The organism is Geotalea uraniireducens (assembly GCF_027943965.1).
GTDB classification, from domain to species: domain Bacteria; phylum Desulfobacterota; class Desulfuromonadia; order Geobacterales; family Geobacteraceae; genus Geobacter; species Geobacter uraniireducens.
The window spans coordinates 3183171-3294817 of the sequence record NZ_AP027151.1; the positions used below are offsets into that span (position 1 = coordinate 3183171).

A 111647-nucleotide genomic window follows, 5' to 3' on the forward strand; every position below is an offset into this window, starting at 1 on the left:
GGCGGACCTGGTGATAACGAAGGCCGCCTTTCACCACTTGCCCGATTTCTGGAAGCAGATCGCCTTATTGCGCATGAACGGGATGATGAAAACGGGCGGGCAGCTGTATATCCACGATGTGGTTTTCCAGTTCGACCCCCGGCACTATGCCGGCAAAATCGACGCATGGATTGCCCGGTTTGCCGCGGTGGCCGGAGGGAAATTCACGGCGGAAGTCGAAACGCATATCCGGGACGAATACAGCACCTTCGGCTGGATACTGGAAAAGATGATCGCCAATGCCGGCTTTATCGTTGAAAAGGTGACATCCGACGACGGTTTTGTCACCGAATACGCCTGCCGCAAAGTCGCTGACGTGGGCCTCGGCGAGACCGCCTGAACTGCCGGCAGCAGGCGGGCGCAGACATTTAATGAAACAGGAGGAACCCAATGGGGGGAACATCGATCAAGGCGCTTTTTTGTACTGTCACTGTCTGCCTGGCGGCACTGGTGCTTCCGCCGGGCATATGCTCCGCCGAGCCGACGGAGGTACGGGTCAACAATTTCCCCGATACCCAACGGGTCAACGGCGCCGTTTCGCTCGAAGGCACAGCCAAGGCCGTCAAACAGGAAGGAATCTTGCTGCTCCCGTCACGACGCAACGAGCTCAGTGAACTGTTCCACGCCGGTAAAGTCGAGACTGACGGCTACACCTCCGTGGCGATCCACGTGCAGGGCGAAATGAAAAGCGACGCCTTTTCATCGGGGATGATCGGCATCATCCTGCTCCCGGACGAGAAACCGATCCTCAGGGCGCTGAAGGAAGTAAAACAGCTCCAGTTCCCGATCGAAACCACCTGCAGCGTAAAGAGCGGCGATTCCGAATATTTCAGCTGTGAAAGCAATCAAAGCATCGGTTTTGCCCAGTACCGCATCTACTTTTACAACACCACGAACAAGTCGGCCGAGGTTAATGCCTACCTCTATCTCAGAAAGTAGACGGGCCGGCCCCTTCCGCTTGCCGCTCTTTCGGGAGCCCGGCCCGTCTCGGGGAGAGTGCCATGAAAGGTGGAATCAGCTTAAAGGAATTCATCGCCGACGTAAAAAAGGAACTCATCGCGGCGCAGGCGCCGCACGATACGGCATTCCTCGAATTACAGAACGTGGAGCTGGAGGTTGCCTTCACCCTCGACACGACCGGTGAAGCAAAAGCCAGGTTTATCGTGGTGGATGTCGGCGCCGACATCAGAACGTCACAGGTCCACCGGGTGAAACTCTGCTTCAAACCGCTGCCCAGACAAGATGCCGACTACGTGAGGAAGATAATCAAGAACGCCGTGGCGGGCGAAAAGCATCCGCTCTATGAGCCGGATCTGCCGGTCTACGAACCAATGGCCGAAATCGATCTCGACAAGGGTGACAAATAACCCGGCGCCGGGAAAGGCCCCGCCGATGGCCAAGATCGACATCGCGGCGCGGCAGCGGGAGGCGAAGGAAATTAGCAGGACTCCACTTCTTCGAACTTGTAGCCGACGCCGTAGACCGAATGGATCAGTTCGTTGGCCGGATCGACGCCGGCGATCTTCTTGCGGAGCTTCTTGATGTGGCTGTCGATGGTCCGGTCGCAGACGATCCGCTGGTCGGCGTAGATCCGGTCCATCAACTGCTGGCGGCCGAAGATCCGCCCCGGGTGGGCGACCAGCATCTGGAGCAGCTTGAACTCGACGGCGGTCAGCTCCAGGTCGTGGCCGTGGAGGGTGGCCCGGTAGCGGGATTCGTCGAGGACGATCCCGGCGCCCTGGAGGGTCTCCCCGCCGCCGCTCCGGCGAAGGACCGCCTTGACCCGGGCGACCACCTCCCGGGGGCTGAACGGTTTGCAGATGTAATCGTCGGCCCCCAGTTCGAGGCCGAGCAGCCGGTCGATCTCTTCGATCCGGGCGGTGACCATGACGATCGGCACGGAGGAGAAAGTCCGCAGCTCCCGGCAAAGCTCCAGGCCGTCGCGCCCCGGCAGCATCAGGTCGAGCAGGATCAGCACCGGCAGCTCGTCCCGCACCCAGGAGACCACCTCGCTGCCGTTCGCCAGCCAGTGCGGCTCGAAACCGACCTGGCGCAGATAGTCGGCCAACAGCGTCGCCAGCTTCTCTTCGTCTTCGACAATCAGGATCTTCCCATTCATCAGCACCTCCCGATCAGCGGCAGCGTAACCCTGATCCACAGCCCGCCGAGCGGCGACGGCTGCGCCGTGATGGTCCCGTCATGGGCCTCGGCGATGTTCCGGCAGATCGCCAGGCCGAGGCCGGCGCCGCCCCCGGCACGGCTGCGTGAGGCCTCCACCCGGTAGAGCCGGTCGAACAGCTTGCCGAGCTCGCTCGACGGCACGCCGGGGGCCGAATCCTCGATATCGACGATCGCCGCCGCGTCGCGGCAACTGAGCCGGACCACCAGTTCCCCCCCCTGATCGGTATATTTCAGCCCGTTGTCCAACAGGTTGGCGAACAGCTGGTGCAGCCGTTCCGGATCGCCGAAGACGGTGAACCGGGAGGTGAACGACAGGTGAGCGTCGAGACGGAGCTGCTTGGCGGCGAATTCCGCCCGGTAGGGGGCGAGGACGCCGATCAGCAACTTGGCCAGGTCCAGCTCTTCCTTGCGGTAGGTCAGGGCGCCGACGTCGGAGAGGGAGAGCTGGTAGAGGTCGTCCACCAGCCGGCCCAGCCGCAGCACCTCGCCGTGGAGCGACTGGAACGACGCCGGCGTCGGCTGCCGGACCCCGTCGACGAGCGCTTCGATCTCGCCGCGGAGGATCGCCAGCGGCGTCCGCAGTTCGTGGGAGATGTCGGCAACCCACTGGCGGCGGGCCTGCTCGTTCTTCTCCAGGGAGAGCGCCAGGGCATTGAAGTCCCGGGCCAGCTGGCCGAGCTCGTCGGTGGAGGTCACCGGAACCCGGATGGCGTATTGACCGGCTGCCAGCCGGTCGGTGGCGGTGGCCAGCGCCCTGATCGGCCGCACCAGCCGGCTGGCCAGCGGCAACGACAGCCCCATCGCCACCAGCACCAGCATCGCTCCCCCCAGGGAAAGGGCGAGCCGCTGCTCTTTCATGAAACGGAGCTGGTGCTCGTCGGAGAGATGCTTCAGCGGCAGGAGCCCCAGGTAGCCGACCACCCGCGCTCCCTGGTGGAGGGGTTTCAATTCCGCCCCCTCGCTGCTGCCGCCCGCCATGACCAGCGGTTTCCTGGCCGCATCGAGAAGAATGACCCGCAACGCAAAGTCGCGCCCCGGCGGCGGTGGCCCCGGCGGTCGCCCCCCCTCGCCCGGCGGCGGTCCCTCCCCCGGATGCGGTGGCCGCTCCGGGAAGCGCGGCCATTCGTCGGGCATGGTGGTGGCAACCAGCTGGCGCCAGGTCGCCGGCTGCCCCTGCAGGTAGGCCCAGCTCCCCTGTCGGGCGTACCCCTCTTCGAGCCGCTCGGCCAGCCGGGTCAGCCGGCTCTGGTCCAGACTGTTGACGTAGCGGAGAAAGCCCCGGTCGATGCTCCAGCGCATGATCAGGAGCATCGAGAGCACCGTCAGCCCCGCCGCCGCCAGGATCGCCAGAAACAGCCGGTAGGTAATGCCGATCTTCATTGCCGCACCTCGTCGCGGTTCAAGCCGTTGTCCTCTGAAATAGATACCACAGAGTGCCGGCGGACAACCACCACCAAGACGCCCCGCCGCCGTATTTCCTCATTTCTTCCACATTTTGAGCACATTCGCCCGTTATCACTGAAATCAACCAATACTGCCGGTCCCCTGAACGGGGAGAAAGGAGCAGCGGATGAAGAGCAGCGGCTGGAGTGTAACGACCCTCCTGGTAGCGGTCGCCATGCTGGCACCGGTTACCGGTCGGGCGGGCGACGATGGCCGGGAGCGCGGCGGCCGGCGGACTCCCCCCCCGGAGGCGTTCGCGGCCTGCAAGGGACAGAGCGAGGGGGCGACGGTGGAGATCACCACCCCGCGCGGCGACACGATCAAGGCGACCTGCAAACAGCTCGACGGCCAGCTGGCCGCCGTCCCCGACGGGCCACCGCCCGGCAACGGCCCGCCACCGGGAAGCGGCGAGGCCGGCAAGTAACCCCGCGCAGCCGGCTTCCGCCGCAAGCGCCGGCGGAAACGGCCAACCAAGGAAGGAGAGCACCATGAAACGACGGATTGTTATTGCAGCACTCCTGGCGCTGACGGTCTGCGGCGGCGCCATTGCCCGCGCCGATGGGGACCGGCCGCCCGGTCCCGACCGGGACGGCTTCGGCCCGGCACCGACGGAACCCGGCCCGGGAGCGGAACAGGGTGACCGGAAAGCGGCCCGCTTGGCCCGGACACTGAAGCTGACCGAAGAGCAGCAGGCCAAAGCGAAAGCGATCTTCCAGGCGGAACGGAAAAAGGACAAGGCGCTCCGGCAGGAGCTGCGGGCCGTCGGCAAGCAATTGCGCGAGGCGGGCGAGACGGCGAAGTTCGACGAAAAGGCAGTGCGGGAGCTGGCGGCCAAACAGGGGCAGCTGATGACGGAACAGCTGGTGAATCACCTCCGGTCCCGGCACGAGTTCTATGCCCTGCTGACGCCGGACCAGCGCGAGCAGTTCGAAGAACTCGGCCCGCCGCGGGGCGGGCACCGGCCGCCGCCCCCGCCGGGTGCCCGGGAAAGACGCCATTGCCAACCGCCCCCGCCGGACTGTGGGCCTGATCGCTTCGGCCCGCCACCGGACGAGGCCGGGTTCGGCGGCCCGCCGGAACCGGATGCCGACTAGCGGCGACGGGTACCGACCGGTCCCGGCCGGCGCGGCGCGTGCCGGGCCGGCCGGGAAATGCCCGGGGAAAGCGGCCGCCGCTCAGACGGTGACATTGATCGACGCTGCCGGCGCAGCGGCGCCGCTGGCGGCCGGCTGGTTCTCCGTCTGTCCGTCAGCCGGAGCAGCAGACGCGGTGGCGTTTTTCGCCGCCTCTTCGGGATGTTTCATCTCGTACGCCAGCTCTTCCTCCGGCGAAACCACCCCGTCCTTATTGGTGTCCCGCTTGTCGTAGACCGTGCTGCTGTCGGAGGAGGAACTGGCGTCACTGGCGGCGGCCGCCCCGCCCCCCCCGGCCGGCGCGCCCCCTTTGCCGCCGGCCTGACCGCCGGCCGTGAGACCGCTCTGATCCTGGTTCGTGGCGCTCTCCTGCAGCTGCTGGGCGATTTTAGCCAGCCCGGCATCGGATTCGAGTTTGCTGATGGCGCCGTCGTTGTCGGTATCGAAGGCGCTGAAAACCTCGTCGACCGAGGGCCCCTGCGTGTCGCCGCTCCCCTGGACCGCCGCGCTCAGCTCGTCCTTGCTGATCGAGCCGTCGCCGTTCGCGTCGAGCTTGTTGAACATTTCATCCTGGAGCTGTTTGAGCGACGCCGCGCTCAGACTGCTGCTGCCGATTGCGTCTACCATGGTAAACCTCCTTGACCGGATCGGATTGGCCCCGGCGAGGACCGATTCGGTTGCCGGAGCACTATTCTTATCGGCCAGTTAGCACCGCCATCGCGTGGAGTTTCCTTAACGGCAGATTAAGTTTTGTAAAGAAAGATGCCGTTCTCCTTCTTTCCATATTCTTTCCACATTGTTTGGTTAAGAAATGAATTACTATTGTTTCGCAAACGACACCGCAGAGACGGGAGACCGCTATGGAACGATTGCTCATGATCGACAACGACGGGAAGGCGACGGAAGAGTTGAGCCAGTACCTGACCCGGGAGGGATTTTGCGTCGATACGGTCGAGCGGGGAAGCACGGGGATCGAGCGGGCGACGGCCGGTCAGTACGACCTGGTACTGCTGGACATCCAGCTGCCGGACCTGAACGGCTTCGAGGTGCTGAACCAGCTCTGCAGCAGAACGACAATTCCGGTGGTAATTGTGACGGCCCGCGGCGACGACATCGACAAGATCGTCGGCCTGGAGATGGGTGCCGACGACTACCTGGCCAAACCGTGCAATCCCCGGGAACTGCTGGCCCGGCTGCGGGTGGTATTGCGGCGGATCAGGCCACAGCGCGTCAGGGCGGCGGCATCGCCGGCGCCGCGGAAGCTGAAGGTCGGCGACCTGGAGATAAACCTGGGGACGCGGATGGTACTCCGCGGCGGCGAGATCGTCGAACTGACCTCGGTCGAATTCAACCTGCTCCGCCAACTGGTAGCGAATGCCGGGGAACTGGTTTCGCGGGAGAAGCTGATCCGGGAGGTCCTCGGCCGCGCCCTCTCCCCCTGCGACCGGAGCATCGACGTCCATGTCAGCAAGCTCCGCAAAAAGCTGGGGATTTCCGCCGAGGGGTTCGATCGGATCAAGACCATTCGCAACGAAGGATACATCTACACGCTGGCGACAGCGATCGACCAGCTCGGCAGCGGACGCTGCTGAGCTGGCCGGCAACGGGCTGACTGAATCTGCTACGGCCAACGTACTGCCGATGCTGACATACTGTTACAGTCGACATCATGACAGCACGTTATTATTTTGACACAACAAATAGTAATAATTGACGCAACTAATATTTGTTACTGTTTTTTACATATTCTACAAATAGTATTCTGATTTATACGATGCTTGTATTTATATAGCAGACGCTTGTAATGCGCTAATACTGTTTATGCTGTAAAAAATGCCTGAATTATTAGCCAGGTATTTTTATTAATATCATTGCTTTACAATACTTTGCAAAAGTTACCGTTTCTCAACACTGGGCTGTATGTATTTTGCTTGTTGACACCATCAGCACTATACTGACTCCAGGAAACATCAATCATAAAAGGAGAGAGAAGATGGTAAACGGCATTAGCAGCAGCATGAGTAGTCTTCTTCGCCCCGACCCGAAAGATTTCTTTAACCGGGTCGACACCGACGGCAGCGGCGGCATTTCCCAGGCGGAACTGCAGACCATGGCCGACAAGCTCAAGGAAAAGACCGGCAAGACCCTGGAGGTGAGCGACTCCTCTTTTGCCAGCTACGACACCGACGGCGACGGTTCGCTGAGCGCCGACGAACTGAAGTCGGTCCTCGACAACAGCGGCTTCGGCCCCCCGCTCGGCAGCCAGGAAACCGCCGACAGCAGCACCTCGACCCAACAGCTGGCGCTCGACGCCTACGACAGCAATGCGGCCGGCAGTACCAGCTCGACCGACAGCTCCCTGTCGGCCCTGCTGGAGAAACTGCAAACCCTGCTGGCAAAACTGCAGGAGCAGAGCGATCAGACCGATGCCGCCAGCAGCGTAACCGGCGGCACCCCGCAACCGCCGCCGGACTTTTTCAACAAGGTCGACAGCGACGGCAGCGGCGGCGTTTCCCAGGACGAGCTGCAAAGCCTGGCCAGCGACATCGAGCAGAAGACCGGCCAGACCCTCGATGTCAGCGACGACGCCTTTGCCAGTTACGACACCAACGGCGACGGCTCGCTGAGCGCCGACGAACTGAAGTCGGCCATGGAGAAGAACGGCTTCAAAGGTCCGCAGGGCCCGCCGCCACCACGGCAAATGGACGCGTCGGCCCAGGACCAGTCATCCACCGGCACGACCGCCTCCCTTCAGGACCAGATCGCCCAGTTGAGCAGCCTGATCCAGAACCTGTCGAGCTATGCCACGACCACGGGTGCCACGGCGAATTCACTGCTCAGCATCACGACTTAGCACGGTTACAAAAGCAAAACCTGACTACTCGACAACTCCCTCCCCCTCGCCCCCTCCCATCAAGGGAGGGGGGATGTTCATGTCGGATAGTCAATGCACCACTTCTTTGCAACGCTTGAATCAACGCCGCCAGAGTTCCCTCCAGGCCGTCGGCTGGGGGCATCCGATCACCACCGGGCTCCCGACCATCGACCTGTTCTTTTCCGGCGAGCTCCTGGAGCGGGCCGATGCCGACGGCGATTACCGGGAACGGCTGGTCCGCCTCTCCGGCACCGGCGCCTGCACCCTGCCGCCGCCGTTCACCGCGACAGCGCCGGCGGCGGCGATATTCGACCGCCCCCCGGGGGAGGGGGTCGTCAATTTCCTGCTCTGCCAGCAGGCAATCAAGTACGATCCGGCCTTCGACGGGCTCTATCCCCGGATCGCCCGGGCCGCGGCGACGGAGTGCCACTTCTGGCTCTCGCGAGACCCGGGCTTTCCCTGGGCAACCGAGCTGGTCAGGGAGCGACTCGCCGCCGCCTTCACCGCCGCCGGCCTCGACCCGGCCCGTTGCCTGCACATCGTCGAGTGGCTGCCGCGGGACCAGTTCTGGGGACTCATGGAGCGGATGGATATTTATCTTGATCTGCCGGCATTTTCGGGGTACACCACCGCATGGCAGGCGGCCCATTGCGGCCTGCCGATCGTCACCTGCGAAGGACCCGCCATGCGGCAACGACTGGCGGCAGGATTGTTACGCCGCTGCGGGATCATCGAGACCATCGCCGCCACGCCGGAGGAGTACGTGGCCACGGCGGCAGCCCTGGCCGACGCCCCGGCCCGCCGCGCCAGACTTCGCCAGCAGCTGCGCGAAGCGGTGGTACTGACCGACCAGGATCTGACCGTGGTCCGTGCCTTTGAGACGGCCCTACTGGCCGGGCTGGCCACGCGGCAACCGTAATATCCCGCCGGCGGCTCCCTGCTCAATTTTCCTCATTTCATGCATAGTTCGGCCACAATCGGCGGCTATGCTGCAAACGACTGCCGGCGGTTTCGCCGCCGGCCCGGCGCGCCGCCTGGCGCGGCAAGATCACCCAACGGATCGAGGTAATGACCAAAACTACCCGCAGGAACATCGCCATCGTCCTGGCGGCCGTCCTGGTGCTGTCCGGCACGGGGCTGCTGCTCAAGCGGCTCTTCTTCACCAAAGAGACCCCCGCCTACATCACCGCCACCGTCGCGAAAGCGGACATCGAGGACAAGGTGCTGGCGAGCGGCACCCTCACGGCACTGAAGACGGTCGAAGTCGGCGCCCAGGTTTCCGGCCAGCTGAAAAAGCTCTACGTCGCCCTCGGCGATCAGGTCAAAAAGGGGCAGCTGTTGGCGGAGATCGACCCGGTACTGCAGCAGAATGCCCTGCGGGACGCCGCGGCAGCGCTCGACGACGTGCGGGCTCAGAAACGAGCCAAACAGGCGCTTTTGCACCAGTACGACCTGGCCTACAAACGGCAGAGCCAGCTGGCCGCCGTGGATGCCGCCGCCCGCGCCGACCTCGAAAGCGCCCAGGCGCAGTTGGAGAGTACCCGGGCCGATATCGCCGCACTCGACGCCCAGATCAACAAGGCCCGGATCGCCGTGGACACCGCCCAGGCCAATCTCGGCTACACCCGGATCGCCGCCCCGATGGACGGGGTGGTAATCACTATCGTTACCGAGGAAGGACAGACCGTCAACTCGGCCCAGACCGCCCCGACCATCCTCAAGCTGGCCGATCTCGACACGATCACCGTCAAGGCGCAGATCTCCGAAGCGGACATCACCCGAGTCCGGCCGGGCCAGACCGCCTATTTCACCATTCTCGGCGACAGCGACACCCGCCATTACGGCCGCCTGCGGGCCATCGAGCCGGCACCCGACTCGACCAGCTCCAGCAGCTCCAGCAGCAGTTCCTCGACCAGCAGCACGGCAATCTATTACAATGGTCTGTTCGACGTCCCCAACCCGCACCGACAGCTGCGCGTCTCGATGACCGCCCAGGTGTCGATCGTCCTCAGCGAGGCCCGGCAGGTGCTCTGCATCCCCGCCGCCGCCCTCGGCAACAAGGGGAAGGACGGCCGCTACCCAGTGACGGTGCTCCGCGACGGCCACCCCGAAGCGCGCACCGTCCGGATCGGCATCAACAACAACGTCCAGGCACAGGTGCTGGACGGGCTCCGCGCCGGGGAGCAGGTCATCGTCGGCGACTCGTCCCAGCTGCCGGCCGGCCAGCGGACCCCCGGCGGGCCGCCACCACGCGGCTAAGGACGACACGGAACGGACAGATATGGGCAAACCGTTACTCGAACTGCAGCAGGTGTGGCGCCGCTTCCGGGCCGGGGACGAAGATATCCCGGTGCTGAAGGGGATCGACCTGACCATCGGCGCCGGGGAGATGGTCGCCATCGTCGGCGCCTCCGGCTCGGGAAAATCGACCCTGATGAACATCCTCGGCTGCCTCGACCGGCCGAGTGAAGGACGTTACCTGATCGACGGCCGGGAGACCGGCAGCCTCGACGGCGACGAGCGGGCCGAGCTGCGCCGGGAGCATTTCGGCTTCATTTTCCAGCGTTACCACCTGCTCCCCCACCTCGATGCGACGCAGAATACCGAGATCCCCGCCATCTATGCCGGGGTGGAGAAGGCCCGGCGCCGGGCGCGGGCGGCGGAACTGCTCGACCGGCTCGGCCTGGCCGACCGCCGCAGCCATCGGCCGGGACAGCTCTCCGGCGGGCAGCAGCAGCGGGTCAGCATCGCCCGGGCACTGATGAACGGCGGCGAGGTGATCCTGGCCGACGAACCGACGGGGGCGCTGGACAGCAAAAGCGGCCAGGAGCTGATGGGAATCCTCCACGAGCTGCACGGCCGCGGCCATACCATCATCCTGGTCACCCACGACCCGCAGGTGGCCGACCACGCCGAGCGGATCATCGAAATCAGCGACGGCGAGATCATCCGCGACCACGCCAATCCCCGCCGCGCCGGCGCCGGCGGGGGGAGCGCGGTGCCGTTCGCCGGCCAGGGCGCCGGCCAGGGCGCCGCCGGGGCCGGCCGTGGCGCCGGCCGCGCGCTCCGCGGGGTCTGGGGGCGGTTCGCCGAGGCGTTCAAGATGGCCCTGGTCGCCATGGCTTCGCACCGGATGCGCACCCTGCTGACCATGCTCGGGATCATCATCGGCATCACCTCGGTGGTCTCGGTGGTGGCGCTCGGCCAGGGGGCCCGGCAGAAGGTGATCAGCGACATCAGCTCGATGGGGACCAACATCATCGACATCTTCCCCGGCAGCGACTGGGGGGACGAAAAGGCCGCCAGCATCCACACCCTCAAACCGGCCGACCTGGAGGCGCTGAAGTCCCAGGTCTACGTCGACAGCGTGACGCCGGGGGTCAACGGCAGCGTCCTGCTCCGCTACCGGAACATCAAGGCCAACGCCTCGGTCGGCGGAGTCGGCGAAGAGTACTTCCGGGTCCGCGGCCTGGAGCTGGCCCAGGGAACCGCCTTCCGCCAGAGCGACATCCAGCGGCAGGCACAGGTGGTGGTCATCGACACCAACACCGCCACAAAGCTGTTTCCCAACGGCGAAAACCCGCTCGGCCGGGTGATCTTCCTCGGCACCCTCCCCTGCCAGGTGATCGGGGTGACCAAGGAGAAGGAGAGCCCGTTCGGCAACAACCAGAACCTCAACGTCTGGGTCCCCTACACCGCCGCCATGGGCCGGCTGCTCGGCCAACAGTATTTCAACTCGATCACCGTCCGGGTCCGGGAGGGACTCCCCAACCAGGCCGCTGAGCAGGGGATCATCAAGCTGCTCACCATGCGCCACGGCAGCAAGGATTTCTACACCAGCAGCAGCGACAGCATCCTGAAGACGGTGAAGAAGACCACCGCCACCCTGACCCTGCTGATCTCGGCCATCGCGGTGATCTCCCTGGTAGTCGGCGGGATCGGGGTGATGAATATCATGCTGGTCTCGGTCACCGAACGGACCCACGAGATCGGCATCCGGATGGCGGTCGGCGCCCGGCAGAGCGACATCCTGCAGCAGTTTTTGATCGAGGCGGTGCTGGTCTGCCTGATCGGCGGGCTGATCGGCATCCTGCTCTCCTTCGGCGTCGGGCTGATCTTCCCGCTGTTCGTCACCGCCATCGCCATGAAATTTTCCCTGGCGTCGATTGCCGCCGCCTTTCTCTGCTCGACGATGATCGGCATCCTCTTCGGCTTCCTGCCGGCCCGCAACGCCGCCCGGCTCGACCCGATCGAAGCGCTGGCCAGGGAATGATCGGGGAACGATGAACTACAGGATTACCACCATGCTCGAATCGTTTCGTCATTGGCGCCGCACCGCCACGCTCCTTGTCGCCGCCGGGCTCGCCGCCGGCTGCGGCCTGCTGCCGCACAGCACCTACACCCGCCCGGCGCTGCAGCTGCCCGCCGCCTGGCAGCAAGAGACGGTGACCGGCACCGCCGTCGCCAACCGGGAGCAATGGTGGAAAAATTTCAACGACCCGCTCTTGGACGAGTTGATCGACCGGGCGCTCCGGACCAACAACGACCTCGCCGCAGCGGCAATCAGGGTGCGGCGCGCCCGGCTCCAGGCCCGCCTGACCGATACCAACCTGACGCCGACGGTCAGCGTCAGCGGGACGAGCACCCTCACCACCGACCTTAACCAGGGGAAGAGCTCCCAGCTCCACAGCGCCACCGGCTCCCTCAGCTACGAGCTGGACCTCTGGGGCAAGCTCGCCCGGGCCCGCGACGCCGACCAGTGGGAGGCGGAGGCCACCGAGGTCGACCGGCAGAATGCGGCCCTGGCCCTGATCGGCACCACCGCCTCGGCCTACTGGCAGGTCGCGTTCCTCAACGAGCGGATCGCCACTGCCCAGGCGAGTGTCGCCTACGCCGGACGAACCCTGGCGCTGGTGGAGGCGAAATACCGGGCCGGCGCAGTCTCCGGCATCGAGCTGGCCCAGGCCCGCCAGGAGGTCGCCAGCCAGCAGGCGAGCCTGATCCAGCTGCAGCAGCAGCGGACCGAGGCACGCCACGCGTTGGCGATCATTTTCGACCAGCCGCCGGAAAGCGCCGTCCCCGAGCGGCAGCAGCTGCCGGACGGGCCGCTGCCGGCGGTGGCGGCCGGCCTGCCGGCCGACCTGCTGGGGCGCCGACCCGACCTCCGGGCCGCCGAAATGCGGCTGCGCGAGTATCTGGCCAACGTCGACGCCACCAAAGCCAGCTTTTACCCGTCGTTCACCCTCACCGGCTCGCTGGGGGGGAGCAGCACCTCCCTGGAACGGGTGCTGCGGGACCCGATCTCCACCCTTGGCGTGGGGCTGGTGCTGCCGTTTATCCAGTGGAACACCACCCGGCTGACCGTCGGCATCTCCGAAACCCGCTACGAAGAAGCGGTGGCCACCTTCCGCCAGACCCTCTACAAGGCGCTGCAGGAGGTCGAGAACGCCCTGTCGGCCCGCCGCCGTTACGCGGAAGAGCACGGCCGGCGGCAGGAGGCGCTGACCGCCGCCCGGCAGGCCGAACAGCTGGCCGAGGCCCGTTACCGGGCGGGAGCGACCGGCGTCCAGGCCTGGCTGGACGAGCAGGAGCGGCGCCGCACCGCCGAGACGTCCCTGGCCGAAAACCGCCTCAACCAGCTCAACAACCAGCTGACCCTCTACCAGGCCGTCGGCGGCGACCTGCGGACCACCGCCACGCCGTAGGCTCCGCCGGCCGTTTTCCCGCCTGGGGCACCCCTCCGCTCATCGATTCCGTTGAAATCGGGCGCACTTTTGTATAGAGTGGCACTGTTGCATATTTGCCACACCAAGCGCCTGCCCCCTGCGGACAAGCACTAAAGGACGCCCATGGAGACGAACCAGGAGCCGGGACCTTCCATCTCTCCCTCGGAGTTGAAGAAAAGAAAACGCGAAGCGGTGATCATCGCCCTGTCGCTGATCCTGATCATCGTCCTGACCAGGACGGAGATGCACCTGACCCAGCTCAGCACCAGCGTGCCGACGGTCAACAACATCCTGATCTTCGGCATCATCAACATCATCATCCTGCTGATCATCCTCCTCATCTACCTGGTCTTCCGCAACGTGGCCAAGCTGCTCATGGAACGGCGCGGCAAGGCGGTCGGCGCCAACCTGCGCACCAAGCTGGTCATCACCTTCGTCGGCCTGTCGATCGTCCCGACGCTGCTGCTTTTCTTCGTCTCGGCAACCTACGTCAACCAGAGTATCCGCAACTGGTTCAACACCCAGATCGAAACCTCCCTCGCCGAATCCCTGGAGGTGGCCCAGACCTACTACAAGAACTCGGCCACCAACGCGCTCTATTACGGCCGGCAGATCAGCGCCATCATCCGCGAGCAGAAGCTCCTCAACGAGCAGAACCTGCCGCAGATGAAGGAGGTGATCCGCCAGAAGCAGAAAGAGTACAATCTGGGGATCGTCGAGGTCTACTCGGCCCAGAACGAGGAGCTGATGCGGGCCGCCAACCCGGAAATCCCCCTCGGCGAGTTCACCCATCCATCGTCGGAAGATATCAAGGCCGGCATCTCGGGGAAGGAGCTGACCCGGGTGAACACCGCCGGCAAGGCCGACCTGATCCGCGGCATCGTGCCGGTCTATTCGACCTGGAAGGCGGACGAGGTAGTCGGGGTGGTGGTAGTCAACTACTACGTCCCCTACTCGCTGGTGGCCAAGATGAAGGAGATCACCGGCTCCTACCAGGAGTTCCGCCAGCTGAAGATCCTCAAGAGCCCGATCCGCGCCGGCTACATCCTCGCCCTCTTCCTGATGACGATGGTGATCATCTTCCTGGCGGTCTGGCTCGGCCTCTACCTGGCCAACACCCTGACCACCCCGATCAAGGAGCTGGCCGAGGCGACCCGCCAGGTGGCCGAGGGCAACCTGGAGGTCCACCTGGGGCGGCGGACCGACGACGAGATCGGCATGCTGGTCGCCTCTTTCAACAAGATGACCGAAGACCTGCGCGCCAACCAGACAGCCCTGAAGAGCGCCAACCGGGAGCTGACCGCCAGCAACCAGGAACTGGAGCAGCGGCGCCGCTACATGGAGATCGTCCTCGCCAACGTCACCGCCGGGGTCATCTCCGTCGACAAGACGGGAATCCTCACCACCGTCAACAAGTCGGCGGAACGGCTGTTGAGCATCGACACCGCCCAGGTGATCGGCCGCAACTTCCGCGACGTCCTCAAGCCGGCCCAGCTCGACATCATCAAGGGACTGCTCCGCGACATGGTGCTGGCCAAGCAGGACACCATCAGCCGGCAGATCACCGTCCCGCTCAGCGACAGCAAGGCAACGGTACTGTTCAACCTGACGGTCCTCCGCGACGAGACCGGCGACTTCATGGGGACGGTCGTAGTCTTCGACGATCTGACCAAGCTGATCAAGGCCCAGCGGATGGCGGCCTGGCGCGAGGTGGCGCGGCGGATCGCCCACGAGATCAAGAACCCGCTCACCCCGATCCAGCTCTCCGCCCAAAGGCTCCGCAAGCGCTACCTTCCCCGTTTCGGCGACGAGGATACGGTGTTCGACGACTGCACGGCGATGATCGTCAAATCGGTGGACGAGCTGAAGGCGCTGGTGGACGAGTTCTCCAATTTCGCCCGGATGCCAGCCGCCACCCCGTCGCCGAACGACCTGAACGAAATCATCCGCGAGGCGGCGACCCTGTTCCGCGAAGGACACCGGGCCATTGCCTTCTCCTTCCGGGCCGACCCGGCGCTGCCGCTCCTCCAGCTGGACCGCGACCAGATCAAGCGGGTCTTCATCAACCTGTTGGACAACGCGGTCGCGGCCATCGACGGCCAGGGGCGGATCGATCTCGAAACCCGCTACAACCCGGTGCTGAAAATGGCGACGGTGGTGGTGGCCGATACCGGCCACGGCATCGCCGCCGAAGACAAACCGCGGCTCTTCGAGCCGTATTTCTCGACCAAGAAATCGGGGACCGGCCTCGGCCTGGCGATCGTCAACAGCGTCATCACCGATCACCACGGCTATATCCGGGTCAAGGACAACGATCCCCGGGGGACGAAATTCATCATCGAACTGCCGGTCGCCTGAGCGGCGGCTCTTCCGGCTTCACTCCGAACGTTAACCGACGAGGTAGGCAATGAATGAAACAATCCTGGTAGTAGACGACGAAGAGAGCATCAGAACCGCCCTGGCGGGGATCCTCGAAGACGAAGGGTACCGGACGGTCTTCGCCCGGGACGGCGTAGACGCCCTGGAATCGCTGCAGAAAGAGCTCCCCGACCTGGTGCTGCTCGACATCTGGATGCCGCGGCTCGACGGCCTGGAGACGCTGCAGCGATTGAAAGAACAGCACCCGGGCCTGACGGTGGTGATGATGTCCGGTCACGGCACCATCGAAACGGCGGTGCGGTCGACCAAGATCGGCGCCTACGACTTCATCGAAAAGCCGCTCTCCCTGGAAAAGGTGCTGGTCACCGTCCGGAACGGCCTCGACGTCGGCCGGCTCCGGGCGGAGAACGATTCGCTCCGTACCCTGTCGTTCAAGGGGCACGAGATGATCGGCACGACAGCGGTAATGCGCCGGCTCCAGGAGCAGATCGCCCGGGTAGCGCCGAGCAACGCCTCGGTGCTGATCAGCGGCGAGAACGGTACCGGCAAGGAGCTGGTGGCCCGGGCCATTCACCACCAGGGGCTGCGCCGCGAGGGGCCGTTCATCGAGATCAACTGCGCGGCGATCCCCGAAGAGCTGATCGAGAGCGAGCTGTTCGGCCACGAAAAAGGGGCCTTCACCGGCGCCATCGCCCAGAAGAAGGGGAAATTCGACCTGGCGGACGGCGGGACGATCTTTCTCGACGAAATCGGCGACATGTCGCTGAAGACCCAGGCCAAGGTGCTGCGGATCATCCAGGAGCGGAAGTTCGAGCGGGTCGGCGGCACCCGGACCGTCGAGGTGGACGTCCGGATCATCGCCGCCACCAACAAGATCCTCGAAGAGGAGATCAAAAACGGCACCTTCCGCGAAGACCTCTTCTACCGGCTGAACGTGGTCCCCTTCCAGGTGCCGCCGCTCCGGGAACGGAAGGAGGATATCCCGCCCCTCGTCGAGCACTTTCTGCAGATTTTCGCCAAACGCGAGGGGCAGGAGCGGAAAACGATGCTGCCGGAGGCGGTCGAACTGCTCAAGGGGTACGACTGGCCCGGCAACGTCCGGGAACTGCGCAACATCGTCGAACGGCTGGTGATCATGACCCCCGGCAAGGTCATCACCCCGGCCCAGATCCCGGAATCGATCGTCGGCGGCCCGGCCCACCGCGACGAAGCGCCGTTCCGCCTCGGCGGACCGGAAAGCAACTCGCTCCGCGAAGCGCGGGAAGAGTTCGAAAAGGAATTCATCATGCAGAAGCTGGAGGAGTTCAACTGGAATATCAGCCGGACTGCCGAGGCCATCGAGCTGGAGCGGAGCAACCTCTACCGGAAGATGAAGAGCTACGGCATCGACGTGAAGAAGTGAGCCGGGGGCAAAACAAGAGCCGCATCTGCAAGGATGCGGCTCTTGTGTGGTAAGCCTCCCCGCGAGAGAAGGCGTAGTGGAGTTCAGGCAGGGCGTTGCGCCCTCCCCCCTGCCCCCTCCCATCAAGGGAGGGGGAGAGAACGGCAGGTAATCATCCAACCGTTCCCACCCAATCCTCCCTCCCCCTGGATAGGGGGTGAAGCGAGGGTGAAAACGCGAGAGCTGGTCGCTACTCGGTTTTCTTCTTGATCGCGCAGTCGATGATCGCGTCGATCCGCCGGTTCATTGCCCGGCCGGCCGGATCGGTGTTGTAGCCGATCGGCCGGGTATCGCCATACCCCTTGGCCGAGAGCCGCGACCGGTCGATGCCGAACTTGTCGACCAGGTAGTTGACCACCGCTTCGGCCCGCCGCTGGGAGAGCTCCATATTGTACTTAGAGCCGCCGACGTTGTCCGTATGCCCCTCGATCACCGCCGTGGTGGTCGGGAACCTGTTCATGAAGTCGCCGACCTTGGCAATCTCGTTGTGATATTCCGGCTTAATAACCGCCTGATCGGTGTCGAACTGGATGTTCAGCGATACGCAGAGCCGGTCCGGTAGGTCGGCAATGAATTTCGGGCTTTCCAGAACGCAATCGATGACCGCGCTGGTCCGGCGGTTACGCTGCTTCCCTTCCTCGGTGGCGTTGTCGGCGATCGGCCGGGTGTAGCCGTACCCTTTGGCGGAAAGCCGTGACCGCTCGATGCCGAAGTTTTCCACCAGGTAGTTGACCACCGATTCGGCCCGCCGCTGGGAGAGCTTCATGTTGTACTCGTAACCGCCGACGTTGTCGGTGTTCCCCTCGATGACCGCGGTGGTGGTCGGGTATTTTTTCATGAAGTCGCCGACCCGCTTGAGCTGGTCATGATACTCCGGCCGGATAGCCGCCTTGTCGATATCGAACTCGATGTTCAGGTCGATGCAGTATTTCATTAGGCCGGGACGCGGCTCCTCGGCAGCCGGAGCGGGAGGCGGCTCGGGAGCCGGCGCCGGTTCGACGGCAGGAGCCGGTGCCGGGGCGGGAGCCGGCGGCGGCACCTCCTTGGCGACCGGTTTCGTCCCGCCGAAGGCGAAGCTGAGGCCAACGGTGTACTCCAGGTTGTTGTAGGAGGCATGGGTGTCGAAAATGTGCCGGACATCGCCGCGCAGGGCAAGGCTATCGGTGATAAAGTATTTGAGGCCGGCGCCATAATCGAGTATCCCGTCGGTCCGATCCTTCTGCCCGGCATCGGCGCTGTAGTCGAAGGAGGTAAGGCCGATCCCCGCGGCAACGAACGGCACCAGCCGGCTGTCGGGAAGAAAATGGTAGAGCCCTTCGAGACGGTAGGTGTAAGCGGTGGCGTCCGCTTTGGCATCGCGGGTCTGTTCGGTGAGCGTACCACCGAACACCCCTTCGAGCGCCCAGTTCTTGGTAAAATTGTAGCCGCCGCGGATCCCGTAGGTCGGCCTGGTTTTCAGGTGCTGCTCGCCGTCATAGGTGTACCCCCCTATGTACGGACTGAGCGAAAACGAACCAGGGAGGATTTCTGCCAGACACGGGACAGCCATGGCCACGGCCAGCAGCACGCAGCCGAGAATCAGGGTTTTTTTCATCACCTTTTTTGCCTCCTTTGTCACTAAAAGTGGAACCTCGCGCCAAACTGCATTAACTCTAGCTCACTCGAACCGTTTGTCAATCGGCCACGGCCCGGTCGCCGGAAGCCGGCAACCGGCTGTTTCACCGCGACAAAAGCATTGACACGACCGCGCGCCCCCCTGTATATATGGCTCGCCTACCCCCGCAAGGAGCTCTTATGACCCTGCTCGACACGATTCTCGAAGCAAACAGCACCTTTGTCCGGCCGGGAGCGTTCCCTCCCCTGCCGAAGAATCCGAAGAAGCAGTTCGCCATCTTCACCTGCATGGACACCCGGCTGGTCGACTTTCTCGAACCGGCGATGGGTATCAAGCGGGGAGACGCCAAGGTGATCAAGAATGCCGGCAACACGATCATCGACCCCAACGGCGGCGTGGTTCGCAGCCTAGTGGCGGCCATCTACAGCCTCGGCGTCGAGGAGATCTTTGTCATCGGCCACCTGGACTGCGGGATGGCCTCGGTCGACATCGTCGAGCTGAAGCAGCGGATGATCGAGCGAGGGGTCGACCCCCAAACCATCGACACCGTCGTCCCCGACCTGGCCCAGTGGTTCGGCGCCTTTTCCTGCCCGGAGGAGAACGTGGCCCGGGTGGTCTCGATTATCCGCGAGCATCCGCTGATCCCCCGTGACGTGCCGGTCCACGGCCTCATTTTCTGCCCCAACGACGGCCACCTCGACGTGATCGTCCGGGGCTATTGATCCACCGCCGCCACTGCCGCCGAAAAGGAGCGCCATGCCGCGACGTGCCCCCCGCTACACCGCCGCCGACCTGGAATCGATCCCGCTGTTCCGCTTCGTCCCCTTCGAATGTATCGAGGGGATTCTGGAGCATTGCACCGTCCAGGACCTCCGGCCGGGAGACCGTTACGAACCGGCCGAAGCCGCCGACCGCAGCCTCTGCGTGCTGATCGCCGGCCGCCTCGCCCTCTATTACGACGCCAAGATGCGCGACGACGAACCGCCGCTCTACATCGAGCGGGGGGAGATCGTCGGCGAAACCTTCGTTACCGGCGAGCCGGGTGTCCCCTGCATCCTGGTCGCCGCCGAGCCGTGCCGGATCATGACCATGGAAGAGGACCTGATCTGGTCGCTGGCCCAGGCCTCCCATGCCGCCGCCTGCAACCTGCTCGGCATCCTGCTCCGCCGCCGTGCCGACGCCCCCCGGGAAAGCTTTTCCGGCACCGTCGACGAATACGCGATCCACGAGCAGGGAATCGTCGACCCGCTGACCGGCTTCCAGACCCGGCGCTGGCTGGAAGGGATTCTCGACCGCCAGGTTGCCCGCTCCCTGGCCAGCGGCAAGCCGCTGTCGCTGGTAATCGTCGACATCGACCGCTTCCGGGAGTTCAACGAACACCACGGACGCCTGGGGGGAGACCACGCCCTCCACGAAATGGCGAAGGCTCTGCGCAATTACCTCCGCCCCACCGAACTCGTCGCCCGTTACGGTGGCGACATCTTTGCCATTCTGCTCCCCGAGGCCAACCGGACCACGGCGTTGACCATTGCCGAGCGCCTGCGGCAACGGGTGGCGAACACGGTCATCAACATCCGGGACGGCAAGATGCTCCCCGCCCTTTCCATCTCTATCGGCGTCGCCGACGTCCAACCGGGGATGGGAAGCCGGGATTTGACCGCCGCCGCCCGGGCGGCCCTCTCCCGGGCCAAGGTGGCCGGCGGCAACACCGTCGCCGACTGATCACCGAAGCTTCCCCACCGGCTCGGTATTTTGTATACAAAATAGACACAACCGAGCAACCATATTATGATAAAATTTCCTCGTTGGCGTTGATCGATCGTCAAGCGCGAATACCTCGCGGATTATGTGTTTTTTTTAATAAACCTGGTATTTGTGCACGACTTGTGCTAGAATGGCGTCGCCTTTCGGCTGGCGGCCCAGTCATCATTGCGGTTAAGGGGAACGGGAATGAACTCCGCGCAGTTGTTCGAGATTGAACTGTTTGCCCAGTCCCTGGTCAAGGGAGCGGCCCTGGGGCTCTACCTCACGCCGAAACCGGGGCTCGTCGATATGGCGGACGCCGGCGCCCACCCTGACCTCACCCTGGCAAAAATGGAGCATTCCCTCGAGATCATCGACGACTACCTGGCGGAGCTGATCCGTTCCCTCAGCGACGGCGAACGGCTCCTCTGCCAAGCGGTGGTCGGCCGGCGCGCCGAGCAGGTGATGCTGGAGGAGTGCGGTACCAACACCCTCAAAGGATACATCTTCCTGAGCGGCCTGCTGCTGATCGCCCGCTGGCATGCCGGCGCCAATAACCAGGAGCGGCTGCGGCAAACCGTTGCCCGGCTGGCCGAAGAATATTTCGCCATCCGCGGCGAAGAAGAGACCAACGGCCGCACCGCCCGCCGCCGCTTCAGAACCGGCGGCATCGTCCAGGAGGCCCTGGCCGGCCTGCCGGCGCTCTTCGACTGCGCCGTCCCCGCCTATCTCGAAGGGATCGGCCGGTTCGGCTGTTTCACCACCGCCTCCTTTTTCATGCTCGCCCGGCTGATGCAGACCGTGGAGGATACGACTACCCTCCATCGCGGCGGGACCATGGGACTGGCCCGGCTCCGCCGGGACGGCCAGTCCCTCGAACGGGCCATCACCGGCCAGGGGGATGTAATCGGCCTGCTGACGGTACTGAACGACGAATACGTCCGGATGAACCTGACCATGGGGGGAGTGGGGGATCTGCTCTGCCTCGCCTATGGCTACCTCACCGCCAGCGGTCAGCTGATGGGCGATGCCGGAGGCGCCCACCGGTCGAAACCACAAATCTCCCGCCGCCGTTGCCTGGCGGGAAACTGACCGGCTGCCCGCCACATCAATCATGCTGCTCAGACTCTTTCTACTCTTCACTATCATCCCGGTCGTTGAACTGTACCTGCTGATCAGGGTCGGCCGGCTGATCGGTGCCCTGCCGACGGTAGCGCTGATCCTGGCCATCAGCATGGCCGGCGCCTGGCTCGTCCGCGCCCAGGGGTTCGCCATCCTCGGCCGCATCCAGACCGAACTCGCCCAGGGCCGGATTCCCGCCGGCGAGCTGCTCGATGGCGCCCTGGTCCTGGCCGGCGGCATTCTCCTCCTCACCCCCGGCTTCTTCACCGATTTCCTCGGTCTTTTCTTCCTCACCCCGCCGACCCGGCGGATCATCAAGCAGTTCCTCGGCCTCTGGCTCCAGCGCAAGCTCGCCTCCGGCCAGTTCGTCATCCGCCGTTTCTGACGCTCCCCACGGCCTTCTCGCCGCCGGTTTGCAGTCCCTCCGGATTGCGGTACTCTATTAGCGGTGCCCATTCGGAAACAGCCGCCAGGACACCGACCGCACCCTGAATCGAAAGGGGGCAACCATGGCCTATGTCCGCTGGTTTGCCGACACCACCATCGACGATGTCCCGCTGGTCGGCGGGAAAAACGCCTCGCTCGGCGAAATGTATCGGGAACTCCGGCCGCTCGGGGTAAAAATCCCCAACGGCTTCGCCGTCACCGCTGCCGCATACTGGCATCTGGTCCGGTCGGCGGGCATCCTCCCCGAGATGAAACGGCTGCTGGCCGACTTTGCCAAGGAGGACGTCACCGACCTCGCCGCCCGCGGCCGCCGGCTCCGGGAACTGATCTACGGCGCCCCGCTGCCGGACGACCTGGCGGCGGAGATCGTCGCCGCCTACCGGCAGCTCTGCGCCGAATACGGCGACGACTGCGATGTGGCGGTCCGGAGCAGCGCCACCGCCGAAGACCTCCCCACCGCCTCATTTGCCGGTCAACAGGAAACCTACCTCAACATCCGCGGGACCGTTCAGCTGCTGGACGCCTGCCGCCGCTGCTTCGCTTCGCTCTTCACCGACCGGGCCATCTCCTACCGGATCGACCAGGGATTCGACCATTTCAAGGTCGGGCTCTCGATCGGCATCATGAAGATGGTCCGCTCGGACCTGGCGGCGAGCGGCGTCATCTTCACCCTCGACACCGAGACCGGCTTCCGGGAGACGATCCTGGTCACCGGCGCCTACGGCCTCGGCGAAAACGTGGTCCAGGGGGCGGTCAACCCGGACGAGTTCACCGTCTTAAAGCCGACTCTCCGCCAGGGATTCCGGCCAATCGTCCGCCGGACCCTCGGCGCCAAGAAGATCCGGATGATTTACGGCAGCGGCACCTCCAAGGTCCTGACCCGCAACGTGGAAGTCCCCAAGGCCGAGCGGCGGCGCTTCTGCATCAGCGACGACGAGGTCCTGGCGCTGGCCCGGGCCGCCCTGTTGATCGAGGAGCACTACTCACGGCGGGCCGGCCACGAGATGCCGATGGACATCGAATGGGCGAAGGACGGCCAGAGCGGCGAACTGTTCATCGTCCAGGCCCGCCCGGAAACGGTCCAGTCCCAGAAGCGGCTCGACACCCTGGAAACCTTCGTCCTGGAACGGAAAGGCGAGGTGCTCTGCAGCGGCACCGGGGTCGGCGAAAAGATCGCCGCCGGCCCGGCCCGGGTAATCACCGACGTTCAGCATCTGAACGAGTTCCGCCCCGGCGAGGTGCTGGTGGCCGACACCACCACCCCCGACTGGGAGCCGGTGATGAAAACCGCCGCCGCCGTCGTCACCAACCGCGGCGGGCGGACCTGCCACGCCGCCATTGTCAGCCGCGAACTCGGCATCCCTTCGGTGGTCGGTACCGTCAACGGCACCGAACGGCTCGCCACCGGCCGGCCGGTGACCGTCTGCTGCGCCGAGGGGGAAATCGGCAAGATTTACGACGGCATCCTCCCCTTCCGGGTCGACCGGCTCGACCTGGCCGGGATGAAACGCCCACGGACGAAGATCATGATGAACCTCGGCAACCCGGAAGAGGCCTTCTCGCTCTGCCGCATCCCCAACGACGGCGTCGGCCTGGCCCGGATGGAGTTCATCATCACCAATCACATCAAGATTCACCCGATGGCGCTGGTCCACCCGGAACGGGTGGCCGACGAAGGGGCCCGGCGGGAGATCGACCTCCTCACCGCCGGCTCCCCCGACAAGCCCTCCTTCTTCGTCGCGAAACTGGCCGAGGGGATCGGCACCATCGCCGCCGCCTTCTTCCCCAAGCCGGTGATCGTCCGGATGAGCGACTTCAAGACCAACGAATACGCCATGCTTCTCGGCGGCCGGGATTTCGAGCCGCGGGAGGAAAACCCGATGATCGGCTTCCGCGGCGCCTCCCGCTATTACGACGAGCGCTACCGGGAAGGGTTCGCCCTGGAGTGCCGGGCGCTTTTGCGGGTCCGGCGGGAGATGGGGCTCGGCAACGTCATTCCGATGATCCCCTTCTGCCGGCGGGTCGAGGAGGCGGAAAAGGTCCTCGCCGAGATGGCGGCCAACGGCCTCGTCCGGGGCGAGGAGGGGCTCGAAGTCTACGTGATGTGCGAGATCCCCAACAACGTGATCATGATCGACGAATTCTCGCAACTCTTCGACGGCTTTTCCATCGGCTCCAACGACCTGACCCAGCTCACCCTCGGCGTCGACCGCGACTCGGTCCTGGTGGCGCACGTCTTCGACGAGCGGGACCCGGGAGTGATGCGGCTGATCGCCGAGACGGTGGCCGGAGCGCGCCGCAACGGCCGGCACAGCGGCATCTGCGGCCAGGCGCCAAGCGATTATCCGGAATTCGCCGCTTTTCTGGTACGCGAGGGGATCGATTCCATCTCCCTCAATCCCGACTCGCTGATGAAAATCTCGTTGCGGGTGCTGGAGATGGAGGCGACCGCCGACCGCGGTTAGCGGCGCGGCAAGGCGGCAGAGCACCCTGACGGGCGGAGGGCCATGGACCAGGAGACGAAAGACAGGCAACCGGTGCCGCCGAACGGCACCGACAATGCGGCGCCGGCGCCCCGGCCGCGGCTGCAACGCCGGGCGCGGATCGCCCTGGCGATCGTGGCAACGGCCCTGATCCTGGCCAGCGCCGTCTTCTGGTGGTATTCGAGCCACTGGGCGAGCACGGACGATGCCCAGGTGGACGGCCATCTCAATCCGATCAGCGCCCGGGTCTCCGGTCACGTCATCAGGGTGAACGTCGAGGACAACCAGTTCGTCAAGGCGGGAACGGTGCTGGTGGAGATCGACCCGACCGATTACCGGGTCGCCCGTGACCGGGCGCGGGCCGACTATGCCACTGCTGCGGCCGAAGCCACCGCCGCCCTGGCCGCCGTACCGATCACTGCGGTCAGCAGCGCCGGCCGACTGGCCACCGCCGGCGCCCAGGTCGACAACGCCCGGGCGGGGGTGACCGCAGCAGAGAAACGGCTGGCGGCAGCCGAAGCGCAGCTCCGCGAGGCCGAGGCAAAGGACGCCCGAGCCCAGGCCGACCTGACCCGCTACCGGCCGCTCGTCAGCCGGGACGTCATCTCCCATCAACAGTTCGACCAGACGCTGGCGGCGGCCAAGTCGGCAGCGGCGGCCGTCGATGCCGCCCGGGCCACCGCCAACGTGGCCCGCCAGGAAGTGACCCAGGCCGGCGACCGGCTCGCCCAGGCCCGGGCCGAGCTGCGGACGGCCCAGACCGCCCCGCAGCAGGTGACCGTTTCCCGTTCGCGGGCCACCGCTGCCGTAGCGACCGCCCAGCGGGCCAAGGCCGCCCTGGAGCAGGCGGAGCTCAATCTCCGTTACACCACGATAACTGCCCCGGTCGACGGCATCGTCGGCCGTAAATCGGCGGAGGTGGGGCAAAACGTCGAGCCGGGGCAGGTACTGCTCGTCCTGGTGCCGACCGACGATATCTGGGTCACCGCCAATTTCAAGGAAAACCAGCTGCGGCGGCTTCGGCCGGGACAACGGGTCCGGATTTCCGTCGATGCCTACGACCGGACCTACGACGGCTTTGTGGAAAGCATCGGCGGCGCCAGCGGTGCCCGCTTCAGCCTTTTCCCCCCGGAGAACGCCACCGGCAACTACGTCAAGGTGGTACAGCGAATTCCGGTCCGGATCAGGTTTGCCCGCGGCCAGGACCGGGAGCACCTCCTCCGCCCCGGCATGTCGGTAGTGCCGAAAGTGCGGGTGCGCTGACGTGCCGCCCCGCAGCAACTTCAGGGAGGCGCCGTGACCATCGTGGCGGCCATCGTCGGGACAGCGCTGGTACTGCTGGTTCTCTGGGAAGGGTTCGAAACGATCATTCTCCCCCGGCGGGTGACCCGCCGCTTTCGCCTGACCCGGCTCTTCTACCGGCTGACTTGGCTTCCCTGGACGACGGCAGTGCGCCGGCTGGCGCCGGCCCGTGACCGGGAAACCTACCTGAGCTACTTCGGCCCGCTGTCGCTCTTCCTGCTGATCACCGTCTGGGCGGTGACGCTGATCGCCGGTTTCGCGCTGATCTACTGGGCCAACGGTTCGGCCATCGTCGGCAGCGACGGCAGTTCGGGGTTCTTCAGCGATCTCTACCTGAGCGGCACGACCTTTTTCACCCTCGGGCTCGGCGACGTCACCCCGCGCACCACCCTGGCCCGGACGCTGACCGTCACCGAGGCGGGGATGGGCTTTGCCTTCCTGGCGATGATCATCAGTTACCTGCCGGCGCTCAACCAGTCGTTCTCCCGCCGGGAGGTGAGCATTTCGCTGCTCGACGCCCGGGCCGGTTCCCCCCCCACCGCCGCCGAGCTGCTCCGCCGCCATGCCGGTGAGCAGGGTCTGCAGGCGCTCCAGCACCTGTTCCACGAATGGGAGGGGTGGGCGGCCGAATTCCTCGAAAGCCACCTCTCCTATCCGGTGCTGGCCTATTTCCGCTCCCAGCACGACAACCAGTCGTGGCTGGCCGCCCTGACCGCGGTCCTCGACGCCACGGCGCTGGTGATGGTCGGCCTGGAAGGGGCCTGCCAGCGCCAGGCCCGGCTGACCTTCGCCATGGCCCGCCACGCCATGGCCGATCTTTCGGTGGTCTTCCGCGTCACGCCGCGGGAGGGGGAACCGGACCGTCTGCCGGCGGAGCGACTGGCCCGGCTGCGGGACGAACTGGCGGCGGCGGGGCTGCAACTGCGGCGGGGGAGCGACGCCGATCGGGAACTGGCGGAGCTGCGCCGGCTCTACGAGCCGTACCTGCTGGCCCTCGGCCGCCGGCTGCTGATCACCATCCCGCCGTGGCTCGCCGACCACCGCCGCAGCGACAACTGGCAGGCCGATCCGTGGGATCGCCGCAGCAGGCGCGGCCACCGGCCGGCAAAGGCCGTCGGCGACGCCGAAGAGCATTTCTGAGCGAGAGGCGCGACCCCGGCCGCTGATCCGGCGCCCGCCTTCGGAGAAAGGAGCAGACGATGAAACTGGCCGGAACAACCGTAGTGATTATCGGCGGCAGTTCGGGGATGGGGCTCGCCACCGCCCGGGCGGCGGTCGCCGAGGGGGCGGCGGTACTGATCGCCAGCCGCTCGGAAGAAAAGCTGGGCCGGGCGGCCGACGAGATCGACGGCGAGGTAACGACCCGGGTCGTCGACGTCACCCGGGAAGAGCAGCTGAAGAACTTCTTTGCCGAAGTGGGCGATTTCGATCACCTGGCGGTCACCGCGGCCACCGGCGCCACCGGGCCGTTTTTCGACCTCGACACCGCCACCGTCCAGGGGGTCTTCGCCAGCAAGTTCTGGGGACAGTACTTCGCCGTCAAGTACGGCGCGCCGTGGGTACGCGAAGGGGGCTCGATCACCCTCTTTTCGGGGGTCGCCGCCGCCCGGCCGGTAGCCGGGATGTCGACCTATGCCGCGATCAACGGCGCCGTCGAAGCGCTCTGCCGGGCGCTGGCGGTGGAACTGGCGCCGCTCCGGATCAACACCGTCTCCCCGGGACTGATCGACACCCCCGCCTACGAGGGGATGACGCCCCACGACCGGAAGGCGCTCTTCGAGATGGTGGCGGAGCGGGTGCCCGCCCGGCGGGTCGGCCGCGCCGAAGACGCCGCACAGGCGGTAATGTCGCTGATGAAAAACGGCTACGTCACCGGCACGGTGATGACCGTTGACGGCGGCTACCGGATCGCCTGACGCCGAAGGCTTGACGCCCCCCCGTTTTTCTGCAATAATCCGCGTTCGGCAATGCTAAATAGTTGTTCCATGGTGTTAAATTCTTTCTAACGAGGTGCCGAACGTGAAAAAACTGACTCTGCTGTTCACCTGTGCCCTGCTCGTGGCGCTCACCGCAACCGCCTTTGCCGCCGACTCTTCCTGGAACCGGGTCAAGGCCGCCGGGAAACTGGTCATCGGTCTCGATGACGCCTTCCCGCCGATGGGCTACCGCGACGCCAACGGCAAACTGATCGGCTTCGACGTCGACGCCGCCGAGACGGTCGGTAAACGGCTCGGCATCACCATCGAGTGGCAACCGACCGCCTGGGACGGCGTGATCCATTCGCTCAACGCCAAGAAGTTCGACTGCATCTGGAACGGGATGACCATCACCCCCGAGCGGGCCAAGGAAGTCGCCTTCACCAAGCCGTACGTCATGGACGGCCAGGTGGCGATCGTCCGCTTCACCGAAAAGCGCTTCAAGGGGATCAAGGATCTGAAGAACGTCAAGGTCGGCGCCCAGAAGGGCTCCTCGGCGCTGAGCGCTGTCAAGAAGCTGCCGACCGCCCCGACCGAGCTGAAAGAGTATGAAGACAATCCGAAGGCGCTCCTCGACCTGGAGGCCGGGCGGATCGACGTGGTGGTGATCGACAACGTCACCGGCCGCGATTTCATCGCCAAGCGCCCCGGCCAGTTCAAGATCCTCCCCGGCTTCATCAGCAAAGAGCCGTTCGGCGTCGCTTTCCGCAAGGAAGACAAGGCGCTCCGCGCCAAGGTCCAGAAGACCCTCGACCAGATGGTCAAGGACGGCACCATGGCGAAGATTTCCCGCAAGTGGTTCGCCGAAGACATCACCAATCCGAAGAAATGGTAGCAGGCCGGCGGCGAAGGGCTCCGCGGCCCTTCGCCTGTCGCCGACAGGATCAAGGACCAACGATGAGAATGTTGCTCAGCAGGGTCGCCACGGCCCTGCTTTTTTTGTGGATGACGGCCGTGCCGGCGCTGGCCGGGCCGGCGAACTACGACCAGCTGTTCCGCCAGGCCAACGACCTGATGGGCCAGGGGAACCTCGACGCTGCGATCACGGTACTGAAGCAGGTGCCGCCGCCGGGCCCCGGCGAAGAAGGCGACGCCTTCGTCCGGAGCCGAATGCAGATCGGCCGGCTCCAGTTCGCCGAAAAGGATTACCGCGATGCCCTCGCCGCGGCCCGCGAAGTGCTGGCCCGCTACCCGGACAACAGCGAGGCGAAGAACTTCGTCGCCTCGGTGCAGGAGGTGCAGGAACCGCGCTGGGTGGCCTTCCTCAAGGACAGCCTCCGCTTCCTCCCCCGCCTGCTCAAGGGGGCGATGATGACCCTGCTGCTGGTCCTCTGCACCATGCTGGTCTCCCCCCTCGGCGGACTGTTGATAGCCCTCGGCCGAATCAGCACCTTCCGGCCGCTGTCGGCGCTTTGCTGGTTCGTCATCTGGCTGTTCCGCGGCACGCCGCTCCTGTTGCAGCTCTTCTTCATCTACTACGGCCTCCCCGCCTTCGGCATCACCCTCAAGCCGCTGACGGCGGCGGTCATCGGCCTCGGTCTCAACTACTCCGCCTACCTGGGCGAGATCATCCGCGGCGCCATCCAGAGCATCGACCGGGGGCAGACCGAAGCGGCCAAGGCGCTCGGCATGACCTACGGCCAAGCGATGCGCCGGGTGATCATCCCCCAGACCTACAAGCGGCTGATGCCGCCGATCGGCAACGAATTCATCGCCCTGATCAAAGACACCGCCCTGGTGTCGACCATCGCCATGGTGGAGCTGATGCGCTCGGCCGATCAGCTGTTCAACACCTACTTCAACGTGACCGCACTGGTGCTGGCAGCGCTGATCTACCTCGCCTTCACCACCGTCTTCACCTTCATCTTCGAGAAGATCGAGTATCGGGCAGGGATCTATGAACACCGTTAGCGCGCCGCTCATCGAACTTACCGGCATCACCAAACGCTTCAAGGGGCTCACCGCGGTCAACGGGGTGAACCTGGCCGTCCAGCCCGGCGAGAAGCTGGTCATCATCGGCCCCTCCGGCTCGGGGAAATCGACCCTGCTCCGCTCGATCAACTTCCTCGAAGAGATCGACGAGGGGACGATCCGCTTCGAGGGGCAGGAGGTCGGCTACCACCACCGCCACGGCAAGCTCCACCTGGACAAGCAGCAGGTCATCTGCGCCCTGCGGGCCGAGATCGGCATGGTCTTCCAGCACTTTCACCTCTTCCCCCACCTGACGGTACTCGGCAACGTCATGGAGGGGCCGCTGACCGTCCAGCGGAAGAGCCGCGCCGAGGCCCGGGAGATCGCCCTGGCGATGCTCGCCAAGGTCGGACTGACCGACAAGCGCGACGTCTACCCGGCAACCCTCTCCGGCGGCCAGAAGCAGCGGGTGGCCATCGCCCGCGCCATCGCCATGCGGCCGAAGCTGATGCTCTTCGACGAGCCGACCTCGGCGCTCGACCCCGAGCTGGTGGGGGAGGTCTTCGATACCATCCACGCCCTGGCCGACGAAGGGATGACGATGATCATCGTCACTCACCACATGGGCTTCGCCCGGGAGCTGGCCGACCGGGTCATCTTCATGGAGGGGGGGAACTTCCTGGCGGAGGGGACCCCCGGCGAATTCTTCGCCGCCGGGATGAACAACGAGCGGGTCCAGAGCTTCCTCAACCGGATTCTCTGACCGGCATCGATGCCACCCTGCCCCTCTCCCATCGAGGGAAAGGGCGCAATACGGCAGCGTAACGACCTTTGCCTTTTTGCCCGAACGGAGTTCCATGACAATCTATCTCAACTTTTTCATCGCTGTCTGGCTGAAGTTCTTCTTCCTGCTGACGCCGTTCTTCGTCATGTCGGTCTTCCTGTCGATGACCAAGGAGCTGACGCCGCGGGAGCGACGGCGCCTCGCCCTGAAGGTGACCGGCGCCGTGCTGGTCACCTGCTTCACCCTCTATTTCTTCGGCAACCACCTCTTCTCCCTCTTCGGCATCACTATCGACTCGTTCCGGATCGGCGCCGGCGCCCTGCTCTTCCTCTCGGCGGTGCAAATGGTCCAGGGGAACGTGGCGGTAACCGCCGGCGAAGGGGAACATGATATCGCAGTGGTACCGCTGGCGATCCCGGTCACCGTCGGCCCGGCCACCACCGGCGCCCTGCTGGTAATGGGGGCCGAACTGCAGGGGGCGTGGCAGATGGTGATCGGCTGCGCGGCGCTGGCCGCCGCCATCCTCTGCATCGGCGGCCTCCTCGCCTCGGCGGCCTCGATCGAGCACGTGATCGGCAAGCGGGGGATCGTCATTCTCAGTAAGCTGACCGGGCTGATGCTGGCGGCGATCGCCGCCCAGATCATCCTGACCGGGATCAGGAGTTTTCTCGCCAGCAAGTAACCGGGGAGGACGGAATGGAAAAGGTTGGAGAAGAGCAGGCATGCCGCTGGACCCTGATCGATACCCTGCTGCCGAAGGATACCAACCCGGCCGGCGACATCTTCGGCGGGGTGCTGATGAGCCTGATGGACAAAGCGGCGGCGGTGATCGCCTGGCGCCATGTCCGGCAGGAAGTGGTCACCGCCGGCGCCGAGGGCATCGCCTTCCTCCGCCCGGTGCGGGTCGGCGAGGTGGTCAAGGTGCGGGCGCGGATCGTCTGTACCGGCCGGACCTCCCTCGAGCTGGCGGTCACCGTCGAGGCGGAGAACGTCTTCACCGGCGAGAGCCAGCTGGCGGCGCGCGGTTTTTTCACCATGGTCGCCCTCGACGAGACGGGGCGGCCGACCCCGGTGCCGCAGTGGGAGCCCCGCGACGACGAAGAGCGGCAACTCCGGGACGAGTCCCTGGCGCGCCGGGCGAAGCGGGGTTGAGCGCCGGCCTCAGACCTGGGCCGGCTTGAGCACCTTTTCCACCGTCGGCGAGCGGTAGGCGGCAAACAGCGCCAGCAGCTCCGCCGGCCGATGGGCAGCCAGGAGCATCCCCCGCTGTTCCCGCCGGACGAACCCTTCGACCACCGCCTGGTCGACGAAGGCGAGCAGGCGGTCGTAATACCCCGCCACGTTGAGCAGGCCGCACGGTTTGCAGTGCATACCGAGCTGCCCCCAGGTCAGCACCTCGAAGAACTCCTCGAAAGTCCCCATCCCCCCCGGCAGGGCGATGAAGCCGTCGCACAGCTCGGCCATCAGCGCTTTCCGCTGGTGCATGGTATCGACCACGTGCAGTGCCGTCAGCCCCGGATGGGCCAGCTCTTTCTCCTGCAAGAGCCGGGGGATCACCCCGATCACCTCGCCCCCCGCCGCCAGGGCGCTGTCGGCCACCGTCCCCATCAGGCCGACGCTGGCGCCGCCGTAGACGACGCCGATCTCCCGCCGGGCCAGGAACTCTCCCAGCTCCGCCGCCGCTGCCCGGTAATCGGCCAGGTTCCCCATGCTGGAACCGCAAAAAACGCAGAGTCGCCGCACTGTCATCTTAATCCTTCCTTCCGTCGTTACGTTGTTGCCTTCACCGGCCGATCCAGGCCGCGCCGAACACCCCCGCCGCGTCCCCCAGCTCGTTTTTCAGGATCGGGGTCCGCAGCGCATCGTGGAAGGCGTAGTGGCGCACCCGTTCCACCCCGGCCGTGTAGAGTTCGTCGATCTGCGACAGACCGCCCCCCAGCACTACCGCGTCGGGATCGAGAATCGAGATCAGCCCGCCGAGGCAACGGCCGAAATCGTCGAGAAAGCGGGTGAAGGTCGCCGCGCAGCGGGGTTCGCCGGCCCGGGCCCCGGCGACGATCGCCGCCATGGTGAGCCGCTCGCCGTAGGCGGCGGCAAAGGCCCGCTCCACCCCCGAGCCGCTGATCTTGGTCTCCACGCACCCCCGGTTGCCGCAATAACACGGCGCGCCGGCGGGGTCGACGGCAAAGTGCCCCCACTCGCCGGCAATCCGGTGCGGCCCCTCGCGGACCTCGCCGGCGATGCAGAGCCCGCCGCCGCAACCGGTCCCGATGATCACCCCGAACACCAGGCCGTACCCCCGCCCCGCCCCCTGGCGGCATTCGGCCATGGCAAAACAGTCGGCGTCGTTGCGCACCCCCACCGACCGGCCGAGGAGCCCCTCCAGGTCCCGCTGCAGCGGCTGGCCGATCAGGCACGTGGAGTTGGCGTTCCGCACCAGGCCGCTGACCCGGTCGAGGGAGCCGGGGATACCGACGCCGACGCGGTACGGCGCCCCTACCGGCACCGACGCCGCCAGCCCGGCGACCAGCCCGGCGGTCGCCTCGAGCACCGGCCGGTAGCCGCTGCCGGCCGGCGAGACGATCCGTCGGCGCTCGCACTCCCCGCCGTCCGGCGCCAGAAGCAGCGCCTCGATCTTGCTCCCGCCGAGGTCGATACCGATCCGATACGGCGCCCCGTTCTCCCGGCCGCTCATCCGCCGGCCCGCTTCGCCTGGTAGCCGCGCTTGCCCAGCTCGGCCACCAGCAGTTCGGCGAAATCGCCCTGGATTTCGATAACCCCGTCCTTGACCGTGCCGCCGGTGCCGCAGCGTCGCTTCAGATCGCCGGCCAGTGTCTTGAGCGCAGCGTCGTCCAGCGGCACCCCGAGGACCACCGTCACCGTCTTGCCGCCCCGCCCCTTGCTCTCGCGCCGGACCCGGACGATGCCGTCGCCGGCGGGACGCGCCGCTCCCTTGCGGCAGCTGCAGGCGGCCACCGCCTTGCCGCAGCCGGGACAGACCCGGCCCAGCTCCGACGACCAGACCAGCGGGGTATCGCCCGTGCCCCGTTTGTTCATGGCGTCCTCCGGGCAACCCGGCGGCCGAAGTCGCGCCCGACGCGGAAACCGAGCAGCGCCAGCGGCCAGGCGTGCCAGCAGAGGTCGAAGATATCGATCGGCCGGTGCAGATCGCCGTTCAGCAGCAGCCGGGACTTTTCCACCAGGTGGGGTTCGGGGTAAAAGGGAGCGAAACCGAGCAGCAGCGCCAGCGGCAGCAGCAGCCGGTAATCCAGCAGGGAGCGCATCATGACAGATCCTTTCGCCGGCAAGGTGACGGGCAGCGCCCGAACTCCTTCAGGCTACCCGAACCGGCGGCGCCAGGCAAGTGTTTGTACGCGGCTGCCGGGGCTCAGGCAGCGACGATGCGCAGCTGGATGCTGATCGGCTCGAAGACGGCGTGCATGCCGAGGTGTTCGAAAAAGCGGGCTGAGCCGTAGTTGACGTTCCAGCGGGTCCGGTCGAGGTCGAAGTGGGCCTCGGCCACCAGGGTGCCGTCGGCGGTCCGGGCGACCGTCGCCCAGAAGCTCTGCTCGGCCTTGACGCCGCGCAGTTCGAGGATGCCGTGCAGCTGGTAGTTGGGGACGGTAACGAACGGCTCGGCGACCATGCTGGAACCGAGGATGCTGAAGCGGGCCCGGGGAAAGAGGCTGGTGAAGAAAAAATCGTCGGAATTCAGGTGGGCGTGCAGCACCGGCTGCCACTCGCTCCCGTCGAGGTCGACGTTGCGGATCGAGGTCATGTCGAGCTCGCAGCTGCCGGTGATCGTCCCGTCGCTGACGGCGATCTCGCCGCGGCTGATCCCGACGAAACCGTGATGGCGGGAATTGACGTTGCGACCTGCCCACTCGACGGTGCTTCGCTGCGGATCGATCCGGTAGCGGCCGTCGGCGAGCGCCAGCATGGTGCCGGGATCGCCGCTGGCGGCGCCCTCCTCTCCCGCCAGCGACTGACCGGCGCCGCACCATGCCTCCAGGCCGCCGAGCAGGATCGCCAGATTGCGGTAGCCGGCCCGGTCGAGCTTTTCCGCTGCCGTCAGGGCGTCGAGGGTGGCGGCACCGGCACCGTAGAGGACGATCTCCGCCGCCGGATCGTCGGTGATCGCCCGGACCTGGTCAAGAAAGGTCACCTCGAAAATGCAGGCATTCCCAGCGTTCGGCAGATGAACGGCAGCAAAATGCTCCCGCGGCAGCACGTCGACGAGAAAAAGCGGCCGCCCCGCACCGAGCCGGTGGATAAGGTCGGCCGGCGACAGGTGCGGGAACGGCTGGACCGGTTCCGGCTTCATCACGCCTCCTGCAAGACCTTGAGCGACACCCCGGCCACCAGCTCCTTGACCCGCTCGCGGTAGGCCAGCATGTGTGGCGTCGCCAGATGGGCCTGGAGTGCGGCGACGCTCTCCCAGCGCTCGATGAGCGTCACCAGCGCGCCGTCCAGCTCCTGGGCGGCGAGGCCGGCGTCGATATCGACCGTCGGCAGATAGTCGAAGCACCCCGACTCCGCCCGGACCGTCGGCACATTCGCCTTGAGCACCGAGAGGAATTCCTCCCGGCAGCCGGGCTTCACCCGGATCGAGGCAATAACGCTGATCATCTCTCCTCCATAAGACATAAAATACCGGCCGGGCCGGCGCTCACCCCCTGACGAACAGCGACAGGTAGTTATAGGGGCCGAGCTCCACGGTCCGGGTCAGCCGGAAGGAGTGGGGCCGCAGCCGCTCCTCCAGCTCGGCCGGCGCCAGCCGGATGGCGACCGGCGGGCCGGGCGGCCCGTCGATCTTCTTGAATTCCACTACCGCCAGCACCCCTGCCGGCTTCAGCACCCGCTCGACTTCCCGCAGCGCCCGGTCGTCCACCCGCTCCTGGATGAAATCGTGGAGCACCGTCGCCAGCAGACAAAGGTCCACGGCGGCATCGGGCACCGGCAGCTTCTTGCCGACATCGGCCACCGCCGCCTCGATGCTCCGCAGCCCGCGGGACTCGCCCGCCTCCCGCAACGCCTCGATCCCCTCCCGCCAGAGGTCCACCGCGTAAATCTTCGCCGCCGGGCCGAGCCGCTCGGCGGCGGCCAGGGCGTAGGCGCCGCGGCCGCAGGCCACGTCGAGGAGGACCATATCTTCCTGCAGATCAAGTTCGGCAAACAACCGCTCACTGTCAATCAGATCGAAACTGCTCTTGCCGGCGGCAAGGGGTTTGTGGGACACGAGGCAATCCTTTCGTCATCAATAATGGTGGGCGCCGTTCAGGGTTCCTCCTGGTCGGTGACCACATGAGGAAACCCCTCGTGGTGCACGGCCCGTTCCACCTGGGCCCCGCCCTCGGCCCGGCCCAGGTGGGGGAAGTGTTCGTGGTGGACGGTGGCCGGACGCTCGGCGACAATCGCCTGGCAGGACCCGCAATAGAACCCTTCAGCTCTCAGTTCGGCCGTTCCGCTCCCGCACGAGGGACAGGCCATCGTTTCGGCAGTATTTCCCATGGCGCACCTCCTGTCAATAGTTGCCGTCGAACCGGATAGGATGAAGTATAGCAGAGGGGAATCAAAGGAAAAGGGCTTCACAAAACCTTACAGACTCTTTACCCACACTTACATGCCCGGTGGTTATGCTTGTTTCATCGACCGGTGCGCTGGTGGCATTTTTCCCGGTCAACCGGATCGGCCGCCGACCGTTTATCGCCAGTAAGCGGTCGCCGGAGCGGCGGCCGGATTCGAGGTCAGGAAGGAGGATACCCGTTATGAAAAGGAGCTCGCTGATTCTTCTGGCGGCCATCGGACTGCTGCTCGCCACGACCCTGACCAGCCAGGCCCACGTTCGCGGCCGCATCTGGATCGGGCCGGGCTGGGGCCCCTGGTGGGGGGCGCCTTACCCCTACTACGCGCCACCGGTCATCGTCCAGCAGCAACCGCCACCGGTCTACGTGGAGCCGGCGCCCCGGGAGCAGGAAGAGCAGAATTACTGGTATTACTGCCAGGAGCCGCCGGGATACTACCCCTATGTGAAACAGTGCCCCGGCGGCTGGCTGAAGGTGGTGCCGAAGACGACCCCGCCAGATCAGGAGGAGTGACATCATGAGAAAAGCATCATACCGCCGCTGGTCACTCGTGCTGGCGCTGGCGCTCGGCGGCTGCGCCACCATGCCGTCCGGGCCGAGCGTGGCGGTAATGCCCGGCTCCGGCAAAACCTTCACCCAGTTCCAGACCGACGACGCCCTCTGCCGGCAATGGGCCGGCCAGCGGCTCGGCATGGCCAGCCCGGACGATGCCAACCGGAATACCGCCACCGGCTCGGTGGTCGGCACGGTTCTCGGCGCCGGCCTCGGCGCGGCCCTTGGCGCCGCTTCCGGCCACGCCGGCGCCGGCGCGGCCATCGGCGCCGGCACCGGGCTGCTGCTCGGCACGGCCGCCGGCGCCAATGCTGACCAGGTCTCCGGCTGGGAGGCCCAGCGCCGCTACGACATCGCCTACGAGCAGTGCATGTACGCCAAGGGGAACCAGATTCCCGGCGCCAGCGGCCGGACCCCCCGGAGCCGGCGGTTCATCCCGCCGCCACCGCCGCCGGACTGGAGCTATCCGGCACCGGAAAGCGCCAATCCGCCGACTGGCAGCGCTTACCCGCCACCGAATACGCCACCGCCGGCGGGCTATTGACCAACCCGGTCCGCTCGGGACCGGCTTCACCCGAAAAAAGGAGACCACCAGATGAAACGGAAAGCAGCAGTGATTGCCATGACCGCCACCCTGATCGGCGCCAGCCTCGCCGGCGGTGCCTTCGCCTCGACACCCGACGCCGCCACCGACGCCCCGCGGCAGATGAACTGTCGCAAACACGGCCACGACTTCATGGCCAAGTGGGCCAAGGCCCTCGACCTGACCGCCGACCAGCAGAGCCGGATCAAGGCGCTGGTCGAGGCGGAACGGCAAAGCACCGCCCCGCTCCACAAGCAGCTCGCCGAGGGGCGCAAGGACCTCCGCCAGGCCCTGCAGCCGGCGACCTTCAACGAGGCGGCGGCCCGCTCGCTCCTCGCCAGCCAGGCCGGAGTGCGAGCCGACCTGGTCATCGCCCACGCCAAACTGCGGCAGCAGATTTTTGCCCTGCTGACCCCGGCGCAGCAGCAGGAAGCGGCCAAACTCCGCGACCTGATGGGAGGCCCGGAAAGAGGCCACCACCGCCGCGGTGGCTGGTAAATGGCCGCGCAACCGGCAGCCAGCTGAACATCACCGCCCAAGCACCGGAGGGGCGGCCGACGGCCGCCCCCCTCTTCTCCGCCCATCGCATCGCCGGGAGCGGAACAGCCGGAAAGGAACCAACCATGTTGAAAAAACTGCTTGCCACCACCATCTGCCTGGGGAGCCTGCCGGTTGCCGCGGCCCATGCCGGCACCTCGATCAGCGTCAACATCAACCCGCCGGCAATGGTCGTCGCCGCGCCGCCGGCGGCCGTGGCCGTCGTCCCGCCGCGGGTCGCCTTCCGCCGCGCCCCCCGCTTCATCTTCGCCCCAACGCTCGGTTTCTACGTCGCGGTGGAGACCCCCTACAACCTGATCTATCTCGACGGCCGCTACTTCCTCCGCGACGGCCGCTTCTGGTACGGCGCCCCCTATTACAACGGGCCGTGGGTGCGAGTGCGGGGACGGGAGCTGCCGCCGGGGCTGCGCCGGTTCCGCGCCGAGGAGATCCGCCACCACCGCGACACGGAATACCGCGCCTTCCGGGAAGACCGGGAGCATTACCGCGGCCGCTGGTACACCCCCGACGACCGCCGCTAGGGGGTCTGCCGGGCTGAGGGAATCGCAGGGAAAAAACGGTCGGTCGAGAACAGATTTCCGGAAATTGAGCGCAAATAGTGGACCTATTTGTCGAAAATTTACGGGGATATGGTTGAGGAACGGGCCGGCCCGGCGTAGAAACGGGCGGCGTTGTCGTAGAACACCTGCCGGGCCCGCTCTTCGCCGAGGGTGTCGACGACGAGAGTGAAATCGTCGTCGGCATAGGGGCGCGGCGCCCGGGTGGAGGGGAGATCGGTGCCAAACAGCAACGCCTCGGGGTTGGCGGCATCGAGCTCCCGCAGCGCCGTCCGGACGTCGAAATCGACCCGGCCGAAGCCGGTCGCCTTGACCCGCACCCCCTGCTCGGCCAGCCTGAGGAGGGCGCCGAAACCGTCCCGGGCAAGCCCGAGGTGATCGATACTCACCGCCGGCAGCGCTGCCAGGGTCGCCGCCAGTCCCGCCAGCTCCCGCGAATCGACGTACAATTCCACATGCCACCCCACCAGGTCGTAGACCCGCCGCGCCATCCGGTCAAGCTGGCCGACCTCCTCGGAACCGCCGCGCTTGAGGTTGAAGCGAACCGCCCGAACCCCGACCCGGTCGAGGTCGAGCAGCTCGGCATCGGTCACCGTCGCCGGCAGCTGGGTCACCCCGACGAAGGTCGGGCCGAGTTGCCTGAGGGCCGCCACCAGGTACTGTTGGTCGAAAGCCTGGAACGAGCCGGAGACCACCGCGCCGCCGGCAAGGGTGTAGCCCGCCATCCGGGCCAGGTAGTCGGCAGCGGTGAATGCGTCCGGCAGGTAGCCGTTGTTGGCGACCAGCGGGAAGCACCGGTCGATGATATGGAGATGGGCATCGAAGAGTTTGAAGTGTCGCCGCGCCATTAAAACCTCCGTCGAAATATTCCGGGCGCGGCTCAGGCCGGCCGGACCGCCTGCTGGTAGGCCGTCAAAAGCGCCGGGTCGTCGATCGAGCCGTGATGGTGCACCTGGCGCCACTGGCCGTCGAGCAGCCGGAAAAGCCGGGTTGTCCGGATCGCCAGCGCCAGCACCGTTTCCCCCGCCCGGTACTCGCCCCGTTCCCGCCCCACCACGTAGAAGAGTTCGCCCGCCTCGTGATAGCTGTAATCGTAGAATTCGAACCGGTACTCGCCAGCACCGGCGAAGAGCCGTTCGTAGACGGTGCGGATCTCCTCCCAGCAGCGCCTGATCCCGCCGAGCGGATTGTCCATCGCCGCCTGGTCGCCCGGGGCCCAGTTCTGGGCCATCAGCGCCAGGTCGCGGCTGTTGAGCGCCCGGTAAAAGCGGGAGAGCGCCCGCAGTTGCGGGGTGAGCAGGTTTTCGTCTTCCCGGCCGGTGACCGGCGTCTGTTCGATGTACATCGGGTATCCTCCCGTAAGGTGGCTTCGGCAAGCGGAATCACGCCGGGCATGCCCGTCAGGCCGGCCCGGCCGCCAGCGCCTTGAGCCCATAGGCATGGAGCAGGATCGCCTGGGCCGTCGTCGCCTCGGTGCCCCAGTGGGCGACGGTGCGCCGGACCTCCTCCTCGGTGGCCGTCTCCTGCCCCAGGTAGACGATCGCCACCCCTTTCTTCACCGCCAGGTCGCCAGCCACCAGCCGCGGTCGCCCCAGGCAGCGGACCAGAATCCATTCGGCACTCCAGGGACCGATGCCGCGCAAGGCGGTAAGCGCCCGCATGGCGGCGGCATCCGGCATCGTCGCCAGGCGTTCCGGGCTGAGCGCCCCGCCGGCCAGGGCCTCGGCCACCGCCAGGATCGACTCCGCCTTGCGGGTGGTGAACTGCAAAGCGCGCAGATCCGCCACCCGCAGCGCGGCCACGACCTCCGGCCGGAGCGCGTAGACGAAATCGTCCCCCACCGATAATTTCTCGCCGTGCGTTTCGGCCAGCCGGCGCCGGACGGTAGCAGCCCAGCGCAGGTTGACCTGCTGGGCGCTGATGGCGCGCACGAGGCCGTAGAAAAGGTCGAACTGCCGGACTTGGCGGATACCGGGGAACCGCCGGTTCAGCCGGGCCAGCGCCGGATCGCGGCGCACGAGCGCGCCGAAGCCGCGACCGGCCGGGATAAAGCTCCGGCTCGCCGCCTCCCGCACCGGCGCCAGGTCCGCCGCCGCCGCGACCCGAATCTCCAGGCACGGCGCGGCCGTCGTCCCCGCCACCCGGCAGCAAAACGGGATATGCCGCGACCCCGCCGCCAGGGTCCGCAGCCAACGCTCGCCGTCCCAGCGATCCAGGTAATCGTCGCCGTTGCGGCCGAGGAAGCCGAGCGAACCGGTCATGTCCAGCGGCGCGGGAAACGGGAGCAGTACTCGGTTGTCGGCGAAGCCCATCGCAAATCCTCTTCCCGGTTTCGGCACGGAATACTCACTACTATACCAGAAGAGGGGCGGCTTTCTTCCCGGCAGCGGAGCGCCGCCGCCCTCAATCCCCCGGCGCCGCCCCGCAGACTGCGTCGACCAGCTGGCCGTCGATGGTGACCGGGTGCGGCTGCCACGCCGGGTCGAGCCGCTGCATGCCGACGACGAATTCGGCCGAGCGCATCAGCAGGTAGCCGGCGGCCGCCCGGAGCAGGTCGACGGTGGCGGCCGGCAGCGAGAACGAGGTCGGCAGCTCCTGCAGGCAGCGGCGGAGGCGCGGCTCGGGGATGTCGTCGAAGGTCAGCTCGGCAAAAGTGAAATCGGTCATGAGCGGATTGACGACTGGCGGGGCCGCGGGGCAGTACTGGCCGAGGCGCTTGTTACACGAGTCGACCGTCCGGGCGAGCTGCTGCATCTGCTGGAAATGGCCGTCGATCATCTCGACGCTGTCGAAGGAGACGTCGTCCATCGGCCCGCTCGTAACCACGTCGAGCACGGCGCCGATCCCCGGCGGCGCGCTCCGCTCGTCCCACTGCCGCTGCTTGGTGGTCTTGGCATTGGCCGCGATCACCAGCAGCCGCCCCAATTGCTTGAGGTTGGCATAGCGAAGGATGCTCCACGGGCTGTCGGTGCTGGTGACCGCCTGGAACGGCCCCCGGAGTCCCAGGTTGTCCGACAGGCCGCCGTCGAGGAGGTGGGCGTAGCGGCGATCGGGGTCGCGGTACGACTTGGCGGCCATCGCCTCGGCAACGCGGCGCTTCGGGTTGGCCTCCCGGTCGAGGGCGAGGTCGATCCAGTCGGGAAGCTTGCCGCACGGCTCCTGGTAGATATCGAGGGTGAGCGGGGCAAAGGCGACCGGGAAGTCGGAAGAAGCGGCCACCGCCCGGGAGACGGCGACCCCGGCGAGATCCGAACAGAGGAGATCGAACTGGTCCTGGGTGAACTCGAAGCGGTGGGCGATGCTGATGTCGGTGGCATTCAGCACCAGGAAGGGGACCCGCCCCGGCGGGGTGGCGACCAGGTCAGCGAAGGTCTTGCCGCCGAAGATCGTCTCGTTGTAATACTCGGCCGCCATGTCGATCCGGCTGAAGTCCGGCGAGGCGAGGCGCCACCAGTTGTAGGGGTTGAAGAGGCGCCAGAACAGCCCCCCCTGGATGTCGCGGTAGAGGAACCGCGACGGGAAATCGGCGAAGAAGCGGTCGGGAAAGAGCGCGTAATAGGCGGAGGTGAAGCTCCCGCCGGAGACCGACGAGATAATCTCCACATCGTCGAGGAGCCGGTGTTTCGCACCGTCCGTCCCCTGGTACTCGACCGTCTTCAGCGCCTCCATGAGGCCGAAGGAAAAGGCCGCGGCGCGGGTGCCGCCGCCGGAAAACGCCAGCAGCACGAAGGGTTTGTCGGCCTGCGGCGGCGGGCGGACGACGCTGTAACGGTAGCCGCCGGCCGGGGCAATGGCCGCCAGGCGAGGGTTGTCCGGATAGTGGGCGCAGCCGCCGGCAAGCAGCGCCGCCACCGCGCAGCACAGTTTCACCCCGTAGCTCGTCATACGCATTGGAACGCCACCTCCTGGGGCGCAATCGGGTCGGTATCCCTGATCACCACGGCAACCTGGGACGGAGTGCAGTTTTTCCCGGCCGGGCAGCGCAGCGAGACGGTATGGCGGCCGGCGCTGCACTGCTTGGGCTGGAGGACGCCGGCGCTATCCTTGTTGGGGCCTTGGTCGACACCATCGAGGATCACGTTGCCGGTCGCCGGGCAGGGGCAGACGAAGAATTCCATGGGGCAGCTCCTTTCGTGGCAGGTGCGCGAAGGAGGCGGCGGATCATGCGGAGAGGGGGAAGCGCACGAATTCGTCAAACGTTAGAATAATATCATACGGTTAACGATCCGGGGAGCGAGGGGGGCTATTTTTTGCCCCAGGACGAGGGGTCAGCTCAGGATGTAGGAACCGGTGCCGGTGGCAATCAACTGGTCGGCGTCGTTTTTCAACTCCATCTGCACCGAGGCGATCCGCCCGCCCAGCCGCACGACTTTCGCGCGGGCATGGAAGCTGCGGCCGATCCCCTGGCGCAGGTAATCCACCCGCAAATCGATGGTGCCGAAGCGACCGAACCGCGCCACGATCTGCTCCGCCGGCTCATGGGAATATTTTTCGGCAACGGCCGCCGCCAGCGCAAAACCGGCGACCGTATCCAGCGCCGTGGCAATCACCCCGCCATGAAGGCGGCTATGGAGATAACTGCCGATCAGCTCCGGACGCATGTCGAATGACAAACCGGCCGCTTCGGCAGCAAACGACTCCGCGCGAAAGCCGATAACTTCATTAAACCGGAAGCGATGTTCAAAAATATCGACAAACAGCGCCTCAAGATTGGTCTGCTCCTCCGGGGAGCGGCGAACGACAAGGGGGGATAAATCCATGACTGGCTCTCTTTCGCTGGTGGGAATTGACGGCGCCGGGGGTAATCACCCGCACTGCGTCGGCCGGGCGGCGACCTCGTGGTCTTGATTCCGGAGCCCAACCGGTAAAGCTCTTATCAAGTAGCACTAAATTAGGGCAATGTCGCCGGAATTCTGCGCGAGACCCGACAGTATCGGCGGACAAGGCCATGGATCACCCTGGGAGGCCTGAAAGTTTACATCGCTTGACATTACCTTCCGCATGCTGTACCGTACGGTACAGTTTACAATTGAAATCATGGGAGAGCTGAGAGAATGATCCTTGAATCCCTGCCGTCCGCCGCGCCGCCAAAACGGCTGGTTATCACCATCGCGTTACTCGTGGCGACCGGTCTTGGCGGTTGCGCCATGCTTCCCGCAACCGGCCGGCTCGCCAGCATGAAACCTTCCGCCGCCTATCGGACCACCGCATCATTTGCAGCCCCTGTCGGCAATTGGCCGGCTGAACGCTGGTGGCAGTCCTATGGCGATCCACAGCTGGTCACATTGATTGACGAGGCACTGCGCGATTCGCCGGACATGGCCGCGGCCGCGGCACGCCTGCGCCGGGCCGAAGCATACGTCACGGTATCCAGATCCGCGCTGATGCCGCAGGTAAGCGCCAACGCTTCGGTGACAGAGCAGAAGATCAGCTACCACCACCTGATTCCCCGCTCCCCGGCATCCGACGGCTGGCAGGATTACGGGCTGGGGACGATCAACCTGAATTGGGAGATCGATTTCTGGGGCAAGAACCGGGCGGGGTTGGCGGCAGCCACCTCGCAACGGGAGGCGAGCCGCGCCGAGGCAGCGCTGGTGCGGCTGAACATCGCGGCGGCCATTGCCATGAATTACGCGGATTTGGCCAGGCTCTACGCGTTACGGGATACCGCCGCCCGGACGGTGGCGATCCGCGGCAAGACGGTTGAACTTTTTGCGGAACGATTCGCCAACGGCATGGAAACCCAGGGGAGCGTCAGTGCGGCCAAAGCGCGACTGGCCGGAGCAGAGGCCGACCTGCTCTCCATCGACGAGCAGATCGGCCTGACCTGCAACCGCCTGGCGGCCCTGGCCGGTGCCGGTCCGGACCGGGCACGTGCCATCCGCCGGCCAACGGTCAATCTCGACAGCAGTTTCGGGCTGCCGGCGGAACTGGCGGCCAACCTTCTCGGCCGCCGCCCTGACGTGACCATGGCGCGCCTCATGGCCGAAGCCCAGCGGCACCGGATCGACCAGAAGAAAGCCGAGTTCTATCCCAACGTCAACCTGGTCGCCTTTATCGGTGTGCAGTCGCTGGGGCTGGACATGCTGACCAGGGCCGGCTCGGATATCGGCGGGATCGGACCGGCCGTATCGCTGCCGATTTTCACTGCCGGCCGCCTGCGGGGCGAACTTCGCGAACGGGCGGCGAGCTATGACGAGCTGGTCGCCAATTACAACGCAACGGTTACCCACGCCCTGGAGGACGTTGCCAATGCCGCCCTCAGCATCAAGGCGCTAGCCGGGCAACTGGCGAAAGGCGAAGAAGCGGTCGCGGAGGCAGCCGAGGCCCATCGGGTGACGCGCAACCGTTACGAAGGGGGACTCGCCAACTTTATCGAAGTCCTGTACGCGGAAGACATCCTGCTGAACAACCAGCGGCTCCTCGCCGGCCTCAAATCCAGGGCACTGACCCTCGATGTCGCCTTGCAGCGCGCCCTTGGCGGCGGATACCAGCACACAAAAATCTAACACTGTGAAGGATGCCGACATGTCTGAAACTGCCAAATCGATTCCCACCGACGTCTCCACAACAAATCGCCGCAAGAAACTGCTCATCGCCCTGGCCGCAGTTGTCGTTATCTCGGCAGCAAGTGCCACGGCATACGGGCTGCTGTACGGCTCGAACTTTGTCGCCACCGATAATGCCTACACGGCGGTCGAGGTTGCCCAGGTGACCCCGTCGGTCGGTGGGACCATCAGCGAAGTGCCGGTGACCGACACCCAGACGGTCAGGAAGGGGGACATTCTGGTCAGGATCGACCAGACCGACGCCAGGCTCGCCCTTGCCCAGGCGGAAGCCGATCTGGGGCGGGCAATCCGCCGCGTCAAAGGGTTTATGGCCAATGACGGCAGCCTGAATGCCCAGATCACAGCCCGGGAAGCCGACGAGCAACGGGCGGCGGCCCAACTCCGTTCGGCGGAAGCGGATTTCGACCGGGCACAGATTGACCTGCAACGCCGCGCCGCGTTATCGACATCCGGCTCGGTATCCGGCGATGAACTCACCCGGGCCCAAAATGCCTTTGCCGCTGCCAAGGCCAATCTGGATGCCATTCGCGCCGCCATTGCCCAGGCCAAGGCCAACCACAGCACCGCCGTCAGCTCCCGCCAAGCCAACGCCGTGCTGATTAACGGCACGACCGTGGACACCAACCCCGAAGTGGCGCTGGCCCGGGCTCGCCGCGACCAGGCGGCAGTCGATCTGGAGCGGACCGTGATACGGGCCCCGGTGGCCGGCATCATCGCCAAACGTCAGGTCCAGGTCGGCCAGCGCGTCCAGGCCGGCACCCCCCTGCTCGCGGTGGTGCCCGTGCAGGAAATGCATGTCGACGCCAACTTCAAGGAAGTGCAGCTCAAGAAGGTCCGCGTCGGTCAACCGGTCACCCTCCATGCCGACATTTACGGCAAGTCGGTGACCTACCACGGCACCGTCGAAGGTTTTTCGGGCGGCACGGGCGCAGCCTTCTCCGCCATCCCGGCCCAGAACGCCACCGGCAACTGGATCAAGGTTGTCCAGCGCCTGCCGGTACGCGTCAGGCTCGACCCGACTGAACTGCTGAAGAATCCGCTCAAGGTCGGCCTGTCCATGACTGCCGAAATCGATACCCGCGGCAAGTAGAGGCATGCCCCTGCGGCAGGGGCGACGAGCCGACTATTTTGAGCTACACCCGCCGAATGGAGAACAGCACAATGAGCCATGACCCTAACCACACCAGCGACGCGCCGCTTACCGGCGGCATGCTCTGGCTTGCGGCAATCATCCTTGCGGCAGCCAACTTCATCGCGGTGCTCAACATGACGATCGCCAACGTGGCGGTACCGAACATCGCCGGCAGCCTGGGGGCGACCGTCAGCCAAGGCACCTGGGTCATTACCTCCTACGCGGTCGGCGAGGCCATCACCGTGCCGCTCACCGGCTGGCTGTCAGCCCGTTACGGCTCGGTGCGGGTCTTTGTCGGGGCGATGGTGCTCTTCGGCGCATTTTCCCTCGTCTCGGGCCTGTCCAGTTCGCTCGGGCTGCTGGTTATCGCTCGCATCTTTCAGGGCTTTTCCGGCGGCCCGCTGATGCCGTTGTCGCAAACCCTGCTGATGCGGATTTTCCCCAAGGAAAAAGCAGCCGCGGCCCTCGGCGTCTGGTCGATGACGACCCTCGTGGCACCGGTGGTCGGCCCTATTCTGGGCGGCTATTTTTGCGATGAATACAGCTGGTCATGGATTTTCTACATCAACCTGCCGATTGCGTTTCTTGGCGGATTCTCCGCCTGGCAACTGCTGAAGCGCTATAGCGAACCCCTGGTCCGCAACCCAATCGACCGGGTCGGCCTGGTGCTGCTCATCATCTGGGTGGCGGCACTGCAACTGATGCTGGACGAAGGGAAGGACCTCGACTGGTTTGCCTCCGGCAAGATCGTCACCCTGGCGATTATCGCGGCCATCGCCTTTGCCGCCTTCATTATCTGGGAACTTTATGAGGAACATCCGGTAGTCGACCTCAAGGTGTTCCGCCATCGCGGGTTTACCGCCTCCGTGCTGACCATCAGCCTGGCGTTTGCCGCCTTCTTCGGGGTTAACGTCCTGACACCGCTCTGGCTGCAAAATTTAATGGGGTACACCGCAACGAAAGCAGGCCTGGCAACTTGCGGAACGGGGCTTACTGCATTTTTCATCGCTCCGCTGGTGGCGCAGTTGACGACAAAGATTGACGCCCGAAAACTGGTGTTCGGCGGCGTTATCTGGCTCGGAATCGTTACCCTATGGCGCACCGTAGCTACTACTGATATGACGTTCTGGAATATTGCCGTTCCCCTGGTGATTCTGGGATTCGGCCTGCCGTTCTTCTTCATCCCGACGACCGGCTTGGCGCTGGCGAGCGTTGAAGAGCGCGAGATGGACTCCGCCGCCGGGCTGATGAACTTCCTGCGAACCCTGTCCGGCGCCTTTGCCACCTCCATTGTGACCACCACCTGGGCCGACCAGATTACCCGCAACCATGCCGAACTGGTGGGGCTTGCCGATAGCGACCAGAGCGTGCGGACAATGCTGGCAACCTCGGGCGCCCCCACCGATGCGGTGAATCAGGTCATCGACTACCTGATTACCGGCCAGAGCGTCATGCTGGCCACCAACCAACTGATGTGGGCCATCGGCATCGCCTTCTTCATCGCCGCCTCAGTTATCTGGATCGCACCAAAGCCGACCCGGGTGGTGGACCCATCAGCCGGCGGGCATTGAGGAGAATTCCCATGTTCAAGCACATCCTTGTTCCAACCGACGGTTCGCCGCTCTCCCTGGAGGCCGTCACCCGCGCCGTCTCGTTCGCCAGGGAAGCCGGAGCGCGCATCACCTTTTTCTGTGCCGTACAGCCGGCCCCCAAGATGTACTACGGCACCGGGGCCATCTTCGATACGCACACCTTCGCCATGTTTCGCGAAAAGATGCTCAGCACCGCCAATGACATTCTGGATGCTGCCGGAAAGATTGCCGAGAACGCGGGAATTGAGTACGGCAAGCTGGCGCTGGTCAGTGAAGAACCCTATGACGCCATCATCGAAGCGGCCAGTCAGAACGGCTGCGACCTGATTTTCATGGCGTCGCACGGGCGCCGCGGCGTCAGCGGCTTTTTGCTCGGCAGCGAGACGCAGAAGGTGCTGACGCACTCGACAATTCCCGTGCTGGTGCATCGATCCAACAGGTCCCTTTACTAGCGAGCGGGGGAACTATGGCAAAAAACCGCAAACCGGAAAAACAGCTTAACCACGAACGCTGGCTTGTCTCCTACGGAGATTTGTTAACCCTTTTGTTTGCAGTCTTTGTTGTCTTGTATGCCATGTCGCAAGCCGACAAAAAGAAAACAGAAGAAGTGATGCAATCAATCCAGCAGGCCTTCGGCATGTCCGTTGCCGGATCTCAGGGAGCCAAACTCAATGTGATTCCATCAAACCGGATCGATCCCATTCCAAGTATAAAATCGGCACCGGCATCGATCTCAACGCAGCAAAAAGGAGTCAGCAATCATTCCGGCATAAAAATTACCGCTACAGAAAACGAATTCAAGCGAATCAAGTCCTCCATTGAGGCATATCTCATCAAAGAAGGAAAAACAGACAAGGTAATCGTCGATATTACGAGACGCGGCCTGGTAATAAGCTTGAAAGAGGCCGGTTTCTTTGATTCAGGGAGTGCCAAAGTTAAACAGCAGTCAATAAGTGTCATTGCAACGATAGCTCGGTCGCTTGCCATCTATGCAAATGAGTTAAGGATAGAAGGGCATACCGACAATATTCCCATAAGAACGTCCCAGTTCCGCTCGAACTGGGAGCTCTCAAGCGCTCGGGCAAACAACATCATGCATCTTCTGACAGAAGCATACGGTTTGGAACCCGAGAGAATGTCAACGGTAGGCAACGGTGAATACCGCCCGATTGACACAAACGACACGCCAGAAGGCCGGGCAAAAAACAGACGGGTTGATATTGTAGTCCTCAATTCCGATGCGGATAAATTTGAGGCTAAATCGGCGGCACAGTGACCGGTTGGCTGGTCGTTTGCTCTGCCGGTGCCGTGAGAATCGACAGTCAGCCTTGAGGTGCTGATATGGAAAGATCCAGATTATTGTTATACAGCGTGATTGCGCTTATCGTCCTGCTCGTCTTCTACTTCATCCTTGCAGCCGAACCGTCCGAGGATTTCCCGACAAATATCATCCATCTGCTGTTCCAGCATTGACTTATCGTATGGCATCGATAATCCTGTTGAAAATTATCGTCTTCGGAACGATGATTTGCTGGGCCATAATCGCGGTGATTTGTTTTCTGCCCCGCAGGAAATAAACATTTGTGCAGGTCTATGGGAACGGGTATCGCTCATCCACAACGCAAGGAGAAACCACACGGGCATGGCAAAAAAATCCGACACAAAACGGCAGCATATTCTCTCGGTAGCGGCACAGGCTTTCCAGGAGTATGGGTTCGAGCGGACCTCGATGTCAGAAATCTGCGCCAGGGTGGGCGGTTCGAAAGCGACGCTTTACAATTACTTCCCGTCCAAGGGTGAACTGTTTTATGAAGTAATGACACTCTCCAATAACACTGAATTCGAGGCCGTCTTCCGGGCGATCGATCCTGCGGCGGAAGATATCGCCGGGTCGCTGCGCCAGTTCGGCAGACGTTGGCTGACATTTCTTTACTCGCCATCCGTTAAGGCAAATCGGCACTTGGCCATCTCTGTGTCCGGCCGAAGCGATCTTGGGCGACTGATGTACGAGCGCGGCGTACTGCGCGGGCAGGACCTGATTGCAGACTGCCTCAAAACGGCAATGGGACTTGGCAGGCTCCGGCAGGCCGATCCGGTTGTCGCGGCCCGGCATCTGCTCAGCCTGCTTGAATCCGAACTGATCGAGCGTTTCCTGTTTCAGCTCCTGGGAGAAGTCAGCGCGGAGGAAATCAAGCAGGTTACCGATCGTGCCATAGACGTTTTCATGGCAGCCTACGGCAACAGGGGGAAAAACTGATTATTGAGGGGCGATGACGGTCGATCTGGCCGTCTGCCCGTTGCTCTAAACGGTGGCACCGGCTCGCTGCGGAGATGGAGGGACATGAAGGGGCCGGCCGGCGATTTGTAACCTGTTACTTTGCACGTATACTTGGGAGAAAAGCGTCGTTTTACAACCGTTATTCAACGGCCGACAAGGAGGTCTCCCATGAATCGCCCGCTCTGTCTGGCAATCGCCGCGCTGCTCCTCTGCCCCACCCTCAGCAGGGCCGGCTTTCTCGACGATCTGACGCGCGAAGTACTCCCGGCGCTGCAGCAGCAGAGCAGCCTCGACGACAGCACCATCGTCAAGGGGCTCAAAGAGGCGCTGGCCACCGGCACCGAGCGCGCCGTCACCGAGGTGGCCAAGCCGAACGGCTATTTCGGCGACAGCCTCATCAAGATCCTCCTCCCCGACAAAGTCCAGCAGGTGGCGGATTTCCTGGGGGAGGTCGGCTACCAGCAACAGGTCGACAACTTCGTCCTGAGCATGAACCGGGCGGCGGAGAAAGCGGCCCCCAAGGCGGCCAGCTTCTTCGGCGACGCCATCCGGCAGATGACCGTCGACGATGCCCGGGGAATCCTGAGCGGCGGCGACACCGCCGCGACCGCGTTTTTCGAGAAGAAGACCAGGACGCAGCTCTTCAACGCCTTCAAGCCGACCGTGGCCGCGAGCATGGACCAGGTCGGGACCGCCCGGGCCTACAAAGAGATGATCGGGAAATACGAAAACATCCCGCTCGCCTCGCTGGCGGGGCTCCCGTCCCTCGATCTTGACAGCTACGTCACCAACAAGGCCCTCGACGGGCTGTTCCTCAAGGTAGGAGAGGAGGAGAAGAAGATCCGGACCAATCCGGCCGCCCAGACCACCGATCTCCTGCGTAAGGTATTCGGCGGGAAGTGAGATCGGGACGGGGGAAGAACGCAGTAGAGGCTACGGGCGGGGGGGCCGGCGAGCGGTAATTCCGGGGACACCATACTTATCTCGGTTGAATTAGGTATGGTGTCCGCGGAACTCCGCAAGGAATTTCTATTTAATCCTCGCATAACGGGCTCCGGCTGACCGGCGGCAGGATTATCGCCGACGGGTCTAGCCGGAAGTTAGGTGCTTCAGCGTTACTAGAAACTCTTCCGATGGTCTTCCCTAATTTGTTTTCTCGACTCTTCGTCCAATCTTAACTCAGCAATATACCTATTTTTTAGATCGTTTACCGCTGTTTGAAACTTATGTAATTCTATCAACTTAGATTCCAGAATGCTTTGTGAGCATTTTTTAAAGTTTTCTTTTGGATTAGGGGCATTTTCTAGCAGTTTTGCTAGTTGAATTTTGTCTTCTTCAACGTCATCTTTCCACTTCTTCATCATGCCTGATCCCGAAAGTCTTCTTGCGGCTGCTACCGCTTGTCTTGATTTATTCGCTTTATCTATTAGTTCTTCAATTTGATGAACATCTGTAAATGCATCATGAGTTGCTTTTTGAAGTTCCAGGCGGAGGTCAAGAGATTTGAGGCTGCTAGCTTTTCGATACCCCATGATACCGGTAACAGCACCAATTATTCCTGTTATCATGCCAACATAACTGCTCCAATTCAGGTCTGACATTTGCTCTCCGTTTGTTATTTTCTGTGTACACTTAACGGGCCGGGCCTTGACCCGCACCGGGGCGCCTCTCAGCCCCGGTCGGTGTCTAACACAAGCTCATGGGGGTCAGGTCTTGAAAGGGGGGCCGCCAGGGGACGTTGTTGATTTATTGACTTACCCAACTAATCAACTCAGTCCCCTTAGATACTCCCTCTATTTGACGGGCCGGTAAATCGTTTCTCCGTCCCTCGGCTTATACTCCCCCATTCCTCCTTTTATTGAGTCGAGGAGACCAAGCAATAATGGTTCTGCCTCTTGATCTCTTGCCGTCGGCCACGCAAATCGTACCCAAGTCACAATGTCTGCAATGCTTTTCTTTGCATCAACAATTGTGTAACTAATGCCTGAGTCATTTGCTTTTTGCCGGAATGTTGACCATCCTTTGTAGCTAGAGGGGGTAACAGCAGATGGCCCCGGGGAACGTAAGGGGTCGCGTCTACATTTTCCATTTTATGTAGAATGCGGGGAACGTAAGGGGTCGCGTCTACATTTTCCATTTTATGTAGAATGTAGACCTGACCCTTATTACTTATTCTATGTAGAATGTAGACCTGACCCTTATTACTTATTCTTATTACTTATTACTGTACCGCTCAATCAAATCTCGAACGCTCCTCGCTGATTTCCTCGCGATCGATACTTCGATCCAAGTACTCAATTTCATTTTCGATCCATTGTGTCACTTCGGCCCCGAAGCCAGCTGCCAACCAACGCCGAAGTTTCTCTCGCTTTCGCTTCAGATGAGCACTTGTTGGGCCAGTCCATCCACCGGAGTGAAATGTCGCACTGATTCCACTTTGAACACCATCGAACTCGCCATACCTGTATAATAATTCCTTCGTCAAACGCCCCCCACTGTCTTCATCCAGGGTTCCGGGAACTGCGTGAGCCATCAGCGCCGCTCTGGATGCAGGGTCTTCTTCAATCCATTCTAGAATTTCCGGAACCGGCAAATCAACTATTGCCCCTCTCGGATCTTTTTCATCGAATCCTGATAGGCCGCCCTTTAGCCAACTGAAGAGATCTCCTCGCCATTTTGGAAGCGTTGCTTCGAAGTGTGACTTTACTACCATCCATGCTTCTGCCGGATTGGCTCGTACGATCTCATTTGCGAGAGGCACAACGTCGTGGTCGTAGCTCAAACGGTAGACTTTGCCCATTTTAGTAAGCAAATAATCCAGCATAGGAAGTGCACGACTTGGGTCCCACTTGATCAGTTTTAAGCAGACATTTTTCCAGTGGTAGCCGTGCATTACATTTCGGCTTTCCTCGTCAGGGATGGACCGAGACAAGACCCCGAACACGAAGTCTGGACTGAACTGCGATGATTCGTTGAACGGGATGGACTCCAGCAGATCAATCAGCAAGGATAGCGAGTCCCGTCCTCCATGGTCGTTCAGCTGACAAAGCAGACGCCTCACTCTTTCTGGGGGAACCGATTCGATGGCCTTACCATATTGCAACACCTGGAAAAGAGGTGGATCGATCCATTTCTTTTCCAGTGCATCCTGGCACTTAACGAACAGCCCATCATCATAGACGGAGCGAAGCGCAATAGTTGCGCCCAGCCATGCTGTACTCTCTATGTCAAGAAAGCTTCCCACTGTGACGAGATAGAAATCGGGATCACGTAACCGAACTGCTGAAAGGTAGCCGTGCAGGCACACTTGGTGTTTTGTTTCCTGTGTCAGCTCAATGAGTGAGGGTAACAATTCACACGACCTATCATTCTGTGCCAACTGTTCTCCGAAATGCCACAGTGCAGGCGCATTTTTCGCTGGCGATAGGAGGTGCTGAATCTGACTCATCTTCTCGGGATGCTTTGCGATGCGGCGAGCCAAAGCGTTAACCAGACTCTTCGCACGGCTCCTGATCTTGTTGTGCCGCTCGCGAAAGGCCTCGTCCCATTCCATCCAGTCCACATCGATTACGTAGCGTTGAAACCGGCTCGCTAAATCACGCCTTGTGTAACGACGCTCAAGGCGGCTAACCCTTGTGGTGATTTCTGGGTGCTTACCATCGTCTTGATACTCCCTCCAATCCCAAAAGAAGGCATTCAGCTTCTCTGGTGACATCGCAGGATCATCCACAAGTAGATTGAGGACTTGAAACGCCAACTCGGTACATGGTGGTGTTGTAATTTGCTGTTCTACGGCTTCCAGCAAGGTCTCGCAGACTTCAGTTTGCAGGGAGTGCGGCCACTTCCGGGTCTCATCAACCAGCGTCTGGAAATAGACGAACTTGGCTTGCCACCACTCGCCGTATGTCGTAGGTATCCAGAGTTTTGCTCTCTCCCGTAGCCCTTGATACTCAGGCCCGACAATCCGGAAGCTCATGCTACGACTGTCGAGGGCTGCACGCATCGCCTTGAGCCCAAGAAGACGTTCTGCATCACGGGGCACATGAAGAAGCTTTAGCATTGCCGGGAGTCGGGCTTCGGGACTCGATTCGGTAGCAGCTGCCTCAGGGCCAATGTGAAACAAGCCAATCAAGGTGCCCGTGGAGTTGTTGGAGAAATTGGCATTCTCGTTGACTGCGAGACGCCCTAGCATTTGGATAGCCCTGACGGTAAGCGTTGGCCAAACTGCGATCTTTTCGAGAGCCCAGACAACGTTTTGCCGATTCTCCTCAAATGCTAAAAGCTCCTGGTCCGTCCAGTTGCCAATTGTCGTTTCCAGAAGCCTCAGCACAGCAGATGGATTGGCTTCAGCCAAAATCGAGAGGAATTGAGAACCTTTCATCGACATTAGCGCTTCGCGCTCAGAAAAAATGCCGTCTGGTCTAAGGATATCGTCAACTATGTGCGCCGTTGCCGCGCCCTCTGCATACTTGAACATGTTCATGAACCACGCGTGTAAAGACTCCGGCATCTCGTCGAAGATTTGCGAGAAGTCAAATCCTCGCCCATAGCGCTCCCAGAACTGCTTCCACAAATAGATGTGAAGGGCCTTGGGCACAAAGAATAGTGTTCTGCTCCCCTGTAGAACCCTTCGTGCACGTAGGCTTTGAACTATCTCCTGGAAACGCGCCCATCCAATGGTCGGATCATTTTCGTGAATGAGTTCCGCTATGTACTCCGCTTCTTTCCCTACGGGGGCTTCGTACCCAAATCTGCTGAATAGCGCTAGGTGTTGTGTTACGCAGTCGACTTGCCTCGCAGAACCTTCATCTCGGATGCCGTAGCCATGCAGAAATCTTGTCCAAATCGGTACGGTTGCCGGGGGTTTCAGAAGATCACCTGGATTTGCTCGTAAGTTATCTGCAACCGCCTGTGCAACCCGAGGCGAGCCTTCGCAAATCGCGACCCATCGATCGATCTCACCTGAATCGCCAGCTCCGCGGACAAGTATCTTTTTTATCGTCTCATCAGGCAGGCGCGGAGCGTTGAGTCTAACAATTTCTTCGTCGTGGCTTTCGTCTCTCCCATGATCCAGCGACACAATCTTCAGGCTGCCGCAACGAGGTTTTAAGTGTCTCCAAATATCTGCCATCTCAGACTCTGCAAGTTCATCGATGACAACTATAAGCGGTTTGTCGTAACCACATTTCAGTAACTGGCGAAAGAGCCTTGTCTGCCCGAACTGTGAGCCGTGCTGTATGTAAAGCACGTAGGGTGCAATGTCCACGTCCTTAACAGCCTCAAGGACAATTCGTGTCTTCCCCAGACCTGGCTCACCCAGAATGCGGAAATGTTTGGTTTCCTTTTGCAAGCCTGCACGTATTTGGGCAATCAATTGATCCTGCTCTGGTGATGTTTCGAAGAGATTTGCCATATGTGCGTCACGCTGCCATTCATCAATTACCCAAGCTTCCTGAATTGGGTCGACAGCCAGAAGGGATGCTGTCCCTGGATATCGCTCGGCAAATTCGGCAACCTGACTCGCACCGAGAACCTCAACCAAATCTTCGTACCCTTCGACACCCATCTCCGCTAGTACGAGAGCAATGTGTTGCCGCGAATCGTTACGCTGTTCCGGGGTTAGGTCATGGCCTGTGCAAAGCAGTATATAGCGCCCACGACGGCGAACGAGGCGTTCTACCTCAGAGCATAGTTCCCCTTTGCTGTCGAGCAGTTCGCTACGGATCGCGCTCAGCGTCCAGGGCTTGAATGCCGTTCCTGCTTTGATCTGAAACCCGTTAAGTCCCGACTGAAAAATGCAATCTGTCGGAATAATAGCCCCAGAGGGAACATTGATTTCCGCGTCAATGCCGCCGTCCGCGGTCGTGAGTCGAGAAGAGATCGTCAATACAGCTGGACTCAGCTTTGAATAGCCGCATTCAGATCTAAGAATAACGCGAATGACAGATACGGCGCGCTCAGGGGTAAGCTCGGTTACTGCTGCGATAGGAACGTCAAGAAGATTATTCATAATGATACAATCATAGTGTAATGCCGTTCAATTTTCATACAGCGTCTCATGTACTTTCTTGTCATTTGCGACCAACGGGGCCGGAAAACAGCGGCTTGGATAGGTATTCCGGGGACAGGATAGGTATTCCGGGGACAGTATATAAAACAATTAAATACACTGTCCCCGGAATTCCGTCCCGGAATTCCCCCCATATGCGTATCCTACCAGTCAACGGCTGGTCGGTGAATGGGTTCACCGCTCCACTGTCCTAGTTGTCTTCCAGTTGCCCTTCTGAGATAGCTAAGCACGTTAGTGTCACCTAGAAGCAACTGAGAGTTAGACAGAAGGTATTTCTTCGGATCGCCGATTGTTTCCGCACAAATTTCATCAGCTCTAAGGCATTCAATAATTTCAACCATATTTGGATTGAGCAGTAAAATGACATCACCATGCAAATAGGCATCCTGCCAACCAGCTTCATAGTTAGTTATAAAGTCGATGCCGCATTGTTGCAAAAAATGGCATTTCTTCGCTTCTGAATTGTCAGAAGGGCAATCAGCAACAAGTATTGGAGAAAAGTAGTTTTCGAGCTCATCAAACCAGTTTAAGGCGCTAAATAGTCTTGAGCAAGCAACTGGAAGTTTTTCGTTCCATATCTTTTGAATTACCGGTGGATGTTTTGCTGGTGCGATTCCTCGTCTAATTACATTTGAACCAGTTACCGCCCTACAGACATACACCAACGGCTCTCCATCGCCCCTGACGTAGCCTTTAGCGTGGGCTGCAGCACCTTTCAATGAATCGGTAAAATGGAAACCGACTCCAGGTCCTGCGTTTTCTCCAGTACCAATGTACAGCGGGTTAAAACGGTAAAAATCAGCCCTAGACCCATGAAATAGAGGCACTTCCTGGCTTAGAGACAAATCCATAGTTAATGTTTTTCCTTAAGACAACATCTTATTAGTAGGTCCCCGCCCAACTGCCTGTTTTGGACAAAAAATTTTATCAATAATTCAAAATTGCCAAACTACATGTAAATACGAAATATATTTTAGTGATAATATTCCAATTGATACGAAAACCAGAATATAATACCCCTATTCGGAACAAATTCCGTTTCAGCCTATGGGAGCTTCCAACAGCCACCTCTAAGGAGCGGCCCCCCACATCTGACAAGCCCAAACTTTATTCAATAGTTTTAAGCACTTTCCCACATTTTCTATCCGTAACAACAACCCACCTAAATCGCTCGTAAACTTGTGTTTCCCAATTCAGCCACCAAGCTTTACCCTATTGAACCGGACTGCTTGCGAGATCTTTGACAAAATTCTCCGTCGCCCTTCTCATCGAACCCGATACCATCAGCCTGCTTGCCGTTTTCCGCGTGACAAGGGAGTACCACTTTAACGGTGCATCCTCGTCATTGTCAGTCATATCGGAACAATAAGTCTTATTCAGGAACGGCGAAGTAACCTTGAATTGCACAAACCCATGAGCAACGCCATACACCACCCCGATCAGCTTGAACGAGACGCCTTGCAACTCGACCACCATCTTGTGCGGACTGGCCGGATCGATTTTCCCATGAGCACCCTGAATCATGCTAGTCACCGCTTCCCGGAAATATCGCTCGCCAAGCGCTCCTTCCAGTTCCGTCTCCCGGTCGAGCGTATATTCCGAGCAGTCGATTTTGTCGTTCTGCCCGCGGCCATCCTTGAATTCAACGGCAAAGGACTTTCCCCGGAGGTCGATAGGTGCCGTAGGCTGCAGCAGCTTGTAATCGGTGCCGGGCAAATAGCCGTAGTACAACGGCCCACAGGAACACAGGAATAAACCGAGAATGAGCAGGGTAACGAGTTTTGACATGCGGTTCCTTTCGTTGCCAGTGGAGAGCGTGGTCCGCACAATGTGGCAAGAGCGGCTGATTTCTTTCAAGCCCGTAACACCCGTTTCTCTCATACCAAATTCCCGTCCGCCAACAAAGCAAAATCCGCAAAATTACGTCATATTTCCAAAAAGTTACTACATATAGTAACTTTTTGCCGTCAGCCACCCTCCCCACCCGGCTGCCGCGCCGATTCAGGGGCACAAAAAAACGCCCCCGACATTCCGCAACGGAAAGATCGGGGGCGTTTTCATCCGCCATAAATTCAGATTGGAGATTTCTACAAGATAACCAGCCGTTCCACGGTCAGCGAACCTTTCCCGACGGTGAGAACGCCCTGCAAAGAGGTATAACCGCTGGTGTTCGAAGAATAATCCCCGTTATACCCCCCTTTCAGGATGATATCCTTTCCCTCCCCGCACGTCAGATCCTCGACAAACTCGACCCCCCAGGCCAGGATGGTGTCCGTTGCCGAAGACGAAGCGGCCGCATAGGCAAGGGATAGGGTGGAGAAAAGCACCGAACCGATTTTCGCCCTGCTGGCGGTATTCTCGTTGAAGATGGCGGTAACGCTTTTGTCCGCATCCGCCGTCACCGCACAGGTGCCGATGCCGGTACAGATGCCGGACCAGCCACCGAACAGCGAATACTCGCCGGGGGTGGCGGTAAGCGCCACCGGCGTGCCGGCCGGAAAGGGGGAGGAGCAGCTCGCGCCGCACGCCAGGCCGGCGGGCGTACTGGCGACCGTACCGCTGCCGGTGCCGGAAAATGTGACCCCGAGAGAATAATCCGACGGATGTTCGCCGCCCTGCAGCAGAACGGTAAACGATCCGGCACTGGTGGAGACATTGGACTGCGCCGTGTAAAATCCGGCCGCCGTCGGGGTAAAGCGGTACGAGAAACTGCAGCTCTCCCCCGGTTGCAGAATTTTGCCGGCGCAGTCCTGGATGGCATAAAAAGGTGCGCCAACCCCGCCGCCGGTCCAGCCGGACAAGGGCCCCATGCCGGTATTGGTAATGGTGACCGTCTGGAAAGGACTGGCGGTATTGAGGGCAACCGGGCCGAAGTCGAGCCAGAGGGGGGTGACATTCTGGGCGGGGGCAACGCCGGTGCCATGCAGCAGAATACTGAAGGAACCGTAACTGTCGGAAACATTGGAGGTTGCGGTAAATTCGCCGACTGACGCGGGAGCGAAGGTGTAATAGAAATAGCAGGAGCCGAGCGTCGGCACCCCCGCGGCGCAATCCTGGGTGGCGGAAAACGGCGAGGCAACCCCGCCGCCGGCAAAGCTGGAAATGGTTGAAAAGGCGCTCTGGTTATGGATTTCCACCTTCAGCTGCTGGCTGGTCGCGCCGACCCCGACCGGGCCGAAGTCGAGCGAGAGTGGCGAGACCCGCTGGCCGGCGCCGAAAATCAATGAACTTCCGGAACCTTTGACATCCACCGTTACCGGTCCGCCGTTGGTGGAACTGGCGGAAGTGCCGGTGTACGAGCCGGCGCTAACGGGGGAAAAGTCGAAATAGTAATGGCAGGAGCCGCCCGGCGGCACCCCCGAGGCGCAGTCCTGGGTGACCGAGAAGGGCAAGCTCAGGCCGCCGCCCGCAAAGTCGGTCAGGGTGGCCAGGCCGACATTGCGCAGGGTCACCACCTGTTGCGTGGCACTGTTGCCGAGATAGACAGCCCCCAGGTCCAGGGAATGGGCGTCATAAACCACCTTTGCCCCGACGCCTCGGCCGTGGACGTTGATCGAAATGTTTCCCAGGTTGGTGCTGGTGGATGATGCCGCGCTGAAATCGCCTGCCGCAGTTGGCGTGAAGGTGAAGAAATATTGGCAGCTGCCTCCCGGCGCGACCCCGGCGGCGCAGTTCTGGCTGACGTCGAAGGGGGCGCCCAAGCCGCCGCCGGCAAAGTTGTTCAGCGTCACGGCGCTGTAATTGGTAATGGTCACCGTCGCCTGGGCCGAAGTCATCCCCACTCCCACCGGGCCGAAATCAATCTCCAGGGGGGTGACCCACAGGCCCGTCGTGGCTGCGGCCTGAACTTCAGCCGCCGCCAGGGTGGCGCACAGTCCCGCCGCGAGTGCCGCACACAGCCTCGATAACGCCCCGACCCTTCGCCGCCCGATTGAAAAAACCTTGAACATGGCACCCTCCCTGTTGATCGCCCGCTTGGCAGGATCAGGTAAATTTCGGAACATATCAGTTACCAAACATTATAGCTATATATTGATAACAAAGTGCTAAACCCATAGCAAATTCCCGCCGGCCAATAAAGAAAATTTCGCAACATTCCCGCATATTCCCGAAAAGTTACTACCGGTAGGAACTTTTTGCCGTCGCCCCCGCCCCGGCCGCCTGCGCAGCGACCCAGGGCACACAAAAAAAAAACGCCCCTGACATTCCGCATCGGAAACATCGGGGGCGTTTTTCACCGCAGCCGAAATGCCAGGCCGGCTAGCCGCTCAGGTAGGTATAGCCGAGCAGCGTCCGGTCGAGCAGCTCCAGGAAATGGCTGCTCTCTTCGATGGTCACCTTGCGCAGCGCCACTTCCTTCTCCAGGTTGTCCCGGACCCGCTTGAGGATCTCCGGTCCCTTGTACTGCACGTATTTCAGGCTTTCCCAGGTGGCATCGCCGTTGATGACCGTGTCGATCTTGTAGTTGGTCTTCTTGTTGAACGTGACATGGACGGCGTTGGTGTCGCCGAACAGGTTGTGCATGTCGCCGAGGATCTCCTGGTAGGCGCCGATCAGGAAGAAGCCGATATAGTAGTCCTCGTCCTTGCGGATCTTGTGCAGCGGCAGATACTTGGTCCGGCCGTTCTCGCCGACGAAGCTGGAGATCTCGCCGTCGGAGTCGCAGGTGATGTCGGCGATGGAGGCCATGACGTCCGGCTTCTGGTTGAGCCGCTGCAGCGGGACGATCGGAAAGAGCTGGTCGATGGCCCAGGAGTCCGGAATCGACTGGAAGAGCGAGAAGTTGGCGAAATAGGTCTGCCGCAGGCTCAACGAGAAATTCTGCAGCTCTTCGGGGATTGGCTTGATCTTCTCGACGATGCCGTTGATCTTGCGGAGGATTTTGCTATAGAGCCATTCGGCGATCGCCCGGTCCTGGAGGGTCAGGTAGCCGAGATTGAACAGGCTGACCGCCTCCTGGATCAGCTGCAGGGTGTCGTGGTAGTCCTCGCGGAGCGAGTAGCGGTCGATGCTGGTGTAGATGTCCATCAGCTTCTTGACCGTCGGCGCCAGTTTGTCCATCTCTTCGAGGGTCTCCTCGAAATCGGGCATGACGCTGGTGGTGTTGGTATTGAGGACGTTGGTGATCAGCACCGAATAGTGGGCGACGGTGGCCCGGCCCGATTCGGAAATGATGTTCGGGCAGTCGACGCCGGCGTCTTCGCAGATGTTCTTGATCTGGTAGACGACGTCGTTGGCGTACTCTTCGATGGAGTAGTTGACGCTGGAGAAGTAGCTCGACTTGGAGCCGTCGTAGTCGACGCCGAGGCCGCCGCCGATGTCGACGTATTCGATGCCGACCCCGAGCTTGCGCATCTCGGCGTAGACCCGGGTCCCCTCGATCAGGGCGCTCTTGATCTTGTCGATCTTGGTGATCTGGCTGCCGATGTGGAAATGGATCAGCTTGACCCGGTCGAGCAGCTCGTGCTCTTCGAGCAGGCCGATGGCGGCGATGATCTCCGACATCCGCAGGCCGAACTTGGCGTCTTCGCCGCCGGAGGTGGCCCACTTGCCGGTCCCCTTGGAGGAGAGCTTGACCCGGATGCCGAGCTTGGGCTTGATGCCGGTCTTCTTGGAGAGGGCGAGGATCTTCTCCAGCTCGAACATCTTCTCGACGACGATGGTGATGTCGAAGCCGATCCTGGTGGCGTAGAGGACCGTCTCGATGTACTCGGTGTCCTTGTAGCCGTTGCAGATGATCGGAATGTTGTTGCCGGTGGCGAAGGAGATGCCGATCACCAGTTCGGGCTTGGAGCCGACTTCGAGGCCGATGTTGTAGCGCTTGCCGAAGTTGGCGATCGCCTCGACCACCTGCCGCTGCTGGTTCACCTTGATCGGGTAGAAGGTCTGGTACGTGGCCGGGTAGTTGTTCTCGGCGATGGCGTTCTTGAAGACCCGGTTGATACTGGCGATCCGCCCCTGGAGGACGTCCATGAAGCGGAGCAGGATCGGCGGCTTGATCTTCCGCTTGATCAGGTCGTCGACCAGGGCGCGCAGGTCGATGGACGACTTGGAGGTGGGGGACGGGTGGACGCAGACGTTCCCCTTCTTGTTGATCGAGAAGAGGTCGGCACCCCAGTTGTTGAGGTTGTAGATTTTGGCGGAGTCGTTGATCGACCAGCGTTCCATATGCTCTCCTGAAGGCGGCGCCATTTTCGCGCGCTAACGGCGGTGGGTACCGTTAGCATCGCGAATCTGCCGCCGCGGTAACGATCTGTAACGTATTTATGGTAAAACCCCGACTTTCCATCGGAGCGCAAGATTTCGAGTTGACCTGCGGCCTCGCCCCCCAGCAGCCTTCATTGCCAGTCCCAATATCCTCCGGGGCGAGAGATTTCGGCCAGATCGGCGTCGGCCCGCAGAAACCGTGCCGAGGCAGCCCTCTCTATCTCTCCCCCAGAGGGGGAGAGCATGCCTTGCCCTCTCCCCTTGGGAGAGGGATTGGGTGAGGCTCGCAGCGCTACGTCGAGGCAGGGTTTCGAGGACACGGCGTCGAGATGGTCGGAAGACCTCGCCCCTCCCCCCCCTCAGGACAGCTTGCCCCTGAAATCCTCATACCCAAACCGCCGCACCACCCGCAACTCCCCCCCCGCCGGCTCATACGTACAGATGGCCGGATGCTGGATGCCGTTGAAGGTGGTGGTCTTGACCATCGTGTAATGGGCCATGTCCTCGAAGGCCAGCCGATCACCCGGCTTGAGCGGCGCGGCGAAGGACCAGTCGCCGATCACGTCCCCCGCCAGACAGGAGGGGCCGCCGAGCCGGTAGGTGTGGGCCAGTTCGCCGGCTTCGCCGCCGCCGGTGATCGTCGGCCGGTAGGGCATCTCGAGGATGTCCGGCATGTGGCAGGTGGCCGAGACGTCGAGGATGGCGATATCCATGACGTTGTGCACCACGTCGAGCACCTCGCTCACCAGGACGCCGGTGCCGATCGCCACCGCCTCCCCCGGCTCCAGGTAAACCTCGACGTCGTACTTCTCCCGGAAATATTTGACCAGTTCCACCAGCCCGTCGAGATCGTACCCCTCGCGGGTGATGTGGTGGCCGCCACCGAGGTTCAGCCATTTCATGCCGTGGAGCAGCGGGCCGAACTTCTCCTCGAAGACCCGGGCGGTCCGGGCCAGCGGCTCGAACAGCTGCTCGCAGAGGGTGTGGAAATGGAGCCCCTCCACCCCGGCGAGCGACCGACCGGCGAACTCGCGGTGCGGGATGCCGAGCCGCGACAGCGGCGCGCACGGGTCGTAGATGGCGGTATGCCCCTCGGAATGCTCCGGGTTCACCCGCAGGCCGATCGAGACGCCGCTCCTCTCCCACAACGGCCGGAAGCGCTCCAGCTGGTTGAAGGAGTTGAAGACCAGGTGATTGGAGGTCGAAAGCAGTTCGACGACATCCGACTCCTTGAAGGCGGCGGCGAAGCTGTGCACCTCGCGGCCGAACTGCTCGTAGCCGAGCCGCGCCTCCCAGGGCGAGCTGGCACAGACCCCGTGGAGGGTTTCGCGGAGCAGCGGAAAGACCGACCACATGGCGAACGCCTTCAGCGCCAGGAGGATCTTGGCGCCGGAACGCCGCTGCACCTCGTCGAGGATCGCCAGATTGTGGCGCAGCCGCCCCAGGTCCACCACATAGGCGGGGGACGGGGCGAGCTCAAGAATTTTCGGGATGTCGATACCGGTCAATGGTTGAGAACCTTTTCAAGCGATAATCTACAGCTCCCTCTCCACTTCGTGGAAGAGGGCCGGGGTGAGGGGGCGAGCTAAGATTGCCCTCTTCCCTAGGGCACCTTCACCATTGCCCTCCCCCCCTACCATAAAGGAAAGGGCGGGGGGGACAGGCAAACGAACAGTCAGTATTCATCGAACAGCCAATCAATTGTCCCCCTCTCCCCTTCGTGGGAGAGGGCCGGGGTGAGGGGGCTCCCCCAAATCACCCCCGACAATGTCCCTGTATCACTTCGAGAACCCCTTCGACATTGGCAAGGATCTCATGATTCCAGAAGCGGAGAACGTAAACCCTTGCGCGTTCAGCCAGGCAGTCCGCTCCCCGTCTTTCTCAACCTCATGGACGTGCTGACCACCGTCGGCCTCGACAATCAGCCCTTTCTCGAAGCAGACAAAATCAGCGATAAAACGACTGATCTGTCCCTGGCGCCCAAATTTCAGCCCATCGAGCTGTCTGGCTTTCAGGTGTTGCCACAGAAGCCGCTCGGCATCGGTGGAATCTCTCCGGAGCGCTCTCGCCGCTTGTGTCAGGTTCAGCGGCATCAACCACCCTCCCCCCTACCCCCTCCCATAAAGGGCGGGGGAGCAAACCACCTCCAACTGTCTTACTTCTTGTGCCTTCCATAAAGAGGACCAACACCATGATCTGCACGGAGCAAACCACCCCGAACTGTCTTACTTCTTGTGCCCCTTGCCGTGACCTTTCCCCTTGCTTTTGCCGCGGCCGGGTCCCTCGTCGGCAGCCGGTGCCCCGGTAAAATGGAGATCGCCTCGCTTCAGGGCATGGAATTCGGCCGAGCCGGGCTTGATTCCCAACTGCTTGGCGATGACGCCCCACCCTTTGCCCTTGCTTCTCTGGTAGACGTCCAGGACCCGCTCCGGCTGTTGTCCGGAGAACTGGCCGAGCTGAAAGACCATGAAGGCATCGGCCGGTTCGCTCACCGTACGAACGATAGCCTGCACCTGAGCGACCGGCACGCCGAACTGGGCGCTGACCTTGGCGGAAAAGCCCGGCAGGTCGGCCCGCGCCTGGATGTTGACGCTGGAGAGGAAATCCTCCAACCCGCCGGCAAAGGCGGCCACGGGCACCAACAGCGAGAGCAGCAGGGTAAACAGCATCAACCGTTTCATTGCGCTACCTCCTAGTTGTTGTTAATGCTCAGCGAAGACAACAATCTAAAGAACGGGGAACGTCGCACGGACGACGTTTCTACAGCTCCGGCCACGCCCCTTCGACCACCACCTCGGGCAGCCCCATCGGTCCGAGCTCCTTGAGGAACACCTCCGGATCGAACTGCTCCATGTTCCAGACGCCGGGGGCATGCCATTTGCCGGTCAGCATCATGATCGCCCCGACCACCGCCGGGACGCCGGTGGTGTAGCTGATCGCCTGGGACTGGACTTCCTTGTAGCATGCCTCGTGGTCGCAGATGTTGTAGATGTAGACCTGCTTCCGCTGGCCGTCCTTGGTGCCGCGGGCGATGACGCCGATGCAGGTTTTCCCCTTGGTCAGCGGCCCCAGCGACCCCGGGTCGGGAAGGAGCGCCTTGAGGAACTGGATCGGGACGATCTTCTGCCCCTGGAACTCCACCTCGTCGATGCGGGTCATCCCGACGTTCTGCAGCACCTCCAGGTGCTTGAGGTAGTTGTCGGAGAAGGTCATCCAGAACTGGGCCTTCTTGATGGTCGGGATATGTCTGACCAGCGACTCCATCTCCTCGTGATAGAGGCGGTAGATGTTCATCGGCCCGATCCCCTCGGGGAAGTCGAAGACCCGCTTGGTGGAGAGCGGCGGCGACTCCTGGAAGGCGCCGTTTTCCCAGTGGCGGCAGGTGGCGGTCACTTCGCGGATGTTGATCTCCGGATTGAAGTTGGTGGCGAACGGCTGGCCGTGGGAGCCGGCGTTAGCGTCGATGATGTCGATCTCCTCCACCACGTCGAGGTACTTTTTGGCCGCCAGGGCAGTGTAAACGTTGGTCACCCCCGGGTCGAAGCCGGAGCCCAACAGCGCCATGATCCCGGCCTGTTTGAAGCGCTCCTGGTAGGCCCACTGCCAGGAGTACTCGAACTTGGCGGTATCGAGCGGCTCGTAGTTGGCGGTATCGAGGTAGTCGACGCCGGTCTCCAGGCAGGCGTCCATAATATGCAGATCCTGGTAGGGAAGCGCCACATTGATCACCAGCTTGGGCTGCACCTCCTTGATCAGCGCCACCAACTCGGGGACGTTGTCGGCATCAACCCGGGCGGTATTGATGGAGTTGTTCAGCTGGGCGGCGATAGCGTCGCACTTGCTCTTGGTCCGCGAAGCGAGAGTGATCTCGCTGAAGATATCCCGCCGCTGGGCGCATTTGTGGGCCACGACCTGGCCGACGCCGCCGGCACCGATTATCAGAACTTTGCTCATTGCATCCTCCACAGAAGGGCCGCCATCTTTGCGCCCTGACGCTGCCGGCTCGTCGGCAGGCTCCTCGACGTAGCGCTGCTACGCCTGCGGGCCTGCCTCCTCTCCGACACCGTCATCATCGCAAATCTGACGCCCCTGATTAGTCTGTTCGTAGTTTATACCTTTTAACCCGGGCCTGCGGCCACGTGATGACCCACGGCATGTTCCCCCGGGGCGAGAGATTTCGGCCAGATCGGCGTCGGCCCGCAGAAACCGTGCCGAGGCGTAGCAGCGCTACGTCGAGGCAGAGTTTCGAGGACACGGCGTCGAGATGGTCGGAAGACCTCGCCCCCCCCTTAATAGTAGAATGTGGGCGGTGTCACCACCCACAAGATCTTCGCCTGCCCCTTGCCGACATTCTTCACCGAATGCCGCTTATCCGAGGTGAAATAAAAGCACTCATCCTTCTTCACCGTGTGCAGCTTGTCGTCGAGCCGGAGCTCGATCTTCCCCAGGAGGACGAAGCCGAACTCCTCCCCCTCGTGAAACGGCTGCTCGTCCATCTCCTCCCCGGGTTCGAGGGTCACCAGCACCGGATCCATCTCCCGGTTCTGCGCCCCCGGCACCAGCAGCTCGACCCGGATCCGGTCATCTTCATTGCCCGGCTGGACCCGGGCATCCTTGCCGAACACCACGCTCTCCTCGTCGGTCGTCTCGCCGAAGAACTCCTGCATGCTGACGCCGAAGACGTCGAGGATATCCTTCAGGGTGGCGATGGACGGGGAGGTGGCATCGTTCTCCAGCTGAGAGATGTATCCCTTGGTCAGGTCGGCCCGGCTCGCCAACTCTTCCTGGGTCAGGGAGTTGATCATCCGGAGCCGCTTCAACCGCTCGCCGATCTTCAAGTGAACCTCCGTGTTTACAAATGCTAAACATTTTGTCAGATACCGAGTTTAGCATTTCTAAACATTCTGTACAATGACGAGTTTAGCATTTCTAAACTTTCTGTTTACCCGCCACGCACAAGGCGTGCTTTATAATACAAAGGCAGACGGGTGTCAACGTTTTTTTCTCCCAACGGGTATTTCCCCCAAAAACGGTCATTCCCCGGGCGGTTAGGGCGATTATTCGTATTGACTTTTTGCGGCGTGAGCTCTATTTCTACGGAGACGGATCAACGATGCGCACTGAACGACGGGAGGGATAGCAAGAGATGACGATACTTGCGGAGCGGAAGCTCGGTTTCATTGGCGGCGGCAACATGGCGGAGGCGATCATCAAGGGGCTGTGCGCCGGCGGGGTGGCGGCCGCGGCGATCACCGTCGCCGAACCGGTGGCGGCCCGGCGGGAATACCTCGCCGCTAGCTACGGCGTGCGGGTAAGCCCCGACAACGGTACCGTGCTGGCCGACTGCGACACGGTGGTGATCGCGGTGAAGCCCCAGGTCTTTTCCGGGATGATCGCCGGGCTGGAGCGGCCGGCGCTGCAGGAGAAGCTGTTGATTTCGATCATGGCCGGGGTGACGATCGACGCCATCGAGGACGCCTGCGCCGGACCGGTGCGGGTGGTGCGGGTGATGCCGAACACGCCGGCGCTGGTCCTGGCCGGGGCGACGGCCATCTGCCGCGGCGGCGCCGCCGGCGATGCCGACCTGGCCTGCGCCCGGCAGATCTTCGAACTGGTCGGCACCGTCTGCGAGGTGGAGGAGAAACTGATGGATGCGGTGACCGGGCTCTCCGGCAGCGGCCCCGCCTACGTCTTCACCTTCGTCGAGGCGCTGGCCGATGCCGGGGTCAAGAACGGCCTGCCGCGGGAGACGGCCAACCGGCTCGCCATCCAGACCGTCCTCGGCGCCGCCCGGCTGCTCAGCGACAGCGGCGACCATCCGGCGGTACTCCGCGACAAGGTTACCTCCCCCGGCGGCACCACCATTGCCGCCCAGGCGGCCCTGGAACGGCACGGCTTCCGCAGCGCGGTGCTCGCCGCCGTCGACGCGGCGGTGGCCCGTTCGGCGGAACTCGGCCGCAAGTAACCGTCAGAGCAGGGCCAGCTCCCGCTCGGCGGTCTGGAAGGCCCGCTTCACCCGGGTAACGAGGGTCACTTCCTTGACCGGTTTGGCAATATAGTCGAAGAACCCCTTGGCGAAGGCCCGCGCCTCCTCCTCGGGATCGGAACTCCCGGAGACCAGGATCACCGGGATGTTCCGGGTCTCGGGGATGTTCTGCAAGGCGTCGAACAGGGCGTAGCCGTTCAGCTTCGGAATCTCCCGGTTGGTGACGATCACCTGGGGGCCATCCGCCAGGGCACTTTTGTACCCCTCCATCCCGTCCTTCTCCACCAGCACCTTGTACCCTTCCTTCGTCAGCACGTCGGCCATCATCGTTTGCAGCAGCGTACTGTCCTCCACCACCAGCACCGTCGGCTCCCGGGCGGCGGCGGGCTCTTTGCCGAGATAATGGCGGGCGATGGCGACGATGATGTCGCGGCGGGTCGCCACGAACGGGTAGACCGTCAGCCCGTGCTCGGCGGCCAGGTTGGTGGCGACCGGCGCTTCGAGCGGATCGGCGACGGCGATCGCCAGCTTTTTCCCTTCCAGCTTGAGGGGAAAGAGGAGGTGCTGCATCGCCACCTCCACCGGGATCAGTTCGAGCAGCTCGCCGGCGAAGGTGTAGCGGGCGAAGTCCTTGATCACCTTGCAGCCGTACTGGTTGGCGAGGGCATAGGCCAGCTCGTCGCCGGTGATCAGCTCGATCTCCTCCAGGGTGGTGCCGAGCTTCTTGTTGAGCCGCCGGGAACGGGCCAGCGCCCGCTGCAGGGTCAGCTCGGTGATCAGGCCGCTTTCGATGAACAGTTCACCGATCAGTTTCTTCTTGGTCATCGGGGGGTTCGCTCCGTGTCGGGGAAGTGGGATTATTCAACGCTTCGTACAGGGCGATCTGCTCCGCCATCGAGAGCTTGCGCCGAGCGGCCGCCGGCCGGAGACAAAGGGCGCAGCGGTCGTCGCCGCACCACTGGCAGTGGCGGCAATCGGGGCAGGGATGCTTTTTGTCCGGTGCCCGATCCACGTCCCCACCCCCGCTCAATAGACCACGTGCCGCTGCGGCCCGTGCCCGGCCAGCAGCTGGGCGAACGCCTTCCCCTGGTCGGCGGCGACCAGCAGGTAGCGGGGGAGTTTCATCACCTTGTCCGCCGCCGTCGCGTGGTGCCGCTCGATGGTGAAGGTGGCCCGGTAACCGGCCGCCGCCGCCCGCCTGATCAGGTCGTCGTCGTAGATGCCGAAGGGCCAGGCAAGCATCTCCACCCGCCCGCCGAGCTCCCGCTCGATCTTCTCTTTCGACTTCTGCAGCTGCATCGCGGTGAACCGGTCGAACTCCGCCGGCTTCAGCCGCTTCCGCTCCTTCTTGAAATTCGGATGCCAGTAGGTATGGGACTGGAAATCGAACAGCCCGGTCTTCTTCAGCTCCCGCAGCTGGTCCCAGGTCATCGCGTACTTGGCGTTGGAGATGGCCGACGGGTAGATGAAGAGGGTCACCGGCACCCGGTATTTCCGCACCAGCGGCAGCATGTCGGTATAGATCGACTTGTGACCGTCATCGGCGACGATCACCACCGCTTTGGCCGGCGGCGCCGGCGCCGTGCCGAGATACCAGTCGACCAGCCGGCGGAGCGGGATCACCTGGTAGCCGTTATCGCGGAGATAGCGGAGCTGGCTCTCGAAGGTCGGCGTGGCAATTGTCATGCCATCGGCCACCACCGGCCCGAGGCGGTGATAGAGGAGGATCGGGACGCTTGCCCCCTGGGCGGCGGAAGGGGCCGGGGGGACCGGCGGGGCCTTGCTGATGGCGGCGTAGACGGGGCTGGCGCAGAGCAGGCAGAGGACGAACAACGAGACGAAACGGCGCAAAATCAGTAACCTCCGGGCAAATGAGTGACTGTATTTTTTATAACAAAACCGGCAATTTTCCGGAACAACAAAATAGCGCCGGCCGGGAATCTCCCGGCACGGCGCTTTCGCTATCCTCTTCACCACACGTCGCCAACGCAGGCAACCAGGCCGGCGATTCGCCGGGACGGGCCGTTAAATGACGAGTCCGGGAGCCGCTGGGGAGGGGGCGTATCGGCTTTTCGAAAAGCAGGGCAGACGCAAGGACTGCCCCGCCATGGCGGGAAGGTACCGGAGAGGGGAAATCGCCGGGCGGTCAGCCGCGCGCGCCGAAGACGGCGGTGCCGATCCGGACCAGGGTGGCGCCCTCTTCGATGGCCGCCTCGAAATCGCCGGACATCCCCATCGACAGTTCGGCCATCGTCACCCCGGGGATGGCCGCCGCAGCCACCACCTCGGCCAGCCGTTGCAGTTCGCGGAAATAGGGGCGCGCCCCTTCCGGGTCGTCGAAGAAAGGGGGCATGGTCATCAGTCCCCGCACCCGGAGGTGGGGGAGCGCCGCCACGGCACGGACCAGTTCGAGGAGCGCCGCCGCCGAGGTGCCGGACTTGGTCGCCTCGCCGGCGACATTCACCTGGATGAGGATGTCGCAGGCCGTGCCGAGCCGCCCCCATTGCCGGTCGATCTCCTCGGCGAGGGAGAGCCGGTCCACCGAATGGATCATGGTGACCAGCCCGGCCAGGTACTTGACCTTATTGGACTGGAGATGGCCGATGAAGTGCCACTCCACCGGCTCGCCAACCGCGCCGGCCTTGGCGGTGAACTCCTGGACGTAGTTCTCGCCGAACAGCCGCTGGCCGGCCCGGGCCGCTTCGGCAACCACGGCCGCCGGCTGGGTCTTCGATACCGCCACCAGCCGGACGGCGGACGGCTCGCGGCCGGCGCGCCGGGCCGCCGCGGCGATCCGCCGCTCAAGCGCCTGCAGATTATCGGCAATGGCCATCGTCTCTTCCTCTCCCGGCTCGCCGGGGCGCTCGGCAGCTCAGGCGCCGCCGAGCGCCCCGAGAAGCCGCAAGTCTTCCACCACTTCGCAGAGCGGCAAGCCGACGACGTTGGTGTAGGAGCCGTCGATCCGCGTCACCATGTGCGCCGCCCCCCCCTGGATGGCGTAGGCGCCGGCCTTGTCCATCGGACAGCCGGTGGCGATGTAGGCGCGAATCTCCTCCGGCCGGAGCGGCTTGAAAAAGACCCGGGTGGTCACCGCTTTGGCGAGCATGCTGTCCCGCGCCTTGTCGTAGATCGCGTAGCCGGTGATCACCTCGTGGGGGACGCCGGAGAGCTTGTTGAGCATCCGCTCGGCATCGGCGGCATCGGCCGGTTTCCCCATGATCTCGCCGTCGCAAACGACGATGGTGTCGGCACCGATGAACCAGCGCCCCTCGATCCGGGCCGCCGTGGCGAACGCCTTGTCGCGGGCGAGGCGCAGGGAGAAATCGGCCGGGGACTCGCCGGGAATGGGCTCTTCCGGAATGTCGCTGGCGGCCACGACGAACTCGACCCCGGCCGACGCCAGGAGTTCCAGCCGCCGGGGCGAGGCCGACGCCAGGACGATCCGCTCAGTTGCCGTCATGGTCCCTCTCTTTCCGCTCCTTGGCCAGCGCCGCACGGCGCCGCTGCAGCTCCTCCTGCTCCGCCCAGTGCTGTTTCCAGTCCTTCTTCCGGACGAAACCAAGCACCACCGCGCCGATCAGGATCAGCACCCCCCAGAAGATGTTGACCAGCGCCCGGTTGTAGATGCCGTAGCCGAGGGAGATGATCCCCATCACCACGATCAGCGCCTCCAGGGAAAGGAGCCGGCCGATGAGCGATATTTCCTGTTTTTCCTTGTCGTCCATAGCTTCTCCGTCGGGGCTCCGCCTGCTCCCCGTGGTCGTTGTCACGCCGGGGCGCGGCAGGCAGCCCCCCCAATCTCGCACCATTGTTCCAGTTCCGCCAGCGCCCGCGCCGCCAGCAACTGACGGCGGTCCTTCTTCTTCACCTTTCCCGGCAGTGGCGGAAACAGTCCGTAGTTGACGTTCATCGGCTGGAAATGCCGGGCGTCGGCGCGGGTGATATGGGCCACCAGGGCGCCGAGGGCAGTGGCCGGCGGCGGCACCAGCGGCGCTTCGCCCCGGACCAGCCGGGCGGCGTTGAGTCCGGCGAGGAAACCGCTCCCCGCCGATTCCACGTACCCCTCGACCCCGGTGATCTGCCCGGCAAAGAAGATGCGCCGCTCGCCCTGCAGTTGGAAGGTCGGGGCAAGCAGGGTCGGGGCATTGATGAAGGTGTTGCGGTGCATGGAGCCGAGCCGGACGAACTCGGCACGCTCCAGCCCCGGGAGCAGCCGGAAGATCCGCCGCTGCTCGGGCCAGGTGAGCTTGGTCTGGAAGCCGACCAGGTTGAACATCGTCCCCGCCCGGTCTTCGGCGCGGAGTTGGACCACCGCGTGGGGTTCCCGGCCGGTGCGCGGGTCGGTCAGCCCCACCGGCTTCATCGGGCCGAAGCGGAGGGTTTCCCGGCCGCGGGCCGCCATTTCCTCGATCGGCATACACCCCTCAAAGTGTATCACCTTTTCGAATTCTTTGGCCGGCACCTTCTCGGCGGCCAGCAGCTCGTCGACGAACCGTTCGTAGCCGGCCTCGTCCAGCGGGCAGTTCAGGTAGTCGTCCCCGTCCCCCTTGCCGTAGCGGGAAGCGCGAAAGACCGTCGTCAGGTCGAGGGAGTCGGCGGCGACGATCGGCGCAATGGCGTCGTAGAAGTAGAGGTCGGGGCCGGTCAGCGCCCGGAGCCGTTCCGCCAGCAGCTCGCTGGTGAGCGGGCCGGAGGCGATCACCACCAGCCCCGTCGCCGGCAGCTCGGTCACCTCGCCGCGGCGGAGCTCGATCAGCGGGTGCCCCTCGATCCGGGCCGTGACGTAAGCGGAGAAGAGCTGCCGGTCCACCGCCAGGGCACCGCCGGCCGGAACGCGGGTGGCGTCGGCCGCCGCCATGAACAGCGAACCGCAGCGCCGCAGCTCCTCCTTGAGGAGCCCGACGGCGTTCTCCAGCGACTCGCCGCGCAGCGAATTGGAGCAGACCAGTTCGGCCAGCCCCGGCAGCTGGTGGGCCGGGGAATATCTCTCCGGCTTCATCTCGTGCAGTACCACCGGCACGCCCCGCTCCGCGGCCTGCCAGGCGGCCTCGCAGCCGGCCAGGCCGCCGCCGATCACGGTAATCCGTTCGTCCATCCGTTCTCCTTCTGCCGTTGCCGTTCCGCTCGCAGGCTCAGTCCTGCGCGGGCCCGTCGTCAGTAAATTCGTAGCGCTGCAGCGGCGAGCCGGCCAGCAGCCGGGGGCGCCCCCGCTCCTCGTCCCAGAGGGTGAGGTACCCCAGCCAGCCGTTGTCGAGCAGCTCGCGGATATGGCCGATCACCGCCGCCGACGGCGGCTCGTGGAAGGCGTTGTAGCCGGAGAAGCCCCCCGGCGGGATCAGCCGGTAGGCGCCGTAGCCCCGCTTGACGCTCCGCTTGGTCACCGTCGCCAGGGCGAAATTCCAACGCTGTTCCTCGTACTTGGTCCAGCCGCAGATCGGGCACATCACCCGCCGGGCGCTCTGCTCGCCCCAGCATTCGGTATCGATCCGCGCATAGGCGAAGCGGCATTGGCCGCACCGTTCGTGCATATCTTCAAGCATGGTCGTTCCTTCGTTGCATCTTCGGGCGCCGCGGGCTAGGCCGGCGGCGCCGCGCACCAGCGCCGCCACATCTCCCGGAACAGCCTCTCCAGGTCGGCGGTAAAGGCGGTGCAGTCGCAGAGCGGCGAGGCGGCCAGCCGCTCCCGCAGCGATGCCCGGAGCGCCGCCAAGGCCGGAAGATCCGCCGCCAGCGCCGCGCCGCGGGCCAGGTAGTCGTCGACATCCCGGACAACCAGCCGGTCGAAACCGGCGGCGGCAAGGAACGAGGCGGTCTGCATGCCGGCCGGCCGGCCGTTCGCCAGCGTCAGCACCGGCACCCCCATCCAGAGCGCTTCGAGGCTGGTCATCCCGCCGGAGAACGGGAACGGGTCGAGGGCGAGATCGACCTCGCCATACTCCGCCAGCTGCGCCCCGTGGGGGGAGAAGCCGCGCAGCTCCAGCCGCCCGGCGGCAATCCCCCGGGCCGCGAACCGCGCCTCGTAATACTGCCGGACCTCCGGCACCTCCAGCGACCGCCATTTCAGAAGCAGCCGCGACCCGGGCACCCGCTGCAGGAGCGCCGCCCAGACGGCGATCACCTCGTCCGACACCTTGGCGAGGTTGTTGAACGAGCCGAAGGTCACCCCGTCGCGGGCCAGGGCCGGCAGGGGCGAAACCGGCGGCGCCCCGGCCGGCGGGGCGAAGCAGAAACGGCAGCCGGGGAGCCGCAGCACCGTCTCGCGGTAGAGCCGCTCGTCCCCGGCGGGCACGGTGAACGGGTCACCGATGAAGTAATCCATCGCCGGCAGGCCGGTGGTAGTGACGTAGCCGAGCCAGCTTGCCCGGACCGGCGCCGGCTGCGCCGCGAACACCGCCAGCCGGTTATAGGCGGTATGGCCGGCCAGGTCGACGAGAATGTCGATCCGGTCCTCCCTGATCCGGGCAGTCAGCGCCCCGTCGGCCCACCCCCGGGCATCGCGCCAGCCGGCGGCGGCCTGCCGCAGCCGCGCCGTCTGGTCGTCGTCCGGGCCATGCACCTGGTAACAGACCGGCTCGAACTGCGTCCGGTCGTGGGCCGCCAGCACCGGTTCGATGAGGAAGCCGACCGGATGGCGGTGGAAATCGGGCGAAACGTAGCCGATCCGCAGCGGCCGCGCGGACTCTCCCCGGAGGGGAAAGGCAACGGGAGTCGCGGCGGCAAGGCGCGCGCCGAGGCGCCGGTGCTCGGCGGCCAGCTCTTCCCCGCTGCAGTCGTCGAGATAGTTGAGGGTCAGGAGATAATCGCTGACAAGGGGATCGTCCGCCGGGGCCGTTTCCAGCAGCCGGCGGAGCAGCGCCAGGCTCTCCCGCGGCCGGCCGAGACGGCTATAGAGCCCGCTCAGGTTGCCGGCGGCCTCCCGGTACTCCGGAGCCCGGGCCAGCACCTGCTCGTAGCGGTCGACGGCCGAAAGGAGCAGCCCGGCATCGGCGAGGGCGCCGCCGAGGTTGGCGAGATAGAGCGGGTTGCCCGGTTCCAGCTCCAGGGCGCGCTCCAGGTGGGTACGCGCTGCCGCCGGCTGGCCGAGCATCCGGCAGAGGTTGCCGAGATTGCTGTACGCCTCGGCATAGCCGGGACGGAGCGCCACGGCCCGCTCCAGGCTGCGCCGGGCCTCGGCCGGCCGGCCGGCCTTGCGCAGCGCCACGCCGAGGCTGTTGTGATAGACGGGGAAGTCGGGCTGCAGCCGGACCGCCTTGCCGAGCAGCTCGATCGCCCGGTCGAGCCGTCCTTCGGCATCGCAGAGCAGCCCGAGCAGGTGGAGCGCGTCGGCGTTCTTCGGCTCGATCTGGAGGACTTGCCGGTAGAGGTCCCGGGCGGCGGCAAGGTCCCCCTGCCGGTGCAGGGCAAGGGCACTGCGCATCGCCTCGGCGACCTGGTGCTTTTTGAGGGGCCTGGGCTGGGTCATCGGGAGCGGACTTTCACGGCAACGGCAGCGGAGCGGCCGCCGGCCGGCCCGCGGCGGACGTTATTTGCTGCCGCCGCTCTTGTAATCGCACCCTTCCTTCGGACACTTGAGGAACTCCCCTTCCCGCTTGTAGACTTTCTTCACCAGGAGCGGGAAGCCGCACTTCGGGCAGGGGCCGGGCTGGGGCGGGTCCCAGAGGGCGAACTTGCACTGGGGGTAGCGGTTGCAGGAGTAGAACATCTTGCCGTAGCGGGACTTCTTCTCGGTCAGTTCCCCTTCCCCGCATTCCGGGCAGGTGAAACCGGTCCCCTTCGGCTTCACCAGAGGCTGGATGTTTTTGCAGGCCGGGTAGGCCGAGCAGGCGAGGTATTTGCCGAACCGGCCGTCCTTGACCAGCATCGGGCTGCCACACTTGTCGCACTTCTCCTCGGAAAAGACCGGCTCGGTCGGCTCGCCGGCCGGCTGCTCGATGTTGCGGGTGTAGGTGCACCCCTCCTTGTAGCCGGAGCAGGCGATGAATTTCCCCCGCTTGCCGAGCTTGACCACCAGCGGCCGGCCGCAGTCGGGGCAGAGCTCGTCGGTGGCCTCGGTGGTCAGGTCCGACTTGCTGACCTCCCCTTCCTTCTGCTTCAGCAGGGCGCTGAACGGTCCCCAGAATTCGTGGAGCAGCGGCTTCCAGCGCTTTTCGCCGCGGGAAACCTGGTCCAGCTCCTCTTCGAGGGTGGCGGTGAAGTTGTAATCGACGTAGCGGGTGAAGTGGTTGACCAGGAGGTCGTTGACCACCATCCCCACATCCTCGGGGAAGAAGCGTTTGCTGTCGAGACGGGCGTACTTCCGCTCCACCAGGGTGTTCATGATCGAGGCGTAGGTGGAGGGCCGGCCGATGCCATACTCCTCCAGGGTCTTCACCAGGCTCGCCTCGGTGTAGCGCGGCGGCGGCTGGGTGAAGTGCTGCTCGGGCAGCAGCTTCTGCAGATCCAGCGACTCCCCTTCGGCAAGCAGCGGGAGCTTCTGCTCCTTGTCGTCACCCTTGCCTTTCGGCTCCTCAACGTCGGAAGCCGCATCGGTCCCTTCGATGTAAAGCTTCATGAAGCCGGGGAAGCGGATCACCGTGCCGGCGGCCCGGAACCGGTACCCCTCGCCGACGCCGATATCCACCGAGGTCTGGTCCAGGAGCGCCTCGGCCATCTGGCAGGCGACGGTCCGCTTCCAGATCAGGTCGTAAAGCCTGAACTGGTCGGAGCTGAGATATTTCTTCAGTTCAGCCGGGGTCTTGGCGATATAGGTGGGGCGGATCGCCTCGTGGGCCTCCTGGGCGTTCTTTGCCTTGTTCTTGAAGAAGCGGGGTTTGGCGAGGGTGTATTCCTTGCCGTAGAGGGCGCCGATCACCTCGTGGGCCTCTTGGAGGGCCTGGTTGGAAAGGACCACGCTATCGGTACGCATATAGGTAATGAGGCCGACGGTCCCCTCGCCGATGTTGATCCCCTCGTAGAGCTTCTGGGCCGTGGACATGGTCTTCTTGGCCGAGAAACCGAGCTTCCGGGAGGCCTCCTGCTGCAGGGTGGAGGTGGTGAACGGCGGCGCGGGCGAGCGTTTCCGCTCGCTCTTGGTGATTTTGTCGACCCGGTAGGTTCCCTGTGCCAGGGTCTTTACCAGGAGCTCTGCCGCGGCTTGGTCCGGAATATCGAACTTGTCCAGCTTCTTGCCGGCCGCCTCCACCAGGTTGGCGGTGAACTTCTGCCGCCGCTCCGTCGCCAGTTCGGCGCCGATGGTCCAGTATTCCCGCTCCTGGAAGGCCTTGATCTCCTTCTCCCGCTCGCAGATCAGTCGGAGTGCCACCGACTGGACCCGACCGGCGGAGAGGCCGTAGCGGATCTTTTTCCAGAGGAAGGGGGAGAGGTTGAAGCCGACCAGGTAGTCGAGGATCGACCGGGCCTGCTGGGCGTCCACCAGCTCCTGGGAAATATCGCGGGGGTTTTCCACCGCGTGAACGATGGCGTCTTTGGTGATTTCGTGGAAGACCACCCGCCGGACCGGGATAGCACTCTTCCGGCCGTCGAGGCCAAGGGCCGCCAGCAGGTGCCAGGAGATCGCCTCCCCTTCGCGGTCGGGGTCAGTAGCGAGAAGCAGGCTGTCGCTCTGTTTCAGCTCTTTCTTGATGGCATCGATATGCTTCTTGCTCTCGGGAAGGATCGCGTACTTCGGCTCGAAGTCGTGCTCCAGGTCGACGGACCCCTGCTTGCTCGGCAGGGCCCGGACATGGCCGTAGGAGGCGACGACCCGGTAGTCATGGCCGAGAAACTTTTCGATGGTTTTCGCCTTGGCCGGCGATTCGACGATCACGAGGTGTTGAGGCATAGGCTCATCCGTAGCCGCAGCGCAGTCACCGCTGGGACCGCTACCACAGTTGGTATTTTGACTCAAAGCGCGGCAAAAAACTTGCCGGGGAGCTGGTTTAGGACGCCTTTCAGCTCCAGGCGGAGTAAAATAGCGGAAACATCCCCCACTGTCAACGAGCTTCTGGCAATGATCTCGTCGATATGGACCGGTTCGCCGCAGCAGATCCGGTAGAGCTCCTGCTCGGCAGGAGCCAGATCGGGGGGGACGGCCGCCGGCGGGAACGCGGCCGCGGCTGCCGCCGACCGGGGAAGCTCCTCCAGGATATCTTCGACCCCGGCGACCAGTTTCGCCCCCTCGCGGATCAGGGCGTTGGTGCCGCGGCTGGCGCCGCTGGTGATGTTGCCCGGAATGGCGAAAACCTCCCGCCCCTGATCGAGGGCCAGCCGGGCGGTGATCAGCGAGCCGCTCTGCTCCGCCGCCTCGACGACCAGCACGCCACGACAGATGCCGCTGATGATCCGGTTGCGCCGCGGGAAGTTCTCGGCCAGCGGCGGGGTGCCGAGGGGAAATTCGGAAACCAGGGCGCCGTGGCGTTCCACCTCCCGGAACAGCTCGGCATTCTCCGGCGGATAGACCAGGTCGACCCCGCAGCCGAGCACGCCGACCGTCCGCCCGCCCCCCCGCAGGGCGCCCCGGTGGGCCGCCGTGTCGACCCCGCGGGCCATGCCGGAGACCACCGTCACTCCGTGGCGGGCCAAGTCCTCCGCCAGCCGCTCGGTCACCGTCCGGCCATAGCTGGAGGCGCGGCGCGAACCGACCATCGCCACCGCCGGTTCAAGCGGCGCCAGCGCCCCCTTGACATAGAGAAAGGGCGGCGGATCGGCGATCTCCAGCAACAGCGGCGGGTAATCGGCATCGAGCAGGGTAACGATCCTCACCCCGCCGCGCGCCACCGCCCGGCACTCCGCGGCGGCGAACGGTTCGGGGTCGTGCCGGCGGATCGCCTCGACGACCGCCTCGCTGACCCCACGGACCGTGGCCAGTTCTGCAGTACCGGCCCGGAACACCGCTTCCGGCGAGCCGAACCGTTCGACCAGCCGGCGGAAGAGGATATTGCCGATCCGGGGAACGGCGCGCAAGGCAAACCAGTAATAATGATCCATGGGAAGGTGACGAAAAAGGGGACCGACGGCGGCCGGTCCCCTTTCCGGAGATGTTATCTGCTCTTCTTCATTTCGACGCGATCACCGCGATAGATGGTGTCGATGCTTTTGACCACCAGGGCTGTCGAGGTGTTTTCCCCCGTCGTCACCACGACGACTGCCCCGATCACCTCGGGGGGGAGCTTGCCGACCGAAATGTCCGCATAGCGCGGATCGGGCGTCACTTCCCGGAGGACATAGAAGAAATACCCCGGCAGCATCCCCTGGCGCTTGCCGAGATCGAGGAAGACGAGATCGCCCTCGCCGATGAGGTTGTTGCCGGTGCCGGAGGCGACGATGTAGCCCGACAGGTCCTTGTCCGCCGCCCGGAGCGCGACCTGGTGGCGCTTTTCCCGGTAGGGGAGCAGGAAGGAGCCGGGGCCGACCTCCTGGTACGCCCGGGTGATGATCGCCTTGGAATTCTTGTCATCGACCTCGGTCAGCTGCAGGGTACCGAGGGGGACGACCCGCTCGCCGAGGATCACGTTAGTGACCGGATGGCTGACCTGCTCCATCTCCTTGTAAATGGAGAAGCGGTCGCCGACCTGGGCGCCATGGAGCCGACCGATGTCCGTGTAGGCAATGTCGTCCGTACCGAGCAGCTGGCGGTTCTGGGCGGTGCTGATGATCGTTCCGGCCGGCTTGAAGCCGTCTTCCCGCAGGAAGCCTTCGCTGCCGGTGACCTGGAAGGTCCGCTCCGCCACCGGTTCCTCGGAGAGCGCGGCGACCGGGGCGACGCCGGCGGTCCGTGGCTGCCGCGGCTCGATTTCGAGCCGGTCGGGATAAACCTTCAACCGGTCGCCGGGGAAGATGAAATGGGGGTTGCCGATGGTCGGATTTCTCGCCCAGAGGTTGGGCCAGTAGTACGGATCGTTCAAAAACCGCTCCGAAAGCCCCCAGAGGGTATCGCCCTTCTGAATGACGTAGACCGTCGGCTCATCCGCCGCGGCCAGCGCCGCCGGCAGGGGAAGGAAGGAAAGAGTCATCAGGCAGAGGATGGCGGACAGCAACTTTTTCATACTCACCTCGCGGTCACGATGCAGCCGTGACGGGGAACTCGACGGCGGAGACCGGACCGGTCGCCGCCCCCTTTCTCATCACGTTACTTCCCGGCACCGGCCAGCCGCTCCCGGGCCTTGGCCGCGGCCGGGCTGTTCGGGTACTGGCCGATCAGCGTCTCCAGGGTCGACTTCGCCCGGTCGTTCTCTTTCATGGCATAGAGAGTGAAGCCGGTTTTCAGCAGGGCATCGGGGACCTTGTTCCCCCGGGGATACTTGTCGACCACCATCTTGAAGGAAGCCAGGGCTTTGGCAAGGTTGGACTGGGAGTAGTAGCACTCACCGATCCAGTAGAGGGCGTTGCCGGCATAGTCGCTGGCGGGGTTCGCCGCCAGGAACGATTCGAAGGCCTGGATGGCGGCGGGGTACTTGTTGGCACTGTAAAGGCCGAAGGCGTTCAGGTACGCGACGGGCGGGCCGGCATCCTTTTCCCGGGCCGACAGGTCGCGATTGATCACTTCGATCTTGCCGGCCGGCGGCGCCAGTTGGGCAAACCGCTCGGAGACATTGTCCTGCAGCTCCCGCTGGGCGGTCTTGAGCTGCTCGATTTCGACCGCCTGGGTCTGCAGCTGCCCCCGGAGCCCCGCGATCTCGGTGCCGAGAGCGGCGAGTTTTTCCCCGGACGAGGAAGAGGACTGCTGGAGCTGGTCAAGCCGCGCCCCCATCTCCGTCTGACGCTGCACCAGGAGATCCTGGTTCGCGCACCCGGTAACGGCAAGGAGACAAAAAACGGCAGTCGCGTATCTGGACGGTCCCATCGCCCCTCCACGGTCGATTTGTCAGGATACTAAAAGGCATTTCCCCAGTTTTGTCAAGGATAAAGCTCCCCTTTGGGGGTTTCCTTGACCGGCGTTCTGTGCTACGATTCGGGGCTATTGCGCTGCCGTTCGGCGGCGCGCTGAAAATTTCAGCATAATGCATGCCAACAAGAGGTTCACCACCGTGCGTATCCCCGAACTGCTCGCCCCAGCCGGCAATATGGAAAAGCTGCGGATCGCCATCCACTATGGCGCCGACGCCGTGTACCTGGGGGGTGCCAAATTTGGGCTCCGCAACCTGGCCGACAATTTCACCCTCAGCGAACTGGCTGACGCGGTCGCCTACGCCCACGACCGGAGGGTGAAGGTTTACCTGACGGTCAACAGCTTCCCCGACAACGACGAACTCGCCGAGCTCGACCGCTATCTTGAAGAGGTGGCGGCCATCCCTTTCGACGCCTACATCGCCGCCGATCCCGGGGTCATCGCCACCATCCGCCGCATCTCCCCCGAACGGGACATCCACCTCTCCACCCAGGCCAACACCACCTCCTGGCGGAGCGCCCTGTTCTGGCAGGAGCAGGGGATCAAACGGATCAACCTCGCCCGGGAGATGGGGCTGGCGGCGATCACCGAAACCCGGCAGCGGGTCGCGGCCGAGCTGGAGGTATTCACCCACGGCGCCATGTGCATCTCTTACTCGGGGCGCTGCCTCCTCTCCAGCGTGATGACCGGCCGCAACGCCAACAAGGGTGAATGCGCCCACCCCTGCCGCTGGAGCTACGCGCTGGTGGAAGAGACCCGGCCCGGCGAATATTTCCCGGTGGTGGAAGATCAGCGCGGCACCTTCATCTTCAATTCCAAAGACCTCTGCCTGATCCGCTACATCCCCGAACTGGTCGGCGCCGGCATCGACTCGCTGAAGATCGAGGGACGAATGAAAGGGATTCATTACGTCGCCTCGGTGGTCCGGGTCTACCGCGATGCGCTCGACCGCTTTGCCGCCGATCCCGCCGGCTACCGCTTCCAGCCCGTCTGGCTCGACGAACTGGCCAAGATCAGCCATCGCGGCTATACGACCGGCTTCTTCCTCGGCAAGCCGGTCGACGTCGACCAGGAGTACGACTCCCGCTACCGGCGCAGCCACGAATTCGTCGGCATCGTCGAAGAAGTCGCGGCCGACGGCAGCCTGACCATCGAGGTACGGAACCGGCTCGTCGCCGGCGAGACCGTCGAATTTGTCGGTCGGCAGTTGACCGCCAACAGTTTCCGCCTCGACGGCTTGACCGGCATCGCCGGCGAGCCGCTCGCCGAGGCCCATCCGAACCAGCGGATCAGACTCCGCCCCCCCTTCGCCGCCGAGCGTTTCGACCTGCTCCGCCGGCAAAACCCATAACCGGCAAGGAACCATCCATGACCCCTCTGTTGCAGTTTTTCACCGCTCGCGAAGGGAGCGCCCGGCGCGACCTGTTCACCCTGACCGCCCTCTTCGGCTTTGCCCTCTTTTTCCGACTGGGGGCGCTCCCCCTTATCGACCCCGACGAAGGACGCTACGCGGAGATCCCCCGGGAGATGCTCGAACGGGGCGACTTCATCACTCCCCACCTGAACTACGTCAAATACTTCGAAAAGCCGCCGCTCCACTACTGGCTCGACGCGCTCTCCTTCAAGCTGTTCGGGCTGAACGAATTCGCCGCCCGCCTCCCCGGAGCGCTAATGGCACTGGTCGGCATCCTCTTTACCTACCACCTGGGACGGCGCTGCTTCGGCCGGAAGAGCGGCCTGTACGGGGCGCTGGTCCTCGGCAGTTCCCTCGGCTGGCTGGTGATCGGCCGCTACAACGTCATCGACATGACCCTCAGCGTCTGCATGACCCTGGCCCTCGGCTGCTTCCTGCTCGCCAGCCGGCCGGAAGAGCGGCACCCGGGGCGTTACTATTATCTCTTCTACCTGTTCGCCGCCCTGACCGTCCTTGCCAAGGGGCTGATCGGCCTGGTGCTCCCCGGCGGCATCATCCTCTTCCAGTTGCTACTGACCGGCCGCTGGCGGCTCTTAAAGGAGATGCGCCTCCCGACCGGCATCGCCCTGTTCCTGCTGGTCGGTGCCCCCTGGTTCGTCGCCGTGTCGCTGCGCAATCCCGAATTCGCCCGTTTCTTCTTCATCCACGAGCATTTCGAGCGCTTCCTCACCAAAGTGCACGGCCGCTACGAGCCCCCCTGGTTCTTTATCCCGGTCCTAGTCGGCTTCATGCTCCCCTGGTCGCTGTTCATCCCCGCCACCGTCAGGGGAATCTGGCGGGAGCGCCAGACGGCGGCAGGCGAGGCCCGGCTCTACCTCCTGCTCTGGAGCGCAATCATCTTCGTCTTTTTCTCCCTCTCCGACTCCAAGCTGGTCCCGTACATCCTGCCAATCTTCCCGGCAGTGGCACTGTTGATCGGCGACCTGTTCGACCGGTGCGTCGAGCGGCCGGCGGGCCTCCGGCTCCCGGCCTGGCTGGCGGCGGGACTCCTGACGATCGGCGGAATCGGCGTCGCCCTCTACCCGTTTCTCGCCCAGCGGCCCCGCTTTTCGGTGACGGACATGGCGATCATCGGCGGCATCCTGCTCGTCGAGGGGGTGGCGGCGCTTTTGTTACTGAGCAGGCGGGCGCTTCCGGCCACCCTGGTCGCCTTCTGCCTGATGTCCTACCTGCTGGCCGTCGCCGGCGCACCGCGGGTGCTGGCCCGCACCGCCGAGCGAAAATCGTCCAAGGAACTCGGCCTGCTGGCCCGCGCCAAGGCCGGCCCCGAAACGGTGCTGGCGACCTTCGGCATGTACCGCCAGGGACTGAGCTACTATGCCGAACGGCGGGTAGTACTGGTCAACAACCGCAACGAGCTCGATTTCGGCAGCAAGATCGGCGACCAGAGCGCCTGGTTCATCAAAACGCCGGCCTTCATCGCCTTGTGGAACTCGCCGACCCAGGTGATCGCCATGATCGGCAAAGACGACCTGGCCAAGCTCGCCCCGCAGCTGACGAAGCCGCCGCAGCTGCTCGGCAGCCAACAGGATGTGCTGCTGGTCGCCAACTATTAAGCGGAGGAAATCTTGCCGCCGGGGATGTAAACAACTGGCGGTCGGCGCGATTTTGTGCCATAAATGGATGTTTGCGCGTCGTCTTTTCGGAGGTCTGCCATGCGTTCGGAATTTCTGCCCTTTTCCACCCCTACTATCGATGAAGAGGAGATCAGCGAGGTCGTCGACTCCCTGCGCTCCGGCTGGATCACCACCGGCCCGAAGGTCAAACGGTTCGAAGAGGAGTTCAAGGCCTACGTCGGCGCCCCCTTCGCCATCCCCCTCAGCTCGGCGACGGCGGGGCTCCACCTGACCCTGCTCGCCCTCGGCATCGGCCCGGGGGACGAAGTGATCACCACCCCGCTCACCTTCGCCTCGACGGTCAGCATGGTGATCCTGGTCGGCGCCACGCCGGTCCTCGCCGATATCGAGCCGGGAACCCTCAACATCGATCCGGTGAAGATCCGCGAGAAGATCACCCCGCGAACCAAGGCGCTGATCCCGGTCCACTTCGCCGGCCAGTCGTGTGACCTGGACCCGATCTTTGCCATCGCCCGGGAGTTCGGCCTCCAGGTGATCGAAGACGCCGCCCACGCTATCGGCACCGAGTACAAGGGACGGAAGATCGGCACCTTCGATTCGATCTCGATCTTCTCCTTCCATCCGAATAAGAACATCACCACCGGCGAGGGGGGGATGGTCTGCACCAAGGACGAGACACTGGCCGAAGAGATCTCGCTGCTCAAGTTCCACGGGATGAGCCGCGAGGCCTGGAAGCGCTTCTCCGCCGCGGGGACCCCCAACTACGACATCCTCCTCCCCGGCTTCAAGTACAACATGATGGACATCCAGGCGGCAATCGGCATCCATCAGCTGCCGAAGCTCGACGGCTTCATCGCCAGGCGGACGGAGATCGCCGACTTCTACACCCGGGAGTTTGCCGACGTGGCGGAGCTGGCGCTCCCGGCCTACGCCCCCTACGAGCAGCGCCATGCCTGGCACCTCTACACGCCGCTGGTCCGGATCGAGCTTTTGACCATCGACCGGGACCGCTTCATGGCCGAGCTGAAGGCGCGCAACATCGGCACCGGCCTGCACTACAAAGCGATCCACCACCACGAATATTACCGGAAGGTGATGCCGGTCCCGGCCGGTAGCCTCCCCAACGCCGACTACGCGTCGGAGCGGATTCTCTCGCTCCCCCTCTTCCCGAAGATGACCCTTGACGACGCCCGGGATGTGGTGGCGGCGGTAAAGGACGTTATCGCGCGCTTCAGAAAATAACGATGTATGGGCAGGCCCCCATGCCTGCCCATAAACAGGGCAACCACTGGGTGGGTACCCCTACAGGAACGAACCCATGTCACAACAACCCTACGTCTCCATCATCATCCCGGTCTACAACGAGGAGGGGAACCTCCCCAACCTGATGGGCCGGCTCTACCCGGTCATGCAGGGGCTCGGCAAACCGTTCGAGATCATCTTCACCGACGACGGCAGCCGCGATCGCTCCCTGGCCATGCTGACGGAGATGGCCGCCACCTATCCGGAAGTGCGGGTGATCGAGTTCAACGGCAACTTTGGCCAGCACATGGCGATCATGGCAGCCTTCGAGGTCAGCCGGGGCGAGATCATGATCACCCTGGACGCCGACCTGCAAAACCCGCCGGAGGAGATTCCGAAACTGGTGGCCGAGGTGGAGAAGGGGCACGACGTGGTGGGGAGTATCCGCCAAAAGCGGCAGGACACCTTCTTCCGCAAAACTGCCTCGATGATGGTCAACATCGTCACCCGCAAGATGACCGGGATGCGGATGAGCGACTACGGCTGCATGCTCCGCGCCTATCACCGAAACGTGGTGAACAACATCAATCGTTGCCAGGAGACCTCCACCTTCATCCCGGCCCTGGCCCAGACCTTTGCCGCAAGCCCGTCCGAGGTGCCGGTGGCCCATGCGGAGCGGGCCGAAGGGGAGAGCAAGTACTCCCTCTACAAGCTGATCCGCCTCAACTTCGACCTGATGACCGGTTTTTCCGTGGTCCCGCTCCAGCTCTTCGCCCTCCTGGGGGTATTCACCTCGCTCTTTGCGGTGGCCTTCGCCGTCTTCCTCCTGGTCCGCCGCTTCATTGTCGGTGCCGAGGTGGAAGGGGTCTTCACGCTCTTTGCCATTCTCTTCTTCTTCGTCGGGATCACCATCTTCGGCATCGGCATCGTCGGAGAGTACGTCGGACGGATCTACCAGGAGGTGCGGCGGCGGCCGCGGTATGTGGTGCGCCGGACGCACGGCTTCGGGGAGTGACGGTGGCCGCTTTTCCGCCATCTCTGCGTCAGGCTTCGCGCCGCTCTTGTGCGGCGTAGCGCCGCTACGCCTCCGCGGCGGCGCTCGCCTTCCTTGACCTGACGAAAAATCGGCCACCGTAAGGTCAGATCGTAAGTGAACAAACTATTTCTGTGCTCAACGGGTCATACCGGCCGGTTGACTCGAGTTCCGGGTAATGCTCATGAAAAAAACTACGCTTGTCGTCTGTGCCTACCATAACGTCGGCTACCGCTGCCTGGAGGAGCTGCTCCGCCAGGGGGCGGACGTCCGGCTGATCTTCACCCACGAGGATTCGCCGACCGAGGAGATCTGGTTCGCCTCGGTGCGCGAACTGGCCGACCGGCACGGTATCCCCTGGCGAACCACCGACGTCAACCTGCCGGAGAATCAGGCACTGCTCCGGGAACTCGCCCCGGATTTTCTCTTTTCCTTTTACTACCGGAACATGATAAAAGGAGAAGTTCTGGACATTCCCCGCTGCGGCGCCCTGAACCTGCACGGCTCCTATCTCCCCCGTTATCGGGGACGGGTGCCGGTCAACTGGGCGGTGATCAACGGCGAGACGGAAACCGGCGCCACCCTCCACTACATGGTCGAAAAACCGGACGCCGGCGACATCGTCGACCGGGAGAAGGTCGAAATCGCCTTCACCGACACGGCCCTCGACGTTTTCAACAAGGTTACGGTGGCAGCAGTGACGGTTATCAGCCGGAGCTTTCCACTACTGGTCGCCGGCACCGCCCCCCGGCAGCCGATGGACCTGGGAGCGGGGAGCTACTTCGGCGGGAGGAAGCCGGCCGACGGTCTGATCGACTGGACGAAGGGTGCCAAGCAGATCTACAACTTGGTACGCGGGGTGACCCACCCCTATCCCGGGGCCTTCACCTTCCGTGCCGGCAAGAAGGTGATCATCTGGCAGGCCTGGCCGGTGGCGGGAAGCGGTGCGCCGGGCGCGATCGTCTCGACGGCACCGCTGGTGGTCGGGACCGGCGACGGGCTCCTGGAGATCCGTACGCTGCAGGAAGAAGGGGCGCCGGAGCAGCCGGCCGCCGCCTGGATCGCCGCCACGGGGCTTACCGGCGGCACCTTCGCCAACGACTGATCCACCGGGAAAAGGAACGACGCGAACCATGAATCAGAGCCTCTTTCTCGCCATCAACAGCCTGGCTGGCAGAAACGTCGTCGTCGACCGCATTGCCGTGCTGGTGGCCAACTATCTGCCGCTCCTCTTCATCGCCAGCGCGCTCTGGCTCTGGTTCGCCAATCGCGACGTCCGTGAACGGCTGCTGGCGGCCGGCGAGAACGTGCTGCTCGCCATGGGGATCAACCTGGCGATCACGCTCGGCTCTTTTCACCCCCGCCCCTTCATGGTGCAGCGAGTGCACTTGTTAATCCGGCATGCTCCGGAAACGTCCTTTCCGTCCGACCATGCTACCTTCATGTTCGCCCTGGCCTTCCTGCTGCTCGCCGAAACGCGGCTGCGCGGCACCGGCCTGATCCTGGCCGTGCTCGCCCTCTTCGGCGGCACCGCCCGGGTTTTTTGCGGGGTCCATTACCCGTTCGACATTTTCGGTTCGGCATTGGTCGCCCTGGCGGCCACCGCCCTGCTCCGTTTTCCGCTCGCCCGGCCCGCCACCGCGCTGAACCGGGCGATCCTGCACCGCTACGACCTGCTGGCGACGCGGTTGGCTGCCACCCGGCACTGACCCGCCCTCCCGGCTGCCATCAAAGGAGAAACTATGAAAGTTCTGATCCTCGGCGTTAACGGCTTCATCGGCAATGCCCTCACCAAACGGATCCTCGACACCACCGACTGGGAAGTCTACGGTCTCGACATGAGCGACAACAAGCTCGAACACTCTATCGGTCATCCCCGTTTCCACTTCCTGGAAGGGGACATCACCATCAACAAGGAGTGGATCGAGTACAACATCAAGAAATGCGACGTGGTGCTGCCGCTGGTAGCGATCGCCACGCCGGTCACCTACGTCAAGGACCCGCTGCGGGTCTTCGAACTCGACTTCGAGGAGAACCTGAAGATCATCCGCCAGTGCGTCAAGTACAAGAAGCGGGTCATCTTCCCCTCCACCTCCGAGGTCTACGGGATGAGCCCCGACCGGGAGTTCGACGAAGAGAATTCGCCGCTCCAGCTCGGCCCGATCAACAAGCAGCGCTGGATCTACTCCTGCGCCAAGCAGATGCTCGACCGGGTGATCTACGCTTATGGCGAGCAGGAAGGGCTGCGCTACACACTGTTTCGCCCCTTCAACTGGATCGGCCCGAAACTCGACTCCATCTCCACCGCCAAGGAGGGAAGCTCGCGGGTCCTTACCCAGTTCCTCTACAACATCCTCGCCGGCGAGCCGATCCAGCTGGTGGACGGCGGCAACCAGCGCCGTTCCTTCACCTTCATCGAGGACGGCATCGACTGCCTGATGCGGATCATCGAGAACAAGGACGGCTGCGCCGAAGGAGGCATCTTCAACATCGGCAACCCGGGGAACGACCTGTCGGTCAAGGAGCTGGCGGAAAAGCTGATCGCCCTGGTGAAGGAATACCCCGCCTACCGCGACAAGGCCGAGGTGTGCAAGATCATCGAGGTTTCCTCCGGGCAGTTCTACGGCAAGGGGTACCAGGACATGCTGACCCGGGTCCCCTCGGTGAAGAATGCGCGGCAGCGGCTCGGCTGGGAACCACGGACCGTTATCGACGAGGCCCTGCGCAAGACCCTCGATTTCTATTTGATCGAGGAGAAGGAAAAGATCGAGCACCTGCTGTGAAAACCCGTTTTTTCGCAAGCTCAAGGCGATCCCGCACGACAACGCCGAAATTGCGGAAAAGCGACGTTTTCTTGATCGGCACATGACCATCATGCCACCTACTATTGCCCTGAAAATTGATGTCGACACCTACGTCGGCACCCGCGATGGCGTGCCGCGGCTGCTGGAGATCCTCGACCGCTTCGGGATCAAGGCCACCTTCTATTTCTCGCTCGGGCCCGACAACTCCGGCAAGGCGATCCGCCGCATCTTCACCCGCAAGGGGTTCCTGCGCAAGATGCTCCGCACCAGGGCGCCGTCGGTCTACGGTCTGCGGACGCTGATGTACGGCGTCCTGCTGCCGCCGCCGATCATCGGCATGAAAGCGCCGGCCGTGATGCGCCAGGCGGCTGCCCGGGGGCACGAGGTCGGCATCCACTGCTGGGACCACGTCAAGTGGCACGACCTGCTCCCCTGGATCCCGAAAAAAATGGTGGCGCTGGAGCTGGGGCGGGCATCGGCCCTGTTCGAGGAGGTCATCGGTCGCCGGGCCAAGACCACCGCGGCACCGGGGTGGACCATCTCCCCCGATTCGCTGGAGATCCAGGACGCGATGTACCTCACCTTTTGCAGCGACAGCCGGGGACGGGCACCGTTCTACCCGGTGATGGACGGGCGCAGCTTCACCACCCTGCAGATCCCGACCACCCTGCCGACGATGGATGAACTGCTCGGCGAAGGGGCAATCACCGCGGCCAACATCAACGACCACTACCTCTCGCTCCTTACCCCGGGACTCAATGTCCACACGATCCACGCCGAGCTCGAGGGAGGCGTCCTGGCAACGGTCTTCGTCGACCTGCTGGAACGGCTCCGGGCGCAGGAGGCCCGCTTCGTCACCCTCGGCGAAGTTGCCGAGGAGATCCGTCGCGGCAGCGCTCCCCGCTGCGAGCTGGCGATGGGCGAGCTGCCGGGGCGAGCCGGCAACGTCGCCATCCAGGGGCGGCAACTCGATTAACCAAGGCGGGCCTATCGGCCCGCCTTTTTTGTGCCCGCCGGCGCAAGCGCGGTATTTGCAGAGCACGGCGCAATGGGCTATGCTGGTAATGGTGCGGCAACAATGGCGGCAGGGGTGACGGGAGGTGGCTGGTGATGATTGAATTCAATGCCTGTGCGCTGGCGGGGGAACTCGATCTGAACCGGCTGGCGGCCGAGCTCGGCTTCCCCCGGCGCTACCGCTGGGAAGAGCCGATGGTCCTCGACCTGGCCAGTCTGAAGCCGCTGACCGGCGACCGGCAGGACGAACAGCGGGTCTACCTCTATTTTTTCGGTGGGGTGGTCTTCATCAACTGCACGGGGGAGGAGATCAACTCGTTCTTCTGGAGCATGGCCCACTACGCCGAGCAATTCGCTGAACTGCCGGGAAACCGCTATCGCGACGAATATTCGCTCCGGGTCGAGGAAGGGGAAAAGATTGCCGTAACCAACGATGTGGCGGCGATGCCGGACTACAACCCGGCCTACGCCGAAACCATCGCCTTCGTCCTCGCCAAGTCGGTGGCGCTGGAGCGGATCGAGGAACGGGTCGATCTGGTGCTCGACGAGATGGAGGGGCTGATCAGCCTGCTCGACCGGGGGAAGCTGGAACTTTCCGACCGGCGGCTGGCCAAGCTCGCATCGAGCATCCTGACCTACAAATACCAGTCGATCGCCCACATCATGATTCTCGACAAACCGGACATCACCTGGGAGAATCCGGAAGCCGACCGGCTCTACCTGACGCTGGCCAACCTCTTCGAGCTGAGCCAGCGCTACAACGAAATCAAGCACAAGGGTGAGACGCTGCTCGACATCACCCAGGTCTTCACCAGTCTCAGCCACGCCCGCCGGGCGACCCGCCTCGAATGGATCATCATCGTCCTGATCTTCATCGAGATCGTCATCTACCTGTTCGAAATTCTCCGCAAATAACCTACAGGCCGCCGGCCAGGGCATAGCGCTCCCGCTCCGGCTGGGGATCGGGGTGGGCAAACTGCCGGTGACAGGCGCCGCAGGTTACCGTCCCGGCGGCAAAGCGCTGCTGGAGGACCAGGTTTTTCGTGTCGCACCACTCGCAGTACCAGGCGTAATAATCACCCAACGGAATAATGTTCATCGTCGAACCTCCTTGTCAGTTCTGCTCTCCATCCTATCCGCCCGACACTGCAGCCACTTTACACCAACGATACAATCAGGAAAAATTTGCCCGGGCGAAATAAAAAATGGGAGGGGATCGTTCCCCTCCCCATCACACACAAAGGAGTTGTTGTCGATATGCCGCGGGCCTGACCACCACGGCCGGCGACGGGATCAGTTTCCCCCGCCGGTGCCGATCATGATTTCGTCCAGCAGCTTGTTGGCCTCGTCAAGCTTCTCCTGCAGCTTCTGCAGATCGCTGACGGAATAGACCTTCTTGCCTTTCCTGATCTCGGCATGAAGTTTCTTGATCTTCTGCTGCAGACTGTCGACATCGTGGGCGCAGTTTTTCGACGCCAACAGGCACTGGTTCTTCTCTTCCTTGGTCATTTCGGCAGCGATCGCCGGCACGGTCGCCGACAGCATCACTGCCGCCATCACCATCACCGCTACACGTTTCATGGGATAACCTCCGCTTCGGGTAATGAGTTGCTCACGGACCGCCTGCGCGGCCAAAGAATGGGAAGACCGGGAGTGCCGGCGGCACTCCCGGTCGGCGATTAGAAGGCATAGTTCAGCATGATTCTCGTCAGGTAGGGATCGCGGGGATCCTGGCCATTGGCGGCAGTCCGCTTGAAGTAGTCGCCGAGCATGACATAGGCCCCCTGCAGGCTGGCAGTCAGGTTGTCGTACACTTTGTAACCGACTTCGGCGTTCAGCTCGGTACCGAGGTACTGGCTGTCGTGCTTGGCATCGCCGGCGGTGGTGGTACCGAAATTGTCGTTGTTCTTGTCCGCGGCAACGAAGCCGACGTTGGCATTGGCAAACAGCTTGCTGGTGATCGGGGCGTTGTAGCCGACAAAGCCGCCGATGACGTTGCGGATATTGTAAAGGATGGCCCGGTCGCCGGAGACGTTCCATTTGTTGCGGAACATAATCATCATGTCGGCCTCGTTGAAGCTGTGCTCCGCATTCCCCTTGGAGGTCTCGTTGGTCACCGGCACGTATGAGGAGTCATCCGGGTTGGGATTCTGCTCGCCGGAGGCATAAAGGAAGGTGGCCTTGAGGGTGCCGGGGCCCACTTTCGCCTTGGCGGTCAGGTTAGCCGCCCAGCCGCCGAAGTCGACCTTGCTGGCAGTGCTGGTCCGGCCGAGCTGGTAGAGGACGAAGCCGTCGACAGTGACCGGATCGAACTTGTACTCGCCGTTCACCCCGATGGTATGGAGGGTGTAACTGTACTGCGGGTCGTCCTTCTGGTCGGCGGTGAGGACGTAGTAGGCGGCGCCCACTTTCAGGTCTTTGCTGATGCCGTACTTGCCGTCCAGCAGGTAGAGGTCGCGGGTGGCCTTGCCGGGGGTCGAAGCGGAACGGTTGGCCGCCGAGGCGAGGGTGAAGGTATCGGCATCGTCGAGCCGCGAGAAGCCGGCCATGATCGAGCCGTTGCCGAGCTTGGCAGTGGCGAGGATCGCCGCGGCATCGGCATTGATGAAGATCCCCTTGAAGGAGTCGGCCACCGGCTGGATCCCGACCTTGACGTTCAGCGGCGTCGAGGGGATGTTGAAGTCGAGGTAGACGTTCTTGGTTTCGAGGTTGGTGGTATCGGCGCCAATGGCACCGCCGACGTTGCGGGAAGTGGTGTAGGAGTTATCGCCCCAGCGGGAGTCGATCTCGAAGTGGGTCACCAGCTTGAGGTCGTCGTTGGCCTTGGCGATGTACATGAGCCGGGCCCGCTGCTCGACGAAGCTCTTGGTCTGGGGATCCGTCTCCTTCGGCAGGGCGGTGCCCGAACCGCCGTCGGCGTAGTTCGAGACGGTGCCGAACACCCGGAACATCCCGTGGAACTCGTTCTCCAGCGCCAGGGCCGGAACCGCCGTGGCTACCGTCAGGGCGCCGGCAGCGGCTACAGCCAAAACTTTCTTTTTCATCTAATGCCTCCTGTGAAATATGAGTCCCCTGACGGCAAGTCAGGTTCGTGCAACGCATGACAACCGGCCGGTTCGCACCGGCAGACGCGACGACCATACCGGTCCCGTATTGCAGTAGCGTTACAGCAACCTGAACAATCTGCAATAACTGGCAGAAAATGGTGGGTGGGAACGAAGGAGAATTTGCCTGGAGGGAAAGAAGACCGGACGGAACCGGCAGGGGGTCACCCCGCCTGCTCGGCCGCCAGCAGCAGTTTTTTGCGGAACGCCTCTTCGAAGAGGTCTCCCTTGAGCTTGCCGCCGAACAGCTCGACGGAGGCCTCGCCGCAGCTTTGCAGGGTAACGATGAAGGTCCCTTCGCCCAGCGAGCAATTGACGCCGCTCACCTGGCTGTTGCGGCGCCGGTCGAGGCCGTCGGCCAGCCGGAGGATGCCGCCGAGCCGGCTGACGAGAAGCCGGTCCGGTTCGGCCAGCCGCTGGTAGGGCTCGTGCTTCTTCTTGGGGAGGGCCTTGCGGTGGTAGCGGGCGATATTGGCGATCAGCTCCCGCTCCCGCGGGGTGAAGCCGAAAATGTCGCCATGGCGGATCAGGTGGTAAGAGTGCTTGTGGTGGCTGGAATAGCTGATGAAATAGCCGACATCGTGGAGCAGCGCCGCCGCCTCGAGGAGCCGCCGGCTCTCCTCTCCCAGCCGGTAGACGGAATCGAGGGCGTCGAACATCATCAGCGCCAGCTTCGCCACCTGGAGGGCGTGTTCTTCGTCGGCATGGCAGGAGCGAGCGAAATCGAGCACCGCAGTCCGCCAGGATCCCGGCTCACCGGCCGGCGGGAGCAGGCCGTGAGTCCGCAGCCCACGCAGGATCAACCCTTCGCGAATCCCCCGTTCGTTGACCCGCAGCAGGTTGGCATCGAAGAAACGCATCAGCTCGTCGACCACGGTCACCCCGGCGAGGATGATGTCGGCCCGGTCGGGATTCAGCCCCGGCACCTCCCGGCGCCCCTTGAGGTCCTTGCGCTCCAGCATCGCCAGCAGATGCACGACCTCCGAGCGGAGCACCTCGTAACGGTGGATTGAGCCGTACTCCTCCTTGCGCATCGCCATCACCATCGCGGCAATCGAGGTGATGGTCCCGCCGGAGCCGACCAGGCACTGGACCGGCGCCCGCTCCCCGGCAAAAGCTGCCTTGAGGGCCTCGCGGACATGCTTGCGCAGCTTCTGCAGATCGGTCCGCTTCGCCGGGTCGCCGGTGATGAAGGTATCGGTGAGGAAGACCGCCCCCAGTTCGAGGGAGTAGATCTCCTCGATATGGGAACCGAGCGCCGTCACCACCTCCAGGCTGCCGCCACCGATATCGATCATCGCGTAGCGGACCCCTTCCAGGTCGAAATGGTTCCGCACCGACAGGGCGGCCAGTTCAGCCTCTTCCTCGCCGCCGATCACTGCCACCCGCAGGCCGATCCGCTCGGCGATGGCGGCAATGAAGTCGCTGCCGTTCGCCGCCTTGCGGACGGCGCTGGTGGCAACCGCCTCCATCGCCTTGACACCGTAGCCGTCGACGATCTTTTTCATCCTGCTCAACGCGGCCAACGCCCGGTCCCAGGCCGCCGAGCCGATCTTGCCGCTTGCCGCCAACCCCTCGCCGAGCCGCACGGTCGCCTTCTCGTCGTCGAGGACGCGAAACTTGCCGGTATTCGTCACTTCAACGACGATACAGCGGATGGAGTTGGTGCCAATATCGATTGCCGCCAGTCGGTTACGTGTCACAAGGCTTTCCTTACCTGCTCGCCGATCGTCGCAAAGGGATGGGCCGCCAGCAGGGCGGCGAACGCGGCGAAATGATGCCGCCGGTGGGCGGCGAGCGTCTCGAGAATGACACACTCGGTAGCGGATGGCAATCCCTCTTGGCGCACCAGCTCGGCAAAGACGTCCAGGTCGTGCAGCGTGCCGAGCAGCTCCTGGTACTGCTTGACCAGACCGTGGATCGTCGCATAGCCGTCACTGAGGAGAAACGAGAGGATTTCCAGCCGATAGCGGTAGTGCTTGACGGCAATCCGCAACCGGTGCTGGGCCGCCGCATCCTCCTCCCGGCTGGCCGCCGGTACCAGTTCCAGGAGCTCGGCCAGCCGACCGGCGAAACTTTCGCCGGCGAAGGCGCCGATGGTCATGAAGGGATCGATCGGCAGGGCCGTGGCAGAAAACACCCGGGGGCGGGCGACAATTTTCGCCAGGGCGGCATGGGTAGCCCCGGCATGAAGGTTGGAGAGGGCGGTGTGCAGATGGTGCGCCTCCGTCTGCCGGCGCTGCTGGTAGCGGCCGACGAGGTCACCCAGGGGGGCGCAAGCAGCCGGCGCCGCAGTGGCCGCCAGCTCGCGAAAGAACAGCAGCGCCTCGTCGGCGTTGCGCAGCGCGCCGAGAAGCCGGGTGATCCGCCGCACCGGGCGAACGCCCTGGCGCAGCGCGGCCGGCCGGTAAAGTGGCGCAAAGAGCAGCAGCCCTTCGCGCAGCCGGCGGGAGGAGACCCGCAGGTCGTGGATGTCTTCGGGATCAAGCGTCCGCTGGGCCTGCCGCCAGCGGGCAAAAAAATCGTCGACCCGCAGGGCGAGCAGTGGCGGTGCGGCGAGCCAGAGCGGCGTCACGCCCGAGACTCGCACCGGTTACTCTCCCGACTCCGCCCGCCGATCCGGCGCCGGCAAGGCCCGGTTGCGGCGCGGCCGGCCGCACGTTTCCTGCTGCAGCTCCATGAACTGCTCCATCAGTTCGCCGACCAGCCGGTCCAGCTCCTTCAGATCCCGCAAGCGCCCCTTATGCGGCTTGACCTTGAGCCGATGGAGCTCCCGCAGCCACTCCGGCGCCGCGTCGCGTACCCGTTTCCGCGGCAGCGTCTCCAGACAGCCGAGCAAGGTCTCGATCTCTCCTTCGCGCCTGAGGATAAAACTTTCACCGATCTCGCGCACCACCGAACGGAGAAGCTTCAGCTCGCAGGCAACCTCGTTGTACAGATCTTCCGTTTTGCCGCCGGAACTCCGCTCGCCATCACTCATCGGTGCCTCCACCAAGAACGCCTTCCACCCGGGCAAAGATTTCGCCGGCCACCGAACGGACCGAGCGGTTGCCATTGACCATGTGGAAGCCGTATTCGTGCTCCATCAGGGCGAACTCCTTCTGGATCAGCCGTTGATAGCGGATGAAGCTGTCAAAGATGTCCCGGGAAAGGCCGAGATCCATTCCCGATTCCCAGTAGTCGAGGGTGGCGTTCTTGCGGAAGTTCCGTTCTACCAGTTGTCCCGGGCTTACCCGCAGGTAAATGACCAGGTGGGGAATCAGCGCCATCCCGTAGAGGGAGCGGACCCATTCCCGGTCGGCGCCGCGGACGATATCGCGGGCCATCAGCGTGTAGATGTAACGATCGGCCAAGACGATGAAGCCCGCCTTCAATGCCGGAATGATCCGGTTCTCCAGCTGGTCGGCAAAATCGGTGGCATAGAAGAGGCTGCGGGTAATCTCGCCGAGGACATTCCCCTTCTTCGCTTCCGCCAGCTCTTCGGAAACCAGGGTGGACCGCCGCAGACCGACATTGAGGGTGGCATGGCCGCGGTTCTCCAGGAAATCGCGGAGCAGCTCCATCTGGGTAGAGCGGCCGGAACCGTCAGCGCCTTCGATCACGATCAGCGTGCCGGCCAATTCACCCGGCTCGACGCCGGGAATACCTTCTCCATAAAAGCGCATAAAAAACTAGGCAATTGGCTCCGGACGCCGGTCTTCCCCCGCTCGCCCCCGGCAGGGGGGGGCCGACCGTCACGTCTCGCCCGCCTTCCTCCTTATGTTCCGGCACTTGCCGGCTGGTCAGCGCACCGCCCGCCACCGGAAACGCGGCAGGTCGAACGCCTCGGTCACCAATTCCCGTACCTGCTCCTGCTGGGCCTCGATCGCCGCTGCCCCATCGATGGTGACAAAGGAAAACTCATCGGTCATGCTCAGGTATTCGCGGTAAATCCGTTCCTGGAAGAGCCGGAAGCTTTCGTAGGGATCGCTCGAAAGGCTCAAGTCCATCCCCGCTTCGTGATACTTAAGCTGGGGACGTCCGGAAAGGATCCGGCCCAGCGCCACCGGCAGCGGCGTATTGAAGAAGAGCGCCAGGTTGGGGTGGCGGGCGAAGCCGTAGAGCCGGCGCAGCCAGGCGCGGGAGCAGCCGCGGACCGCGTCGCGGGCAAAGGCAGTATAGATGTAGCGATCGCAAAGCACCAGGTAGCCAGCCTTGAGTAGCGGCAGAATCTGCTGTTCGTAACGGTCGGCGAAATCGGTGCAGTGGATGAGGCTGAAAGTTGTCGGGGTCAAAAGCTGCCGTTTCTTCCCCTTGCTCGTCGCTTTCTTGACGATTACCGACGAGTTCCATTCGGTGAAAAAGACCTTCAGACCCCGCATCTCCAGCCAGCGTTTGAGCAGGTAGATCTGGGTCGATTTGCCGGAACCGTCCAGCCCTTCGACCGCAATGAGCTTGCCGGGGAGTTCTTCGTCCAGATGGCGATTCATTTCGCCACGATCCGCTTCAACGACTTGCGCGCCCGCCGGAGCCCTTTTTCCACCCCCTTGAGGCCCTCCTCGGCCAGGCCGGCCAGCCGTTTCTCCGCCTTGGCCAGCCCTTTGCCGGCCCGCTTGACCCGACTCTCCAGCTTGGTCTCGGTCCTGGCGAGGGCCGCCGCCATCTTCAGCAGTTCCTTTTCGAGCTTCTTGCCCGTCTTTCCCTGCAGTTCCTCGCCAAAGCGCTCCTTGGCGCTACGGGCGATTCCCTCCACCTGATCGCGAAGTGTCGTGGCGGCGGCCTTCAATTCCTCGACCCGCTTGGCCCGGTCGGCCTTCCCCTGCTTCGCCAGGTCGGTTGCCTGGGCAATGATCGAAGAGACGGCACGGGGATTGATCCCCTTGATCGCTTTCAGCCCCTCCTCGCCGAGAGCGGCAACCTTGGCGAAACTGTCGTGGCCGGCCTCGACCAGGCGGCGCGCCAGCACCTCGCCAATCCCTTTGATCTTCTGCAGTTCTTTTTCGGTGGCCTTCATCGTCATTCCTCCATTTCATCAGGATACCGGCATTATCATCCCGTTCTCGGAGCGTCACTCCCCCAGACGGTCAATCTTTTCCCCGTTATGGACCAGCCAGCGGAAACTGGCCGCCCCCATCGCCGCAGCGCCGAGCTTCAGGGCGATAATCATTCCTTTTTTAAGCGGCACGGCGACCTCGCGGCCGAGCAGCACCCCGGCCAAGGCACCCAGGTCCGGCTCGTGGCCGACGACCACCAGCCGGCGGACCGCCGGATACCGCGCCAGCAACATGGTCAGCTGCCGGAGGTCAAATCCGGGAGCGGCCTCGGCGGCCATCGCCAATTCTCCCTCGTATTGCAGGGCCTCGGCAAGAATCTCCGCCGTCTGGATCGCCCGGACCAGCGGACTGGTCAGGATGAGATCGGGACGCAGCTTCTTCCGGGCAAGCAGCCGGGCATTGGCGCGAAAGGAGCGCCGCCCCGCAGTGGTGAGCCAGCGTTGTTCCTCGGCAACCGCCGGACTCCGCTCGACCGCTTCCGCGTGGCGAACCAGATAGAGCTTCATATCCCTGCCTCCGGCAGAATGTGTATGCCCCATCTGGTATTTAAACAACAACCCAGGCATTTGCAACCCAAAGCCGGGCTTTTGTCGCAATATAAGCGAATATTAACACCGTTGTAACATTAGACCAGATCAAGCTCCCCCACCTTCCCGATTGACAGTCCCGCCCGAGATTCGGTATGCTCCCTTGATGGAAACGACCGACCAATCCGGCGATGCCTGGGAAGCGCTCTGTCAGCGTTGCGGCCTCTGCTGCTTCGAAAAATTCGAAGACGAAACGGGCATTGTCTTTTTCACCTCGACACCCTGCCGTTATCTCGATGTGGTCAGCCGCCAGTGCGTCATCTACGATCGCCGCTTCACGATTAATCCCGAGTGTGTCAAACTGACCGAAGAACTGGTACGGGAGCTCAACTGGCTCCACGACGAATGCGCCTACCGCCGCGCTCTGGGCCTCAGCCGCCGGCCGGGCAGGGCGACGGCGGCAAGCGGACGGCAGAAGGCAAAGGAGCCCGACAAGAATGGGAAACGGAAATAATCCCCGGGACAAGGTTGTCAGCCTGGCGTCAGCCCGGCAGGCAAAAGGGAGCGGTGCGGATTTCGCCACCCTCCCCCTGGCAGAGCAACTCGATCATTTGCGCCGCCAGCCGGCCGGCCGGCAGCTCAAGCTGATCACCCGCGCGCCGCGGCCAAAGGAACTGGCCCGGAACATCCCCGAGCAGGAGCTGTATTGGCTGGTCAAGGAGGTCGGCGAGGCGGACGCCGGCGAACTGCTCGAACTGGCGTCGCCGGAGCAGCGGACCTTCATCCTGGACATGGAACTGTGGGAACGGGGGGTCTTCTCCGCCGCCAATGCCTACCGCTGGCTTGGCCACCTGCTGGATGCCGGCGAAAGCGTGGTGACGGAGCAGCTCCCGGAATTGGACCCGGAGCTGTTGGTCCTGGCGCTCAAGCAGGAGATCAGCGTCGGCGGCGGCATCGGCGAGTTGGCAAGCGACGACGAGCGAACCGCCGACTGGGATCACTCCTTTGACAATATTTATTTCATCACCTTCAAGAATCCCCGTCATGCCCGGACAATCGGGGCCTTTCTCGACATTGCCTATCGCACCAATCACGGGCTTTACCTGGAGCTGATGGAAGGGATCAAAGGGGAGATCGGCAGCGAACTGGAGGAACTGGCGCTCCAGTTCCGTACCGGGCGCCTCGCCGACCTCGGATTTCCGGACCTGGAAGCGGCGCGAAGCATATACGGTCGCCTCGACCCGGCCAGCTTCACCCTGAGCGGCGAAAAAAAACTGGTCGGCGGCGGGAGTACCGGCCCCATCCTGCAGCTGCCGTCGCTGCCGGGCCCGGCCGACTCCCTGCTGAACCGGGCGATGTCACATGCCGGCGACGAAGGGGTGAGCCAGGAACTGGCCTACCTTGCCGGCTGCGCCCTGGTAGCAGACGACGCCGCCCTCCACGAGCGGGCAGCCGGGGAGGAGATCTTCCGGCGGGTCCACGGCTATCTGAACATCGCCCTGGAATACCTGGCCGGCAACGACATTGCCCGGGCCGCCACTATCCTGGTCGACGAACCGCTGAAGCGGCTCTTCCAGCTCGGTTTCAGCATCGTTCTCGGGCTGCGCACGGCAGCGACGGGGCTCGCCAGCGACGATTACGCCACCGGCAAGGGGCTGCGCGGCCTCAGGGAAACCCCTCCCCGCTACTATCGGGCCTTTGACCCCGACGGCATCGACGATTTTCGCGAATTCAACAGCATGGACGACGTCCGGCAGGTCGGCAAATTTCTCCGCACCGTCGCCGGCACGTGAATATCCCTACCCCGGAGGAAGCGAGCGCCATGAAACGGCAGCCACAGGTGGTGTATCTCGGCAGCGCCGGCGATCTGTTTGCCAGGATCGGCGAAACCCTTACCCGAGGCGACCTCGACTGTGAGCTGGTCGCGGCGGGAGACTCCGACAACGGCCTGGCAAGCGCGGAGCGCGCCGACCTGGTCATCGCCCCACTCCCCGACGAGTCGAACCGGGAACAGCTACTGGCAACGATCCGTGGCCGCTACCCGGACAGCCCCCTGATCTGCGTCACGCCACGCCTCGACGCCGAGCAGGCCGTCGATCTGGTCCGGCTCGGCGCCACCGACCTGGTGCTCGACGACCACCTGGAGCGGCTGGTGCCGGCAATGAGCCGGCTGCTCGGCGGGGCAACCGGGATTTCGTCCCCGGAGCGGCTCGCCCGGGAGCTCGAATCGCTTCAGCAGGAGTTCAAGGCGTTCTGCCACTCGGTATCCCACGACCTCCGGGCGCCGCTCACCATCATCGACGGCTTCAGCAAGGCAATCCTGGAAGATTGCGCCGACCAGCTCGACGACCAGGGCCGCACCTACCTGGAACGTATCAGGGTCGCCAGCTGCCGGATGTCGCGGCTGATCGAGGCACTGCTCACCCTTTCCCGCCTCAACCGCGCCCCCTTTCACCCGGAAGAGACCGACGTCAGCGCCATTGCCCGCACCATCGAGCAGGAACTCCGCTACCTTCACCCGGAACGGACCGTATCGGTCAGCATCGCGGACAACATGACCGCCCTCGCCGACCGGCGCCAGCTCCGGACGGTTATCGAACAGCTCTTGAAAAACGCGTGGAAGTTCAGTGAAAAACAGCCGGAAGCGCGGATTGAAGTAGGCGAAACAACCAGGGAGGGGATAACGGTCTTTTTCGTGCGGGACAACGGCGCCGGCTTCAACATGGCCTATGCCGACAACCTGTTCGCACCGTTCCAGCGGATGCACCGCACCGAGGAATTCCCTGGCGACGGCATCGGTCTTGCCCTCGTGCAGCGAATTGTCCACCGGCACGGCGGCCAAATCTGGGCCGAAGCCGAAGTGGACCGGGGTGCCACCTTCTACTTCACCCTGCAATAACGCCCATCATCCCGTCCGTGGTCATCCCGGTGGCCCTCACCGCCACCTCCCGGTTGATCAGCGTCGGCTCGCCGGCAAACGTGACGGGAATGTAATTGCGCGACAACCCAGTCACAACGCCATCGCTACCGTCCTGCACCAGCACCGCCAGCTCGCGACCGACAAAGCGCTCGTAATAGGCGCGTTTTTTCCGTTCCGCCACGTCACGCAGCTCGGCGGCCCGGCGGCGGATAACCGCCCCATCCACCTGCCCCGCCATCCCGGCTGCCGGCGTACCGGGGCGGCGGGAATAGGGAAAGACATGGAGGTAGGCGATGGGAAGTTCTTCGACCAAGGTCCGGGTAGCGGCAAATTCCTCCTCGGTCTCGCCGGGAAAACCGACGATCACGTCGCAACCGATGCAGATGTCCGGCAACGCTGCCACCAGCCTGGTCACCACACCCCGGAAAGAGACCGCCGAATAGTGCCGGTTCATCCGCGCCAGCACCCGGTCGTCCCCGCTCTGCAGGGGGAGGTGGAGGTGGGGACAGGCCGTGGTGGAACGGGCAAGCCAAGCGATCAGATCGTCGCTCACTTCGTTCGGCTCCACCGAGCCAATCCGCAGCCGCGGCACGAGCTGCTGCCGTTCAATCGCCTCCAGAAGCGCCAGCAGCGAGGTCGGCGGTTCGAGATCGGTCCCGTAGCTGCCGAGGTGGATGCCGGTCAGCACCACCTCCTGGAAGCCGCGGCCGGCAAAGCTCCGTACCCCCGCAAGCGCCTCGTCGGGCGGCACGCTCCGGTTTCGTCCCCGGGCATATGGGACGATGCAGTAGGAGCAGAAGGCATCACAGCCGTTCTGGACCTGGAGGAAGGCCCGGGTATGTTCGGCGAAGCTTTCGAGGATCAACCCCGCGGCGGTCCGCTCCCGGGAAATGTCGGTAACGTGCACCTGAGCCGGCGAGGCTTCCTTCAGCAGCTCGACCAGCCCCCGCTTTTCACTGTTTCCGACCACCAGCGTCACCCCCGGCAAGACGCTGAGTTCTTCCGGCGCCACCTGGGCATAGCAGCCGGTCACGACCACCCGAGCGGCCGGATTGCGGCGGAGCGCCCGGCGGACGAGCCGCCGTGATTCCGCGTCGGTTCTGGCGGTAACCGTACAGGTATTGATCACGTAGATATCGGCGGCCTCCTCGAAGGGAACCAGCTGGAACCCTTCCCGGTCCAGGCTTTCGCAGATGGCGGCCGATTCGAACTGGTTGATCTTGCAACCGAGCGTGGTTATGGCAACTTTTTCCATCGATCAGGTTCCTTCGGTACCGGGCCGCAACGAGGCGCTCCCCGGCGCCACCATGCCGGAGCTGCCGGGATATCGCACAACGGGTGAAAGGTAAGCGGGGAAAACAGCGGGGGACGGCCTACTCGTCATGCCGGCCGCGGGCTTCGGCCACCAGGTCTTCAAGGGTAATCGAATCGAGAAACGTCTTGATCCGCTCGCCGAGTTTCTGCCAGACATTGTGGGTCGTACAGGCGGCCGGGCGGCTGCAGCGCCCCGTCGCCGCGTCCATGCAGGAAACCGGGTTCAGCGGCTCCTCCACCGTCGCGACGATCTCCCCCACCAGGATTTCGGAACTCTCCCGCGCCAACAGGTAGCCGCCGCCGGGGCCGCGCACGCTTTCGACGATCTTGCCGCGCCGCAACCGGTTGAACAGCTGCTCCAGGTAATTGAGCGGGATATCTTCCCGCTGGGCGATCTCCTTGAGCGAAACCGGTGTCCCCTGGCAATGGAGGGCCAGGTCAACCATGGCCCGCACCGCATACTGGGCTCGTGTCGACAGTCGCATCGTCTAGTCCTTCTTTTCGATCTCGCGTTTCAGCGCCGCGTGATCGGTTGCCAGTTCGCTGTACTTGCGTTCGAGCTCCCGCAGCTGCTCGAACAGGCAGGAGATGGCCTTTGCTTCCGGGTCGGGCAGGGTGCCATGCTCAAAGTCGGATTTCTCCTTCGGTCTCTCCGCCGCCATGACCACCCGGCCGGGGATGCCGACCACCGTGGCGTTGGCCGGCACTTCCTTGACCACCACCGAATTGGAGCCGATCTTGCTGCCGGCGCCGACCGTGAACGGCCCGAGCACCTTGGCTCCAGAGCCGATCACCGCGTTATCGGCCACCGTCGGGTGCCGTTTTTTCTTTTCCAGACTGACTCCGCCGAGGGTAACGCCATGATAGATCGTGACGTCGTCGCCGATTTCCGCTGTCTCGCCGATCACCACGCCCATGCCGTGATCGATGAACAGCCGGCGACCGATGGTCGCTCCGGGGTGAATCTCGATTCCCGTCAGCAGCCGCCCGACATGGGAAAGAAGACGGGCCATGAAATAATGCCGGTCTTGCCAGAGCCGGTGCGCCAGCCGGTGGAACCAGACCGCATGCAGCCCGGGATAACAGAAAAAGACCTCCGGCTTGCTTCGGGCTGCCGGGTCCCGTTCCAGCACCGTCTGGATATCCTCCCGCAATCGTGCGAACATGGGCTGTTCCTTCTCCGGGGCACCGCCCCCAGTCAGGGATGAAAATTCCGGCTATCGGGAAAAGCAACGATCCTCAAGCCATATCATTCAGGTAACATACCCTACAATTTTTGTCAACTATACTTTACCTTCTTCCGCCTCCCACTCACCCTGCTCCCACCGTTCGACCGCCACGCTGGCGCGAAAGCCGAGCAGCCCCGGCTTGGCGGCCAGCCGACGCAGCACTGCCAGCGCCCGCTCGGAACGGTAGCGGAGAGAGTAGACCGCAGCCATGCCGGCAGCCGCCCCGTCATAGTCTTCAGCCAGCTGCAGGAGGGCCTCCCGCCCCGCGGGGGAAGAATGGACAATCGCCGCGAACAGCTTGTCGAGCATCACGACATGCCGTTCGGCGCTTGCCGCATCCATTGTCTCCAGAGCCGTCGCATGGGCCTCCGCGGCGGCGGCAAAGCGTTTCAGCAGCCGTTGTAACGTTTCATCGCTCATGATCGTAAATAGAGAAAGGGCCTGGTCATCGTTGACCAAGCCCTTTAACCTTTCCTGGTGCCCGGAGCCGGGTTAGAATTGACAGCACAACACGCCGATATTAAACGTAAATACTAACGGCATTTTCGTGTCATACCTCCAAAAATACCGCCAAAACAAAATATTAACAAATCCACCTTCGTCTTCCCATGGTTTGCGGCCTTGCCCTTCAAGAGGTATGATCGTAATCGAATTGGCTGCATTTGCGCAATGAAAAAGGGCACGGTTTCCCGCACCCCACTTTCGTCTCTTTGCCGGTCCATTTATGCTGTCACTTGCCGGGCCTTCCTGGCCGATCACGGGTTTACTTGTTATCCACCCTGATTGACTCGAAGAAACGCTGGTGATGGGATCGACGCCATTCCCAACAACACAATTGCCTGCAATATTCAGTCGTAACGGTAATAATCTGACAGCTTCTTACAAAGTCACCCCGCCAGCTTTCGCCGCGGGCGCCTTTTTCTTCCGCCGATGCCTTTTCGGCTTACCAAACGTCCCGCCGACCAGCATCCTCTCTAGATCTTTCCGCAAAATCCATGGCAAATAGGCGCAAGGGTTCTCGGGGAGGTATGAGAGTTTCCCTGTCGCTCGCAGCTTCTGCAGCTTGCTGTTACTCCAGCCGGTGACTTGCTGCACCTTCTGAGTATCCCAGACCATTTTGTCATCGTTCAGGAAAAGTTCCAGTCGCATCTCGCCGTCTTCGGGATAGGCTTCGAGAAACCGAAGCACCCGGCCAACAATTGCGAGAGATCGGTCAGTCAGCTCCACCCTCATCGTCTCCAGTGCCATGATCCGGCCCTCCTTGTCCCGTTCTTCGTTTCGAAGACAGAAACGCCTGCCAATCTTCCCTCATCACTCTCTTAATCTTGCCGAATTGGTAATAGGGCAGTTCGCCACTATCGAGCAACCGATAGGCAAACTGCTTGTTTACCTGGAGGAGCTTGGCAATATCATCTACGGTCAAAAACTTTTCACTCTCTGTGCGTTCTGGTTCCACGATTCCTCCGACGAATATAAATGTCCGGGATGTCACCATACCCAGCAAAAGACTGGGGAATGACGCCCCCAGTTCTCAGGGAATTTCACCTTAAAGAGCTTGTGCCACTGCCTTCAGCTGGCTTTCCATTTCAGCGACCATAACATTGAGCCCACTTACTCCTTCACTGCTCAGTTCGACGGGGCTATCGGAAAATGCGGCCAGTGAGTCGGCCAAAAAAGCGAGTTTTTGGGCCACATCCGCCACCACTTCCGCCGGATGCTTTGCATGTTGGGAATGATCTACCATATCAATTCCCTCCACCCGAAAGAATATCCATTATCAAACCCGTCTTTTCCTGGCCAATGGAAGCAAGGCCACTGATGCACGTCGGCAACGAACTACCATTGTTGCCGGTCAACTCTTGGATGGCTTCAAATAGGGAATGAACAGCGAGAACCTCGGTGGACAAAACTTGCCGTTGTGGGATTTGTTCATCCATTTCTTTCTCCTTTCTTTCGGGAGGGCTCTCCCCTTAAATTGCCAAAATGGCAGAGTCGATGTCTTCTTCGCGGAAGCTGAGATAAGAAACTGTCGAGTTAATGTTCCGATGACCGAGCGCTTTCTGGGTCCGCACCAGGTCGAAGTTCAGAGCTTCATAAATTCTGTTGGCAAAGGTCTTCCGCATGGAATGTGTCCCGAGCTTTCCCTTAAGCCCACCCGCCTCGAATGCGCCATGAAGTATCCGCCATGCATGCACCCTGCTCATCGGTCGATTTTCTCCCTTACGGGAAAGGAAAAGGAAATGATCGTCTGGAACGCCCCAACTGTCGAGTTGGCCTACCCATTCCCTCAACGAGGCCCGTGCGTCCGGGTGAAGCAATACAGTTCGGCCCTCGACTTGTTTCTTCATGTTTTTGCGAGCTACCGTTACCCGATCCAGCATCTTCCCAGAGGAAATCACGTCGGCTATGCGGAGACTCAGTAATTCAGAAATCCGGAAGCCGGATTTGACCCCCAGAAGGAAAAGTGCCCGGTCACGCTTGACATATTTGCCGCCAAAGTTCTTGACCACCTCACCAATCTCTTCAATCCCCAGCGGTCGGCAACCTTTCATTTTCCACCCCACCCAATTGACATCGCTTACTCTTGAATTGAATTTTACCGCCGCAGATTTAAATTGCAAGCAATTTTTATATATTTTTATAATGGTTGATACATCAACTATCGTTTGTATGATATATCAACCATCAATGTAACGTTGAGGCAAAATGTTACATTGGGAATGTTGTGTAATTAATGGGTTACAGGAATGGGAAATAGCCAACGGCTTGTGGGGATGGTTGACACACCATACATTGACGCCCAGATAGCTGAGTGGATTGAAATCGTCCTAAGGGGATGGTGAGGAGAATGCCTCTAGTTCATTCAGTGAGATTTACGGTTGCATCATGTCGTCTTCTCTGGTAAGAAAGTTCCATAACCATTCTTTTTGGGAATGGCGTGAATCTGCGAGATGCAGTCCCGGCTGTTCGCTCGCAGAGGGGGTCGGCGGAGCCGGGAGTCTCCAACGATGCGCTTTTCTTGATAAACCCTTCCTTTTTGTCCACCAGATGCCTCATAAGCCGTAAATCATTTGTACGGAGCGCCCTCCTACCTATAATTCAGTTCAAAGTTTTTGCTCCATAAAAGTGCGTCACAATTTTCGGCAATCTTTTCCTGTCATATCCGCCAATTTGACAATAAACCTGCGACTCGGCATGAAAACGTTTCACTAACATTTTGAGCCTTCAGGAGTAAGCCATGAAACGAATTATTGTGTTGGTTTGGTTATTGTTGTGTCTCCCCATGACCGCTTTTGCTGCCGAGCCAATACCAAAAGACTTTATAGTTTACGGAGTAAACGCCTCAGACGGTTCTATCTGGGCTGTCAAAAGCACTAACATAAAAGGCGTATACTATTGGTACATGGGTACAGAAGGTAAATATTTAGCCAAAGTTGTTAACGACGTTGTCAATATAGAAAACATGAAAATTTATTCAAAAAACAAAGAAGTTATTGCCGATGACGGTTTAACTCAAAATACATGTATAAATGGCAGCGCCGGATATACTTGTTATATGGCCACCGTCAAGCACTATCATAAAACGCGTAATTAATTGCGCTCTCTAAACCTCGGAGGAGTTGGTATTGGGTCATTATTCATTTTATGTAACCAGACCCGCAATAAATCGATCAATTCGTGCAACGATTCGAGCAACCCTCCCCCACCATGGTTTTTTTCAGCTTGTTCTTGTGCGGCCTGATGGATTTCGGCCGGGGAACCTCCTCGATTGATTACTTTTGAAATGGCATCTTCGCCGACTTGGTCATTTTTGGGTGCCATGGTCCCTATAAAAGCAGTCGTAGGCGCTAATATTTTACCGACTGGGACAATCGGCGGGATAAATTTCTTTGGCACAGGTACAAAAGGAGGAACTGGAAGTTTACTTGCCAGGTTTAATCCCATACCTAACACCATCAGTTTTCCCAAAGGATTATCTTTCAACGCCTCTGTGAAGCTCCCCAGGTAATCGCCCTTCTCCGCAGCCGAATAGCTCCGGGTAACAGCATTCTTGAGCTTGTCCACATAGGGGAGCACCTTCCCCCCCAGATCAACTTCCGTATTGGTAAATTCTGCCACCGTTCTGCGATGTGCATTCCCTCTTAGTGAAAATGGATCGGTTGACGCCGCTTGCAGATTTGCCTTACCGCGTTTAGTGTGCATGAACGCTTTCATGGCGGTTTCGGGCGAATATTTCATTGAAGCGTCAAGCGATTTACGGAACGCAGAGCTAAAGATTGCCTCAGTCTGGTTTTCGTTAAGCCCCAAAGAGTCCCGGATGTTCATCATGGCAAATATCTTGGCGTCATCCGGAGAAAGTCCCCGCTGCGTGGCTATCTTTTCGGAATAATCAAGTACGGCTTTGATGTTCCTGGCGCTTCCCCCCTCGCTCATACGCTTGTTGAAGGTCCATAAATCCTTCATGGAATTGACGTTCTCTACGCCAAGCGCTTGTGCAAGAAAGATTTTTGACCCGGGGCTGTTGCCGCCGTTTCTTATTCCTTGGTCAACGGTTCCCAGCAAATTAGCCCCCGACTGTCCCTTGCCAATCTGCCCAGGAGTAGCCCACAAGCCCATTTGCATGGAAAGCATCTGCATCCGTTCGAGGTCGGAAAATTCTTTACCTCCCCTTCCCTGAACGACGTGTGCCATAATCTGCTGATTGTTTTTCAGCACCTCCTCGATCCGGCCGCGGGCGCCGAGGGCAACTGCCGTGTCACGGAGATACTTCAGCTGTTTTTCGTATTCGCCGACGGATGCGCCTGTCGCAGGAAACGATGCACCTATATAGCCCGCGACCATCGCCCCGGGAATACCCATCAGACGCCCATAATAAGCGGCGGAGTAGGAAGCATCGTTGAGTCGTGAATTACCAAATCCGGTGTTCTTCCCGATGGTATCCTGGATATGAAGAGCCTCTTCCGGCGTGTAGCCCATAAGCATGGCATTCCGCCTGAATCGATCATTTCCGCCGCGCATAATGAGGTCCGCTTCGCCGCCACCATAATTGGCCGCCTGCGTAGTGGATTCGTGCAGTAACGAAAGAAGGGAAAACCCGCCGGCAAGCGCGGCGCCGTACCCGGCCACCCTGCCGCCCCAGCGAAGCGACCTTCTGAAGAAACCATCACCAGTGTCGCGGCCGCCTCCTGGTGGTGTTGGAGGAAATGGCGGACTTGGCGGCCTGATACTGTAACTGTCGCGCCAAGACGACCGCCGGCTTTCTTGAATGAAGTCATTGACCGATTTACTGAGAACCTGGTTTTGCCGCGCTACGTCGGCGACGGAGACATGCCGCTGCGGAAACAGATTTTCGTCCATCTGTTTGGGTTCGGTGATCCGGATGTTGACCGGTGCCGCCGCCACGTCCCGCAGGTTTTTCTTGAGGTCTTCCGCTGCTTTTTTTGCGTCGAGAAGTTGCTGACGGTTGACCTTAATATCTACGCCAATTCCGCTCAAGACTTACCCCTGACCGCCGATTTTGTCGCCGGCAATGTATTTGCCAATTCAGCTCCGCCCAACCGATTCAACTTGGCATATATTTTTGCCCGAGTATTTGAGTCGTGTTCGTCGAGGAGCTGCAACACAGCTTCCATGAAAATCTCGACCGCTTGCGCATCTAAGAGATCTTTCCGTACTTTGAACGAATCCCCAACGATTCCCCGTGCCTCTCTGACAAGAGAGGTTAGCGTTTTAATGAAAACAGCGTTTGGCCTGCCGGGCTTGTCCAACGCTTCAACGACTTTCTTCAAATTCACCTCAATCGGTTCGAGAAGTTGTTGATATTTTTGAATAATATCTAGCTGCGCGGCGCTTTCGGCCAACCCTCCCGAAAAACCTTGCTGCACGATTACTGCGACCTTTCCGGCGTCATGCGCCCGGCTGCTTTGAATTCGCTTCAGACGTTTTCGTACGGCTGTTCGGGATATATGCAATTTCCTGGCAATTTCGGAAATATTCCCGTCGTGGAGTGAAACGATTTTGAGAAAGTTGTCATCTGACAGCCCTGCCCCGGCAATTGGTTCCATGGGTTCCACCTTAGGCCAAATTTTGAAGCGAGAACGAATCGTTTACTTTTTAATTCCGGCATGTTCCATTAAAAAGTTCCATCCCTCGCCTTGGGGTTCCACCGGTTTGTAACCCGAAGCCAGTCAAGTGGCTAAACGCGCCTCGGCCACATGTTTTCTGATAACCTCGGCGACATCGTGGACGCCGTCGGCGTCCAACCGCTTTGCGACTTCTGAGAGATTGTCAAGGCCGAGTTCCTCGATGATCTTAGCCAAACCTTCAGCAAACATTTCGAACGGGCAAACCCCATCAATCTTTGACTGCTCGATGCATTTCGACAAGGCATTTTGAAGCATCGTTTCTAATTCATCATTATTCCGCCGCATAATACCCTCCGTTATTGACCCTCTTGCGAGGAAGGCAAGACAAAATTCGAAAAATTTGAAATAGTTGCCGCGCAAAGTATGTCCACATCTGATAACAGCGTCCGCTCGCCAATTGCGGAATACCACATGGCGGTATAGTTCACGTTCGGGTGGCCTGTGTAGCCGTAGTTGTTGGCTTGAAATGGAATCCCTGAACCGGCGAAAGGAAATCCGGCAGGGATACCGACATTCCCGTCGGCAACTTCAGCACCGAAAGTACGGTTTGACACGGAGAGCCCCAAAGCGTGACCGATCATCTGGACTGCAGCTGAATACAAATCCAGGGCAGTCAAGACATCTCCAGCAGCTCCGGAGAGCACCCGACCTGAAATCATTGGTCCGCCGCCGAAATCCTGGTGATAGGTGGAAAAAGTTGCCCACTCTTCGTTTTGCGTCGGCGTGGGGTCGATAAACCACCGGAACACGCTCGGGTCGTTCCAATTGTTTTCGAAGAGAATTGTCCCAGAGATTTCCCGGTTTGGTGTGCCACCTTGACTATTTAGCCAGTGAGCCGCCGAGCTAGAAAGGTCGGACCAGCCGTAGTTTAGCGTCACGGTATAGTTGTCATGGATGGCGTTTTCCCATGCCATGCAGGCAGCATCGAAGACCGTCTGCAGACTACCGCCGCCGACCGAGTTTCCCGGAGGAGTCCCGCCGAGGAAGATCCGATTGATTGTCAGAGCGGAAGCCTGGTCGGGGGCGGAAAATATTAATAATATGGCAAGCATCGGCAACATTTTCACCGCACTCCTCCTTTCCCAACACGGGGAAG

General features: G+C 62.7%; 117 protein-coding genes and 1 pseudogene (2 of these 118 cut by a window edge). 52 read left to right on the forward strand and 66 right to left on the reverse strand.

The features are described 5' to 3' along the window. The 3 genes from QMN23_RS14805 to QMN23_RS14815 all read left to right on the forward strand — a co-directional run. Window positions 1-379, forward strand: the 3' portion of a protein-coding gene (locus tag QMN23_RS14805) for a class I SAM-dependent methyltransferase (protein WP_282000103.1). The gene continues 350 nt to the left of window position 1, outside the view; the window shows 379 of its 729 coding nt (coding positions 351-729); its start codon lies off the left edge, out of view; its stop codon occupies window positions 377-379. Between the two features lie 50 nt (window positions 380-429). After that, window positions 430-978: a hypothetical protein gene (locus tag QMN23_RS14810; protein ID WP_282000104.1), complete on the forward strand. Its 549-nt coding sequence runs from the start codon at window positions 430-432 to the stop codon at window positions 976-978. Window positions 979-1040: 62 nt separating this feature from the next. Next, window positions 1041-1406: a trypco2 family protein gene (locus QMN23_RS14815; RefSeq protein WP_282000105.1), complete on the forward strand. Its 366-nt coding sequence runs from the start codon at window positions 1041-1043 to the stop codon at window positions 1404-1406. A 71-nt stretch (window positions 1407-1477) separates the two neighbouring features. Here QMN23_RS14815 and QMN23_RS14820 read toward each other — a convergent pair whose 3' ends face one another. Continuing rightward, the gene (locus tag QMN23_RS14820) at window positions 1478-2158 is read right to left on the reverse strand and encodes a response regulator (RefSeq protein ID WP_282000106.1); all 681 of its coding nucleotides are present in this window, start codon (window positions 2156-2158) and stop codon (window positions 1478-1480) included. Continuing rightward, complete coding sequence (locus tag QMN23_RS14825) at window positions 2158-3600, reverse strand: ATP-binding protein (protein WP_282000107.1); 1443 nt, start codon at window positions 3598-3600, stop codon at window positions 2158-2160. The genes QMN23_RS14820 and QMN23_RS14825 overlap by 1 nt, the downstream gene beginning before the upstream one ends. A 190-nt stretch (window positions 3601-3790) precedes the next feature. Between QMN23_RS14825 and QMN23_RS14830 the strand changes: the two genes are divergently transcribed. Then, the gene (locus QMN23_RS14830) at window positions 3791-4087 is read left to right on the forward strand and encodes a hypothetical protein (RefSeq protein ID WP_282000108.1); all 297 of its coding nucleotides are present in this window, start codon (window positions 3791-3793) and stop codon (window positions 4085-4087) included. A gap of 64 nt (window positions 4088-4151) precedes the next feature. Continuing rightward, a complete protein-coding gene (locus tag QMN23_RS14835) occupies window positions 4152-4757 on the forward strand; it encodes a Spy/CpxP family protein refolding chaperone (protein ID WP_282000109.1) in 606 nt (201 codons plus the stop codon). An 81-nt stretch (window positions 4758-4838) separates the two neighbouring features. On the opposite strand, the gene QMN23_RS14840 is transcribed toward QMN23_RS14835, so the two are convergent. Next, entirely contained in the window at window positions 4839-5423 is a 585-nt protein-coding gene (locus tag QMN23_RS14840; protein WP_282000110.1) for an EF-hand domain-containing protein, read from the reverse strand. 233 nt (window positions 5424-5656) lie between these two features. Here QMN23_RS14840 and QMN23_RS14845 point away from each other — a divergent pair, with 233 nt between their 5' ends. From QMN23_RS14845 to QMN23_RS14880, 8 genes are all read left to right on the forward strand, one after another. After that, a complete protein-coding gene (locus QMN23_RS14845) occupies window positions 5657-6388 on the forward strand; it encodes a response regulator transcription factor (protein ID WP_282000111.1) in 732 nt (243 codons plus the stop codon). Between the two features lie 401 nt (window positions 6389-6789). Beyond that, the gene (locus QMN23_RS14850) at window positions 6790-7650 is read left to right on the forward strand and encodes an EF-hand domain-containing protein (RefSeq protein ID WP_282000112.1); all 861 of its coding nucleotides are present in this window, start codon (window positions 6790-6792) and stop codon (window positions 7648-7650) included. Window positions 7651-7729: 79 nt separating this feature from the next. After that, window positions 7730-8590 (forward strand): hypothetical protein, encoded by an 861-nt coding sequence (locus QMN23_RS14855; protein ID WP_282000113.1) that lies wholly within the window; start codon window positions 7730-7732, stop codon window positions 8588-8590. Between the two features lie 149 nt (window positions 8591-8739). Further along, window positions 8740-9930, forward strand: coding sequence for a macrolide transporter subunit MacA (gene macA / locus QMN23_RS14860; protein WP_282000114.1), 1191 nt, complete (start codon window positions 8740-8742; stop codon window positions 9928-9930). Between the two features lie 22 nt (window positions 9931-9952). Beyond that, window positions 9953-11944 carry a MacB family efflux pump subunit gene (locus tag QMN23_RS14865; protein ID WP_282000115.1) on the forward strand — a complete coding sequence of 664 codons (1992 nt, stop codon included), beginning with the start codon at window positions 9953-9955 and terminating at the stop codon, window positions 11942-11944. A gap of 10 nt (window positions 11945-11954) precedes the next feature. Beyond that, entirely contained in the window at window positions 11955-13376 is a 1422-nt protein-coding gene (locus tag QMN23_RS14870; protein ID WP_282000116.1) for an efflux transporter outer membrane subunit, read from the forward strand. Between the two features lie 144 nt (window positions 13377-13520). Next, window positions 13521-15755 carry a sensor histidine kinase gene (locus QMN23_RS14875; protein ID WP_282000117.1) on the forward strand — a complete coding sequence of 745 codons (2235 nt, stop codon included), beginning with the start codon at window positions 13521-13523 and terminating at the stop codon, window positions 15753-15755. A gap of 49 nt (window positions 15756-15804) precedes the next feature. After that, the gene (locus QMN23_RS14880) at window positions 15805-17178 is read left to right on the forward strand and encodes a sigma-54-dependent transcriptional regulator (protein WP_282000118.1); all 1374 of its coding nucleotides are present in this window, start codon (window positions 15805-15807) and stop codon (window positions 17176-17178) included. Window positions 17179-17407: 229 nt separating this feature from the next. Here the strand turns inward: QMN23_RS14880 and QMN23_RS14885 are convergent, their stop codons facing one another. Beyond that, on the reverse strand, window positions 17408-18811 hold the full coding sequence (locus QMN23_RS14885; protein ID WP_282000119.1) for an OmpA family protein: 1404 nt from the start codon (window positions 18809-18811) through the stop codon (window positions 17408-17410). Window positions 18812-19011: 200 nt separating this feature from the next. Here QMN23_RS14885 and QMN23_RS14890 point away from each other — a divergent pair, with 200 nt between their 5' ends. The 13 genes from QMN23_RS14890 to QMN23_RS14950 all read left to right on the forward strand — a co-directional run bounded on the left by QMN23_RS14890 (window position 19012) and on the right by QMN23_RS14950 (window position 31752). Then, window positions 19012-19554, forward strand: a complete 543-nt coding sequence (locus QMN23_RS14890; protein ID WP_282000120.1) for a beta-class carbonic anhydrase — start codon at window positions 19012-19014, stop codon at window positions 19552-19554. Between the two features lie 34 nt (window positions 19555-19588). Then, a complete protein-coding gene (locus QMN23_RS14895; RefSeq protein WP_282000121.1) occupies window positions 19589-20554 on the forward strand; it encodes a diguanylate cyclase in 966 nt (321 codons plus the stop codon). Between the two features lie 228 nt (window positions 20555-20782). Then, window positions 20783-21667, forward strand: a complete 885-nt coding sequence (locus QMN23_RS14900; protein WP_282000122.1) for a triphosphoribosyl-dephospho-CoA synthase — start codon at window positions 20783-20785, stop codon at window positions 21665-21667. A 22-nt stretch (window positions 21668-21689) separates the two neighbouring features. After that, on the forward strand, window positions 21690-22082 hold the full coding sequence (locus QMN23_RS14905; protein ID WP_282000123.1) for an FxsA family protein: 393 nt from the start codon (window positions 21690-21692) through the stop codon (window positions 22080-22082). Window positions 22083-22206: 124 nt separating this feature from the next. After that, window positions 22207-24609 (forward strand): phosphoenolpyruvate synthase, encoded by a 2403-nt coding sequence (gene ppsA / locus QMN23_RS14910; protein WP_282000124.1) that lies wholly within the window; start codon window positions 22207-22209, stop codon window positions 24607-24609. Window positions 24610-24651: 42 nt separating this feature from the next. Beyond that, the gene (locus tag QMN23_RS14915; protein ID WP_282000125.1) at window positions 24652-25890 is read left to right on the forward strand and encodes an HlyD family secretion protein; all 1239 of its coding nucleotides are present in this window, start codon (window positions 24652-24654) and stop codon (window positions 25888-25890) included. 33 nt (window positions 25891-25923) lie between these two features. Next, a complete protein-coding gene (locus QMN23_RS14920; protein WP_282000126.1) occupies window positions 25924-27069 on the forward strand; it encodes a potassium channel family protein in 1146 nt (381 codons plus the stop codon). A gap of 59 nt (window positions 27070-27128) precedes the next feature. Then, window positions 27129-27845, forward strand: a complete 717-nt coding sequence (locus QMN23_RS14925) for an SDR family oxidoreductase (RefSeq protein ID WP_282000127.1) — start codon at window positions 27129-27131, stop codon at window positions 27843-27845. Window positions 27846-27948: 103 nt separating this feature from the next. Continuing rightward, window positions 27949-28740, forward strand: coding sequence for an amino acid ABC transporter substrate-binding protein (locus QMN23_RS14930; RefSeq protein WP_282000128.1), 792 nt, complete (start codon window positions 27949-27951; stop codon window positions 28738-28740). Between the two features lie 62 nt (window positions 28741-28802). Then, entirely contained in the window at window positions 28803-29816 is a 1014-nt protein-coding gene (locus QMN23_RS14935; RefSeq protein WP_282000129.1) for an ABC transporter permease subunit, read from the forward strand. After that, window positions 29803-30579: an amino acid ABC transporter ATP-binding protein gene (locus QMN23_RS14940; RefSeq protein WP_282000130.1), complete on the forward strand. Its 777-nt coding sequence runs from the start codon at window positions 29803-29805 to the stop codon at window positions 30577-30579. Before QMN23_RS14935 ends, QMN23_RS14940 begins: the two co-directional genes overlap by 14 nt. Before the next feature lie 94 nt (window positions 30580-30673). After that, window positions 30674-31282 (forward strand): MarC family protein, encoded by a 609-nt coding sequence (locus QMN23_RS14945; protein WP_282000131.1) that lies wholly within the window; start codon window positions 30674-30676, stop codon window positions 31280-31282. Between the two features lie 14 nt (window positions 31283-31296). Next, complete coding sequence (locus QMN23_RS14950) at window positions 31297-31752, forward strand: acyl-CoA thioesterase (protein ID WP_282000132.1); 456 nt, start codon at window positions 31297-31299, stop codon at window positions 31750-31752. A gap of 9 nt (window positions 31753-31761) precedes the next feature. Here QMN23_RS14950 and QMN23_RS14955 read toward each other — a convergent pair whose 3' ends face one another. The 8 genes from QMN23_RS14955 to QMN23_RS14990 form a co-directional block, all read right to left on the reverse strand. Beyond that, window positions 31762-32349, reverse strand: coding sequence for a TIGR00730 family Rossman fold protein (locus QMN23_RS14955; protein WP_282000133.1), 588 nt, complete (start codon window positions 32347-32349; stop codon window positions 31762-31764). Between the two features lie 34 nt (window positions 32350-32383). Further along, the gene (locus QMN23_RS14960; protein WP_282000134.1) at window positions 32384-33295 is read right to left on the reverse strand and encodes an ROK family protein; all 912 of its coding nucleotides are present in this window, start codon (window positions 33293-33295) and stop codon (window positions 32384-32386) included. Next, complete coding sequence (locus QMN23_RS14965; RefSeq protein WP_282000135.1) at window positions 33292-33657, reverse strand: translation initiation factor Sui1; 366 nt, start codon at window positions 33655-33657, stop codon at window positions 33292-33294. Before QMN23_RS14965 ends, QMN23_RS14960 begins: the two co-directional genes overlap by 4 nt. Further along, window positions 33654-33887: a hypothetical protein gene (locus QMN23_RS14970; protein WP_282000136.1), complete on the reverse strand. Its 234-nt coding sequence runs from the start codon at window positions 33885-33887 to the stop codon at window positions 33654-33656. The genes QMN23_RS14965 and QMN23_RS14970 overlap by 4 nt, the downstream gene beginning before the upstream one ends. Before the next feature lie 101 nt (window positions 33888-33988). Beyond that, complete coding sequence (locus QMN23_RS14975) at window positions 33989-34924, reverse strand: YceI family protein (protein WP_282000137.1); 936 nt, start codon at window positions 34922-34924, stop codon at window positions 33989-33991. Then, on the reverse strand, window positions 34924-35229 hold the full coding sequence (locus QMN23_RS14980) for a putative quinol monooxygenase (protein WP_282000138.1): 306 nt from the start codon (window positions 35227-35229) through the stop codon (window positions 34924-34926). Before QMN23_RS14980 ends, QMN23_RS14975 begins: the two co-directional genes overlap by 1 nt. A 40-nt stretch (window positions 35230-35269) precedes the next feature. Continuing rightward, complete coding sequence (locus tag QMN23_RS14985; protein WP_282000139.1) at window positions 35270-35839, reverse strand: class I SAM-dependent methyltransferase; 570 nt, start codon at window positions 35837-35839, stop codon at window positions 35270-35272. A 38-nt stretch (window positions 35840-35877) separates the two neighbouring features. Further along, window positions 35878-36111, reverse strand: a complete 234-nt coding sequence (locus QMN23_RS14990; protein WP_282000140.1) for a hypothetical protein — start codon at window positions 36109-36111, stop codon at window positions 35878-35880. Between the two features lie 257 nt (window positions 36112-36368). Between QMN23_RS14990 and QMN23_RS14995 the strand changes: the two genes are divergently transcribed. The 4 genes from QMN23_RS14995 to QMN23_RS15010 all read left to right on the forward strand — a co-directional run bounded on the left by QMN23_RS14995 (window position 36369) and on the right by QMN23_RS15010 (window position 38399). Then, a complete protein-coding gene (locus QMN23_RS14995; protein ID WP_282000141.1) occupies window positions 36369-36698 on the forward strand; it encodes a hypothetical protein in 330 nt (109 codons plus the stop codon). Between the two features lie 4 nt (window positions 36699-36702). Beyond that, the gene (locus tag QMN23_RS15000) at window positions 36703-37281 is read left to right on the forward strand and encodes a glycine zipper family protein (RefSeq protein ID WP_282000142.1); all 579 of its coding nucleotides are present in this window, start codon (window positions 36703-36705) and stop codon (window positions 37279-37281) included. Between the two features lie 51 nt (window positions 37282-37332). After that, entirely contained in the window at window positions 37333-37818 is a 486-nt protein-coding gene (locus tag QMN23_RS15005) for a Spy/CpxP family protein refolding chaperone (protein ID WP_282000143.1), read from the forward strand. Window positions 37819-37943: 125 nt separating this feature from the next. Then, complete coding sequence (locus tag QMN23_RS15010; protein ID WP_282000144.1) at window positions 37944-38399, forward strand: hypothetical protein; 456 nt, start codon at window positions 37944-37946, stop codon at window positions 38397-38399. 98 nt (window positions 38400-38497) lie between these two features. Here the strand turns inward: QMN23_RS15010 and QMN23_RS15015 are convergent, their stop codons facing one another. From QMN23_RS15015 to QMN23_RS15040, 6 genes are all read right to left on the reverse strand, one after another. Beyond that, window positions 38498-39283, reverse strand: coding sequence for an amidohydrolase family protein (locus QMN23_RS15015; protein WP_282000145.1), 786 nt, complete (start codon window positions 39281-39283; stop codon window positions 38498-38500). A gap of 32 nt (window positions 39284-39315) precedes the next feature. Then, window positions 39316-39780 (reverse strand): YybH family protein, encoded by a 465-nt coding sequence (locus QMN23_RS15020; protein ID WP_282000146.1) that lies wholly within the window; start codon window positions 39778-39780, stop codon window positions 39316-39318. Window positions 39781-39835: 55 nt separating this feature from the next. Beyond that, a complete protein-coding gene (locus QMN23_RS15025) occupies window positions 39836-40747 on the reverse strand; it encodes a DNA-3-methyladenine glycosylase family protein (RefSeq protein WP_282000147.1) in 912 nt (303 codons plus the stop codon). Between the two features lie 91 nt (window positions 40748-40838). Then, a complete protein-coding gene (locus QMN23_RS15030; RefSeq protein ID WP_282000148.1) occupies window positions 40839-42326 on the reverse strand; it encodes a patatin-like phospholipase family protein in 1488 nt (495 codons plus the stop codon). Then, window positions 42317-42553, reverse strand: coding sequence for a hypothetical protein (locus QMN23_RS15035; protein ID WP_282000149.1), 237 nt, complete (start codon window positions 42551-42553; stop codon window positions 42317-42319). The genes QMN23_RS15030 and QMN23_RS15035 overlap by 10 nt, the downstream gene beginning before the upstream one ends. 150 nt (window positions 42554-42703) lie before the next feature. Beyond that, entirely contained in the window at window positions 42704-43195 is a 492-nt protein-coding gene (locus tag QMN23_RS15040) for a thioesterase family protein (protein WP_282000150.1), read from the reverse strand. Between the two features lie 294 nt (window positions 43196-43489). Here QMN23_RS15040 and QMN23_RS15045 point away from each other — a divergent pair, with 294 nt between their 5' ends. The 8 genes from QMN23_RS15045 to QMN23_RS15080 all read left to right on the forward strand — a co-directional run bounded on the left by QMN23_RS15045 (window position 43490) and on the right by QMN23_RS15080 (window position 50909). Then, window positions 43490-44944 carry an efflux transporter outer membrane subunit gene (locus QMN23_RS15045; RefSeq protein WP_282000151.1) on the forward strand — a complete coding sequence of 485 codons (1455 nt, stop codon included), beginning with the start codon at window positions 43490-43492 and terminating at the stop codon, window positions 44942-44944. Window positions 44945-44963: 19 nt separating this feature from the next. Beyond that, window positions 44964-46094: an HlyD family secretion protein gene (locus QMN23_RS15050; protein WP_282000152.1), complete on the forward strand. Its 1131-nt coding sequence runs from the start codon at window positions 44964-44966 to the stop codon at window positions 46092-46094. Window positions 46095-46165: 71 nt separating this feature from the next. Further along, window positions 46166-47707, forward strand: coding sequence for a DHA2 family efflux MFS transporter permease subunit (locus QMN23_RS15055; RefSeq protein ID WP_282000153.1), 1542 nt, complete (start codon window positions 46166-46168; stop codon window positions 47705-47707). 11 nt (window positions 47708-47718) lie between these two features. Continuing rightward, the gene (locus QMN23_RS15060) at window positions 47719-48180 is read left to right on the forward strand and encodes a universal stress protein (RefSeq protein WP_282000154.1); all 462 of its coding nucleotides are present in this window, start codon (window positions 47719-47721) and stop codon (window positions 48178-48180) included. 14 nt (window positions 48181-48194) lie between these two features. Beyond that, window positions 48195-49004, forward strand: coding sequence for a flagellar motor protein MotB (locus tag QMN23_RS15065; RefSeq protein WP_282000155.1), 810 nt, complete (start codon window positions 48195-48197; stop codon window positions 49002-49004). A 65-nt stretch (window positions 49005-49069) separates the two neighbouring features. Further along, window positions 49070-49201, forward strand: coding sequence for a hypothetical protein (locus tag QMN23_RS15070; protein ID WP_282000156.1), 132 nt, complete (start codon window positions 49070-49072; stop codon window positions 49199-49201). 55 nt (window positions 49202-49256) lie between these two features. After that, entirely contained in the window at window positions 49257-49985 is a 729-nt protein-coding gene (locus QMN23_RS15075; RefSeq protein ID WP_282000157.1) for a TetR/AcrR family transcriptional regulator, read from the forward strand. A gap of 189 nt (window positions 49986-50174) precedes the next feature. Then, window positions 50175-50909, forward strand: a complete 735-nt coding sequence (locus QMN23_RS15080) for a DUF4197 domain-containing protein (protein ID WP_282000158.1) — start codon at window positions 50175-50177, stop codon at window positions 50907-50909. Between the two features lie 215 nt (window positions 50910-51124). Here the strand turns inward: QMN23_RS15080 and QMN23_RS15085 are convergent, their stop codons facing one another. The 11 genes and pseudogenes from QMN23_RS15085 to QMN23_RS15140 all read right to left on the reverse strand — a co-directional run bounded on the left by QMN23_RS15085 (window position 51125) and on the right by QMN23_RS15140 (window position 67121). Continuing rightward, window positions 51125-51607: a hypothetical protein gene (locus QMN23_RS15085; protein ID WP_282000159.1), complete on the reverse strand. Its 483-nt coding sequence runs from the start codon at window positions 51605-51607 to the stop codon at window positions 51125-51127. Window positions 51608-52239: 632 nt separating this feature from the next. Next, window positions 52240-56016, reverse strand: a complete 3777-nt coding sequence (locus tag QMN23_RS15090; protein WP_282000160.1) for a hypothetical protein — start codon at window positions 56014-56016, stop codon at window positions 52240-52242. A 203-nt stretch (window positions 56017-56219) separates the two neighbouring features. Next, window positions 56220-56927, reverse strand: a complete 708-nt coding sequence (locus QMN23_RS15095; RefSeq protein WP_282000161.1) for a hypothetical protein — start codon at window positions 56925-56927, stop codon at window positions 56220-56222. A 361-nt stretch (window positions 56928-57288) separates the two neighbouring features. Next, window positions 57289-57864, reverse strand: a complete 576-nt coding sequence (locus tag QMN23_RS15100) for a hypothetical protein (protein WP_282000162.1) — start codon at window positions 57862-57864, stop codon at window positions 57289-57291. Window positions 57865-58163: 299 nt separating this feature from the next. After that, window positions 58164-60026 (reverse strand): choice-of-anchor D domain-containing protein, encoded by a 1863-nt coding sequence (locus QMN23_RS15105; protein WP_282000163.1) that lies wholly within the window; start codon window positions 60024-60026, stop codon window positions 58164-58166. A 310-nt stretch (window positions 60027-60336) separates the two neighbouring features. Then, window positions 60337-62244, reverse strand: a complete 1908-nt coding sequence (gene speA, locus QMN23_RS15110) for an arginine decarboxylase (protein ID WP_282000164.1) — start codon at window positions 62242-62244, stop codon at window positions 60337-60339. 398 nt (window positions 62245-62642) lie between these two features. After that, window positions 62643-63791, reverse strand: a complete 1149-nt coding sequence (nspC, locus tag QMN23_RS15115) for a carboxynorspermidine decarboxylase (protein ID WP_282000165.1) — start codon at window positions 63789-63791, stop codon at window positions 62643-62645. 247 nt (window positions 63792-64038) lie between these two features. Then, window positions 64039-64376, reverse strand: a pseudogene (locus QMN23_RS19710) (endonuclease domain-containing protein). 132 nt (window positions 64377-64508) lie between these two features. Then, window positions 64509-64964, reverse strand: a complete 456-nt coding sequence (locus tag QMN23_RS15130; protein ID WP_282000166.1) for a hypothetical protein — start codon at window positions 64962-64964, stop codon at window positions 64509-64511. Window positions 64965-65043: 79 nt separating this feature from the next. Then, window positions 65044-66237, reverse strand: coding sequence for a saccharopine dehydrogenase family protein (locus QMN23_RS15135; RefSeq protein WP_282000167.1), 1194 nt, complete (start codon window positions 66235-66237; stop codon window positions 65044-65046). A gap of 335 nt (window positions 66238-66572) precedes the next feature. Next, window positions 66573-67121, reverse strand: coding sequence for a helix-turn-helix domain-containing protein (locus tag QMN23_RS15140; protein ID WP_282000168.1), 549 nt, complete (start codon window positions 67119-67121; stop codon window positions 66573-66575). Window positions 67122-67429: 308 nt separating this feature from the next. Between QMN23_RS15140 and proC the strand changes: the two genes are divergently transcribed. Then, a complete protein-coding gene (gene proC / locus QMN23_RS15145; RefSeq protein ID WP_282000169.1) occupies window positions 67430-68248 on the forward strand; it encodes a pyrroline-5-carboxylate reductase in 819 nt (272 codons plus the stop codon). A 3-nt stretch (window positions 68249-68251) separates the two neighbouring features. Here proC and QMN23_RS15150 read toward each other — a convergent pair whose 3' ends face one another. From QMN23_RS15150 to ybgF, 13 genes are all read right to left on the reverse strand, one after another. After that, window positions 68252-69094, reverse strand: a complete 843-nt coding sequence (locus QMN23_RS15150; protein ID WP_282000170.1) for a response regulator — start codon at window positions 69092-69094, stop codon at window positions 68252-68254. Then, window positions 69069-69281 (reverse strand): hypothetical protein, encoded by a 213-nt coding sequence (locus QMN23_RS15155; RefSeq protein ID WP_282000171.1) that lies wholly within the window; start codon window positions 69279-69281, stop codon window positions 69069-69071. The genes QMN23_RS15150 and QMN23_RS15155 overlap by 26 nt, the downstream gene beginning before the upstream one ends. Window positions 69282-69295: 14 nt before the next feature. After that, entirely contained in the window at window positions 69296-70120 is an 825-nt protein-coding gene (locus tag QMN23_RS15160; protein ID WP_432613078.1) for a polysaccharide deacetylase family protein, read from the reverse strand. A 295-nt stretch (window positions 70121-70415) separates the two neighbouring features. Continuing rightward, the gene (locus QMN23_RS15165; protein WP_282000172.1) at window positions 70416-71102 is read right to left on the reverse strand and encodes a YggS family pyridoxal phosphate-dependent enzyme; all 687 of its coding nucleotides are present in this window, start codon (window positions 71100-71102) and stop codon (window positions 70416-70418) included. Window positions 71103-71141: 39 nt separating this feature from the next. Further along, window positions 71142-71729, reverse strand: coding sequence for a Maf family nucleotide pyrophosphatase (locus QMN23_RS15170; protein WP_282000173.1), 588 nt, complete (start codon window positions 71727-71729; stop codon window positions 71142-71144). Next, on the reverse strand, window positions 71716-71994 hold the full coding sequence (locus QMN23_RS15175; RefSeq protein ID WP_282000174.1) for a hypothetical protein: 279 nt from the start codon (window positions 71992-71994) through the stop codon (window positions 71716-71718). The genes QMN23_RS15170 and QMN23_RS15175 overlap by 14 nt, the downstream gene beginning before the upstream one ends. A gap of 41 nt (window positions 71995-72035) precedes the next feature. Continuing rightward, on the reverse strand, window positions 72036-73364 hold the full coding sequence (trmFO, locus tag QMN23_RS15180) for a methylenetetrahydrofolate--tRNA-(uracil(54)-C(5))-methyltransferase (FADH(2)-oxidizing) TrmFO (RefSeq protein WP_282000175.1): 1329 nt from the start codon (window positions 73362-73364) through the stop codon (window positions 72036-72038). A 37-nt stretch (window positions 73365-73401) separates the two neighbouring features. After that, window positions 73402-73809, reverse strand: coding sequence for a hypothetical protein (locus tag QMN23_RS15185; RefSeq protein WP_282000176.1), 408 nt, complete (start codon window positions 73807-73809; stop codon window positions 73402-73404). 35 nt (window positions 73810-73844) lie between these two features. Further along, window positions 73845-75731 (reverse strand): tetratricopeptide repeat protein, encoded by a 1887-nt coding sequence (locus QMN23_RS15190; RefSeq protein ID WP_282000177.1) that lies wholly within the window; start codon window positions 75729-75731, stop codon window positions 73845-73847. A gap of 60 nt (window positions 75732-75791) precedes the next feature. After that, complete coding sequence (gene topA / locus QMN23_RS15195; protein ID WP_282000178.1) at window positions 75792-78089, reverse strand: type I DNA topoisomerase; 2298 nt, start codon at window positions 78087-78089, stop codon at window positions 75792-75794. Between the two features lie 62 nt (window positions 78090-78151). Continuing rightward, window positions 78152-79234, reverse strand: a complete 1083-nt coding sequence (dprA, locus tag QMN23_RS15200) for a DNA-processing protein DprA (protein ID WP_282000179.1) — start codon at window positions 79232-79234, stop codon at window positions 78152-78154. A 53-nt stretch (window positions 79235-79287) separates the two neighbouring features. Continuing rightward, on the reverse strand, window positions 79288-80292 hold the full coding sequence (locus QMN23_RS15205; RefSeq protein ID WP_282000180.1) for a LysM peptidoglycan-binding domain-containing protein: 1005 nt from the start codon (window positions 80290-80292) through the stop codon (window positions 79288-79290). A gap of 83 nt (window positions 80293-80375) precedes the next feature. Then, window positions 80376-81014 (reverse strand): tol-pal system protein YbgF, encoded by a 639-nt coding sequence (gene ybgF, locus QMN23_RS15210; protein WP_282000181.1) that lies wholly within the window; start codon window positions 81012-81014, stop codon window positions 80376-80378. Window positions 81015-81273: 259 nt separating this feature from the next. Between ybgF and QMN23_RS15215 the strand changes: the two genes are divergently transcribed. The 9 genes from QMN23_RS15215 (at window position 81274) to QMN23_RS15255 (ending at window position 91193) form a co-directional block, all read left to right on the forward strand. Continuing rightward, window positions 81274-82485 carry a peptidase U32 family protein gene (locus QMN23_RS15215; protein WP_282000182.1) on the forward strand — a complete coding sequence of 404 codons (1212 nt, stop codon included), beginning with the start codon at window positions 81274-81276 and terminating at the stop codon, window positions 82483-82485. A gap of 17 nt (window positions 82486-82502) precedes the next feature. Continuing rightward, the gene (locus tag QMN23_RS15220) at window positions 82503-84164 is read left to right on the forward strand and encodes a glycosyltransferase family 39 protein (RefSeq protein WP_282000183.1); all 1662 of its coding nucleotides are present in this window, start codon (window positions 82503-82505) and stop codon (window positions 84162-84164) included. 99 nt (window positions 84165-84263) lie between these two features. Further along, on the forward strand, window positions 84264-85427 hold the full coding sequence (locus QMN23_RS15225) for a DegT/DnrJ/EryC1/StrS family aminotransferase (protein ID WP_282000184.1): 1164 nt from the start codon (window positions 84264-84266) through the stop codon (window positions 85425-85427). A gap of 76 nt (window positions 85428-85503) precedes the next feature. Beyond that, window positions 85504-86442 (forward strand): glycosyltransferase, encoded by a 939-nt coding sequence (locus tag QMN23_RS15230; protein WP_282000185.1) that lies wholly within the window; start codon window positions 85504-85506, stop codon window positions 86440-86442. A gap of 202 nt (window positions 86443-86644) precedes the next feature. Continuing rightward, window positions 86645-87565 (forward strand): formyltransferase, encoded by a 921-nt coding sequence (locus QMN23_RS15235; RefSeq protein ID WP_282000186.1) that lies wholly within the window; start codon window positions 86645-86647, stop codon window positions 87563-87565. Window positions 87566-87593: 28 nt separating this feature from the next. Beyond that, window positions 87594-88169 carry an undecaprenyl-diphosphatase gene (locus tag QMN23_RS15240; protein ID WP_282000187.1) on the forward strand — a complete coding sequence of 192 codons (576 nt, stop codon included), beginning with the start codon at window positions 87594-87596 and terminating at the stop codon, window positions 88167-88169. Between the two features lie 33 nt (window positions 88170-88202). Continuing rightward, window positions 88203-89243, forward strand: a complete 1041-nt coding sequence (locus QMN23_RS15245) for a bifunctional UDP-4-keto-pentose/UDP-xylose synthase (RefSeq protein WP_282000188.1) — start codon at window positions 88203-88205, stop codon at window positions 89241-89243. A 91-nt stretch (window positions 89244-89334) separates the two neighbouring features. After that, a complete protein-coding gene (locus QMN23_RS15250; protein ID WP_282000189.1) occupies window positions 89335-90240 on the forward strand; it encodes a 4-deoxy-4-formamido-L-arabinose-phosphoundecaprenol deformylase in 906 nt (301 codons plus the stop codon). Between the two features lie 134 nt (window positions 90241-90374). Then, window positions 90375-91193 carry an RMD1 family protein gene (locus QMN23_RS15255; RefSeq protein WP_282000190.1) on the forward strand — a complete coding sequence of 273 codons (819 nt, stop codon included), beginning with the start codon at window positions 90375-90377 and terminating at the stop codon, window positions 91191-91193. 1 nt (window position 91194) lies between these two features. Here the strand turns inward: QMN23_RS15255 and QMN23_RS15260 are convergent, their stop codons facing one another. The 10 genes from QMN23_RS15260 to sixA all read right to left on the reverse strand — a co-directional run bounded on the left by QMN23_RS15260 (window position 91195) and on the right by sixA (window position 98921). Next, window positions 91195-91377, reverse strand: coding sequence for a hypothetical protein (locus QMN23_RS15260; RefSeq protein WP_282000191.1), 183 nt, complete (start codon window positions 91375-91377; stop codon window positions 91195-91197). A gap of 194 nt (window positions 91378-91571) precedes the next feature. After that, window positions 91572-91859 carry a hypothetical protein gene (locus QMN23_RS15265; RefSeq protein WP_282000192.1) on the reverse strand — a complete coding sequence of 96 codons (288 nt, stop codon included), beginning with the start codon at window positions 91857-91859 and terminating at the stop codon, window positions 91572-91574. A 98-nt stretch (window positions 91860-91957) separates the two neighbouring features. Continuing rightward, on the reverse strand, window positions 91958-93322 hold the full coding sequence (locus tag QMN23_RS15270; RefSeq protein ID WP_282000193.1) for a histidine kinase: 1365 nt from the start codon (window positions 93320-93322) through the stop codon (window positions 91958-91960). Between the two features lie 224 nt (window positions 93323-93546). Continuing rightward, complete coding sequence (locus QMN23_RS15275; protein WP_282000194.1) at window positions 93547-95085, reverse strand: Ppx/GppA phosphatase family protein; 1539 nt, start codon at window positions 95083-95085, stop codon at window positions 93547-93549. Beyond that, window positions 95082-95972 (reverse strand): CHAD domain-containing protein, encoded by an 891-nt coding sequence (locus QMN23_RS15280; protein WP_282000195.1) that lies wholly within the window; start codon window positions 95970-95972, stop codon window positions 95082-95084. The genes QMN23_RS15275 and QMN23_RS15280 overlap by 4 nt, the downstream gene beginning before the upstream one ends. A 3-nt stretch (window positions 95973-95975) precedes the next feature. Next, window positions 95976-96362 carry a hypothetical protein gene (locus QMN23_RS15285; protein ID WP_282000196.1) on the reverse strand — a complete coding sequence of 129 codons (387 nt, stop codon included), beginning with the start codon at window positions 96360-96362 and terminating at the stop codon, window positions 95976-95978. Beyond that, window positions 96355-97047 (reverse strand): dTMP kinase, encoded by a 693-nt coding sequence (locus QMN23_RS15290; protein ID WP_282000197.1) that lies wholly within the window; start codon window positions 97045-97047, stop codon window positions 96355-96357. Before QMN23_RS15290 ends, QMN23_RS15285 begins: the two co-directional genes overlap by 8 nt. A 117-nt stretch (window positions 97048-97164) precedes the next feature. After that, window positions 97165-97851 (reverse strand): dTMP kinase, encoded by a 687-nt coding sequence (locus QMN23_RS15295; RefSeq protein WP_282000198.1) that lies wholly within the window; start codon window positions 97849-97851, stop codon window positions 97165-97167. Then, the gene (locus QMN23_RS15300) at window positions 97848-98375 is read right to left on the reverse strand and encodes a helix-hairpin-helix domain-containing protein (protein WP_282000199.1); all 528 of its coding nucleotides are present in this window, start codon (window positions 98373-98375) and stop codon (window positions 97848-97850) included. The genes QMN23_RS15295 and QMN23_RS15300 overlap by 4 nt, the downstream gene beginning before the upstream one ends. Window positions 98376-98429: 54 nt before the next feature. Continuing rightward, on the reverse strand, window positions 98430-98921 hold the full coding sequence (gene sixA, locus QMN23_RS15305; protein ID WP_282000200.1) for a phosphohistidine phosphatase SixA: 492 nt from the start codon (window positions 98919-98921) through the stop codon (window positions 98430-98432). A gap of 187 nt (window positions 98922-99108) precedes the next feature. Between sixA and QMN23_RS15310 the strand changes: the two genes are divergently transcribed. Genes QMN23_RS15310 through QMN23_RS15320 form a run of 3 tightly spaced genes read left to right on the forward strand, consistent with a single transcriptional unit; the run spans window position 99109 to window position 101841 of the window. Then, the gene (locus QMN23_RS15310) at window positions 99109-99456 is read left to right on the forward strand and encodes a YcgN family cysteine cluster protein (protein WP_282000201.1); all 348 of its coding nucleotides are present in this window, start codon (window positions 99109-99111) and stop codon (window positions 99454-99456) included. After that, complete coding sequence (locus tag QMN23_RS15315) at window positions 99440-100735, forward strand: DUF6178 family protein (protein ID WP_282000202.1); 1296 nt, start codon at window positions 99440-99442, stop codon at window positions 100733-100735. The genes QMN23_RS15310 and QMN23_RS15315 overlap by 17 nt, the downstream gene beginning before the upstream one ends. Window positions 100736-100764: 29 nt before the next feature. Continuing rightward, window positions 100765-101841, forward strand: coding sequence for an ATP-binding protein (locus QMN23_RS15320; RefSeq protein ID WP_282000203.1), 1077 nt, complete (start codon window positions 100765-100767; stop codon window positions 101839-101841). Here QMN23_RS15320 and mtaB read toward each other — a convergent pair. From mtaB to QMN23_RS15365, 9 genes are all read right to left on the reverse strand, one after another. Next, window positions 101828-103117, reverse strand: a complete 1290-nt coding sequence (mtaB, locus tag QMN23_RS15325) for a tRNA (N(6)-L-threonylcarbamoyladenosine(37)-C(2))-methylthiotransferase MtaB (RefSeq protein ID WP_282000204.1) — start codon at window positions 103115-103117, stop codon at window positions 101828-101830. The genes QMN23_RS15320 and mtaB overlap by 14 nt on opposite strands. Window positions 103118-103235: 118 nt before the next feature. Then, window positions 103236-103661 carry an RrF2 family transcriptional regulator gene (locus tag QMN23_RS15330; RefSeq protein WP_282000205.1) on the reverse strand — a complete coding sequence of 142 codons (426 nt, stop codon included), beginning with the start codon at window positions 103659-103661 and terminating at the stop codon, window positions 103236-103238. 3 nt (window positions 103662-103664) lie between these two features. After that, complete coding sequence (cysE, locus tag QMN23_RS15335; protein WP_282000206.1) at window positions 103665-104342, reverse strand: serine O-acetyltransferase; 678 nt, start codon at window positions 104340-104342, stop codon at window positions 103665-103667. Between the two features lie 117 nt (window positions 104343-104459). Next, window positions 104460-104864: a hypothetical protein gene (locus tag QMN23_RS15340; protein ID WP_282000207.1), complete on the reverse strand. Its 405-nt coding sequence runs from the start codon at window positions 104862-104864 to the stop codon at window positions 104460-104462. Between the two features lie 420 nt (window positions 104865-105284). Then, window positions 105285-105653, reverse strand: a complete 369-nt coding sequence (locus tag QMN23_RS15345; RefSeq protein ID WP_282000208.1) for a hypothetical protein — start codon at window positions 105651-105653, stop codon at window positions 105285-105287. Then, window positions 105619-105861, reverse strand: coding sequence for a helix-turn-helix domain-containing protein (locus QMN23_RS15350; protein WP_282000209.1), 243 nt, complete (start codon window positions 105859-105861; stop codon window positions 105619-105621). Before QMN23_RS15350 ends, QMN23_RS15345 begins: the two co-directional genes overlap by 35 nt. Window positions 105862-105951: 90 nt before the next feature. Beyond that, entirely contained in the window at window positions 105952-106149 is a 198-nt protein-coding gene (locus QMN23_RS15355) for a hypothetical protein (protein ID WP_282000210.1), read from the reverse strand. 1 nt (window position 106150) lies between these two features. Beyond that, window positions 106151-106342, reverse strand: a complete 192-nt coding sequence (locus tag QMN23_RS15360; RefSeq protein WP_282000211.1) for a hypothetical protein — start codon at window positions 106340-106342, stop codon at window positions 106151-106153. 33 nt (window positions 106343-106375) lie between these two features. After that, a complete protein-coding gene (locus QMN23_RS15365; protein WP_282000212.1) occupies window positions 106376-106957 on the reverse strand; it encodes a tyrosine-type recombinase/integrase in 582 nt (193 codons plus the stop codon). 686 nt (window positions 106958-107643) lie between these two features. Here QMN23_RS15365 and QMN23_RS15370 point away from each other — a divergent pair. After that, a complete protein-coding gene (locus QMN23_RS15370) occupies window positions 107644-108000 on the forward strand; it encodes a hypothetical protein (protein ID WP_282000213.1) in 357 nt (118 codons plus the stop codon). Here QMN23_RS15370 and QMN23_RS15375 read toward each other — a convergent pair. The 5 genes from QMN23_RS15375 to QMN23_RS19715 form a co-directional block, all read right to left on the reverse strand. Beyond that, entirely contained in the window at window positions 107997-109901 is a 1905-nt protein-coding gene (locus QMN23_RS15375) for a hypothetical protein (RefSeq protein ID WP_282000214.1), read from the reverse strand. The genes QMN23_RS15370 and QMN23_RS15375 overlap by 4 nt on opposite strands. Beyond that, on the reverse strand, window positions 109898-110470 hold the full coding sequence (locus QMN23_RS15380; RefSeq protein WP_282000215.1) for a helix-turn-helix domain-containing protein: 573 nt from the start codon (window positions 110468-110470) through the stop codon (window positions 109898-109900). Before QMN23_RS15380 ends, QMN23_RS15375 begins: the two co-directional genes overlap by 4 nt. Before the next feature lie 123 nt (window positions 110471-110593). Beyond that, window positions 110594-110836, reverse strand: coding sequence for a hypothetical protein (locus QMN23_RS15385; protein ID WP_282000216.1), 243 nt, complete (start codon window positions 110834-110836; stop codon window positions 110594-110596). Window positions 110837-110847: 11 nt separating this feature from the next. Continuing rightward, window positions 110848-111618 carry a hypothetical protein gene (locus tag QMN23_RS15390; RefSeq protein ID WP_282000217.1) on the reverse strand — a complete coding sequence of 257 codons (771 nt, stop codon included), beginning with the start codon at window positions 111616-111618 and terminating at the stop codon, window positions 110848-110850. Continuing rightward, window positions 111615-111647 carry the final stretch of a helix-turn-helix transcriptional regulator gene (locus QMN23_RS19715; protein ID WP_432613079.1) on the reverse strand. Its footprint extends 171 nt past the window's final position, so only the last 33 of its 204 coding nucleotides appear in the window; its start codon lies off the right edge, out of view; the stop codon is at window positions 111615-111617. The genes QMN23_RS15390 and QMN23_RS19715 overlap by 4 nt, the downstream gene beginning before the upstream one ends.

What these genes read in the sequence shown, in the direction of transcription:
- QMN23_RS14810 (WP_282000104.1), top strand. Translation starts at nt 430, where the DNA reads ATGGGGGGAACATCGATCAAGGCGCTTTTTTGTACTGTCACTGTCTGC.
- QMN23_RS14815 (WP_282000105.1), top strand. Translation starts at nt 1,041, where the DNA reads ATGAAAGGTGGAATCAGCTTAAAGGAATTCATCGCCGACGTAAAAAAG.
- QMN23_RS14820 (WP_282000106.1), bottom strand. Translation starts at nt 2,158, where the DNA reads ATGAATGGGAAGATCCTGATTGTCGAAGACGAAGAGAAGCTGGCGACG.
- QMN23_RS14825 (WP_282000107.1), bottom strand. Translation starts at nt 3,600, where the DNA reads ATGAAGATCGGCATTACCTACCGGCTGTTTCTGGCGATCCTGGCGGCG.
- QMN23_RS14830 (WP_282000108.1), top strand. Translation starts at nt 3,791, where the DNA reads ATGAAGAGCAGCGGCTGGAGTGTAACGACCCTCCTGGTAGCGGTCGCC.
- QMN23_RS14835 (WP_282000109.1), top strand. Translation starts at nt 4,152, where the DNA reads ATGAAACGACGGATTGTTATTGCAGCACTCCTGGCGCTGACGGTCTGC.
- QMN23_RS14840 (WP_282000110.1), bottom strand. Translation starts at nt 5,423, where the DNA reads ATGGTAGACGCAATCGGCAGCAGCAGTCTGAGCGCGGCGTCGCTCAAA.
- QMN23_RS14845 (WP_282000111.1), top strand. Translation starts at nt 5,657, where the DNA reads ATGGAACGATTGCTCATGATCGACAACGACGGGAAGGCGACGGAAGAG.
- QMN23_RS14850 (WP_282000112.1), top strand. Translation starts at nt 6,790, where the DNA reads ATGGTAAACGGCATTAGCAGCAGCATGAGTAGTCTTCTTCGCCCCGAC.
- QMN23_RS14855 (WP_282000113.1), top strand. Translation starts at nt 7,730, where the DNA reads ATGTCGGATAGTCAATGCACCACTTCTTTGCAACGCTTGAATCAACGC.
- macA (WP_282000114.1), top strand. Translation starts at nt 8,740, where the DNA reads ATGACCAAAACTACCCGCAGGAACATCGCCATCGTCCTGGCGGCCGTC.
- QMN23_RS14865 (WP_282000115.1), top strand. Translation starts at nt 9,953, where the DNA reads ATGGGCAAACCGTTACTCGAACTGCAGCAGGTGTGGCGCCGCTTCCGG.
- QMN23_RS14870 (WP_282000116.1), top strand. Translation starts at nt 11,955, where the DNA reads ATGAACTACAGGATTACCACCATGCTCGAATCGTTTCGTCATTGGCGC.
- QMN23_RS14875 (WP_282000117.1), top strand. Translation starts at nt 13,521, where the DNA reads ATGGAGACGAACCAGGAGCCGGGACCTTCCATCTCTCCCTCGGAGTTG.
- QMN23_RS14880 (WP_282000118.1), top strand. Translation starts at nt 15,805, where the DNA reads ATGAATGAAACAATCCTGGTAGTAGACGACGAAGAGAGCATCAGAACC.
- QMN23_RS14885 (WP_282000119.1), bottom strand. Translation starts at nt 18,811, where the DNA reads ATGAAAAAAACCCTGATTCTCGGCTGCGTGCTGCTGGCCGTGGCCATG.
- QMN23_RS14890 (WP_282000120.1), top strand. Translation starts at nt 19,012, where the DNA reads ATGACCCTGCTCGACACGATTCTCGAAGCAAACAGCACCTTTGTCCGG.
- QMN23_RS14895 (WP_282000121.1), top strand. Translation starts at nt 19,589, where the DNA reads ATGCCGCGACGTGCCCCCCGCTACACCGCCGCCGACCTGGAATCGATC.
- QMN23_RS14900 (WP_282000122.1), top strand. Translation starts at nt 20,783, where the DNA reads ATGAACTCCGCGCAGTTGTTCGAGATTGAACTGTTTGCCCAGTCCCTG.
- QMN23_RS14905 (WP_282000123.1), top strand. Translation starts at nt 21,690, where the DNA reads ATGCTGCTCAGACTCTTTCTACTCTTCACTATCATCCCGGTCGTTGAA.
- ppsA (WP_282000124.1), top strand. Translation starts at nt 22,207, where the DNA reads ATGGCCTATGTCCGCTGGTTTGCCGACACCACCATCGACGATGTCCCG.
- QMN23_RS14915 (WP_282000125.1), top strand. Translation starts at nt 24,652, where the DNA reads ATGGACCAGGAGACGAAAGACAGGCAACCGGTGCCGCCGAACGGCACC.
- QMN23_RS14925 (WP_282000127.1), top strand. Translation starts at nt 27,129, where the DNA reads ATGAAACTGGCCGGAACAACCGTAGTGATTATCGGCGGCAGTTCGGGG.
- QMN23_RS14935 (WP_282000129.1), top strand. Translation starts at nt 28,803, where the DNA reads ATGAGAATGTTGCTCAGCAGGGTCGCCACGGCCCTGCTTTTTTTGTGG.
- QMN23_RS14940 (WP_282000130.1), top strand. Translation starts at nt 29,803, where the DNA reads ATGAACACCGTTAGCGCGCCGCTCATCGAACTTACCGGCATCACCAAA.
- QMN23_RS14945 (WP_282000131.1), top strand. Translation starts at nt 30,674, where the DNA reads ATGACAATCTATCTCAACTTTTTCATCGCTGTCTGGCTGAAGTTCTTC.
- QMN23_RS14950 (WP_282000132.1), top strand. Translation starts at nt 31,297, where the DNA reads ATGGAAAAGGTTGGAGAAGAGCAGGCATGCCGCTGGACCCTGATCGAT.
- QMN23_RS14955 (WP_282000133.1), bottom strand. Translation starts at nt 32,349, where the DNA reads ATGACAGTGCGGCGACTCTGCGTTTTTTGCGGTTCCAGCATGGGGAAC.
- QMN23_RS14960 (WP_282000134.1), bottom strand. Translation starts at nt 33,295, where the DNA reads ATGAGCGGCCGGGAGAACGGGGCGCCGTATCGGATCGGTATCGACCTC.
- QMN23_RS14965 (WP_282000135.1), bottom strand. Translation starts at nt 33,657, where the DNA reads ATGAACAAACGGGGCACGGGCGATACCCCGCTGGTCTGGTCGTCGGAG.
- QMN23_RS14970 (WP_282000136.1), bottom strand. Translation starts at nt 33,887, where the DNA reads ATGATGCGCTCCCTGCTGGATTACCGGCTGCTGCTGCCGCTGGCGCTG.
- QMN23_RS14975 (WP_282000137.1), bottom strand. Translation starts at nt 34,924, where the DNA reads ATGAAGCCGGAACCGGTCCAGCCGTTCCCGCACCTGTCGCCGGCCGAC.
- QMN23_RS14980 (WP_282000138.1), bottom strand. Translation starts at nt 35,229, where the DNA reads ATGATCAGCGTTATTGCCTCGATCCGGGTGAAGCCCGGCTGCCGGGAG.
- QMN23_RS14990 (WP_282000140.1), bottom strand. Translation starts at nt 36,111, where the DNA reads ATGGGAAATACTGCCGAAACGATGGCCTGTCCCTCGTGCGGGAGCGGA.
- QMN23_RS14995 (WP_282000141.1), top strand. Translation starts at nt 36,369, where the DNA reads ATGAAAAGGAGCTCGCTGATTCTTCTGGCGGCCATCGGACTGCTGCTC.
- QMN23_RS15000 (WP_282000142.1), top strand. Translation starts at nt 36,703, where the DNA reads ATGAGAAAAGCATCATACCGCCGCTGGTCACTCGTGCTGGCGCTGGCG.
- QMN23_RS15005 (WP_282000143.1), top strand. Translation starts at nt 37,333, where the DNA reads ATGAAACGGAAAGCAGCAGTGATTGCCATGACCGCCACCCTGATCGGC.
- QMN23_RS15010 (WP_282000144.1), top strand. Translation starts at nt 37,944, where the DNA reads ATGTTGAAAAAACTGCTTGCCACCACCATCTGCCTGGGGAGCCTGCCG.
- QMN23_RS15015 (WP_282000145.1), bottom strand. Translation starts at nt 39,283, where the DNA reads ATGGCGCGGCGACACTTCAAACTCTTCGATGCCCATCTCCATATCATC.
- QMN23_RS15020 (WP_282000146.1), bottom strand. Translation starts at nt 39,780, where the DNA reads ATGTACATCGAACAGACGCCGGTCACCGGCCGGGAAGACGAAAACCTG.
- QMN23_RS15025 (WP_282000147.1), bottom strand. Translation starts at nt 40,747, where the DNA reads ATGGGCTTCGCCGACAACCGAGTACTGCTCCCGTTTCCCGCGCCGCTG.
- QMN23_RS15030 (WP_282000148.1), bottom strand. Translation starts at nt 42,326, where the DNA reads ATGCGTATGACGAGCTACGGGGTGAAACTGTGCTGCGCGGTGGCGGCG.
- QMN23_RS15035 (WP_282000149.1), bottom strand. Translation starts at nt 42,553, where the DNA reads ATGGAATTCTTCGTCTGCCCCTGCCCGGCGACCGGCAACGTGATCCTC.
- QMN23_RS15040 (WP_282000150.1), bottom strand. Translation starts at nt 43,195, where the DNA reads ATGGATTTATCCCCCCTTGTCGTTCGCCGCTCCCCGGAGGAGCAGACC.
- QMN23_RS15045 (WP_282000151.1), top strand. Translation starts at nt 43,490, where the DNA reads ATGATCCTTGAATCCCTGCCGTCCGCCGCGCCGCCAAAACGGCTGGTT.
- QMN23_RS15050 (WP_282000152.1), top strand. Translation starts at nt 44,964, where the DNA reads ATGTCTGAAACTGCCAAATCGATTCCCACCGACGTCTCCACAACAAAT.
- QMN23_RS15055 (WP_282000153.1), top strand. Translation starts at nt 46,166, where the DNA reads ATGAGCCATGACCCTAACCACACCAGCGACGCGCCGCTTACCGGCGGC.
- QMN23_RS15060 (WP_282000154.1), top strand. Translation starts at nt 47,719, where the DNA reads ATGTTCAAGCACATCCTTGTTCCAACCGACGGTTCGCCGCTCTCCCTG.
- QMN23_RS15065 (WP_282000155.1), top strand. Translation starts at nt 48,195, where the DNA reads ATGGCAAAAAACCGCAAACCGGAAAAACAGCTTAACCACGAACGCTGG.
- QMN23_RS15070 (WP_282000156.1), top strand. Translation starts at nt 49,070, where the DNA reads ATGGAAAGATCCAGATTATTGTTATACAGCGTGATTGCGCTTATCGTC.
- QMN23_RS15080 (WP_282000158.1), top strand. Translation starts at nt 50,175, where the DNA reads ATGAATCGCCCGCTCTGTCTGGCAATCGCCGCGCTGCTCCTCTGCCCC.
- QMN23_RS15085 (WP_282000159.1), bottom strand. Translation starts at nt 51,607, where the DNA reads ATGTCAGACCTGAATTGGAGCAGTTATGTTGGCATGATAACAGGAATA.
- QMN23_RS15090 (WP_282000160.1), bottom strand. Translation starts at nt 56,016, where the DNA reads ATGAATAATCTTCTTGACGTTCCTATCGCAGCAGTAACCGAGCTTACC.
- QMN23_RS15095 (WP_282000161.1), bottom strand. Translation starts at nt 56,927, where the DNA reads ATGGATTTGTCTCTAAGCCAGGAAGTGCCTCTATTTCATGGGTCTAGG.
- QMN23_RS15100 (WP_282000162.1), bottom strand. Translation starts at nt 57,864, where the DNA reads ATGTCAAAACTCGTTACCCTGCTCATTCTCGGTTTATTCCTGTGTTCC.
- QMN23_RS15105 (WP_282000163.1), bottom strand. Translation starts at nt 60,026, where the DNA reads ATGTTCAAGGTTTTTTCAATCGGGCGGCGAAGGGTCGGGGCGTTATCG.
- speA (WP_282000164.1), bottom strand. Translation starts at nt 62,244, where the DNA reads ATGGAACGCTGGTCGATCAACGACTCCGCCAAAATCTACAACCTCAAC.
- QMN23_RS15130 (WP_282000166.1), bottom strand. Translation starts at nt 64,964, where the DNA reads ATGAAACGGTTGATGCTGTTTACCCTGCTGCTCTCGCTGTTGGTGCCC.
- QMN23_RS15135 (WP_282000167.1), bottom strand. Translation starts at nt 66,237, where the DNA reads ATGAGCAAAGTTCTGATAATCGGTGCCGGCGGCGTCGGCCAGGTCGTG.
- proC (WP_282000169.1), top strand. Translation starts at nt 67,430, where the DNA reads ATGACGATACTTGCGGAGCGGAAGCTCGGTTTCATTGGCGGCGGCAAC.
- QMN23_RS15150 (WP_282000170.1), bottom strand. Translation starts at nt 69,094, where the DNA reads ATGACCAAGAAGAAACTGATCGGTGAACTGTTCATCGAAAGCGGCCTG.
- QMN23_RS15165 (WP_282000172.1), bottom strand. Translation starts at nt 71,102, where the DNA reads ATGGCCATTGCCGATAATCTGCAGGCGCTTGAGCGGCGGATCGCCGCG.
- QMN23_RS15170 (WP_282000173.1), bottom strand. Translation starts at nt 71,729, where the DNA reads ATGACGGCAACTGAGCGGATCGTCCTGGCGTCGGCCTCGCCCCGGCGG.
- QMN23_RS15175 (WP_282000174.1), bottom strand. Translation starts at nt 71,994, where the DNA reads ATGGACGACAAGGAAAAACAGGAAATATCGCTCATCGGCCGGCTCCTT.
- trmFO (WP_282000175.1), bottom strand. Translation starts at nt 73,364, where the DNA reads ATGGACGAACGGATTACCGTGATCGGCGGCGGCCTGGCCGGCTGCGAG.
- QMN23_RS15185 (WP_282000176.1), bottom strand. Translation starts at nt 73,809, where the DNA reads ATGCTTGAAGATATGCACGAACGGTGCGGCCAATGCCGCTTCGCCTAT.
- QMN23_RS15190 (WP_282000177.1), bottom strand. Translation starts at nt 75,731, where the DNA reads ATGACCCAGCCCAGGCCCCTCAAAAAGCACCAGGTCGCCGAGGCGATG.
- topA (WP_282000178.1), bottom strand. Translation starts at nt 78,089, where the DNA reads ATGCCTCAACACCTCGTGATCGTCGAATCGCCGGCCAAGGCGAAAACC.
- dprA (WP_282000179.1), bottom strand. Translation starts at nt 79,234, where the DNA reads ATGGATCATTATTACTGGTTTGCCTTGCGCGCCGTTCCCCGGATCGGC.
- QMN23_RS15205 (WP_282000180.1), bottom strand. Translation starts at nt 80,292, where the DNA reads ATGAAAAAGTTGCTGTCCGCCATCCTCTGCCTGATGACTCTTTCCTTC.
- QMN23_RS15220 (WP_282000183.1), top strand. Translation starts at nt 82,503, where the DNA reads ATGACCCCTCTGTTGCAGTTTTTCACCGCTCGCGAAGGGAGCGCCCGG.
- QMN23_RS15225 (WP_282000184.1), top strand. Translation starts at nt 84,264, where the DNA reads ATGCGTTCGGAATTTCTGCCCTTTTCCACCCCTACTATCGATGAAGAG.
- QMN23_RS15230 (WP_282000185.1), top strand. Translation starts at nt 85,504, where the DNA reads ATGTCACAACAACCCTACGTCTCCATCATCATCCCGGTCTACAACGAG.
- QMN23_RS15235 (WP_282000186.1), top strand. Translation starts at nt 86,645, where the DNA reads ATGAAAAAAACTACGCTTGTCGTCTGTGCCTACCATAACGTCGGCTAC.
- QMN23_RS15240 (WP_282000187.1), top strand. Translation starts at nt 87,594, where the DNA reads ATGAATCAGAGCCTCTTTCTCGCCATCAACAGCCTGGCTGGCAGAAAC.
- QMN23_RS15245 (WP_282000188.1), top strand. Translation starts at nt 88,203, where the DNA reads ATGAAAGTTCTGATCCTCGGCGTTAACGGCTTCATCGGCAATGCCCTC.
- QMN23_RS15250 (WP_282000189.1), top strand. Translation starts at nt 89,335, where the DNA reads ATGCCACCTACTATTGCCCTGAAAATTGATGTCGACACCTACGTCGGC.
- QMN23_RS15255 (WP_282000190.1), top strand. Translation starts at nt 90,375, where the DNA reads ATGATTGAATTCAATGCCTGTGCGCTGGCGGGGGAACTCGATCTGAAC.
- QMN23_RS15260 (WP_282000191.1), bottom strand. Translation starts at nt 91,377, where the DNA reads ATGAACATTATTCCGTTGGGTGATTATTACGCCTGGTACTGCGAGTGG.
- QMN23_RS15265 (WP_282000192.1), bottom strand. Translation starts at nt 91,859, where the DNA reads ATGAAACGTGTAGCGGTGATGGTGATGGCGGCAGTGATGCTGTCGGCG.
- QMN23_RS15270 (WP_282000193.1), bottom strand. Translation starts at nt 93,322, where the DNA reads ATGAAAAAGAAAGTTTTGGCTGTAGCCGCTGCCGGCGCCCTGACGGTA.
- QMN23_RS15285 (WP_282000196.1), bottom strand. Translation starts at nt 96,362, where the DNA reads ATGAGTGATGGCGAGCGGAGTTCCGGCGGCAAAACGGAAGATCTGTAC.
- QMN23_RS15290 (WP_282000197.1), bottom strand. Translation starts at nt 97,047, where the DNA reads ATGCGCTTTTATGGAGAAGGTATTCCCGGCGTCGAGCCGGGTGAATTG.
- QMN23_RS15295 (WP_282000198.1), bottom strand. Translation starts at nt 97,851, where the DNA reads ATGAATCGCCATCTGGACGAAGAACTCCCCGGCAAGCTCATTGCGGTC.
- QMN23_RS15300 (WP_282000199.1), bottom strand. Translation starts at nt 98,375, where the DNA reads ATGAAGGCCACCGAAAAAGAACTGCAGAAGATCAAAGGGATTGGCGAG.
- sixA (WP_282000200.1), bottom strand. Translation starts at nt 98,921, where the DNA reads ATGAAGCTCTATCTGGTTCGCCACGCGGAAGCGGTCGAGCGGAGTCCG.
- QMN23_RS15310 (WP_282000201.1), top strand. Translation starts at nt 99,109, where the DNA reads ATGGAAACGACCGACCAATCCGGCGATGCCTGGGAAGCGCTCTGTCAG.
- QMN23_RS15315 (WP_282000202.1), top strand. Translation starts at nt 99,440, where the DNA reads ATGGGAAACGGAAATAATCCCCGGGACAAGGTTGTCAGCCTGGCGTCA.
- QMN23_RS15320 (WP_282000203.1), top strand. Translation starts at nt 100,765, where the DNA reads ATGAAACGGCAGCCACAGGTGGTGTATCTCGGCAGCGCCGGCGATCTG.
- mtaB (WP_282000204.1), bottom strand. Translation starts at nt 103,117, where the DNA reads ATGGAAAAAGTTGCCATAACCACGCTCGGTTGCAAGATCAACCAGTTC.
- QMN23_RS15330 (WP_282000205.1), bottom strand. Translation starts at nt 103,661, where the DNA reads ATGCGACTGTCGACACGAGCCCAGTATGCGGTGCGGGCCATGGTTGAC.
- cysE (WP_282000206.1), bottom strand. Translation starts at nt 104,342, where the DNA reads ATGTTCGCACGATTGCGGGAGGATATCCAGACGGTGCTGGAACGGGAC.
- QMN23_RS15345 (WP_282000208.1), bottom strand. Translation starts at nt 105,653, where the DNA reads ATGGCACTGGAGACGATGAGGGTGGAGCTGACTGACCGATCTCTCGCA.
- QMN23_RS15355 (WP_282000210.1), bottom strand. Translation starts at nt 106,149, where the DNA reads ATGGTAGATCATTCCCAACATGCAAAGCATCCGGCGGAAGTGGTGGCG.
- QMN23_RS15360 (WP_282000211.1), bottom strand. Translation starts at nt 106,342, where the DNA reads ATGGATGAACAAATCCCACAACGGCAAGTTTTGTCCACCGAGGTTCTC.
- QMN23_RS15365 (WP_282000212.1), bottom strand. Translation starts at nt 106,957, where the DNA reads ATGAAAGGTTGCCGACCGCTGGGGATTGAAGAGATTGGTGAGGTGGTC.
- QMN23_RS15370 (WP_282000213.1), top strand. Translation starts at nt 107,644, where the DNA reads ATGAAACGAATTATTGTGTTGGTTTGGTTATTGTTGTGTCTCCCCATG.
- QMN23_RS15380 (WP_282000215.1), bottom strand. Translation starts at nt 110,470, where the DNA reads ATGGAACCAATTGCCGGGGCAGGGCTGTCAGATGACAACTTTCTCAAA.
- QMN23_RS15385 (WP_282000216.1), bottom strand. Translation starts at nt 110,836, where the DNA reads ATGCGGCGGAATAATGATGAATTAGAAACGATGCTTCAAAATGCCTTG.